This is a genomic window from Micromonospora sp. NPDC047762 (genome assembly GCF_043204655.1).
Classification (GTDB): Bacteria; Actinomycetota; Actinomycetes; order Mycobacteriales; family Micromonosporaceae; genus Micromonospora.
In genome coordinates, this window is sequence record NZ_JBIDCQ010000006.1 from 1 (window position 1) to 115,343 (window position 115,343).

Sequence of the window (115,343 nt, forward strand, 5' to 3'; positions counted from 1 at the left end):
TTACATTCCGAACCCGGAAGCTAAGCCCTCCAGCGCCGATGGTACTGCACTCGTGAGGGTGTGGGAGAGTAGGACACCGCCGGACAATCTTCCAGTCGAGGGCCGCCCCATCAGGGTCGGCCCTCGACTGCGTAGCGCCATTGGTGGCGCAATCAGGAAGGATGTACCTGTGAGTTCAGGACCGCAGGGCGGAGACCGTCCCCGTCGTTACGAAGACCGTACTGACGGTGCGGGCGGACGCGACCGCGGCCCACGCCGCGACGACCAAGGCCGGCCCCCGTACCGGGGAGACCGCGACAGCGGCGGTGCCCGAGGCGGATACGCCGGCGGCCGCGACTCTGGCTCCCGTGGTGGTGACCGGGACAGCTCGCGCTCCAGCACCCCCCGTGAGGGCGGCTACCGAGGCGGTGACCGCCGCGAGGGTGGTTTCCGTGGCGGCGACCGCGACGGCGCGCGCTCCAGCGCTCCGCGCGAAGGCGGCTACCGGGGCGGCGACCGTGATGGATCCCGCTCGGGGGCTCCGCGTGAGGGCGGCTTCCGGTCCGGCGCTCCCCGCGAGGGTGGTTTCCGTGGCGGCGACCGCGACGGCTCGCGTTCGGGCGCTCCGCGCGAAGGCGGCTACCGAGGTGGCGACCGCGACGGTGGTTTCCGGGGCGGCGACCGCCGTGAGGGTGGTTACCGTGGCGGCGACCGTGACGGCTCGCGGTCCAGCGCTCCCCGTGAGGGTGGCTTCCGTGGCGGCGACCGCGACGGCTCGCGGTCCAGCGCTCCGCGTGAGGGTGGCTTCCGTGGTGGTGACCGTCGTGAGGGCGGTTACCAGGGTGGTGACCGCACTCGCTCGGGCCCGCCGCGTGAGGGTGGTTTCCGGGGCGGTGACCGTGACGGTGGTTTCCGTGGCGGTGACCGCCGCGAAGGTGGTTTCCGCGGTGGTGACCGCGAGGGTGGTTTCCGCGGCGGTGACCGTGACGGTTCGCGCTCGGGCCCGCCGCGTGAGGGTGGTTTCCGGGGCGGTGACCGTGACGGTGGTTTCCGTGGCGGTGACCGCCGCGAAGGTGGCTTCCGTGGTGGTGACCGCGAGGGTGGTTTCCGTGGCGGTGACCGCCGCGAAGGTGGTTTCCGCGGTGGTGACCGCGAGGGTGGTTTCCGTGGTGGTGACCGTCGTGAGGGCGGTTTCCGTGGCGGCGACCGTGACAGTTCGCGTTCCAGCGCTCCCCGTGAGGGTGGCTTCCGTGGCGGTGACCGTGACGGTTCGCGGTCCAGCGCTCCGCGTGAGGGTGGTTTCCGCGGTGGTGACCGCGACGGTGGTTTCCGTGGTGGTGACCGTCGTGAGGGCGGTTTCCGTGGCGGCGACCGTGACAGTTCGCGTTCCAGCGCTCCCCGTGAGGGCGGTTTCCGTGGCGGCGACCGTGACGGTTCGCGTTCCAGCGCTCCGCGTGAGGGTGGTTTCCGGGGCGGTGACCGCGACGGTGGCTTCCGGGGCGGCGACCGCCGTGAGGGCGGCTTCCGGGGCGGCGACCGCGACGGCTCGCGTTCGGGCCCGCCGCGTGAGGGCGGCTTCCGGGGTGGTGACCGTGAGGGTGGTTTCCGTGGTGGCGACCGCCGTGAGGGCGGTTACCAGGGTGGTGACCGCACTCGCTCCGGCCCGCCGCGCGAAGGTGGTTTCCGGGGCGGTGACCGCGACGGTGGCTTCCGGGGCGGCGACCGCCGTGAAGGTGGTTTCCGGGGCGGGGACCGGGACGGCTCGCGTTCGGACGCTCCCCGTGAGGGTGGCTTCCGTGGCGGTGACCGTCGCGAAGGTGGCTTCCGGGGCGGGGACCGGGACGGTTCGCGCTCGGGCGCCCCGCGTGAGGGTGGTTTCCGGGGCGGCGACCGCGAGGGCGGCTACCGGGGCGGCGAGCGTACCGGGGGTTTCCGGTCCGACGAGCGGCCGCGTCGCGAGGGGGAGTTCCGTCGCGATGACAGGGCGGGTGGCTCCGAGTCGTCCGAGGGCGGGCGTAGCTCGGCCCCGGCGCTGCCGGACGACATTGTCGCGACCGACCTCGACAAGGACGTCCGCGCTGAGCTGCTCTCGCTGAACAAGCCGGTCGCCGAGACGGTGGCCCGGCACCTGGTCGCCACTGGGCAGCTGATCGACGAGAACCCGGCCGAGGCGTTGGCGCACGCGCTGGCCGCCCGGCGGCTCGCGTCGCGCATCTCCGCTGTCCGTGAGGCGGTCGGTCTGGCCGCGTACCGGGCGGGAGAGTGGCAGTCGGCGATCGCCGAGCTGCGCACGTACCACCGGATGAGTGGACTGCAGAGCCACCTGGCCGTGCTCGCGGACTGCGAGCGGGCTCTCGGCCGGCCGGAGCGGGCCATTGACCTGTTCCGTGGCGCGGACCGGGAGAAGCTGGACCAGGCCGTGGCGATCGAGCTGCTGATCGTCGCCGCCGGCGCGCGTGGTGACCTCGGGCAGAAGGACGCCGCGGTCGCGATGCTCCAGGTTCCGGACCTCACCAACGAGGCCACCGTGCCGTGGACGGCCCGACTGCGGTACGCCTACGCCGACGCGCTGCTCGCTGTGGGTCGGCGCGAGGAGGCCCGCGAATGGTTCTCCCGCGCTGCCGACGTGGACACCGAGGGCGAGACCGACGCCGCCGAGCGGCTGCTCGAACTCGACGGCGTGGTCATCGAGGGTGACGAAGAGGACGAGGCCGCCGAGGAGATCGCCGCAGGCCCGGGCGCTCCCGGCGCGGTCCCGACCCGACCCGACGCCGACCTGGCCGGCGACGACGATGACGATGACGACGATGAAGATGTCGACGACGACGACGATGTCGACGACGACGACGACGATGTCGACGACGACGACGAGGACTTCGACGACGACGAGGAGGACGACGCTGTCGGCCGCCCCGCTGACGACGAAGGCTTCGACGACGAGGACGAGGACCGTCACCCCACCGGGAGCGGCAACGCCGACGCGGCTACCACTGGCGACAGCGGCGTGACGGACCGGGACGCGGCGAACGGCGACGCGGCGAACGCCGACGGGACCGTGCCGGCCCGGGACGACGAGTCGGGGTCGACGCAGCGGTGAGCGCGGGCGTGGGGGAGCGGCTGGTCGACGGGTACACCCTGGTCGTCTTCGACCTGGACGGCGTGATCTACCTGATCGACCGGCCGATCCCCGGCGCCGTCGACGCGGTGGCCCGGCTGCACGCCGAGGGACGGGCGGTGGCGTACGCCACCAACAACGCGTCGCGCCGGTCCAGCGAGGTCGCGGACCTGCTGACCGGGATGGGCGTGCCGGCCCGACCGGAGGAGGTCCTCACCTCCGCTGCCGCCTCGGCCGAGTTGCTGCGTGACCGGCTGCCGGCCGGCGCGTCGGTGCTGGTGGTCGGCGCGGAGGCGCTGCGCGCGGAGCTGCGCGCGGTCGGCCTGAACCCGGTCACCCAGGCCGATGAGAAGCCGGCGGCGGTGGTGCAGGGGTACGGCCCGCAGGTCGGTTGGGCCGAGCTGGCCGAAGCGTCGCTGGCGGTGCGGGCGGGTGCGATCTGGATCGCCACCAACACCGATCGGACCCTGCCCAGTGGGCGGGGACCGCTGCCCGGCAACGGGTCGCTGGTCGCCGTGCTGCGTACCGCACTGGAGCGAGACCCCGACGTGGTGGTCGGCAAGCCGGAGCCGGCGCTGTTCGAGACCGCTGCCCGGCGCAGTGGTGGTGGGCGGAGCCTGGTGGTGGGTGACCGGCTGGACACCGACATCGAGGGTGCCCGCCGGGCCGGGCTGGACAGCCTGCTCGTGCTCACTGGCGTGCACGGCGTACCGGAGCTGCTGGCCGCCGAGCCGCGGCGACGTCCCACGTACGTCGCGAAAGACCTGGCGGGGCTCTTCGACCCGGCTGCCGCCGTGCGGGTCCCGGGCCCGGCGGACGCTGGCGGCTGGTCGGTGACCGATCGGGACGGCACGCTGGAACTGGCCGGGGCCGGTCGGCCGCTGGACGCCCTCGCGGCGCTCTGCGCGGTGGCCTGGTCGGCGTCGGTGCCGGCGCTGCCGAAGATCCGTCCGGTGGGCTCGGACGCGGCCCACGCGGTGGAGAGTTTCGGTCTGACCGCGGCGGCGTGAGCCGGGCGGTCGTCAGAGCAGCTTGCGCAGCTTGAGCAGGTCGAACGGGTTGGCTTTGATCGACACCCGGCGGGACGTCACCGCGCCGGTGACGTCCAGGTCGCCACGGACCAGGGCGAGCAGGTCGTCGCTGGACGTGCTCAGCGCGATCTTGGCCTTGGGGTCGTCGCCGTCGGTCAGCTCGACCAGTCGGCCGCCGGTGATCCGGCCGTGGAACGCGGTGTCCAGGTCGGTGATCCGGCAGGCCAGCGTCCGGTCCAGGTCGATCCGTTCGCGCACGGTCTCGGCGTTGCGATCCAACCGGGCGGCCAGCTCCTGCAACGCCTGCCGGCACTCGTCCACGCTGGCCACATCTCCCCCTCGGTGATCGCCACGCCGTCCTCGGCACCGTACCGCACGGGTCGGTCGGGGGTGCCCGGTAGCGTGACACCTGCACACCCCGCCCCGTGGAAGGACTCAGGCATGCAGGACGCGTGGCGCGCCTACCTCGAGCTGGCCATGGGCCTTGCGGAGGCGCCCCGGAAGAAGGCCCAGGACGTGGCACGTCGCCTCGTCGGCTCCGGCGGCGCGACCGCCGCCCAACTCCAGGCCCTCGGCGAGGAACTGGTCACCACCGGCGCCGCCAACCGGGAGGCGCTGACCAAGCTGGTCCGCTTCGAGGTCGACCGGGCCCTCGGCGCGGTCGGTCTGGCCACCGCCGACGAGGTGGCCGAGTTGACCCGGCGGGTGCACGATCTGGAGCGGCAGCTGCGGGAGGCGCGGTCCACCGAGCCGGCCGAAGCGCCGACCGCCGGCCCCACGCCACAACCCGACCCGACCGTCGCCGCGAAGCCCGGCACCGGTCTCGTGCCGTCCGACGCCTCGGCCGGCGCCCCGGTCTCCGCGCCGGTGGCGAAGAAGGCCGTCGCGAAGAAGGCGGTCGCCAAGAAGGCCATCGCCAAGAAGCCGCCGGCGACGATCAGCCGGACGGCCGACGAGGACATCCCGACGCCGGCTGTGATGCCCGCCAAGAAGGCGGCGATTCGCAGGCAGCGGCCGGACGACGCCGAATGACCCGGCCCGGTCCGCCGGCTGGTGGGTCGTTCCCGGCCCGCCCCGGTCCGCCGGCTGGTGGGTCGTTCCCGGCCCGCCCGGGCCCGCCGGTGGGTGCCCGTCCTGGACCGCCGCTGGATCTCGGGGACGACGAGGCACGGCATCCGGCGGTGGACGCCGCCGTGCGGGCCATCGCCAACGCGGCGACGCTCGCTCCCGCCGACCAGATCGCCCAGTACGAGGCGGCCTACGAGACGCTGCGGGAAACCCTCGCCACCATCGACCAGACCTGAGCGGGACGACCAGGCCTGAGCAGACCGGAGAACCACCCATGGCACGTCGTAACCGGCTGGACGCCGAACTCGTCCGCCGCGGTCTGGCCCGCTCCCGTGAGCAGGCCGCCGCGTTGGTGGAGGCCGGCCGGGTCCAACTGCGGGGCGTGGTTGCCCGCAAGGCGGCCGCGATGGTCGACCCCGCCGACCCGCTCCTGGTCACCGGTGCGGACCCGGCCGAGGAGTACGTCTCCCGAGGCGGGCACAAGCTTGCCGGCGCGCTGGCCGCGTTCGCCCCCGGTGGGCTGCACGTGGCCGGGCGGCGTTGCCTGGACGCGGGAGCGTCGACCGGTGGGTTCACCGACGTGCTGCTGCGCGCCGACGCGGCCGAGGTGGTGGCCGTGGACGTCGGCTACGGGCAGCTCGCCTGGCCGCTGCGGACGAACGAGCGGGTCCGCGTCCTGGAGCGCACGAATGTCCGTACCCTCGATGCGGACGCGATCGGCGGCCAGGTCGATCTCACGGTGGCCGACCTGTCGTTCATCTCGCTGCGACTGGTGCTGCCGGCTCTGTCCGGTTGCACCCGTGACGACGGTGACCTGGCACTGATGGTCAAGCCGCAGTTCGAGGTCGGCAAGGACCGGGTCGGCGCCGGCGGTGTGGTCCGCGATCCGGAGCTGCGCGCCGAAGCGGTGCTGGACGTGGCCGCGGCGGCCGCACGGCTCGGCCTCGGGCTGGCCGACGTGGCGGCCAGTCCGCTGCCCGGGCCCAGCGGCAACGTGGAGTTCTTCGTATGGTTGCGCCGGGGCGCACCAGCGGCCGACCCGGAGCGGGTGCGGGCCGTGGTGGCGGCCGGGCCGGACGGCTCGACGACGGCCGGCGCGGTGCCGGACGTGGCGGCGGAGGAGGTCGCAGGGTGAACGCGCGCAGTGAGGGCGCCGCAGTGGGCCGGGCGGTGACACGCGGCCGGGCCGAGGTGTCGGCGCCGGTGACGCGACGCGGGCCGGTTCGGCGTGGGCGGGTGGCCCGATGAGCCGGACCGCGCTGCTGGTGACCCACACCGGTCGTCGGCGTAGCACCGAGCACGCCCGGTCGGTCGCCGCCGACCTGATCGACGCCGGTTTCGAGGTACGGGTGGTCGCCGACGAGGCCGAGGACCTCGACCTGCCCGGAGTGGTGCCGGTCGGCGGCCCGCAGGCCGCCGAGGGCGCCGAGATCGTCTTCGCGCTCGGTGGGGACGGCACCTTCCTGCGCGCCGCCGAGCTGGCCCGACCCGCGAAGGCGCCGCTGCTCGGCATCAACCTCGGCAAGGTGGGCTTCCTGGCGGAGGCGGAGATCGACGATCTGGACGTCGCGGTGCGCGACGTCGTGAGTCGCAACTACACGGTCGACGAGCGGCTGACCCTGGACGTCACCGCCGAGTTCGACGGTGGGCCGACCATCGAGTCCTGGGCGCTGAACGAGATCAGCATCGAGAAGGGCGAGCGGGCCCAGATGCTGGAGCTGCTCGTCGACGTGGACGGCCGGCCGCTGTCGCGGTACGGCTGCGACGGTGTCGTCTGCGCCACCCCCACCGGTTCCACCGCGTACGCGTTCTCCGGTGGCGGCCCGGTGGTCTGGCCGGAGGTGGAGGCGCTGCTGCTGGTGCCGATCAGCGCGCACGCGTTGTTCAGCCGCCCGTTGGTGACGGCTCCGACATCCACCTTCGTGATCACGGTCGACCCGTTCACGACCCTCGCCGTGCTCTCCTGCGACGGGCGGCGGGTCTACGACCTGCCGCCCGGCGCGCGGGTGACGGTGCGTCGGGGTGCCCTGCCGGTGCGCATCGTGCGGCTGCGCCCACGTCCGTTCACCGACCGGCTGGTGGCCAAGTTCGGTCTGCCCGTGCACGGTTGGCGTGGCAGCCGCCGGTGACGGTGGCGCACACGGTCGGTGGATGTCAGTTGTCCACCTGACGACATGTCGCCGCTGCGGCGGCTTGCGACTAGTGACCTGGTGACACGCTCCGACGCAGACTCCGATCGGCCCTCATCTACGGATGGCGGGCCTGGAGGAGTAGAGGAGCCCATCGCATGCACTGGTCCCCACGCTGGCTCGCCGTCGGCGCGGTCGGCGCGTTGGTGGTCGGCGTCGCCGCACCGGCGTCCGCCGACCCGCCCGCCCGGCCCACCGGCCCGACGTCGGGCACGCCCGCCCAGCACGCACCCGTCCGCATCACTCTGATCACCGGCGACCAGGTCGACCTGGTGCAGGCGGCACCCGGTCGGGTCGCCGCCACCGTGCACCCCGGCCCGGGGCGCGACCGGATCGCCTTCCAGACTGTCGAGGCCGACGGCGGGTTGCGGGTGCTGCCCAGCGACGTCATGCCGTACCTCTCCGCGGGGGTGCTCGACCCCGACCTGTTCGACGTGCAGGAGTTGGCGGCCGACGGGTACGGCGACGCCGCGCAGGGCGCGTTGCCGCTGATCGTCCGCTATCAGGAGCCGGCCGGCGGACGGGTCCGGCCGCTGGCCGGCGCGACCGACGCGCGTCCGCTGGAGAGCATCAACGGGGCGGCGCTGCGGGTCGGCAAGGGTGACCTGGGTGGTCTGTGGACGTCGCTGCGCGGCGCGCCCGGGCAGCGGGCGACAGCTGGTTCGCCGGCCCGGCTCGGGGGCGGTGTCGCGCGGATCTGGCTGGACGGGAAGGTCCGCCCGACGCTGGAGCACAGCGTGCCGCAGATCGGCGCTCCGATCGCCTGGGCCGCCGGCCGCGACGGTGCCGGCGTGAAGGTGGCGGTGCTCGACACCGGCGTCGACGCCACCCACCCCGACCTGGCTGGTCGGGTCGCCGAGGCGCAGGACTTCTCCGGCAGCGGCAGCGCCCGCGACGGGCACGGCCACGGCACCCACGTGGCCGCCACCATCGCGGGCAGCGGGGCGGCGTCCGACGGGTTGCGCAAGGGCGTGGCCCCGGGTGCGCGGTTGCTGGTCGGCAAGGTGCTCGACGACGGTGGCTCCGGCTACAGCTCGTCGATCATCGCGGGCATGGAGTGGGCCGCGCACTCCGGCGCGAAGGTGGTCAGCATGAGCCTCGGTGGCGACCCGACCGACGGCACCGACCCGATGAGCCAGGCGGTGAACGACCTGACCGCTGAGACCGGCGCGCTGTTCGTGGTCGCCGCCGGCAACTCGGGTGCCGCGCGGACCGTCGGTGCGCCCGGCGCGGCCGCGGCGGCGCTGACCGTCGGCGCGGTGGACCGTGCCGACGAGCTGGCGGAGTTCTCCAGCCGGGGTCCGCGCCTCGGCGACAACGGCCTGAAGCCCGAGATCACCGCGCCGGGCGTGGGCATCGTCGCCGCCCGGGCCGCCGGCACCGCCATGGGTACGCCGGTGGACGACGCGTACACGACCGCGTCCGGCACCTCGATGGCCACTCCGCACGTGGCCGGGGCGGCGGCGATCCTCGCGCAGGAACACCCCGACTGGTCCGCCGCGAAGCTCAAGGACGCGCTGGTCAGCACCACGAAGGCGAACCCGGCGTTGACCGTTTTCGAGCAGGGCGCCGGTCGGGTCGACGTGGCCCGCGCGCTCGGCCAGCGGGTGTACTCCTCCGGCACCGCTGACTTCGGCCGGCTCAGCACCGGTGGCGTGCCGGTCGAGCGGGCCGTGACGTACACCAACGGTGGCACGGCCCCGCAGACCCTGCGGTTGGCCCTGGAGCTGCGCAACCTGGACACCCGTGCGGCCGAGACCGACGGGGTCACGGTTGGTGGCGTCGAGGTGACGGTTCCGGCCGGCGGCAGCGTCGCCGTGCCGTTGCGGGCGGACCCGGCGAAGCTGGACCGGGGTGTGCACAGCGGGTGGCTGGTGGCCACCGGCGCGGACGGCGTCGCGGTGCGCACCGCTGTCGCGCTCACCCTCAGCGGCCCGCTGCACACCGTGACCGTGCGGGCGCTGGACATGCAGGGTCAGCCGGGTCTCGCGTCGGTGCTCACCCTCTTCGGTGAGCAGCCCGAATCCGACTGGCTCGGGTGGGTCGGCGGCGAGGTGCAGCTGCAGGTCGAGGAGGGTCCCTACCTGGTCCAGGCGTTGATCGAGCACGGTGCCCCGCTGGACGAGCAGATCACCCTGGTCACCGACCCGGAGCTGCTCGTCGACCGGGACCTCACAGTGGTCCTCGACCCGCGCAAGGGCACCCCGGTGCGGATCGAGACGCCGAAGCCCTCCGAGCAGCGCTCGACGATCAGTTTCTACGAGCACCGGGTCTTCGGCAACGGCCGGCAGGTCGACCACGGTGTGATGACCTTCAGCACCATCCAGCAGGTCAACGTCACCCCGACCCGTGCGGTACGCCAGGGCGAGTTCGAGTTCGCGTCGCGCTGGCAGTTGGTCGCGCCGATGGTGGACGCGACCATCAGCGGGGTGTCCGGTCCGTTGGACATCAACCTGATGGGCTACTCGCCGGCGACGGCCGAGCGGCGCAAGCTGCCGCTGGTCTGGGCCGGCACCGGCACCCCCGCCGAGCTGACCCGGGTACGCGGTGCCGCGGCGCTGCTCACCACCAGCCCGGACGCCTCGGAGGAGGAGCAGATCGCGGCGGCGGCTGCCGCTGGCGCGAAGGTGGCGCTGATCGTCCGCCCGGCCGACCAGAGCGCGTGGACGTCGTGGACCCCGTTGGGTGACCGGCTGCCGATCCCGTCGATGGCGGTGGCGTACGACGACGGCCAGAAGATCATCGCGGCGGTCCGGAAGCGTCACACGACGCTGGACCTGACGTTGACGGTGGACAGTCCGTACCTGTACGACGTGTGGCAGGTCTCGAAGGGCCGGGTCCCGGAGCGGATCCTGCACAAGGTCACCGACCGCAACACCGCCGAGGTGACCACCCACTACGGGAACGTCGGCGGGGACTGGGCCAGCGAGCAGCGGTTCGGGTGGCGTCCGTGGCAGGACACCGCCTGGAACGACAACCAGCGGCTGGTCCGTACCGGCACCACCCGACGGGAGTTCGTCAGCTCCGGGGACAACTGGTGGCAGCAACGGGTGCTGCACAAGATCATGTTCATGCAGTGGGGGCAGCTGACGGGTGGTCTGACCCAGCAGCCGCGGCGTTACGCCGCCGACGACCGGGTGACCGAGACCTGGCACGCGCCGGTGCTCCGCCCGGCTGTGCCGGCCCGTGGTGCGCCGGTGCCCACCCGCACCGGTGACAACCTGGAGTTGCGGGTGCCCGAGTTCGTCGACGCCGAGGGGCACTACAGCGTGGCCGGCGAGAGTGAGGAGTCGGACACCGTCACGGCCCGGGTCAGCCGCAACGGGCAGCAGATCGCGGACCTCTCCGAGGGTTGGGCGTCGGTGCCCACGACCGCCGGGGCCGCCCGGTACCGCCTGGACGTGACCACCCAGCGGTCCTCGGTCGAGTGGCGTTACGGCACGCGGACCGACACGGCCTGGGAGTTCACCTCGGCCCGACCGGCGGGCGACGCCGCCACGCCGTTGTCGCTGCTCCAGGTGGACTACCGGGTGCCGGCCGACCTGCGCGGCACGGTACGCGGCAACCGGCCGCACCAGCTCGGGCTGACCCTGCGGCAGCCGGCCGGGGCGCCGAGGCCGACCGGTGCCAGCGTCCGGGTGCAGGTCTCCTTCGACGGGGGCGTCACCTGGCGCAACGCGCCGACCACGGGGTCGGGCACCCGGTACACCGCTACCGTGCCGGCGGGGCGCGGAACGGTGTCGCTGCGGGTGCGTGCCGCCGACCGGGCCGGGAACACCGTCGACCAGACGGTGCTCCAGGCGTACGGGCTGCGGTGATCGGGCGGGGCGGGGCGGCCTGGCCGTCCCGCCCTGCCGGTCGAGGGTCCGCCGTCGGTCGACGGCGGACCCTTTTCGCGTCAGAGCCAGCCGCGTCGGGCCACCTGGAACGCCAACCCGGGCCGGGTGTCCACGCCGGCGGCGGCCATCAGGTCGGCGATGCGCCGTTGCACTGTCCGCCGGCTCACCCCGAGCTGGGAGGCGATGGACTTGTCCGGTACGCCCGCCACGAACAGCGACAGCAGCCGGGCCTCGTCGGCGTCGGGTTGGTAACCGTCGCCCGGCTGGTCCGCGGGCTCCGGCCGTCGAGGCTCGGGGGCCGCGACGGCGAGGGGGTCGTCGAGGCGCAGCCGGGTGGCCACCCGCCAGTGGCTCTCGAAGAGGGCGAGCAGCGCGTCGAGCAGTTGACTGCGACCGATCACGGCGGCGCTCGGTTCGCCGCCGTCGCGGTCGGGCACCAACGGGCAGATGGCGGTGCGGGCGTCCACGATGGCCAGTCGGACCGGCAGCCGGTCCAGGACGCGGGCCTGCTCCCCGGCGGCGACCCCCTTGGCCAGGTCGGCCAACGCGCCCGGTTCCAGCAGCAGGTCACGCTCGTAGATGGCCCGGTAGCTCACCCCACGGGCCAGCGCGTCGAACTCCTCGACGTTCTCCGGGCCGGCCATGGCGAGGGGATTGGCCCGGCAGAACCAGAGCACCTCGGTACGCGCCGAGTTCTGCAGGTCGCGCAGACGGTCCCGGAGAACCCGGGCGCCGGTGATCACCTCGACCAGATGGTCGACGTGGTGTCGGCGCAGCCCGGAGCGGTACTCCTCGGCCAGTTGGGTGACCAGTCGGCGGGCCGACTCCAGGTCCTCCTGACGCCGCAGCAGCGTCGCGCCGAGGGCGACGTCCGGGGCGGTCGGGCGTAGCGGGGCGTCCGGGTCGGCGTCGCTGCGCTGCACGAGGCCCTTGCCGCGCAGTGCCTCGACCTGGGCGGCGACCTGCTCCCGGGGTCGGTGCAGGCGACGGGCCAACTCGTCGATGCGGGCCGTGGTGAGCTGGAGCAGGCAGCGGTAGAGCTCCTCCTCAGCCGAGGTCAGGCCGATCACGTCCAACACGGGGCAGAACTGTACGTCGGCCGGGTACGGGCCTGACCCGGGCCCGTCGGCTGGTCAAGTGTCGGGCCTCGCGTCTACTGTCGGTGGCTGTGCTGGAAGAGCTGCGCATCACCGGACTGGGCGTCATCGAGGACACCACGCTGCCGTTGACCGGCGGCATGAACGTCATCACCGGCGAGACCGGTGCGGGTAAGACGATGGTGGTCACCGGCCTCGGCCTGCTCTTCGGCGGCCGGGCCGACGCCGGGCGGGTCCGCGCCCAACCCGGTCGTGCGGTGGTGGAGGGGCGGCTGCGGCTGCACGGGCGGGTCGCCGACGCCGTGCACGCGCGGATCGTCGAGGCCGGCGGCGAGCCCGACGAGGACGGCTCGGTGCTGCTGAGCCGCACGGTGACGGTGGAGGGGCGCTCGCGCGCCCACGTCGGTGGCCGGAGCATGCCGGTGTCGATGCTCGGTGAAATCGGCGAGCAGGCGGTCGCCGTGCACGGCCAGTCCGACCAGTTGCGGTTGCTGCGCCCGGCCGAGCAGCGGGCCGCACTGGACCGGTTCGCCGGCCCGGCGCACGAGAAGCTGCTCGACGCGCTGCGCGAGGCGTACACGGGGTGGCGTCGGGTCGTCGACGACCTGGCCGACCGTCGGCGCAACGCCCGCGAGCGCAACCAGGAGGCCGACCTGCTGCGGTTGGGCCTCGACGAGATCACCCGGGTCGATCCGCAGCCCGGTGAGGACGACGAGCTGAAGACCGAGGCGCAGCGGCTGGAGCACGCCGAGGGTCTGCGGACGGCCGCGCAGATCGCCCAGCAGTGTGTGGCCGGTGGCGCGGAGGCGGCCGAGGAGACCCCGGACGCGGCGGCGTTGCTCGGCACCGCCCGGCGGACCCTGGAGGCGCAGTCCGGCACCGATCCGGCGCTCGGTGAGCTGGCGGCCCGCCTGGAGGAGGCGGCCACCCTGGTCACCGACGTGTCCGCGGAGCTGTCGGCGTACCTGGCGACGCTGGACGCGGACCCGGCCCGGTTGCAGCACGTCTATGAGCGGCGGGCGGCGCTGCGCGCGTTGACCCGCAAGTACGCCGACGATGTCGACGGGGTGATCGCCTGGGCCGATCGGGCGCGCACCCGACTGTCCGATCTGGACATGTCCGACGACGTGCTCGACGAGTTGGAGCGGGAGGGCCAGCGGCTCGCCGTGGAGGTGGCCGACCTGGCCGGGCGGGTGTCCACCTCCCGGCAGGAGGCGGCGGTCCGCTTCGCCGACCAGGTCACCGTCGAGCTGGCCGGGCTGGCCATGCCGCACGCGCGGATCGAGGTGGCGGTGCTGCCGCGTCCGGCCGGGCGTGCCGAGCCGACTCTTGCGGTCAACGGCGTCGAGGTGGGTGTCACGCCGGACGGCGGTGACGAGGTGGAGCTGCGGTTGCTGGCCCACCCTGGCGCGCCGTCGTTGCCGTTGCAGCGCGGGGCCTCCGGCGGTGAGTTGTCTCGGGTGATGCTCGCCATCGAGGTCGTGTTCGCCGGCTCCGGTGGCCCGCCCACGTTGGTCTTCGACGAGGTCGACGCGGGGGTCGGCGGGCAGGCGGCGGTGGAGATCGGCCGTCGGTTGGCGCGGTTGGCCCGCAGCCACCAGGTGCTGGTGGTCACGCACCTGCCGCAGGTGGCCGCGTTCGCCGACCGGCACCTGGTGGTGGCGAAGGACACCGGTGGCGCGGTGACGACCAGCGGGGTGCGCGTGGTGGAGGACACCGAGCGGGCGCGGGAGTTGGCGCGCATGCTGGCGGGTTTGCCCGATTCGGATCTGGGTATCGCGCATGCCGAGGAGCTTCTGGCAGTGGCCGCCAAGGAAAGGCGGTTGTGACGCCGCGTATTGTGAGCGCAAGCACACCGGCTTGTGCCGGTGTGTGCTTCCCTGGGTAGGCGGCCCTGCTCAGGCATGTCGCGACAGAAAAGCCTGCCTCACATGCCAGGATGGTCACGATGCGTCTACCCACGTTGCGCCGGAACCGGAACGCCGAACCGGGCAGAGTCCTCGGCACCGCGCGCCTTGATCGCCGGACGAAACGCCTGGTCGGTCGGCTGCGCCCCGGTGACATCGCGGTCATCGACCACGTCGACCTGGACCGGGTGGCGGCCGACTCGCTCGTCGCCGTCGGGGTCGCGGCGGTGCTCAACGCCAAGCCGTCGGTCTCCGGCCGTTACCCGAACCTGGGCCCGGAGGTGCTGATCGCCGCCGGCATTCCGCTCCTGGACGACCTGGGGGAGGGCGTCTTCGAGCGCATCCGCGAGGGCGACCAGGTGCGCATCGAGGGCAACACGGTCTTCGCCGGTGAGGAGCCGGTGGCCCACGGCAGCCTTCAGGACGCCGAGTCGGTCGGCAAGGCGATGGCGGACGCCCGGGAGGGTCTGTCGGTGCAGTTGGAGGCGTTCGCCGCCAACACGATGGACTACCTGCGTCAGGAACGCGACCTGCTGCTCGACGGTGTCGGTGTGCCGGACATCGAGACCCAGATGCAGGGTCGGCACTGCCTGATCGTGGTGCGCGGCTACGACTACAAGGCCGACCTGGACGTGCTGCGCCCGTACATCCGGGAGTTCAAGCCGGTGCTCATCGGCGTCGACGGCGGCGCGGACGCGCTGGTCGAGGCCGGCTACACCCCCGACATGATCATCGGGGACATGGATTCGGTCACCGACGACGTGCTGCGCTGCGGCGCCGAGGTGATCGTGCACGCGTACCCGGACGGGCGCGCGCCGGGCCTGCCCCGGGTCAACGGCCTCGGTGTGCCGGCCATCACGTTCCCGGCTGCGGCGACCAGCGAGGACCTGGCCATGCTGCTGGCCGACGAGAAGGGCGCCTCGCTGTTGGTGGCGGTCGGCACCCACGCCACCCTCGTCGAGTTCCTCGACAAGGGTCGCGGCGGGATGGCCTCGACGTTCCTGACCCGGCTGAAGGTCGGCGGCAAGCTGGTCGACGCCAAGGGCGTGAGCCGGCTCTACCGGCAGAGCATCTCCGGCTCGTCGCTGCTGCTGCTGGTGCTGTCGGCGATCGCGGCGATGGCGTCCGCGGTGGCCGTGTCGACAGTCGGGAAGGCGTACCTGGGCGTGGTCGCCGAGTGGTGGGACAATTTCGTGTTCCAGCTGTACCGGCTCTTCTAGTTCCCGACCGATCAAGAGGCTGCAAGCGTGATCAACTTCCGCTACCACGTGGTGTCCCTCACCGCGGTCTTCCTGGCTCTGGCGATCGGGCTGGTGGTCGGCACAGCCGCCCTCAACGGCCCGGTCGCCGACTCGCTCGAGGGGCAGGTCACCGGGCTGCGCAAGGACAACCAACACTGGCGTCAGACGGTCAGCAACATGGAGAAGCAACTCGCGTTGGAAGAGGAGTTCGCCGAGGAGACCGCTCAGATTCTCCTGCCCGGCACCCTCACCGGGCGTCGGGTGGTGGTGCTCAGCCTGCCCAACGGGCGCGACCACACCGAGGGCGTGCTCAAGAAGCTCCAGCTCGGCGGGGCGACCATCACCGGCCAGGTCGACCTGCAGGACAAGTTCATCAACCCGGACAACAACTCCAACCTGCTGGAGTTGGCCGTCACCGCCGCCCGCCCGACCGCGCAGACCACCGGCCTGCCGGGCAACGGGCACGGCGTGGAGACCTCGAGCGCGTTGCTCGCCAGCGTCCTGCTGGACCGGCCCCAGGGCGTCGCGCCGGTCAGCGACGCCGACCGCCGGGCCGTGCTCGCCGCCTACAACAACGCCGGTTACCTGACGACCGACAGCAACAAGGTGACCGCCTCGGCGGAGGCCGTCGTCGTGGTCAGCGGCCAGCCGTACGTCGACAAGGACTCCGACAAGCGGGACGAGTCGGTCGTCAAGGTCGCGGAGCAGTTCGACCGCACCGGTTCGATCGTGGTGGCCGGCAACGGTTCGGTCGGCGGCAACCTGGTCGGCGTGGTGCGCGGCGACCCGGTGCTCGCCCAGACCATCTCCACGGTCGACAACGCCAACACCGTGCAGGGCCAGGTGGTCACCAGCCTCGCCCTGGTGCAGCAACTCACCGAGAAGAAGGCCGGGCAGTACGGCGTCGGCGACAACGCCGCGTCGCTGCTGCCTAGACTGCCCCAGTGAGCGAACGACGTACCCCCGTGTCCGGATCCGACCAGGTTACGCGTGACCGAGCCGGCGAGGTGACGGCGTGAGCGCCCTGGGTCGGCTGTTGATCGCCGGCGCGGGCGCCGCGGCGGCCCGCTACGCGCTGCGTGAGGCGCGCACCTCGCCGGCCGGGCCCGCGTTGGAACGCACCAACTTCCGTGGCCGCACGGTGAGTCTGGCCGCCGGGCCGGCGCTCGCCGCCGGCGCTGCCGCCGCCGGCGCGTTCGGTGCCACCGGCGGCGCCGCCGGTGGGGCCGCCCTGGTCGCCGGTCTCGGCGCGGGCGGTGTCGGCCTGTACGACGACGTGGTCGGCGCGCGGCCGGAGCAGAAGGCGGCCAAGGGTTTCGCCGGGCACCTCGCCGCGCTGCGCGAGGGGCGGGTCACCGCCGGTCTGGTCAAGGTCGTCGGGGTGGGCGCCGTCGGGCTGGGCGCCGCCGCGCTGCTCGCCGCCGACTCCCGGGTCGCCGCGCACCCGCGCCGGCAGCGGCACGGTGCGTTCGGCCGGGGCGTCGACGTGCTGCTCGGCGCCGGTGTGATCGCCGGCACGGCCAACCTGCTCAACCTGCTCGACCTGCGGCCGGGCCGCGCCCTCAAGTCCGGGTTGTTGCTCGCGGCGCCGTTGACCGGCGGCCCGCAGGGCGGTATCGCGGCGGGCGCGGCCGGCGCCGCCGCCGGTCTGCTCCGCGACGACCTGGCCGAGGACGTGATGCTCGGCGACAGTGGCGCGAACGCGCTCGGGGCGGTGCTCGGCGTCGCGCTCGCCGCCCGGACCGGCCCGCTCGGCCGGGCCGGTCTGCTCGCCGTCCTGGCCGGGCTCACCGCCGCCAGCGAGAAGGTCAGCTTCACTGCGGTGATCCAGCGGACCCCGGGGCTGCGCGAACTCGACGCACTGGGCCGACGCGCCGACTGACGTGACCAGACCGGCACCCCTCGCCGGCGCCGGCCGGCTGGCCGGGGCAGCCGCGCTCATCGCCGTCCTCACCGTGGCCAGCCGACTCGCCGGCTTCGGCCGCACCGCCGTGTTCACCTGGAGCCTGGCGCCCACCGACCTCGGTGGCACCTACGTGGTGGCCAACGCGGTGCCGAACTTCATCTTCGAGATCGTCGCCGGGGGAGCGCTGGCCAGTCTCGTCGTACCGCTGCTCGCCGGTGCGGTCGCGGCGGGCGACCGGACGGCCGTGGCCCGGACCACCGGCGCGTTGCTGACCTGGACGCTGGCCCTGCTGGTCCCCCTCGCGCTGCTCGTGGTGCTGCTGGCCGGCCCGGTGGTCGAGTCGCTGGGCCACCACCTGACCACCGCCCAGCAGCAGAGCGGCGTGCGGATGCTGCGGGTCTTCGCGCCGCAGCTGCCGCTGTACGGGGTCGGCATCGTGCTCACCGGAGTGCTCCAGGCACACCGCCGTTTCGCCTGGCCGGTGCTCGCCCCGTTGCTGTCCAGCCTCACCGTCATCCTGGTGTACCTGGGGTTCACCGTCACGCAGGGCCGGTACGCCACGGTCGGCGGGGTGAGCGCCGGCGGTGAGTTGCTGCTCTCCGGCGGCACCACCCTCGGCGTGGTGGTGCTGTCGTTGTCGTTGCTGATCCCGGTCCGCCGGTTGCGCCTCGGGCTGCGACCCGGTTTCGGGTTTCCCGCCGACGCGCGGGCGAGGGTCGGCGGGTTGGCGGTGGCCGGCGCGGTCACCGTCACCACCCAGCAGATCGCGCTGATCGTCAGCCTGAACCAGGTCACCGCCGGAGCGCGGAGCAACCCGGGCGTCTACAACCTGGCGCAGACCGTCTACCTGCTGCCGTGGGCGGTGCTGGCGGTACCGCTGGCCATCGCCGCCTACCCGACCCTGGCGGCGGCGCGGGCCGCCGGGGACGAGCGCACCTACCGGGCGACCCTGGCGCCGGCCGTGCGTGGTGTGCTCCTGTTCAGTTGCCTCGGCACGGCCGCGTTGATCGGGACCGCCGGGCCGGTGGGGCATTTCTTCTTCCCGGCGGACACCGCGTCGACGGCCGCGGCCGCGATCATCGGGTACGCCCCCGGCCTGGTCGGCTACGGCCTCTTCGCGGTGCTCACCCGGGCGCTCTACGCGCGGGGCGAGACCCGGGCGGCGACGCTCGCCACGGCGGTCGGATTCCTGGTGGTGCCTGCCGTCGTCCTGCTGCTCGGCGCGGTGCTGCCCCTGCGCGACCGGGTGCTCGCGGTGACGGCCGCGAACTCGGTGGGGATGCTGGTGCTGGGCACCCTGCTGCTCCTGGCGGTGCGGCGCAGCGCCGGCCGTCCCGCCCTCGCGGGAGCGGCACGGGCCGCAGCGGCCGGTGGCCTCGCCGGTGTGCTCGCCGGGCTCGCCGGGCTGGGCCTCAGCCGTTGGCTCGACCAGTCGGACGGCGGCACCCCGACGACGGCGGCGGCGTTCGGTCAGGGCATGCTGTCCGGGGTTCTGGTTGGGGTTGTGTTCCTCGCCGTGGTCTGGTTCGTCGACCGGCGGGACGTACAGCCACTGCTCGCCGGGGTGCTGCGGCGTCTGGGCCGGCGGGGGCCGTCCGGCGGTGCGCCGACACCGGGCGCGGGCTCCGCGCAGCGGGGTGACGGGAAGGAGACGGCGACGCGATGACTGAGCCACCTCTGCCCGCCGGCTGGTCGGGCACCGTCGCGTTGGTGCTCGCGTCCAGCACCGGTGGGGTCGGCCAGCACGTCCGTTCGGTGGCCCGTGGCCTCGTCGCGGGCGGCACCACAGTCCTGGTCTGCGGGCCCGCCGCCACCCAGGAGCAGTTCGACTTCACCGGTGTCGGTGCCCGGTTCGAGGCGGTGGAGATCCCAGCCAGCCCGACTCCGGCCGACGCGCGGGCGGTGCTCACGCTGCGCCGGGCGCTCGCCGCCGCCACCGTCGACGTGGTGCACGCGCACGGCCTGCGGGCCGGGTTGGTCGCCGTGCTGGCCCGTCCGGCCGTCCCGCTGATCGTCACCTGGCACAACGCGGTGCTCGCCGGGGGGCTGCGGGGCGGGGTGTCCCGGCTCGTCGAACGTGTCGTCGCCCGGGGCGTCCGGGTGGCGCTCGGTGCCTCCGCGGACCTGGTGCGGCGGGCCGCCGAGGTGGGTGCCGCCGACGCCCGGCTCGCCCCGGTCGCCGCGCCGACGCTGCCCGCGCCGCGTCGACGCCCGGCGGCGGTCCGCGCCGAGTTCGGCGTCCGCCCGGACCAGCCGTTGATCCTCTCGGTCGGTCGGTTGCACCCGCAGAAGCGCTACGACGTGCTGATCGACGCGGCGGCCCGCTGGCGTACGCGTACCCCGCCGCCGGTCGTGGTGATCGCGGGCAGCGGGCCGGCGTATCTGCCGCTCGCCGCGCGGACCTCCGCCGCCCGCGCCCCGGTGACCCTGCTGGGGCACCGCACCGACGTGGCCGACCTGCTCGCCGGCGCCGACCTGGCGGTGGTGACCAGCGACTGGGAGGCGCGGCAACTCTTCGCCCAGGAGGCGTTGCGCGCAGGTGTGCCACTGGTGGCCACCGCTGTCGGCGGGCTCCCGGACCTGGTCGGCGACGCCGCCACGCTGGTGCCCGCCGGTGACGTGGACGCCCTCGACGCGGCCGTACGCGCGTTGCTGGACGACCCGGCGGCGCGGGCGGAGTTGGGCCGGCGCGGCGCCGAACGGGCGGCGACGTGGCCGACCGAGGCGGACACCGTCGCCACGCTTGCCGCCCTCTACGCCGAGCTGGCCGGGAACCCCGCCGGTCCGGCGGCCGCCCCGGGCTCCGACGCCCCGAGAACGGGACACCGGTGATGTTGCGCCGAATCGCCCCCGCCCTGTTGACAGTGCTCGTGGTGGCGCTGGGCGTCACCGCGCTCGCCGCCCGCCCACCCCAGGGCGCCCCGCAACGCACCGCCGACTTCGTGGTGCTCGCCGGGATCGCTGGGCTGCGCTGGGACGACGTGGATCCGCAGAGCACGCCGACGCTGTGGCGGATGGCCCAGGACGGCTCGATCGGCTCCCTGTCGGTGCGGTCCGCGCACCGGCCCACCTGCCCGGTGGACGGCTGGCTGACAGTGGGCGCGGGCAGCTTCGCCGCGTGGAACGGCAGCCGGTCGGTCGACGGTTGTCCGTCGGCGGCGGTGACTGTGGAACAGCCCGACGGCATCGGCGCGAACCTGCCCGACCAGGAGAGCGTGGTCCAGTACAACCAGCAGCGGCTGCCCTGGGGCGCCCTGCCCGGCTCGTTGTCCGAGTCGGTGCGGTGCTCCGTCGCCGTGGGGCCGGGCGCGGCAGTGGCCGCCGCCCGACCGTTCGGCCGCGTCGACCGGTACGCCTCGGGGCTGCCGGCCGACCCGCGGCCGCTGCTCGGCTCGTGTGTGCTGAGCATCGTCGACCTCGGCACGGTCAAGGGGGCCGACCCGGCCACCCGCGCCGAGGAGGCCCGCGCGGCGGACGCCGAGCTGGCCCGGGTGCTGGCGGCGCGACCCCCACGGTCGTTGGTGCTGGTCGCGGGGATCTCCGACACCACCCAGCCGGCGCGGCTGCACGTGGCGGTCGCCGACGGGCCGGGCTGGGAGCGGGGGTGGCTCACCTCGGCCAGCACCGGCCGGGACGGGTACCTGCAACTTGTCGACCTCGCGCCGACCGCCCTCGCCGCGTTGGGCCGGCCCATGCCGGAGCGGCTCTTCCTCGGCCGTCCGGCGATCAGCACCGGCGGTCGTCCCGCCGATCTGACCGAGGCCATCAACGCGCCGGCGAACGCCGACCGGGAGGCGACCGCGCAGCGTTCCGTCTCCGGGGTGTTCTTCACGCTGCTCGCCGGGGTGCAGGTGCTGCTGGCCGTCGCGATCCTGCCGCTGCTGCGTCGGGCCCGTCCGCACGCCGGCCCGGCCGGTCCGACGCCCGTCTCCGGGCGGGTCGTGGCGGTGATGGAGCTGCTGCTGGTCGCCGCGGCGTTGACGGTGCCGGCGGCGCTGCTGACCGACGCGGTGCCCTGGTGGCGCGGTGAGCACCCGGGGTGGATCTTCGCCGGGGTGACCGCGCTGCTGGTGGCCGCCGGCACCGCGGCGGTGCGGTTCGCCCCCGGGTATTCGAACACCCTCGGGCCGTTGGGAGCGGTGGCCGGCCTCACCACGCTCGTGGTCGGGCTGGACGTGCTGACCGGGGCCCGCCTGCAGCTCAACGGCGTGGTCGGCTACTCCGCGTTGCAGGGCGGCCGGTACGCCGGGCTGAGCACTGTGGGGTTGGGAGTGTTCCTCGCCGGTGCGCTGGTCACCGGCGGCTGGTTCGCGCAGCGGGTGCACCGGGGCTGGCGGCCGGCGGTGATGGTGGCGGTGGGTGGTCTCGCCGTGGTGGTGGTCGGCAGCCCGTACCTGGGCGCCGACCCGGTCGGCGCGATCGCGCTCACCGCTGGGGTGAGCGTCGCCGCCGTGATCAGTGCCGGTGGCTGGTTGACGGTCAGCCGGCTGGCCTGGGCCACCATGGCGGCCCTGGCGGTCGGTATCGGGTTCGCGGTGGTGGACCTGCGACGTCCGGCCGCGGAGCGGGGCAGCCTGGGCCGGTTCCTGTCCGCGCTCGGTGACGGCACCGGCGGGTTCGCCGTGCACCGCTCCAGCACGGAGAACTTCGAGACGTTGGTCAACAGCCCGCTGACGGTGCTGGCGCTGACCGCCGGGTTGCTGGTGTGGTTCGCCCTGTTGCAGCCGTGGGGTGGGCTGATGCGGCTGTTCGGCATCTACCCGGCGGTCCGGGCCGCGCTGGCCGGCACCGTGGTCGCCGCGGTGCTCGGTGGTGTGCTCGACGGCGCGGCCCTGGACGTGATGGGTGCTGCAGCCGCCCTGGTGGTGCCGATGGCGGCCCTGGCGTCGCTACGGGTGCTCGGGCACGCCGCGGACCGGACCCGCCCGGTAGCGGCCCGCTCCCGCGCCAACGGCGCCGACGACGACTCGGGGTCCGGCGGGGTCGGCCCGGCCGGCGGAGGTGACGGTCCGACCGGCGGCGGTGGGCCACTGGGTGCCGTGCATCCCCGTCCGATCGCCGGCCCGCCCCCGGGCGTGCCGGCGACGGTCGCCAAACCGGTGTCGGACCCTGCGGGCGAGCGCCGGGGGGACGCCGACGAACCGGCCGAGCCGACCGCGAGCGGGTCGACGCCGGACGCCGCGCCGACGGCGCCCGTGCCGCCCCGGCAGGTCTCCCGGTCATCGACGGAGGTTGCCGCGTCCTGAGCGCCGGGCCTCGTCCGGATGGCCCGGAGGTGTCGCGGCCGGGGTGCGGCCTGCGGGTACCCGCCCGGGAGGTGTTACCGTCGAATCCCGTGGATCGCGTGATCACTTTGCTGATCAAGCACGGCGGTCTGCATGACCGCGACAGACGACACGGGAGCAGGCCTTGGCCCCATCAGCACGGACGACCAGGCACATTTTCGTCACCGGGGGCGTCGCCTCCTCGCTGGGTAAGGGCCTCACCGCCTCCAGCCTCGGCAACCTGCTGACCGCGCGCGGGCTGCGCGTGGTGATGCAGAAGCTCGACCCCTACCTGAACGTCGACCCGGGGACGATGAACCCGTTCCAGCACGGTGAGGTGTTCGTCACCGAGGACGGCGCCGAGACCGACCTCGACGTCGGGCACTACGAGCGGTTCCTCGACCGGGCGTTGTCCGGTAAGGCGAACGTCACCACCGGTCAGATCTACTCCGACGTGATCGCCAAGGAGCGGCGCGGCGAGTACCTGGGCGACACCGTCCAGGTCATCCCGCACATCACCAACGAGATCAAGTCGCGGATCCTGGCGATGGCCGACCCGGACGAGGACGGCCAGCTGCCCGACGTGGTGATCACCGAGGTCGGTGGCACGGTCGGCGACATCGAGTCGCTGCCGTTTTTGGAGGCGATCCGTCAGGTCCGCCACGACCTGGGCCGCGACAACTGCTTCTACCTGCACGTCTCGCTGGTGCCGTACCTGGCGCCCTCGGGTGAGCTGAAGACCAAGCCGACCCAGCACTCGGTGGCGCAGCTGCGCAACATCGGTATCCAGCCGGACGCGATCGTGCTCCGCTGCGACCGGGAGATCCCGGTGAAGCTCAAGGAGAAGCTGTCGCTCTACTGCGACGTGGATGCCGAGGCGGTCGTCGCCGCCCCGGACGCCCCGAGCATCTACGACATTCCGAAGGTGCTGCACCGGGAGGGGCTCGACGCGTACGTGGTGCGCCGGCTCGGCCTCTCTTTCCGGGACGTGGACTGGGCCAGCTGGGACGACCTGCTGGAGCGGGTGCACCGCCCCCGGCACACCGTCACCGTCGCCGTGGTCGGCAAGTACGTCGACCTGCCCGACGCGTACCTGTCGGTGAGTGAGGCGATCCGGGCGGCGGGCTTCGGCCACCGGGCCCGGGTGCAGCTCAAGTGGGTGCCCAGCGACGAGTGCGTCACCCCGGCCGCCGCCGCCGCGGCGTTGGCCGGCGTGGACGGCATCCTCATCCCCGGCGGCTTCGGCGTCCGCGGCATCGAGGGCAAGATCGGCACCGCCCGGTACGCCCGGGAGGCCGGCATCCCGCTGCTCGGCCTCTGCCTCGGCCTGCAGTGCATGACCATCGAGGTGGCCCGGCACCTGGCCGACCTGGACGGCGCGAACTCGTTGGAGTTCGACGAGCAGGCGGCCCACCCGGTCATCGCCACCATGGCCGACCAGGAGGACATCGTCGCCGGTCGGGGTGACCTGGGCGGCACGATGCGGCTGGGGGCGTACCCGGCGACGTTGACCGAGGGCTCGATCGTCGCCGAGGCGTACGGCAGCACCGAGATCAGCGAGCGGCACCGGCACCGCTACGAGGTGAACAACGCCTACCGGGACGCGCTGACCAAGGCGGGTCTGCACATCTCCGGCACCTCGCCGGACGGTCGGCTGGTCGAGTTCATCGAACTGGACCGGAGCCTGCACCCGTTCTTCGTGGCCACCCAGGCGCACCCCGAGTTGAAGAGCCGTCCGACCCGCCCGCACCCGCTGTTCGCCTCGTTCGTCAAGGCCGCGGTGACGTACTCGCAGGCCGACCAGTTGCCGGTCGACCTGGACGCGGCGGCGGAGGCCCCGACGACGCGCAAGGCCGCCCGCAACGGTGCCGCGACGAAGGCGTCGTCGGCGTCGTGAGCAACCTGGAGCACCGCTACGAGGTGCGTTCGCGGCAGGAGCGGTACCGGGGGCGGATCTTCGACGTGGTCACCGAGGAGGTGACCATGCCGGGCGGTGGGACCGGGCTGCGTGACCTCGTCCGGCACGTCGGGGCGGTGGCCGTGGTGGCGCTCGACGACGCCGACCAGGTGGTGCTGATCCGGCAGTACCGGCACCCGGTCGGGCGGCACCTGTGGGAGCTGCCGGCCGGTCTGATGGACGTCTCCGGCGAGGAGTTGCCGGTGGCCGCGCTGCGGGAGTTGGCCGAGGAGGCCGACCTCACCGCCGGGCGGGTCGACGTGCTGGTGGACCTGCACAGCTCGCCGGGGTTCACCAACGAGATCGTCCGGGTGTTCCTGGCCCGTGACCTCGCCGACGTGCCGGCCGACGAGCGGCACGAGCGCCACGACGAGGAGGCCGACCTCCAGGTCGTCCGGATCGACCTGGACGAGGCGGTCGCCATGGTCGCGGCCGGTGAGATCACCAACGCGTCCGCGGTGGCCGGGCTGCTGGCCGTGGCCCGGGCCCGGGACACCGGCTTCGCGTCTCTGCGTCGGGCGGACGCGCCGCTGCCGCGCTGAGCGTCGCCGCCGGTCCAGCCGGTCGGGGGAGTACGCGCCAAAGGGGCCCCGCGGTCAGCCGCGGGGCCCCTTTCGCTTGCTGGTCTAGGAGTCGCGCAGCGGACGGCCCTGCGCGTCCGTGCCGCCGTTGACCAGGATGAGGATGCCGTCGATGAGGCCCCAGAAAGCGCCGAGGCCGCAGGTCACCAGGCTCACGACGAGCTGGAGAACGGCGATCTTGGTGTGTCCGGTGTAGAACCGACCGGCACCGAAGGTGCCGAGCAGGATGCCGAGGACGCCCGCGACGATCTTGCTCTTGTTCGAGACGCCCTGGGGGTACCCCGGATCGGGGTAACCGGGCTGGTAAGGAGGAGTGGTCATGGGCGGACACATTAGTGATCCACTCGCCGGCTGTCCGCACCGCCGCCCGGCAGATGGGACGATAGTGGTGAAACATTGTCCTGTTGGCTGAGGTGACGCTCGACCGCCGAATCTCGGCGGTGCCCTGACACATCGTCAGGACACCCGGGCACCGGGTGTCACTGTGCTGGCTCGCGGCGGCACCGGGCGCGCCTAGACTGCCGCCGCAGGACCGGTGTACCGCGGCGGCAAAGGGGCCGTCGTGGCACCGAGCAGTCGGGGGAGAGCAGCCCCGAAGAGAGGTGTCTGCATCGTGAAGGTCGGAATCCCACGCGAGGTCAAGAACCACGAGTACCGCGTGGCGATCACGCCAGCGGGTGTCAACGAGTTCACCCGCAGCGGCCACCAGGTCTTCGTCGAGTCCGGCGCCGGGGTTGGCTCCAGCATCACCGACGAGGAGTTCGCCGCCGCCGGCGCGAAGATCCTCGCCACCGCCGACGAGGTGTGGGAGACCGCCGAGCTGGTCCTCAAGGTCAAGGAGCCGATCGCCGAGGAGTACCACCGGATGCGCGAGGGGCAGGTGCTCTTCACCTACCTGCACCTGGCCGCCTCCAAGGAGTGCACCGACGCGCTGATCGACCGCCGGGTCACCGGCATCGCGTACGAGACCGTCGAGCTGCCCGACCGGTCGCTGCCGCTGCTCGCCCCGATGTCCGAGGTCGCCGGCCGGCTCGCCCCGCAGGTGGGCGCCTTCTACATGATGCGTACCGGTGGTGGGCGCGGTGTGCTGCCCGGCGGTGTCTCCGGCGTGTACGCGGCCAAGACCGTTGTCATCGGCGCCGGTGTCTCCGGCATGAACGCCGCCGCGATCGCGCTGGGTCTGCAGTCCGAGGTGCTGCTGCTGGACAAGAACGTGGCCCGGCTGCGGCAGGCCGACGCGATCTACCGGGGCCACCTGCAGACCGTCGCCTCCAACGCGTACGAGGTCGAGCGCGCCGTGCTCGACGCCGACCTGGTCATCGGCGCGGTGCTGGTGCCCGGCGCGAAGGCCCCGACGCTGATCTCCAACGAGCTGGTCTCCCGGATGAAGCCCGGCAGCGTGCTCGTCGACATCGCCATCGACCAGGGCGGCTGCTTCGAGGACTCGCGCCCCACCACGCACGCCGACCCGGTCTACAAGGTCCACGAGTCGATCTTCTACTGCGTGGCGAACATGCCCGGCGCGGTGCCGAACACCAGCACCTACGCCCTGACCAACGTCACCCTGCCGTACGCCCTGGAACTGGCCAACCAGGGCTGGCGCGAGGCGCTGCGCAACGACCCGGCGCTGGCGCTGGGCCTCAACACCCACGCCGGTCAGGTCACCTACGGCCCGGTCGCCGAGGCGCACGGCATGGACGTGCTCCCGCTGGCCGACGTGCTGGCCTGAACGGTGGCGGGCTGACCGGCGGCACGGACTCCGCCGGCGTGGGCACACCACCCACGCCGGCGCTGCGCCGTGCCGTGCGCGGGTACCTCGACCACCTGACCGTCGAACGTGGCCTCTCCGCGAACACGCTCGCCTCGTACCGCCGGGACCTGGACCGCTATCTCGCCACCCTGACCGACGCCGGCGTCACCGACCTCGCGTCGGTCGGCGCCGGCCTCGTCGAGTCGCACCTGGCGCGGCTGCGCGCCGGCGACGACGCCCACCCGCCCCTCGCGGTCTCCTCCGCCGCCCGCGCGGCCAGCGCGGTACGCGGCCTGCACCGCTTCGCGCTGCGCGAGGGCCTCACCGGCGCCGATCCGAGCCGCGACGTCCGCCCGCCCACCCCGCCCCGGCGGCTGCCCCGGGCGCTACCGGTCGACGACGTGGTCCGGCTGCTGGAGACCGCCGGCCCGATCACCGCGACCGGCGACGACGCGCCCCTCGCCCTGCGCGACCGGGCGCTGCTGGAGTTCCTGTACGGCACCGGCGCGCGCATCTCCGAAGCGGTCGGCGCCGCCGTGGACGACCTCGACACCGACGACGGCACGGTGCTGCTGCGCGGCAAGGGCGGCCGGGTGCGGCTGGTGCCCATCGGCGGGTACGCCGTCGACGCCGTCCGCGCCTACCTGGTCCGGGCCCGTCCCGGGCTGGCCGCCGCCGGCCGGGGCACCCCGGCGGTGTTCCTCAACGCCCGCGGTGGCGCGCTGTCCCGCCAGGGCGCCTGGGGCATCCTGCGCCGCGCCGCCGACCGGGCCGGGCTGCCCGTGGACGGGCCGGCCGCGGTCTCCCCGCACACCCTGCGCCACTCGTACGCCACCCATCTGCTCGACGGCGGCGCCGACGTCCGGGTGGTCCAGGAGCTGCTCGGCCACGCCTCGGTGACCACCACCCAGGTCTACACGTTGGTCACCGTGGAGCGGCTGCGCGAGGTGTACGCCACCGCCCATCCCCGCGCCCAGGGCTGAACAGGTAGCTGTCGACGCCGACACGCCGGGCCGGTGCCGAACCCCCTGCTGGTCGGTGGCGTACAGTCGGCATCGGCGCGGACCTCCTGGAGCGACACGACCGGGGTGCGCAGCGGCGCCGCGAAGGACGTCGGACGGCTCCGACGCCGGGTGGGTCGTCGGGAGGGGGCAACGAGCACATGGCTGGCAACGGTGACCGTGCCGAGACCTGGACGTCGGAGCTCCGCGAGCAGCAGGCCACGCTCGGCGCGGACCTGGGTCCTGCGGACCCGGCTGCCTACACGATGCGCAAGCCCATTCCCGAGCCGATGCCCACCGACCGGCACGGCCCCGCGCGCATCATCGCGATGGCCAACCAGAAGGGTGGCGTCGGTAAGACGACCACCACCATCAACCTGGGTGCCGCCCTCGCCGAATACGGCCGCAAGGTGCTGCTCGTCGACTTCGACCCGCAGGGCGCGCTCTCGGTGGGGCTGGGCGTCAACCCGCACAATCTCGACCTGTCCATCTACAACCTGCTCATGCAGGACGACATCATCGCCGAGGACGTCGTCATCAAGACCGACGTCGCGGGGCTGCACCTGCTGCCGGCCAACATCGACCTCTCCGCCGCCGAGATCCAGCTCGTCAACGAGGTCGCGCGGGAGATGGCCCTGGCCCGGGTCCTGCGCACGGTCCGCAAGGAGTACGACTACATCCTGATCGACTGCCAGCCGTCACTCGGCCTGCTGGCGATCAACGCGTTGACCGTCGCGCACGGCGTGCTCATCCCCCTCGAGTGCGAGTTCTTCAGCCTGCGGGGTGTGGCACTGCTGCTGGACACCATCGACAAGGTGCGCGAGCGACTCAACTTCGACCTGGAGCTCGAAGGCATCCTCGCCACCATGTACGACAGCCGCACCACGCACTGCCGCCAGGTCCTCCAGCGGGTGGTGGAGGCGTTCGGCGACAAGGTCTACCAGACGGTCATCACCAAGACGGTGAAGTTCCCCGAGTCGACAGTGGCCGGTGCCCCCATCACGACGATGGACCCGGCCTCCTCCGGGGCACGTAACTACCGTCAGCTGGCCCGCGAGGTGATCGCCGCCCAGTCGGAGCGGTAGCCGGAAGGTCCCGTGCCCGCCTCGTGGACTACGGTCGTCCGGTGACCGCGCCACCCCTCGACCCACCCGAGACCGCCGACGCGGCCGTGGTCGACGGTGTGCCGCCGGTCGATCCCGCCGCTACCGGCTTCACGGTGCGGCTGGCCAACTTCACCGGCCCGTTCGACCTACTGCTGCAACTGATCGGCAAGCACAAACTCGACGTCACCGAGGTGGCCCTGCACACGGTCACCGACGAGTTCATCGCCTACATCAGGGCGATGGGCGACAACTGGGACCTGGACGAGGCCAGCGAGTTCCTGCTCATCGCCGCGACCCTGCTCGACCTGAAGGCGGCCCGGCTGCTGCCCGCCGCCGAGGTGGAGGACGAGGCCGACCTCGCCCTGCTGGAGGCACGGGACCTGCTCTTCGCCCGGCTGTTGCAGTACAAGGCGTACAAGGAGGCGGCGGCGCACATCGCCGAGCTGGAGGCCGTCGGCGGCCGACGCTACCCGCGCGCCGTCAGCCTGGAGGCCCGCTACGCCGAGGCGCTGCCCGACCTGGTGCTCGGCATCGGCCCCCAACGGCTGCTGAAGCTGGCCGTGAAGGCGATGACCCCGAAGCCGGTGCCGGAGGTCTCCATCGCCCACGTGCACATGGTCCGGGTCAGTGTCCGGGAACACGCCGCGATCCTCGCCGCCCGGCTGCGCCGGGCCGGCACCGCCACGTTCTCGCTGCTCTGCGCGGACTGCGAGGCCACCCTGGAGGTGGTGGCCCGGTTCCTCGCGCTGCTGGAGCTGTACCGGGAGGGCCTGGTGTCGTTCGTGCAGGAGCAGGCCCTGGAGGAGCTGACCGTGCGGTGGACCGGCCCGGCCGACGGCGACACCGAGCTGCACGTCGACGAGTACGCCGGCAGCCCGGCCGACCCCGAGTCACCGGGGCCTGAGCTGCCTGAGTCGGCGGGGGCAGAGGTTGAGCCGGCGGGGGCTGAGCTTGCCGGGGATGCGCCTGAATCGGCGAGGGCTGAGCTTGGCCCGGCGGGGGCTGACCTTGTGCCGACGGGGGAGGCCGACGGGTCGGACGGGACGGGAACGACGGAGGGTGCGCGGGATGAGTGACGAGCAACGTCGGGACTCGCTGGCCGACCAGGCCGCCGCCTGGGTGCCCCCGTGGGAGCGCCCCCGACCGCCCGCCGCCGACACCCCCACGGAGCCGGACGGGTCAGCCGCGTCACCGGAGACCGAGGAGCCCGCAGCGGCAGCACCCGGACCGGCGCCAGAAGCCGCCGAGCCGGACCTGGACGTGCCGGGTTCTACGCAGGTTGACCCGGATGGGCGGGGCCCAGACGACGTGCGCCCGGGTGAGCCGCGCCCTGTCGAGGTGGCCGCAGGTGGGCCCGATCTCCTTGAGGTGGCCTCCGACGAGGTAGGCCCGGGTGAGCCGGATCGCGTTGAGGCGGATCGCGTTGAGGCGGCTCGCGTTGAGGCGGATCGCGTTGAGGCGGCGGCGGGCGACGTGGGCTCGGCGGGCCCGGACCTCGGCGGGGTGACGGACGGCACGGTGGAGGAGTCGGGTGACGCTGCGGGCGTACCCCGACGGCAGCTGGCGGGACGGCGGCGGGCGACGGTCGTGCCGGAGCCCGCGCCCGAGCTGTCCGACAGTGAGCTGCGCGGCGCGTTGGAGGCGATTCTGCTGGTCGTCGACGAGCCGGTCAGCGAGCTGGTGCTGGCCCAGGTGCTGGAGCTGCCCGCCGAGCGCGTCGGGCCGATGCTCGACGAGATCGCCGCCGGTTACACGGCGGCCGGGCACGGGTTCGAGCTGCGGCGGGCGGCGGGCGGGTGGCGGCTGTACACCCGGCCGGAATACGCTACGTACGTTGAGCGGTTCGTGTTGGACGGGCAGTCCGTGCGGCTGACCCAGGCGGCGCTGGAGACGCTCGCCGTGGTTGCGTACAAGCAGCCGGTGACCCGTTCGCGAATCTCAGCCATCCGGGGTGTGAACTGCGACGGGGTCATCCGTACGCTGGTCACCCGTGGCCTCATCGAGGAGTGCGGCACCGAAACGGACAGTGGGGCGTTCCTCTACCGGACCACCACGTTGTTCCTGGAGAAGCTCGGGCTGAACACCGTCGACGAGCTGCCGCCCCTCGCACCCTTCCTGCCCGACGACGTAGAAGAGCTTGCTGATGCGACCCGATAACCGTTCCCCGAAACCCGACGCGCCCGTCTACGAGGGGGCTGAGCGTCTGCAGAAGGTGCTCGCCGCCGCCGGCGTGGGTTCCCGGCGCGCCTGTGAGGACCTGATCTTCCGCCGCCGGGTCACCGTGGACGGGCGGGTCGCCAAGCTCGGCGACAAGGTCGACCCGGCCACCTCCGTGATCCACGTGGACGGGGAGCGCCTCCAGGTCGACATCCGTCTGGTCTACGTGGCGATGAACAAGCCGCGCGGGGTGGTCACCTCGATGGCGGACGACAAGGGGCGCAACGAGCTGGCCGAGTTCATCGGCAACCGGGTGGAGCAGCGGGTCTACCACGTGGGGCGGCTCGACGCGGACAGTGAGGGCCTGCTGCTGCTCACCAACGACGGCACCCTCGCGCACAAGCTCATGCACCCCTCGTACGAGGTGCTGAAGACCTATCTGGCCGAGGTGGTCGGGCCGATCCCGCGCAACCTGAGCAAGCGGCTGCTGGCCGGCGTCGAGCTGGAGGACGGGCCGGTCAAGGTCGACTCGTTCAAGGTGGTGGACACTCTGGGTAAATCCGCCCAGGTGGAGCTGAGCCTGCACGAGGGCCGCAAGCACATCGTCCGACGGCTGATGGAGGAGGTCGGGCACCCGGTCACCCGGCTGGTGCGTACCTCGATCGGTCCTATCCGGCTGGGTGAACTGCGGACCGGACGGATCCGGCGGTTGACGAACGCCGAGGTCGCCGCCCTGTTCAACGCGGTGGGTGACTGACCCCCGAGTTCGGGGTACGGCAGCCGGTAGGCTCCACCGATGGCCGGGACGCGGCCGCCCGGGTGGCGTGGGTCGCCTCCGGCGGCGTCGCGCGTAGGTCCGCCAACGGACCCGGGCATGATTGATGACGATTGACAACCGCTTGCGGCGCCAGATCACCGGGCGATCCGCGAGGTACGGGCTGAGGAGGACACGGTGGAGGAAAACGTACGGGCCGGGCGATGTGTGGTCGCTGTGGACGGGCCGTCCGGTTCGGGTAAGTCCACCGTGTCGCGGCGGCTCGCCGCGAGCATCGGTGCGCGCTACCTGGACACCGGGGCGATGTACCGGGCGATCACGTGGGCCGTGCTGCGCTCCGGCGTGGATCTCACCGACACCGCGTCGGTGGCGAAGGTCGCCGGCGAGGTCAACCTGCGCATCGGCACCCACCCGCAGGGGTACGCCGTGACCGTCGACGGTGTGGGCGTGGATGCCGACATCCGTGGCGCCGAGGTGACCGGCGCGGTTTCCGCCGTCGCCGCCGTGCCGGCTGTCCGTGAGCTGCTCGTCAACCGGCAGCGCGAGATGATCGCCAACGCGGGTCGGATGGTGGTCGAGGGTCGCGACATCGGCTCGGTCGTGGCGCCGGACGCCGACCTGAAGGTTTTCCTGACCGCCTCCGAGGCGGCCCGTGCCGCCCGGCGCAGCGCCGAGGACGCCGCCGACGTGGCGGCCACGGCCGCAGATCTGGCCCGGCGGGACCGTCTCGACTCGACCCGCAAGGTCAACCCGCTGGCCCAGGCGCCCGACGCGGTGGTGCTGGACACCACGGAGCTGGGCATCGACGAGGTCGTGGCGCGGCTGCGTGAGCTGCTCACCGAGCGGGGCGTGGCATGAGTAGCGATGGTGGTGGATGGGTCGAGTTGCGGGAGCCCGACGTCGTCGTCGAGGAACCGAGCGGCCCGCAGCCGGTGGTGGCCGTGGTCGGTCGCCCCAACGTGGGTAAGTCGACGTTGGTCAACCGGATCATCGGTCGCCGGCAGGCGGTCGTCGAGGACGTCCCCGGCGTGACGCGCGACCGCGTCCCGTACGACGCGCAGTGGAACGGCCGGGCGTTCACAGTGGTGGACACCGGCGGCTGGGAACCGGACGCGAAGGACCGGGCCGCGGCCATCGCGGCGCAGGCCGAGACAGCGGTCGTCACCGCCGATGTGGTGCTCTTCGTGGTCGACGCGATGGTGGGCTCCACCGACGTGGACGAGGCCGCGGTGAAGATGCTGCGGCGCAGCGCCAAGCCGGTGATCCTGGTGGCGAACAAGGCCGACAACAACTCCATCGAGATGGAGGCCACCTCGCTGTGGTCACTCGGTCTCGGTGAGCCGTTCCCGGTGTCCGCGCTGCACGGGCGCGGCTCCGGCGACCTGCTGGACGCCATCCTCGCCGCGCTGCCGGAGGCACCGGCGATCGTGGAGAACCGTCCGCGTGGGCCGCGCCGGGTGGCGCTGGTCGGGCGGCCGAACGTCGGCAAGTCCAGCCTGCTGAACCGGTTCTCCGGTGAGGAGCGGGCGGTCGTCGACTCGGTGGCGGGCACCACAGTGGACCCGGTGGACAGCCTGGTCGAGATCGGTGGTCAGACCTGGCAACTGGTCGACACGGCTGGGCTGCGCAAGCGGGTCGGCAAGGCCAGCGGCACCGAGTACTACGCCAGCCTGCGGACCGCCGGCGCGATCGAGGCCGCCGAGGTGGCCGTGGTGCTGCTGGACTCCAGCGAACCGATCAGCGAGCAGGACCAGCGGATCCTGTCGATGGTGACCGAGTCGGGTCGGGCGCTGGTCATCGCGTTCAACAAGTGGGACCTGGTCGACGCCGACCGTCGGTACTACCTGGACAAGGAGATCGACCGGGAGTTGCGCCGCATCCCCTGGGCGATCCGGCTGAATCTGTCGGCGATGACCGGCCGTGCCGTGGACAAGCTGGCCCCGGCCCTGAACAAGGCGCTGGCCAGCTGGGAAACCCGCGTGCCGACCGCTCACCTGAACCAGTGGCTGACCGCGCTGGTGCAGGCCACCCCCCACCCGGTACGTGGTGGGCGGGCGCCGCGGATCCTGTTCGCGACGCAGGCCGGTGTGGCGCCGCCACGGTTCGTGCTCTTCACCACCGGCCCGCTCGACGCCGGGTACCAGCGCTTCGTCGAGCGCAAGCTCCGCGAGGAGTTCGGGTACGAGGGCAGCCCGATCGAGATCTCGGTCCGCCCGCGAAAGAAGCTCGGCCCCGGCGGCCGAGGCAAGGCGCACGGCTGACGCGTCTGCCGTTCTGCTCCCCAAATGCCGGATGGGCGATCCAGCCCATCCGGCATTTGTCCATCCAACCCCACCCTCCTAGGACGCTTTAGGGGTGGTGCGGTGGTTCGCTGTGCGGTGGTTCGGCTAGGTCGCCGACGCCGGTGGGGCCTGTGCGGACGGAGCGGGGCTGCTGCGCTAAGCTGTACCGGCTGCCGCGGGGGAAACCGCGCGGGGGCGGGACGTGGCGCAGCTTGGTAGCGCACTTGACTGGGGGTCAAGGGGTCGTCGGTTCGAATCCGGCCGTCCCGACAGTGAGAGGGTTTCCGCAGGTCAGAGCCTGTGGGAACCCTCTTTTTCGTGTTCACGGTGGTTCGTCGAGGTCGAGTACGCCGCTTATCGACCCCTTGACTCGACGGGTGACCGACATGGCTCTACTGGACCTGAGCAAGCTCACCACCGACCTGTCCTCGACCTGGGCGGGATACCTGCGCGACTGGGACCGGACGTTGCGGGCGGGGAACTACCCGGAGACGACGCGGTACAACTACCTCCTCGCGGCGGCGCAGTTGGCCCGCTACCTGGCCGAGCATTCGCCGGATCCTGATGCCGCCGACGCCGCGGAGGACCCCACCGAGGTGACCCGTGGGCACGCGGAGGCGTTCCAGGCGTGGATGATCGAGACCCGGTCCGCGTCGACTGCGCTGAACAAGCACAAAGGTCTGCAGCAGTTCTTCAAGTGGTTGCTGGCTGAGGAAGACATCGACCGCTCTCCAATGGATCGGGTCCGACAGCCCAAGACACCACAGAAGCTGATCCCGATCATCCGGGACGAGGACACGAAGAAGCTCCTCGACGCCTGTAAGGGCAAGACCTTTCCGCACCTGCGCGACGAGGCGATCATCCGCCTGTACTACAACACCGGGGCGCGTCTGTCGGAGGTCGGCAACCTGCTGCTCGACGACGTGGACCTCAACACGGAGTCGGTGCACTACCACGGCAAGGGTGCCAAGGACCGCCGGGTGCGATTCGGGCCGAAGACGGCACGGGCCATCAGCCGCTACCTCCGGGCGCGAGGCAAGCACAAGGGATCGGAACTGCCGGATCTGTGGCTCGCCGACCGCGGTGGCCGAAGGTTGGCAGCCAACGGCATCAAGATTCGCCTGAAGCGGTTGGGTCTCGCCGCAGGCGTCGCGAACGTGCACGCCCACCGCTGGCGGCACAACTTCGCCCACGAGTGGAAGCGTGCCGGCGGGAACACCGGTGACCTGATGCTGCTGTTGGGCTGGACCTCTGAAGACATGCCCCGGCACTACGGCGCCAGCGCGGCGGCCGAACGCGCCCAGGAGATCCAGGTGCAACTGGGCATCGGGGAAGGGGTGTAGACGCGGGCAACACGGTCGGCCGAACCCGAGTACCGGCTTGGCCGACCGCGTTGCTCTCGTCGTCGATCGGCGGGTCTGAGTCGAGTCAGGGCTGGGCTGGCGTTGCGATCAGTCTTGCCGTCTGCAGGGAGGCCGGATGCGTCTCACCCGAAGAGGTGAACGGCGCGGGACATCACAGCGCTTCGGCGAGCCACATTCGTATGCAGACTCGCTATCCTGAAGCGCTCAGCCGGGCTAGAGCGAAAATCGGGATGAGGTAGGGATACGGGTGGCGACGCCGACATTGCTTGCTCGCCGGATCAGCTTCGAGTTGAGCGAGCTGAGTGCCTATGACGCCCATCATGAGTTCGAGCACCTCTGCCGCGAGCTGTCCAAGGCGCGTCTCGTAAGTAACGTGCTGCCGGCAACCGGCCCTGTCGCGGCCGGCGGCGACCAGGGCCGCGACTTCGAAACCTTCCACACATACCTGGCGACCGGCCTACGGTTCGCCACCGGCTTCCTCGGCCTTGCAACGTCGGACACCGTTGTCTTCGCCTGCACCCTGCAACGGGACAACCTGAAATCCAAGATCAAATCGGATTTGAAGTCGATCTGCACTCAGGGCACCGAGGTGCAACGCGTCTACTTCTTCGCTTCGTCGCCGGTCCCGGTCGCCCAGCGTCACGATCTACAGAAGTTCGCACGAGACAATTACCAGGTGGAACTCGAGATCCTCGACGGGCTGGCGATCGCCGAGTTGCTGACTGGTCCCGACATCTTCTGGATCGCCGAGACTTACCTGCGGCTCACGGCGGACCTGCGTCCGCCCTCACCCTCGGGGGAACCGCCGCTTCCCGGGTGGTATACGGCGCTGAAGCTGCAGTGGACTGTGGCTGAGCGTGTTCCGGTCAACCATGGGGACTTTTCGCAGCTGGTACGAGGACTACGGCACGCGACCGATACCAGGGAAGCCCGGTCGGATCTGGCCACATGGCTGAGTCTGGTCGAGCAGTTTCTTGCCGGCGGCCCGGATAGCGACACTGCGCAACGTGCCCGTTACGAGATCGCCCGGGCGACGCTGCGTGGCACCGGGGACCTGCGGCCGGCCGAGCATCACGTCCGCGCGTTCTTCGCCGAAATCACGTCCATGGCAGCGCCGGCGGCGCTGCTGGACGCAAGCGTCCTGCTTCAGTACGCCACGACAGCGACCCTCGCCGGCGAGGCCGCGCTTGACCACGACGAGCTACGCAACTGGGCGACCGAGCTTCGCCAACATCTGACGACGCTGCTCGAGGGCACGGCGGCCCCGGGACGCCGGGTAGGGCTCCTCAATGCTGCCGCGAGCCTCTCCCTGCACATCGACTACGGCGCGCTACCGCAACGCTGGCCGGAGGGCGATCCGATCTTGGATCTGCCGGGTGACGCGCCCGACGATCTGGAAGGCATCGCCGAGATACCGGCTTGGGTGCCACTAGTGGACGTTGGTCACGCAATGTCGTGCCTGGCGGAGCTCGTTGGCCTGCTGGCCGAGGCACCGACTTACCCGGTCGACTCGCTGGCGAACTATTTCGACATGATCGCTCCTATCCTGGCAGATCACCCCCTCTACGACCGTGTGCGAGGCGGCCTCGACGAGGTGACCAGCCGCCAGAGCGGCGATGCGGCCAAGGCGCAACGCTGCCGCGCACGGGCGATCTCGATGTGCCGCAGCGGCAACTGGCCGGCCGCGCTGCGGGATCTGCACGAGGCGAAGGTGGCATGGTGGCACGGCGACACGATGCGCGATGCGTTGCTCTCGATGCGGTTTATCTCTCGCGTCTACAGCGAGCTCGCGATGCCGCTGGCCGCCAAGCAGTACGGGTTGTCGGTGGCCTATTTAGCTGGCGTGCTACCCCAGCGCGACCTTACCGACCTTGTACCGGCTGGTTTGTTCGCGGCCGCGAACGCCGACCACTCGACCGGCGCCTGGCTGTCGGCACTGCGGATGACCCACGCCGCGGTCGTGCTCCACACCCAGTTCGCGGCCGATCCCTGGGACTTCGAACGACATCAGGATCTGCCAACAGCGACGGCACACGCAGCGATGATCCAAGCCGCGGCCCGGCACCGACCACAGCTGGCTGGCCCGGTCACTCAACTCATCGCTGACGCCGGACTGGCGCCCTTTGTCGACGGTCTGCTGGCTGAGGACCGCACCCAGTGGGAGTGGGATGAGGGGACCTGGCGAGCCCAGGCCGAACGTGACCTGAGTGGTGCACCGTTCTGCGACGCGGCGCCGATCCGGGTGTTCCAGTTCGAGGCGCTCGGCCAGCGCTGGAGTGTCCGCTGCCGCAATGCCAGGCCCCTGGTGGTAGCGGCCGAGGAGTTCTGCGCGGCAGCGCAAATCCTGCTGGTCGAGCTGGCGACAGCAGACCCGGTGCTGCTGCCGACCACCGTCGACATCGACTGCGAGCTTTTCGCCCCCGGTGACGAGCCGGCCGAACGAGCCCAGCCGATTCCCGACAACACCTGCTCACGGTGGAAAGTTCACCTGCCGTCGGAGGCTCCGGAATCACCCGAGGAGATCAACGGCCAGCTCCTACCGATACTCGTGCAGATCCTCGGGCACAACTCACTGTTACCCGAAGGCGCGTTCATGAAGATCGTCGAGGGCGCGCTGGGTCGTGGGCTTGCCCACAAGTTGACCACGGCCGACAGCTATCGCCGGATGACCGCTTTTTTCACCCGCGAGGCGGATCCCACCGACGGCGTACACGCGGACCCGCTCGGCGATACCACCGAGCCATTCCCGTTCACTGGAGCTGTCGCGCTGGCGGCTCCGACCACGCCTGGGCCGGGATACGACTGGGACGCAGCCGAGCGAATGATCAAGGAGCGCTATACCAACGCGAGCGCCATGACCCGTCATACCTTGCCCCAAGCCATGGGAGACGCATCTTTACGAGAGCACTTTGCTGACCTGCTCGCAGACGGCCGTAGGGAGTGGCACTTGCTGATGGCTCTCGCGAACCTCGTCCTCAACCATCGGATGCTTGTCGGTACCGGCAGTGTCCCGAGCCGGGTCACGAAAGACGACCTCATCCGGGAGGAACAGGCCGACGACCCGATGCCATCCAACGGGCAGATCAGGGAACAATTCGGCACATTCCTGGCGACTGGCGTGATCTCGGCTGCCAACTCCTGGGGACTGCAGGTCAACCAGGTAACCCCAGATATTGCGGCTATCGAAGCGCTTCTCAAGACGAGGTACCGCTACTGGGACGACGACATCGACCACGTCCCTGTGCTGCCAGTCAGCTGATGACCATGAGATCAACGCTATCCACGGTTACGGGTGCCTCGGCAAATTTCAGCGGTTCGCGAAGACGAACCCGCCTTTGACGTTCGGGGCTGGCCGGTGCAGCATTTCGGCCTCGACGGTGAAGCCGGCGGCGTCCAGCCAGGCCGCGACCCCGTCCGGCGGGCGGCGGTGCACGTAGACGTGCATCGGGTGACCGCCGTAGCCCTCCGTCTTCAGTCGACTGCCGTCGCCGGCGTGAAAACCGAGCAGCACGACTCCGCCGGGCCGCAGCACCCGGCGGAACTCGGCGAGGACCGCGGGTACCTTCTCGTCGGGAACGTGGATCAGGGAGAACCAGGCAAGCAGGCCGGTCAGAGAGTCGTCGGGCAGGTCGAGGCGGGTCATGGAGCCCACCTCGAAACGCAGGCCGGGATGGTCCCGCCGGGCAATCTTGATCATCGCGGGTGACAGGTCGACACCGAAGGCGTCCAGGCCGAGACGGTGCAGGTATGCGGTGAGCCGGCCCGGGCCGCAGCCGACGTCGGCGACCGCCCCGTTCCCTTGGGCCCGCACCAGCTCGGCGAAGAGCGCAAGGATGCCCCGCTGGAACGGTTCGTCGGAGAGAGCGTCGCGCAGCAGGTCGGCGTAGCTGACCGCCACCGTGTCGTAGGAGGTCCGGGTGTCGTCCGTCGAGCCAACCGGGAACGACCATGCGCTGCACGATAACGCCGACTCAGCCAACGGCATCGGTCGGGCCGACAACATGTCTTTCATAGCCCATGATCACGTGCAGGGAATCTACCGCCGTTCGTGCGCTGCGGAGGGGTGTCACGGGTGGCTCGTGCCGGCCGGCGTACAGGGACAGCTTCGGCCAGCGGTGGGGTTCGGCCGCGCTTCCTGGCGTAAGACGAGCGTCGATTGCTTCTTCGGAAGCGGTGTCTCGGCCCGTTGTGAGTTGCCTTCAGACGGCAGGATGACGCCACTCCTTGAGCCGGCGCGCGGGGATGTCGCCGGCCGACGGCCAGAGTTGTACCCGCCACCTGTCGCCGGGGGTGATCGAGCCGGGCCAGCCGCGGTTGATGAACCCCCGACCCGATATTCGTGCGGCATACCGACCGCTCGGCACCTCGAAGTTGGCGACGGCGTCCGTGGGGCTGAAGTAGCGAAGCACGTCATCGACGACCAAAAGGCTGGCCTCGAAGGCCTCCTCCCAATCCTCGTGATCGTCAAGCGGTCGGTCGTCCCACACCTCTAGACGGAACGGCATCTCGAAGTTGTTTTGGTGAGGGGAGATGACGATGACCCCGTGGTCGTCTGCCGCGATGCCCGCGCCGTTGATCGCTTGTTCGAGCAGGGTTGTGTCGGCATTGGGCGATGGATTGCCGCAGAGGTAGAACTGCCCGTAGTCGAGCCGAACGGCTCTCTCCTCGACCCGGCGTGGTGCTGACGCGCTCACGTAGGGCATTCTGCCCGATCGGCGACGCAACACCACGCGTCCTTTTGGCCGAAATCCACATGTGCGTCCGCGATGCCTCGACTTAGCCTGACCGGACGGCACCGCCGCCCCCGCGGCGATGGGACCCGGTCCTGCCTATGCACTCGGATCTGTATGCCGACGGCGGGACTTTCGGGACAGTTCCGCCAGCTGCAACATGTACGCCTTCCTAGCGTGTCGTGCCATTTCCGCGCGTACATCTGCATCGAGCAGGCCCTCGGGGTCGACCTGTCGATCGAAGCGATCCAGGAAGCCCTGCGTCCCCGCTGCCGTACGGGCGCGACGGTCGGTCGTTTTGGCCCAGCTTGCGTGGGCGGCTATGCGTGCCCGGCGTCGACGCTGCTCCGGCGTCAGACCCGTCGACCCGGCTGTCCGCTCTTCGGGCTCAGACACGCTCACCGATCCCAACGCGGGATTGGCTCTCCTGGGCGCGTTCGGCGGCTGCGCTGGCGCCGTAGTGCCGGGGCATGTCGTCTGAGGTCCAACCGAGCAGCAGCATCAGGTCGCCTGTGTCGCCGCCGGCGCGCTTCCACTCGTGGGCGAAGTTGTGCCGCCAGCGGTGGGCGTGGACGTTGGGAACCCCTGCGCGTCGGCCGCGACGTTTCAGCATGAGCTTGATGCCGTTGGCGGCAAGTGCCCGTATGCCTCGATCCGCGAGCCAGAGTTCAGCCAGGAGCGATCCTTTGTGCTGGGCCCGTGCTCGGAGGTAGCGGCTCATGGCCCGCGCCGTCTTGGGTCCCAGCCGTACCCGGCGGTCCTTGGCGCCCTTGCCGTGGTAGCGGACGGTGTCTGTGTCGGCGAGGCTGACGTCGTCAACATGAAGGTTGGCGACCTCGGACAGCCGTGCTCCCGTGTTGTACAGCAGGCGGATGATCGCCTCGTCTCGACGGTCGACGAACGCCCGGCCGCGACACGTGTCCAGGATGCGTCGCGTGTCGTCGTCACGCATGATCGGGATCAGCTTCTGCGGCGTCTTGGGCTGCCGAACCCGCTCCATCGGCGACCGATCGATCTCCTCCTCGTCGAGCGCGAGCCATTTGAAGAACTGCTGCAGAGCTTTGTGCTTGTTCAGGGCGGTTGCGGGTGAGCGAGTCTCCACCATCCACGCCTGGAACTCCTCCACGTGTGCCCGGGCCACGGCAGTGGGATCGTGTGCTGCCTCCGACGTGTCAGGTGCCGATGCCACACGGTCCTGCAGGTAGCGGGCCAGTTGTGCCGCGGCGAGCAGATAGTTGTAGCGGGTCGTCTCCGGATAGTTCCCGGACCGTAGTGACCGATGCCAGTCCTCCAGGAAACCGCGCCACGGAGCGGGCAGACCAGCAAGCATCTTTCCTGCGTCTATCGCCATCGGGTGACGCTCCAGGTCGAGCATTCGGCGAGGACCGGCCGCAGGGTGCGGATGAGCCTGTCGCGGTGGTTGAGCAACCGATCCGCCGGTGCGTGCGCGGCTGCGGTGTGGCCGGTCACCGTGGGCCCTGTTCCTCTCTGGCCTGCCGGGGGACGCGGTCGGCGGTTTCGGTTCGGGTACGCCAGTCCTCGGTGGTGACCTGCCAATGTGTGCGGGTTGCGTCGCCGGTGCGGCGCGGCGCTCGGTGCCGGCTGAGCCGATTTCGCCCGTGCGCGGGAGGCGTTTCGGTGACGACCTTCCAACCCGTGGCCCGTAGGCCGGCGGCGGGCCTGTCGGTGTGGGTGTAGGTGATCATGCGCTGGTAGCCCATGCGTCGGGCGACTCGCCATGCGGCGGCAAGCAGGACCGAGTAGGCGTTGCGTGGCCCGTCGGTTGCCAGGCGGGTGACTTCGGCGGTCAGGCCGTCGTCGTGGTGGCGGGCGTCGGGACGGCCGACCATTGCGACTCCGATCAGGTTGCCGGCGTGGTTGGTCAGTCCGAGGGAAAACGTGTGTCCCTGCGGTCGTTCGAGCTGCTGGTGGTGGGCGCTGATGTAGGCGCACGCCTGCCGGTAGCTGATCGGCCGTACCCGCGGACGGGCTGGGCGGCGACGCGACGGGCGGTGGTGGGCGGAAGCCTCCGGCTGGTCAGTCACGGTGGCCTGCCCGTACGACGAAGACCAGTAGGTGCAGGGCAGTCGGCGAGCCGTGCAGATTGGCCGCCGAGCGTGTGGCGTCTGCGCTGTCCGCAGTGAGGCCTACTGGTGTGGTGATCGCGAGGATGTGCTGGAGGTAGTTCACCCCGCCGGCGTGGGCCTCGGGGACAAGCCCGGCCAGGTTCACGACCTCGGTGGGCGCCGGTTGGGTCGGACGCTGCTCGACGATGAGGAGCGCGAAGCCGTCCGGGGTGATGACCAGCCGGAGGGCATGGAAGAGATCGGCCACCGCACGCTTGGCCGGCCTGGGTCGCGCGAGCGGCTGGGGTCGTGGCCAGCGCAATACGACCAGGTCGACCTGCTCCACGGTGTCGAGGTCGGCCAGGTCCGCAGTATGGGTGACCGGGCGGTAGGTGCGGCCTGCGGCAATGCTCTCGTCGCGAACGGTCGGGTCGGCGTCGAAGTCGACCACGGTCGCGCCGCGCCGACTGTAGACGGCGATGATCCGACGCGCCAGCAGGCGGCGGAACGTGGACTCGCTGATCTCGCCAAGGGCGCCGCTGCGCCACACCGATATCCAGATCGGCGAGCCACCGACGATGACGTCGACGTGAAGGAAGTCGCGGTGGTGGTCGAAGGTGGAGCTGTCGGCGTATGGGTCGGGTCTGCCGTCTCGGGACGACGGGTTCGGCCCGTTGGGATTCTCGGGTGTCGCGGAGGATCTGGTCATCGGTGGGTGGCTTCCACACCGGCTGGCCCGTGCTCACGACCACCAAGAGCGGTCGTGACGGTGGGTTTGCTGGGGGAGCAGTGAGTTGGCTACCCAACGGTTGGCCAACCGTTGGCCAACGGTCGGCCAACCTCCGGTCCGGCGGCGGTGCCGGACTGCCGCGGCGGGTTGCCGACGAGTCTGGCGTGGATGACAACCGTCGGATCACCTGCACGAGGTGCGGCGCCGGCTCAGCTGGTCACACAGGGTGGCGGGATCTTGACGCGTTGCGCTAGCGTCTCACCTGCGCCGCGGCCGGGTTGGTTGCGGCCATGCAGTGGAGGTTCGCGTCGCGGATCCGCCGCCACAAGAGACGGAAGGGCGTGAACGGGGTGTTCGAGGTCGGAGCAGCGACTGCACCTCCGTCCGGGACGTCGGCACGATTCTGAACGAGGTCGACGGCGCCGTCGGCGCTGCCCGTGCAGAGAACGTTTGCACCGAGATGAGCAACGCCAACCAAGGTGCGGGCTGGGAAAATCAGACGTGCGGCTCCGGTCCGGTTCGAGCCGGACCGAAGCCGCACGCGTAGCGAGTCGATGAGGTTCGGGGAGTGCCGTGCGTACGGGTAAGGGTCGCCGATCGGTGCTGAAGGTCGCCGTCGCCGTGTCGATGGTCGGCGTGGTGGTCGGGTCCGGGGTGGTGGGCGTGCCAGCTCCAGCGTCGGCGGCAGACACGGTACGCGGCCTGCAGTGGTATATCGACGCGCTGCAGATCCCGCAGGCCCACGAGATCACCAAGGGGCGGGGGGTGACGATCGCTGTCATCGACAGCGGCGTCGACGCGACGCACCCGGCGCTCGCCGGCCAACTGGCCGGCCGCCCCGGTGCTGCCCCGGCGGGGTCGCCGCAAGGCTGGGTCGACCGGGACAAGGAGGCGGGCCATGGCACGTCGATGGCCGGCCTGATCGTCGGGCGGGGCGGCGACCGGAACCGGCAGCTGGGGGTCGCGCCGGAGGCGAAGGTCCTGCCGATCGCGCTGAGCGGCAGCGAGGGCAATGGCTACGACGGTGAGGTGGCGCGGGGCATCCGTTGGGCCACCGACGCCGGAGCTGACGTGATCAGCCTGTCCATCGGCTTCGAGCAGCCCGCCAGCATCCGGATCGTCGAGGCTGTCCAGTACGCCCTGAGCAAGAACGTCGTGCTCGTCGCGGCGACCGGCGCGGGCGGTCGGACGGTCGACTCCCCGGCGAACGCGCCTGGTGTGATTGCGGTGAACGCGACGACACGATCGGGAGGCCTCGCCAGCGCCTCGGTCGTCGGCCCTGAGGTGGTCCTCGCTGCACCGGGTGACGACATCATCGCTCCCGTGCCGACGGTGGTGGAGGGCAACGGTTACGCGGTTGCCTCGGGCACTAGTCAGGCGACCGCCATCCTCGCCGGTGTGGCCGCGCTGGTGCGGTCACGCTACCCGAACCTGGACGCGGCGAACGTGATCAATCGCCTTATCCGAACGGCCCGCGACGCGGGGGTGCCGGGTCGGGACCCGGAGTTCGGCTTCGGCACGGTGGACGCGCTTGCCGCGCTGCAGCGCCCGGTGCCAGCCGTAGACGGCAACCCGCTGCTGGCTGCCGGCGCGCAGCCGGGTGAAGCGACGACCGCCCCGAAGGGCAAGCAGGCCGAAGGGCCGGCTGTCGCCATCAAGGTTAAGAACAAGACCGGCATCATGGTCGCGGGCGTGCTGTGCCTGGCCGTCGTCCTCGGCGCGGTCGTGCTGGCCCTAGTCGTCGCCCGCCGCCGGCGCCGTCGCACCGCGCCGCCGGTTGGACCCGAACTGGGCAGAGCGCTGGTGGGTGGTGCGGGGTTCCCGCCGCCCGGATACGGGCACCCGGCCGTCCCGCCGCCCGGCTACGGTCCGCCGGGAGGTACGCCGCCCCCGCGGTCAGATGCTGCGCAGCATCCTCATCCCCATCAGCCCAGGCCGCAGCCCGTACCCCCATTCCCTCCGCCCACGTCGCTACCGGGGCAGCCCGGTGGATCTGGGCAGCCCGGGACCGCACCGCCCCAGGGCTTGGGCGGCGCGCACCAGCGCTGACACACCACCGACCGATCAACGGGGAGGACGGAGATGAGCGACGAGGGCAACAGTGCACCGCAGGTGGAGGGCTGGATACGGGTGCCGCCCGGCGTCGCCGACGCGATGCCGGCGGGCAGCCCGTTGCGGCCCATCGCCACGGTGGCTGCGCACGGGCCGGCCGTGGGGTTCCGTCAGGATGACGTCCGCGCCGGCGCAGGATCGGCGCCGTCGCAGCTCGTGGGCGGGCCCGGTCAGCGCGACGTCACCGAGTGGGAGGCGGACCGTCTGGAAGCGGCCGCCGACAACATCGAGCGGCACGCAAGCTACCTGCGCCGGCTCGCCGTCGACATGGCGGAGATCAAGGACCTGCTCGGCGGCGAAGCGGCGCTCGCCAGCCCGGGCGGCGCGCTGGGCGGCTTTCCCAAAGGGCTGAGCCTGGCCGCCGCTCACCATGCTCTGCACCGGACGACCTCGGAGTCGCTGACGAATCTCTCCAACGACATGTACCGGGCGGCTGACGCGCTGCGCGAGGCCAAGCGCAAGTACGACACCGCCGAGGACGCGAACAAGATGTCAGCGCAAGAGATGCAGCGAACTTTGAAGGCCAGCGGCCCTGGTCCGGGCAGCAGCACGGAAGGAGTCTGATGTGAGCGCTCTGAGCTGGGAGGACATGGCGCGGCAGGTGCTGGTAGCAGGCCGGCCGGCCGACATCACCAGCGCCGCGTTGGGCTGGCAGGCGCTGTTGGGCAACGTCGAGGAGGTCAAACGGCTGGTGGACGCCGACGTCCTCGACCTCGGCGAGAGCTGGAAGGGGCCGGCGTATGACGCGTTCCGTACGCACATGGAAGGGCTGACCAAGCAGGCCGAAACGATTGTGGACGGCGCCCGGGAGTCGGGCAGCGGTCAGCACAGCATCGTGACCGTCCTGCAAACCGCGGCGCAGGATCTGGAGCGTGCGCAGAACGCGATGCCGGTCCCACAGGGGTGCGTGGGTGACCTGGCGGCGGCCCGCAACGGTGCCATCGTCATCGACACGGGGCTGTTCGAGGCGAGCATCCGGGCCGACTTCGCGGGTAGTTGGCCGATGGAGAAGCTCGGCCAGCTCAACGACCGGATCGGCGAATTCTTCAACAACAACACCGAGGACGCGCGCAAAGCCTACGACCAGGTCAGCGACGACTACGCAGCCCGGGAGCGGGAAACCCCCGGAGGTGCTCTGTCGGAGAAGCGCACAGGCAGCGGCCCGAGCGGGGTGGACCTGGAAGGTCCGACGGGCACCGGCGGTGCCGGCCAGGCGGCCAGCCTCGGTGGAGGGCCTTCAACCGGCGGGCTCGGCGGTGAACCTTCTCTGGGAACCGGTCACGTCAGCTCCGGCGGGGCGGGTTTCGACCCGGGCACCCACCCGGACCTCTCCTCCGGCACTGGCGGCTACGACGGAAACGCCCCAAGCGGCAGCGGCAAGCCCGCGGGCGTCGGCAACGACCTCGGTGGCGGCGCTCCGGCCGGCGAGTACAGCAGCGGCCTGGCCGGCGCAGGCGCCGGTACGGGAACCCTCACCGGCGTGAACTCCGGGTTCGGTGCCGGCGGTGGCGTGCCCAGCGCGACCGGCCTGGGCGCCGGGGGCGGTGGTCTTGGTGGGACGGCAGGCCTGGGCGGGGCCGGTGCCCACATCCCGGGCGGTGGTTCCCTGGGCCGCCCGGTCAGCCTCGGCATGTTCTCGATGATGGGTGGCGCGGCTGGTACCGGTGGTTCCGGGCGCGGTGCCAATGGTCCGTCCAGCAGGGGCGGTGCGGCGATGGCGCCTGGCATGGTCGGCGCTGGCGGCCGGGGTGGGTCCGGCAGCACGGGTGCCCGGGCGGTCGGCGGCGGCGTCCGGGGCGGCCTGATTGGGACGAACGGTGGGGCTGACGACGGCAACGAAGAGTCCCAACACGGCACCTGGCTCAGGGAAGACGACGACGTATGGGGCGCGGACGACGACGGCACGGACGGCGTGTTGCGCTGAGGCTCGCCCTCGACCAGTGCTCCGCAGGTTGACGGCAGCGGTCGTCTCTGGGGTCGTGCCCGACAATGATCGCGGCAGACCCAGCCGGAGAACAGGGATACCGACGCGCCTCCAGGTGAGCCCAACAGCGGGGCGGCGTCACCCAACAACGGCGAGTCTCGGCCCAACGGCGGCTGGCTGCCTCCTCCGTACCGCGAAGATCATTTATCTGGTTTGGGCCATGTCTGGCGGTTGGTTGCCACCCGCTGTGAAGTCGCCGTGGGGCTACGGGTGAATGCGCTCGCTCGGTCGGCTCATGGGCGACAGAATGGCGGCGATCGTGGTGACCTGCGGTGGGAACGGGGGCGTCGGTGGGCGCGATGTCGCTGGGCACAGTGCTGCGGCGGTGGCTGCGAGCTATGTCTGCCAGCTCGAGCGAGTCGCCTGAACGTGACTATCTGCCTGAGCTGCCGGCGATCGAGTGGGTGCGGGCTGGGGCCGGGGGTGCTGATCGAAGCGTTAGTCCCGCAGAGTTCTCTGCCGTGTTGCTGACGGTGGCCCGTGACGGTGAGCCGGGCATGCGGGCTGTGGCTGTGGATGCGCTTGGTTCCGCTGAGGCGCGGTGGTGGTTGGCGGTGGATGAAGCGCTGCGGGAGCGGTGGTGGTCGGCGCCGCGCTGGTCGCGGAGCCTCGCGGCCGAGCTGGCTGAGGGTGAGGTGGAGGTACTCCGCCTGGTCGTGGCCGGCTGCCACCGTGACGGGCGGATCCGCGAAGCGGCGGTTGCTCACCTGGCTGAGCAGGCGCACCCGGCTGCGTTGGCGGTGCTCGCGCTTCGGAGCGTCGACTGGGTGGGCGAGGTGCGCCAGCGGGCAAGGGCGGCGGTGGATGGTTGGCTGTCGTCATCGCGGGGGTCGTTGACCCAGCTCACGGAGATGGCGTTCGCCATGCGCGGTCGAGGTCGGGGCGCCTGGCTGGCCGAGCGCGTCGAAGGTGTCCTGCGGGACCTGCCATTGGACGGCTTGGAGCCGTTGCTGGCGGCGCGGGATCGGCGGACCCGGCGGGCGGCGTACCGCGCCGCGACGGCCGGTGGCCTGTTGAGTGTGAGCCGGTTGATCACGGCCGCGATGAAGGACGATGACCTGCCGATCCGGTCCCTGTGCGCCCGAGGTGCCGTTCAGGCCGCGACGGACCCGGCTCAGTTGCGGGGGTTGCTGGTCAGCCGTACTGCGCTGGTTCGGGCTGAGGCGCTGCAGGCCGTGACTGCGGTCGGTGATCTGGGTGCTGCTGAGGCGGCGTTGCCTGATCGGCATCCGCTGGTGCGGGCGATCGCTCAGGCCGGGCTCCGCCGCAGCGGCGCGGATCCGGCAGAGTTCTATCGCCTGCTTGCTCGGCGGGAGCCGCCGGCGCCGGGGGTGATCGCCGGGCTGGGCGAGACCGGTGGCGTCGAGGATGCCGGCCTGGTGCGACGGTGGCTGGCGCATCCACGTGCGCGGTGTCGGGTCGAAGTGGTCCGCGCATTGCGTCGCCTCGGCGTGACCCGGTCGGCCGAACTGGCGCCGCTGCTGCGCGACGAGTCTGGCGCGGTGACCCGCCAGGTGGTGGCGGCCCTGCGCCACGACCTCGGCATCCTTGACCAGGAGATGCTCGAGGCCCTACTCAGGCCGGGCAACGCACCGCATGTCCGGTTCGCGGGCTACCGGTTACTGATCGCGGGGAACGCATGGCAACGGCTGATCACCAACCTACGGCTGATCGACGATTCCGACGACCGGTTGCGGGGCAGTGCGCGGGCGGACCTCACCGCGTGGCTCAATCGGCAGGCGGCCACGAGCTACCACGGTCCAACCCGCGATCGTGCCGTCGAACTCGACAAGCTGATCGAGCGTGCTCGCCCGATCCTGGGTGAGGACAAGGTCCGGCTGCTGCGGTTCCATGCCGGCCTGCCCCATCAGGCGTCGCTATGACCGGCGACGACACACCTCGCCCGCTCAGCGACGTCGAGCGGGACGTCATCGCGCGGCTGCTGTCCGTGCCATTCCGTGGGCGCGACGAGTTGCGTGCGCAGTTGCCGTTCGCCACAGTCGAGGGTCGGTGCGGGTGCGACTGCGCGACCGTCAACCTTGCTGTGGACCGTGCCGCAGCGCCGGCTCCGGTGTTGTCCGCTGCACCAGTCTCGGCTGACATCAGCAACGACGAGATCTACGCCGGCATCGTCCTACTCGTCGATGGTGAGGGCTATCTGTGCTGCCTGGAGGTCTACTCCATCGGTGACGAACCCGTCCGGCGGCTCCCACCCGCAGAGCAGATCAACGCCCGTCCGCAGAGGTAAGCCTCAGCCTTCAGATGGACGGACGGCGCAGCAGCCGGACGCAGGATTAACCGCACGGTCTTGGGCTCATGTCGGACCAGCGGCGGCCGGCCCGGTATCTGGGTGTGCCTAGTGAGTCTGTCGATTTGAGTCGTCGGTGTGTCGCGGCACCCAATACTGGTTGGGGATTCAGGCCGCCCCACGCGGCGGTGTGTCACGAATCCTGTGTAGCCAGTCCATAAGTGCGGCGTAGTCAGCATCAGTGAGACCCTGGCGGGGCTCGACGCGATGAAGCAGGGCGTGTCCTGCGTGATGTGCTGACACCCAGGCTCGGTCGGCGTCCGTGATTTCGTCGTCGACCCAGGCGAAGGGGCGGCCTGCAGCCCAATCAACGAGGGCGCGGGTCTTCCAGTGCAGCCCGTTCCGCTCGTGCTGCTCGTCGGTGTCGGTCGGCTCCGGCCAGATCACCACCGCCAGCTGCGGCAGACCGATCCGTGGCGCGATGGTCTCGTTTGCGTCGTCCATCCATGTCCTGGCCCAGACCAGATCGCACCGTAGCGCCGTCAACCGGGGTCCGTGTTCGGGATTGATCCTGCACAGAAGCGGATTCGAGCTGGTCTCTCGTGGTGCAGTGCCCGTCTCGCACGTTGGGTATTGCTGCGGTCCACCGAACGGAATGAGGGGTCCGTCAACATCGAGGAAGAGCAGCGGACGCCCTGCAGAGCCGGTCACGGCAGCACGATATCGGTTCATCCTGGCCGGTCCGAAGCACTATCGTGCCGGCGTGATCATCGGTGATGGTGCCCCACTGGGCATGGAGGCCGCGCGTCGACTCGCGCAGACCGGGTGTTGTGAGATCGCGCCGGGCTTGACGGATGCGGAGTTCGATCGCATCGAGCGGACGTACGGCTTCGAATTCGCCGATGACCATCGGGCGTTCCTTGCGGAAGGGCTGCCGCTGAACGTCCCGTTCGAGCCGGAGGAGGGAGTTTCCTATGCGTGGGAGAAGCCCTGGCCGGACTGGCGCGATGCGAACTCCGGTGCCATTCGTGAGCGACTGGAGTGGCCCGTGGAAGGGGTGCTCTTCGACGTGGAACACAACGCGGTGTGGCACGACACCTGGGGCGATCGGCCGGCAGGCCGCGATGAGGCGTTGGAGACCGCGCGGCTCAAGCTTGCGCAGGCGCCACGGCTGGTACCCGTCTACGGGCATCGGTTCCTGCCCGCCGGGCGTGGAGGAACCGTCGGGCACCCAGTCCTCTCGATCGTGGAGACCGACATCATCCACTACGGCATGGACCTGGTCGACTACATCCATCAGGAGTTCGGCGGCCCGGGTATGGACAGGACAGATCCGCGCTGGAACCCGAAGGCGACGGTGGCGTTCTGGCGGGACTTCCTCTGACCCCTCCGGCACGCCGGAGCAACCTCGACCCATGCCGCCGTCGTAGCCCTTCCGGTGTTCAACTGACCGCGCGCCAACTGTCGAGGCTCCCGACTGCTCGGTCAACGGGACGTGCTCGTACCGGAAAGGGCCTGTAGGGCCGATCGCAGGCGTCCAACGCGACCTGCGGGCAAGGACAGCCATCAGTCCTGGCCTGTCGAAGGCCCGTTCCACCGCATCCACCCCTCCGGGCCTCGCTCCGGGTGGGTGTTAAACCTCCTGTAGATCGCTGGGCGAGTAGTGCGATCAGCAGATCCACGGAACGCTACGGTCCGATGGCGGTCACCTGCTCAGCCGGGTCAGGTCAGCAGGGTCCGGGAGTCATCGTCACCGTCTCCGCAGGAAGGCGTAGACGATCTTGTTGGAGGCGAATTCCGAGATGTTGACGAGGTCCCAGCCGAACTGGCCGAGGACCTCGGCGGCAGCAACCGCATCGCTGACCTTGTCGCCGCTGACGCCGTGATGGGAGACCACGGCCAGCAGGCGATAGGGGTACGTGCGAAGATCGGCTTGGCCCTGCAGGACCGCCCGGGCGGTGACCATGCGGGTCCGGGCGATGTGCTCCGGGGTCTCTGCGGCGGTCATACCCGGCACCATAGTGGCTCGTCGCTCGGGCAGTCTGCCAGCTCCGCAGCCGGTATGTTCGAGACGTGTCTGCGTCGGCCGGTGTTTCTCGTCTTGTCATGACGCTCGTTGCGGTACTCGCCATTGCCGCCTGTGACGGTGCCCCGGCTCCTGCCGGTGCGCCGACCGCCGGACCAGCCACGAGCAGCGTTGCCTCCACCGCGCCCACCGCCTCGGCTGGCCCCGTCTATCGCGCTCAGGATCTGGAGCTGTGCAAGCGTACTGATCTTCGGCCGTTGGCGGAGCTGTCCCTGACGGTGGCCCGCACCGATCCGAAGCCGCCGCTGGGGCAGCCGGGTGCGTCGTGTCTGTTTGAGATGCGAACGGAGGACGGGCATCAGGCGAATCTGCGGGTGGAGGCGTCCACGCCCGTCAGCGAGCAGGAGGCTCGGCTGCTCTACCGGGCCACGGCGCAGGTGACGGTGATGACTCCCGCCGGCGTCATCACCGGCGTGGGTGACGAGGCCGAAGCCTTCACCAGGCGTTCCGAGCCCGGCTTCAAGTACGCCGAGTACATGGTCCGCGCGCGCACAGGCAACCTGGTGGTGAAGGTCTGGCTGGCGGTCGGCGGTGCCTCGTACGTCGCCACCGAAACACTCGCGTCGAAGGCGCTGACGTTGCTCAAGGCGACCCAGGCGGCCGTACCCACGGTGTGATGCCCCCGTCGGTCATCCTCGGACGGCCTCCGGCCACCGCCCACCGGGTAGCTTCGAGTGGTCGCCGACCTGCGTGGCGATGTCTCGGACGTTGCCCACCGCGTCGACGAAGCGCTGGCCGATGGTGAGCAGAACGTCCAGGCCGGCGGTGACCAGGTCTCCGACCGACTCGGCGAGGGTGGAGATGGCCCACGGTAGGTCGATGACGGTCACGCCTTCACTCGCTGCCTGCGCCAGTTTGCCGACCAGCCCCGTGACGATCTTCGCGAGTTCGACGGCGTAGTCGACGTTCGCCTTGGCGATCGTGAACAGCCACTGGCTGATGAACTCCGACTTGACGACGGACTCGTCGACCGCGGCTTTCTGCTTGAGGGCCTTCGCGTTGTAGGCGCTCGCGGCGTCGCCGGTCCACTTGGGCAGGTTCTCGTTCGCTGGGTCGGTGGTGGCGGAGGAAAGCTCGGAGACCGGGGTCTTCACGTCGTTGACCCAGCGGAAGCTGACCTGGATCAGCGAGAGCACCGGCAGTTGATGCTCCAAGGCCTGCTCGACGCGGTCGAGGACGGCGTTCAGTGCCGTTTTGGTGCTGTCCAGGCTGTGCTTGATCCACAGGAGTGCTGCGGGTCCGAGGAGCCACTTCCACTGCTGTACCTGCTCGACGATCTCGTTGAACGTGGCGATCGCCGTGTCGATGCCGGCGCGGATGTGGTCGAACGCCTTGTTGAACGGTTCCCCGTACTCGAGATCAGTGGTACCTGGCTGCATGGGGTGCTCCGTGCCCTCTCCGAACGTCACGCGGTGGGCCGCTAGGCCTTGTAGATCTTGTTGAGGTCGAGTGAGACGATCTCGTCGGCCCGGTCGTACTCGTCGGCGATATGCCGCAGGGCCTTACCCACCTGTTCGAACTCGGTCACCGCCCCATTCAAGACGGCGACCATGAAGTTGTGGAAGTCGTTGTATGCCAGCGAGTGGATGAGGACGTTCGCGTCACCGATGAAGAAGGCCGACGGGTCGAGATGCAGCTGCTCCGCAGCGACCTTGATGGCGGCGACGCGGTCGGACAGCGTCAGCCACTTACCTCCCTCATCGCGGAGTGAATCGGTGATGACGTTCAGGTCAGCCATCTCACTACCTCACGATCCAGTCCGTCCGGCGCTGGCCAGCTCGAACGCGCGGAAGAGGGAACGGGCCTCGAACTGCAGCTGACCCGCGTCGGCCCGTGCGATCCGCCGGACGTCGCCGGTGATGCCGATGATGCCGCCCCCGCGGATGCGCAACGTCAGGCAGCCGTTGGGGCTCGACATGCTCGACTCGTCCGTCCGCCTGGGCAAGCGAGTCGCAGCGTCGAGCTCTGCATCGAGGTCGGACAGAGTTCGCCAGGTGTCGCGCAGCCAGGTGTGCTCGTCGACGTCCCGCTCGGGGCTCCTGTCCAGTGGTTCCCGTTCCGGCGATGCAGGACCACTCTCCTCCGCCTGCAGACGAAGGAGCGCCGCCAATTCGAGGGCAACCTGCACGGCGGCGGCGTACGCCTCGAAGAGCGCATCGGCGAGCCCGCTGGGGCCGATCTGGCTGCGCCAGTCGCGAGCGATCGTGACAGCCGAGACCTCTCGTTGGGTGTCGACCACCACGCGGACGGAGCCGGTCCGGTCCGCCCCGGAGCACTCCTCCGGGCGCAGTTCACGTCCCGTCTCGCGCAGCGCACGATCGGCCTGCTCGCGTAAGACGGAAACGTCGCCCAGGAAGTCCAGGCTCGCGAGTTTGAGGCGTTCATGCCTGCGGCCCTGCTGCATTCGCCCCCGGCTTCCTGCTCGGTCAACGCTTTCCGTGATGCGCTCGCCACGGCGAGGTAGGACCACGGTACGTGAATGACCAAGATCCGTGGGACCCCGGGCGCTGGGCTGGACGTCTCGCTACGGCGAGGACATTGTCGCGGCAGAGAGGCCCCCGGGGAACCGCGCCGATCTCCGCAGCGGAAAGCCGGACGCACCCCATTGGCAAAATTTTTACCCAACGCCAGCCAACAGCACTCTTGAGCTGCCGAAAGAGACCCTGTCGGCGATCTCCGTATGGGGTCCCGCGAAGAGTGGCGTCCTGGAGGCCAACAGGCGGTCCAGCGTTCTGGCCTGCGGACAACAAGCGTGCGCGTGCCGATTTCTGAAGTCGTGGAGCCTCGGTGAGCGCCAGGTCGCGTTGGGTGCGCGTGTGTGGATGAGCCTCGAGAGCTACCGCCGCCGGCGGCAGCCCGCCATACACCGGGAGTATCGCGATGCCCTCCTTTTCCGAGTGGCCCGAGTCTCCGCTGGACTCCGCCCAGCGCGCTTTCGACCTGCTCGTCCACCCGCCTACGACTCTCCAGTTTGACGGCTGCCGGTTCGCCGGCTGCCCGGACCGCCTGATGTCCCTGTACGAGCTGAAGCGGTTCCTCCTCGACCGGGACACCTCGCGAGAAGTACGCGACCTGATTTGGCGGGAACTCGTCGTCCGGTCGCGCCAAGACGGCCCCGGCTGGGGGTTGGGGGCTGTCGGCCTTGCGATGCCCGGCCTGCGGGCCTTGGCCGGTGGGCTGGCGCGGGGTTACCGGGGTGACAGCGACGATATCGATGCGGAGATTTTGGGGACCTTCTGGGACCGCCTGATGCGCCGGGTGGACGTCGACCAACCGCGGATCCTCCCGCGCATGCTCGACGCTGCCGGGCGGGCGGGCCTGAAGGTGCGATACGCCGACGTCACCACCGAACCCTTCGACAGTGAGCCGCCCGGGCCGCGTACTCCGCTGCAGCCGTGGGATCACCCGGAGTTCGTTCTGGCCCGCGCGGTGGCGATCGGGGTGATCGACGCCGACGACGCCAACATCATCGCCGAAACGCGGCTGGAAGGCGCATCGGTGCAAGCGGCGGCGGCCCGGTGGGGCATCGCCGGTCAGCTGGCCTCGCACTGGCGCGACCGGGCCGAGTCGAGGCTGGTGGACGCCATCCGCGCCGGGGAACTGGCCCACGTCAGGCTGCGTACCCGTTCGGCCAAGCCGGTTCGCCGCACGTCCCTGCGGGCGTGGCCCGGCCAGTGACCAGGCGACCCGTTGGGTGACGGTTGGCCAGCGTTGGCCGGTCAGCCCCGGGGAACCGGGCCCAACACGGGCTCTTGGCGGTCACGAGACCGATCACCCCTCCGACATGCCAGCCGGGGTGCGCGAGCGGTCTCGGGCGCCGCCCGGTACGGGTGGTGACTCGGTCCGGCTTTAGGTCCGTGCTCACCACGAAACCGAACCCGGTGTGGAAGGAGCAGTGCTTCCACGGTCCCCGCTCGTGCGGGCGGCGCCTCCCATCCGCTTTCGAGCACGCCCCACCGAGAGGTGGGGCGGGAGGTGACCACCGATGCGCCGCATCCTGAACCGACTGTCCCTGTCCACTACGACCAACGCCAGTGTGCTGCTCGGCCTGACCGCGCAGGCCATCGCCGGAGCGCCGGACCTGCTTGCCGTCAACAACCTCCCGACCGTCATCAACAACCTGGTCGTCTGGATCGTCGGCATCCTCGTCGGCGTCGCCACGTTGTTCCTCACCTACGGCGGGGCGCTGTACCTGATGGCCGGCGGCGACCCCGGGCAGGTGGAGAAGGCCAAGGGCGCACTCAAGGGCGCAGCGACGGGCTATGCGCTCGCTGTGCTGGCCCCGGTGCTGGTGACCATCCTGCGCGGCATCCTGGGAACCTGACTCCGATGTTCTGGGACATCGTCGGAGTCGGAACCCTGCTGGACGAGATCCTCACCTGGCTGGCACAGCGGGTCGCGGACATCATCGATGCCCTGTGGTCGTTGCTGTCCTCGGCGTTCCTCGTCGTACCCGATGTCACTGGGTTGCCGCAGGTGGAGTCGATCAGCGGCCGAGCCCTGATGATCGTGAACACCTGCTTCGTGCTGGCGATCATCGCTTGCGGCATCGTGATCATGGGTCGAGACAGTGTGCAGGCACGCTACGGCGTCGGTGAACTGGCACCGCGCCTGGTCATCGGCTTCATCGCAGCCAACTTCGCGACGCCGCTGTCGAAGGGGCTCATCGAACTGGGCAATGCGCTCACCCAGGCGCTCACCAGTGACTCCGTGGCCACCGACGGCTCCCTCGCCCAAATGAAACGCACCGTCGTCGACGCCCTCACCAACCCCGCCAACGCGCTTCTCACACTGATCATCGGGATCGCCATCGCCGCTCTTGTCGCAATGATCATGGTTGGTTGGATCCTGCGACTCGGCCTGCTGGTGATCCTCGTCGGCATCGCACCGGTGGCGTTGGCCGGTCACGCCACACCGTGGACGGAACCCGCGGCGAAGCTGTGGTGGCGGGCCTTCATCGGTGCACTGGCCACCGTCATCGCCCAAGCCCTCGCCCTGCACACCGCGCTGACCGTCTTCCTCAGTCCGACGGCGAACCTGCCCGCCCTCGGCCTGCCCAACGACCCAACCGGCACGTTCAACCTGTTCATCATCTGTTGCCTGCTGTTGGCCGTGGTGAAGATCCCCGCCCTGATGCGCCGCTATGTCACCGGGGGTCAGTCCAACAACGTCGTCGGCGCGTTCATCCGCGTCGCGATCGTCCAGCAGGTCAGTCGGGCACTGACCGGTGGCATCTGGCGCGGTGGTCGGCAGGCCAGCCTGTCGGCGGGGCGGGTGGCCGCCCGCCAGACTGGCCCCGGGGGACCGGGGACCGGCCCATCGTTGCCGAGACCGACTGGTGGCGGACCACGGCCCGGGCCGGTGCCGCGCAGGACCGCGCCGACGGCGGCACCGGCTCCTGCGGAGCGTGCTCTTCCAAAGGTTCCGTCCGGGCGGACCCCGGCCACCGCAATGCCCCAACGCATGCCCCGCTGGCGTCGGTGGTGGGCCTACACCGACTCCGGCACCGGCTGGCCGGCGGACTCCCCGCCCCAGGGCATGCGCGGAGCGAATCGGCCACCGCATGGGCCCGGAGCCGCGCCGTCATCGATCGGGCCAGCTCCAGCGTCAGCACACACCCCGAGCGGTACGGGCTGGCCGTCAACGACGGCATACGGCCCGCGCACCGCCCGCGCGTCAGCGGCAGCGCGATCGCAAGCCACCAGCCCTCTGCCGCCGACTCCATCCTCCCGGCCGTCGGCCCGACGCAACAGCACCGGTAACGGCTTGCCTGGCTGACACCCCACGCCCCAGACCCAACCCATTGCCTGAGGAGTCCCCATGTCTGATGTTGATCTTCGTGTCAGGATCCCCGCCGACGTCGAAACCCCCGATCGCCTGTTGTTCAACCTGACCACCCGGCAGGTCGCCATCCTGGCCAGCGCCGTGGCCATCGCCTACCTGCTGTTTCGGACGCTGCTCGATGGTCTGCCGATGCCGGTCCTGCTCGGCGGTCTCGTCCCATTGCTCGGCACTGCAACCGTCCTCGCGTTGGGCCGCCGCGACGGATTGAGTCTGGACGCCTGGCTGCTCGCCGCGGTTCGCGGCTCCCGCACCCCACGACGGCAGGTTCCCGCACCCGGCGGGGTGCTCAAGACGCCGCGGTGGGCGCCGGTCCCCAGCAGCGCCGAGGGTGAGCTGACCCCGCCGACGCCACTGCGCCTGCCGGCGCGGTCGATCGCCACCAACGGAGTGGTCGACCTTGGCGGTACCAGCGCCGCGCTGGTCGCCGTCGGCACCGTCAACCTCGGACTCCGCACCCCAGCGGAGCAGGCCGCCCTGGTCGGCGCCTACGCGCGGTGGCTCAACAGCCTGACAGCTCCGGTGCAGATCGTGGTCTCCACCCAACGCGTCGACCTGGCCGGGCACGCGCAGCGCATCACCGACGCCGCGGACCTGCTGCCCAACGCCGCGCTCGCCGACGCCGCAGCGGACTACGCCGAATTCCTCCTCGATCTGGAAGACGAGCGGCAGCCACTGTGGCGCACCGTCACCATCGTCCATACCGCAACCGGCGCCCGCCGCGACCAGGACGTATTGCGCGCTGCCGAGCACACCGCTGGTGCCCTGCAGAGCCTGGGCGCCAGCACCCGCGTACTGGATGGCCCTGCCGTCTGCGCGGTGCTGGCCGCCGCCGTCGACCCCTACACCCTGCCCGTGCCCGGCGAACGGGCCCTACCTGACGAGCCCATCACCGCTGAGGAGCCGTCGTGAAACTGCTGCGACTGCTTCGTCCTCGTCGGCCTGCCCGCCCGGCGATACCGCCGTCGGCGGAGGCCGACACCCTCGCCGCGCTGATCGGCCCGGCAAGCGTGGAGGTCACCCCCCGCTACCTCAAGATCGGTGAGGGGTACGCCTCGACGATGATCGTCAACGGCTACCCGGCGGAGGTCGGCGCCGGCTGGCTGCTCCCACTGAGCGGCTGGCCCGGCCGTGCCGACGTCGTCATCCACATCGAACCGCTCGCCCCGCAGGTCGCCGCATCCCGGCTGCGCCGCCAACGCGCCCGACTGGAATCCTCCCGGCGCGCCGACGCCCAACACGGACGCCTCGACGACCCCAGCACCGAGGCTGCTGCCGCAGACGCCGCCGAGCTGGCAGACCGGGTCGCCCGCGGCGCGAGCCGCCTGTTCCGGGTCGGCCACTACGTCACCGTGCACGCCCCCAACCTGGACGAGTTGACCGAATCCGTCGCCCACGTACGGGCCACCGCCGCCTCGGTCATGCTCGACACCGTCCCAGCCACTTGGCGGCAACTGCCGGCCTGGACATCGACCCTGCCGATGGGCGTAGACAGCATCGGCATGCGGCGGGTCTTCGACACCGACGCCCTCGCCGCAGCGATGCCCCTGGCCTCCGCGGATCTGCCCGCCCCGTTGCCCGGCGACCCGCCCAGCGCCTCCGGGGTGCTCTACGGGGTCAACACCGCCACCAACGGCATCATCTGGCACGACCGCTGGGCCGCCGACAACCACAACAGCGTCGTACTCGCCCGATCCGGCGCCGGTAAGTCGTACTTCATCAAGCTCGAAACCCTGCGCTCCCTCTACGACGGAGTACAGGTCAACGTCATCGACCCCGAAGACGAATACCTGCGGCTCGCCGAAGCGGTCGGCGGCACCGTCATCCAACTCGGCGCACCCGACGTCCGGCTCAACCCGTTGGACATCGCCGTCGACGACAACCGACCCGACGCCCGCAACCGGCGAGCCCTGTTCGTGCACACACTGATCAACGTCCTACTCGGCGCCAGTGGCGAGGACGGCGCGATGGCACCCACCGAGCGCGCCGCCCTCGACCGGGCAGTCAACACCGCGTACCTTGCTGCCGGCATCACCAACGACCCGACCACCTGGGCTCGCCCGGCTCCGCTGCTACGCGACGTCGCCGCGGCACTGGAGGTCGATGCCACGCCGCCGGCGCTCACCCTTGCCGCCCGCTTATCACCCTGGACCACCGGCAGCTTCAACCACCTCTTCGACGGACCCACCACCACCGGCCCCATCGGGCACCTGGTTGTCTGGTCCACCCGACAGCTCGCCGACGAACTCCGCGCCCCCGGGATGCTCCTCGCCCTCGACGCGATCTGGCGCACCGTCGACGCCCCACCCGCCGACGGCCCGACCGCCGACCCACGCCGCCTCGTCATCGTCGACGAGGCCTGGACCCTGCTGCGCGACGGCGAAGGCGTCCGATTCCTCAACCGGCTGGCGAAGGCCGCCCGGAAACGGCGTGCCGGGGTGTCCGTGGTGACACAGGACGCCGCTGACCTGCTGGGCTCCGAACTCGGGCAGGCCGTCGTCGCGAACTCGGCCACCCAGCTCCTCATGCGCCAAGCCCCGCAGGCCATCGCCGCCGTCGCCGACAGCTTCAACCTGACCGGGGGAGAGGCGCGGATGTTGCTGTCAGCGCAACGCGGGGAGAGCCTCCTCCTCGCAGGTGCCAACCGGGTAGGCGCCCACGCCGTGTCCTCCGAACGCGAACACGAACTCTGCGTCACAGGCGACTTCGACAGGCAGACACCGTGACAGCACTGGCCCCCAACACACCGCCGCCGTCGCCCTTCGCGCCTCCGCCGGTCCCGTCCAACCCGATGGCGGACGCCGTCCTGAACGTACTCCGGTGGGTGACCGACCACCCGTGGCTCGCCATCGTCGCCGCCGCCCTCGGGCTCGTCGTTCTGATCGCCCGAGGGCAACTGCACAGTTGGCGGCACCGGCGGCTACTGCATCACGCCCACCAGGTCGTCATCACCCCACCACCGGAAGTCGACCCAGACAGCGCCGCACGCTGGTGGGCGACCTGCGCAGAGATCCTCCGCCCCGCCGGATGGCGACGCCTGATCCACGGCACCCCACACGTCGCTTTCGAATACCGATGGGCCGGCCGGCAGTTGACCATCAACATCTGGTTGCCCGGCACCGTGCCCACCGGACCGGTCCTCGCCGCCGTCACCGGCGCCTGGCCGGGCGCCACCGCCGCCGTCAATGACGCCACCGCACCGATACCCCTCGCGACTCTCGACGAAGGCGGCGCCCTGGTCCCCACCCTCGCCGCCTGGTACCCGATCGTCACCGACCACGACAGCGACCCCCTGCGACCACTGATCTCCGCGCTGTCCGGGCTGCAGGATCCCGAGTACGCCTGCGTGCAGGTACTCACCCGCCCAGCCACGCCCCGGCAGATCCGTCGGCTCCGCGCCGGTACCGGGGCGCTCCGCACCGGCCAGCCCGCACGAGGGCTACTCGACCCCACAGCCTGGATGCGCGGACTGCTCGAACTGATCGTGCCCGGGCCCGGCAGGGCACCCGCGGGCACTCGGGTCACCGCGTCCCGGTCGGTACCCACAGATCCGGAACGTGATCGTGACGCCCGGGCCGCAGTGGACAAAATCGCGGCCGGGCAGCTGTGGGAGACCTCGATCCGGTACGGCGTCGCCCACACCAACCCCCGGAAGGTGGCAGAGGAGAATCTGCGGGCCCGCCTGAAGACTCTCGCCCACGGCGTCGCCTCCGCCTACGGCGTCTACACCGCCCGCCAACGACTGCGCCGCGTCCGGCTCAAGCAGCCCGCCGCAGTGCTGTCCGCCCGACCACTGCGCTCCGGGTACCTGCTCGGAGCCGGTGAACTCGCCGCCGTCGCCGCCCTACCGACCGACCTGGCCGTACCCGGTCTCCGACGCGCTCGCGCGAAGCCCATGCCAGCGCCGGTCGAGGTTCCCGCCGGCGGACGCGGCGTCAAACAACTCGGACACGCCGAGATCGGCGGTCACGCCGTAGGGCTGCCCGTCGTCGACGCCCGCCAACACCTGCACGTCCTCGGCTCCACGGGCGTCGGCAAGTCGACCTTCCTGGTCAACATGATCCTCGACGACGTGGCCGCCCGCCGCGGTGTCGTGGTCATCGACCCCAAGGGAGACCTCGTCACCGACGTCCTGGACCGGCTGCCGGAGACCGTCGCCGACCGGGTCGTCCTCATCGATCCCGACCAGGACCAGGGCGGCTACTTCAACCCGCTCTCCGGAGACGACCACGACCTCGCCGTCGACAACGTCGTCTCCATCTTCAGCAAGATCTTCCAAAGGCACTGGGGACCGCGCATCGACGACACCCTACGGGTCGCCTGCCTCACCCTGATGCGCAAGGCGCACGCCACGCTCGCGCTGGTGCCACCGCTGCTCAACGACCGTCAGTTCCGGATGGCTTTCACCGACGGCCTCGACGACCCAGAAGGCCTGCTCGGCTACTGGAGTTGGTACGAGTCCATGCCGCCGCCGGTGCGAGCGCAGGTCATCGGACCTGTCATGGCCCGGCTGAGAGCGTTCCTGCTGCGGGACTTCCCACGCCGCACCCTTGGCACGCCCCGCTCGTCATTCGACATGGGGAAACTGCTCGACAACGGCGGCATCCTGCTCGCCCGCCTCCCCAAGGGGCAACTCGGCGAGGACACCTCGCGGTTGATGGGCTCCTTCGTGTTGGCTCGCGCCTGGCAGGCCGCCACCGCCCGCGCGAGACTGCCGGAGGACAAACGACGCGACTGCACCGTATTCGTCGACGAGTGCCACAACTTTCTGAATCTGCCCGGTTCGGTGGACGACATGCTCGCCGAAGCCCGCGGCTACCGCATGAGCCTGGTGCTGGCCCACCAGGACCTCGCTCAACTGCCACGACCCACCCAGCTCGCGTTGAGCGCGAATGCCCGCAACAAGATCACCTTCAACGTGGCGCCCGAAGATGCGCACCAGATGGCCCGGCACATGTTTCCCGAACTGTCCGAACACGATTTGAGCCATCTGGACGCCTACCAGGCAGCTGCGCGGCTGGTCATCGGCAATCGGGAGACCGCCGCGTTCACCCTGCACACCCGGCCGCCCCGCCCCGTGGTCGGCGCCGCCACACACATCCGGGCCGCCTGTGCTGCTGCGAGCGGGAGTGCGGCAGACCCGACCGCCATCGAGCAGCTCGCCAAGCGTCTCGCCGTCAGTGAACGGGGGAGTCCATCCCGCCGCAGCGAATGACGTCGGACCCTTGCACCCCCTACACCGGGTTGGGTTCGCACCCTGGTCGGCGGTCCGGCCCGGACATGGTCGTTGCGGGCAGCCTGCAAATCGGTCGCTGCTCACCCAACAACGCAGCTAGGAGACGTACATGAGTCATGATCAGTCGTCCCGACAGTCCCACCGGGGGGACATCCTCCGATCGGGGGGTGTCCCGTGACCCCCCAATCCCGATCTCCCATCCGTCGATCCACGACCACGCTTTCCGACGTCTCGGCCCGCCTTCGCCCTCGTGATCGGGTGATCGCCTTTCTGCTGTCCGACCACACCTCCCTCACCACCGACCAGATCACCTCGATCCTGTTCGACTCCCCGGTCACCTGCGCCCATCGCCTCTACACCCTGCGACGGCTCGACTTCATCGATCGCGTTCTGCGCTCCCACCCCGGTCAACCCGCACGGGTCTACTGGGTACCCGGCCGGCTCTCCGCCCGCTTCGTGGCCCTCGCTCGCGGTAACACCCCGCCCACCCCGAAATCCGTCGCACTCGCCGCGGACTCGGTGCTGTCCAACCGGATCCGGCAACACACCATCGAGGCCAACCAATTCTTCATCGACCTCATTGCCCACGGTCGCCGTCATCCCGAGGCGAGGCTGAGCCGCTGGTGGTCCGAGCAGCAGACAGCCGCCGTCTTCGGACAACGGGTACGCCCTGACGCACACGGTGTCTGGACCAACGGTCGCAGCAGCGTCGGCTTCTGGCTCGAGTACGACCGTGCCACCGAAGACCACCCGCGCCTACGCGACAAGCTGGACCCCTACCGGCGCCTACGGGTGGACGGCGGACCCGGCCACATCCTGCTGTTCTCCCTGCCGAGCCGGGAACGGGAACGCAACTTCCACACCAAGCTCGCCGACGCCGCCCGTCACGATCACCGTGTCGCCGACTCCCTGGTCGCGCTCACCGTCGCCACCTGCGCCCGGGACCGGATCAACGGACACAGCCCGGCCGGACCGGTATGGCGGCTCGTGGGCAACGGGGGACACCGGCTGAGCCTGGCCGACCTTCCCACCACCGACGACGAACCCGGCCCGCTCAATCCCGGACCACCACGCCCGGCCGAGGATCCGCTCCACGAGCTGCGTGACGAAGCAGAGTAGACCTTCGTGGTGGCAGCTCCGGACCTGCGGAGTCGCTGTCTGGCCGCCCCAGTAGGGTCACCCGGTGACCGCGTACGACATCGCCGCCAGACTGCCTTCCATCGACCGGTTGCGGCAGCGGTGTAAGGCATTGGCCCTGCTGGAATGCATCATCGACGGCGGCGCCGCGTACTACGCCTACACCCGTGCCTGGGGCACGGACGAGGCGGCTCTGATGAGCAACGGCAGCGGCGACGAGTGGGCCGTCGTGTTCACCCCCGACGGTGTATTCATCCGGGTCTTCGATCACGAGTCGGCGATGTCGCCCTACGGCGATCCAGACTACGAGCTGTGGCCCGGCCTGCTCGAGGGCCTGCCCGTGGAGTTGCGTCCGCAGATCGAGGAACCTGCTTTCTGCGACGAGGCCGGGCAGTTCATCGCTACTGCCTTGCTATGGCGGCTGGCCGATGACAACCGCTGGCATGTTGGTGACGGCATCATCTTCCCGCCACTTCGTGGACCTTACGACGACACCGGACCGGACGGTTCCGGAATGCTCGAGATCCTGCTCGACGACATCGTTGACCGTTTCGTGGAGTTCGCCCGCGACTACTACGAGGTCGAGGTGGATCGGGCGGCGGTCGAGCACGTGGTCGCCAACCGACCGCTCACCGACAGCGTGATACAAGCGCTGAACTCTCAACTCACCGTTGCCGAGCTGCGGCAAGACATCGCCACGATTGGCTACCCGATTGCCGCGGTGTAGCAGCAGGTAGAGGCAGTTGCCCGCCGAGTGACAGCGTACGTCTGTCATGGACAGGGACGCTTGGCGGCGGCAGAGCGGCTATCGGGCCGGCGGCTACTCGACGGCGCGGCGTCCAGAAGTCGTGAACGTTCACTTCAGCGCCAGCCCATCAACTTGGTGCTGGCGGGGTCAGGTCTGCCCGGAGACGTCCGAGGACAGTGCTCGTTACGCTCATGCTCATGAAAACGTGCCGGTCTGTGGCGGCCGTTGCCTGCCTGGCCTTGCTGGTCATATCGGGTTGCGGCTCTGGGCGGTCCACCACCGCAGCAGGCACCCCGACGACCTACACGTGTTGCGATGGCGAGGACGTGGACACGGTGTACCAGCCTGGCCAGGAGATGACGGTTCACTGGATCGTCAAGCCGGGGACCAACCCCGCCGCGAAGCCGACACAGGTCGAGCTGACTGCGCGTCTGACTGGCCCATACGGGGACGTCAGCGAACTGAAGAACGCTGCCGGGGGTACAAGCTCGGCCCGCTCTGGGAGAGGTGACGTTCGAGGCCCAGCCAGTGAGGCCATCGGGTGCGGCGGGCGAACGACCAGTTAGCGTAATTCCAATCCCGGAGGACGCGCCGCCCGGTTCTTACAACCTGATCTTCGCCGTACATGAGGATGGCGGAGTCGTTGGCGGAGCGAGCGTCGTCCGGGTGGCCCCCAAAGCCTGAGCCAATCGGATACTAAGGCCGGGAGGACGCCCTTCTGTCCGGTCGACTGGGTGCGCCACCGGTCAATGCTTCGTTCCTCCTGCTGTTACGGGCCGCAGCCGTCTCCGACGGTGGCGAGTCGCGGGTTCCACCCGATTGGCGTTGCTCCACCGCCATCTGGTGTGGCCCGCGACTCGCGCGGCATATCAGGATGCCGGAGTCATGAGGGGACTTAAGTCTGGTCAACGTCGTCGGGTGTGACCTCGCGCCGCACCTCGACTAGCGGCACCCAAGCAATGAGTTTGATCGCATCGTTTACATCCGGCGCTAACGTCGTGCGGACGGGTATTCGGGACTGTTGCTGCATCGCCAATATCACCTGCTCCGGTAGCCCCGCGTCGGACAACATCTCCGACCCAGCGCCGGAGGTGGCGTCTCGCGCCCATTCCATCTGTCGAAGTTCGGCGCGATGGCGCTGCCAGTCCATCACGGTGCCTAGGCCGCTCTTAAGCAGACCTAACGCGACGACCGCGTAACCGAGGGGCTTGATGTCGCCGGCCACTGCCGTGAGCACTGCCTCCAGCGGGCTTGCAAGCCGCAGACGGTCTACAGCAAGTCTCGGTAGGATTTCGCCGGGGATGTCCCGTCGGAAGCGTCGAGGATTGTGCCGCGCCCCCGCCCTCAACGTCTCGTGAAGGTGCTCGGCCACCAACTCAGCATGTTTCGCATCCCGGCTTGAATTGAAAATCCCTGAGTAAAACGCGAGTGTCACCGCGTAATCGGCAAGCGTCCCGAGCGCGTCGAGATACCTGCCGACCAGTTGCAAGTCCGGCATGTCGCCGAGATCAGCAGTCACTACCAGGAACGGCGCTTGCGTAGCGGCGTCGGGGATGGCCTGGGTCATACCGCATTCAAGCACATGCCTTGGAAGGAGGCCCCCACGTGCCTGCCACCGATGGCGTTGTGATCGGCCACGCCGAGGAACTAATCAGCTCACATGCCACTCTGACCGGCGACCCGCGTCGCGGCCTGGGCCACGTCGCGCGGTACCTGTGCAGCGAGCACGATCCGCCGTACGCGCCGCGAGGGGCGAAGGCCGAATACCTCTCGCTGGCGCGGAAGAGCATCACGAACTGGCTCCCGCTGATCAGCGAGACGTACGTCAAGGGCCTGTTCGTGGACGGCTACCGGCCGGCGAAGGCGACGACGAACGCCCGGCCGTGGGAGTCCTGGCAGGCGAACCGCGACGCGAATCGCTGCGGCGACGATTTCAAACTGATGCAGGCTTGGAGGCGGCGGATCCCCGAGCGAGGCGAGGGTCATGTGTTGGCTTAGCGGATCGTCTTCGTGGGCTAACGCGGCTCGCATCCGGACCGCAGGGTCAGGGTCGGAGAGCAGGCCACGGACGTCGACGCCGAGCTGGCCGAGGCAACAGACCCACAGGGCTCGCGGACGGGCCCGCGTTGCAACCAGTCACGGATGAAAGCGGCAAGTTCCTCGCGCTGGTCGGCCAGTGGCGCCATCTGTGCGATCGCCACGACATTTTCCGCGTAGAGCGGGGCGTGCTCCGGAATCGATGTCCGCAGCAGCGGAAGCACCACCGGGTATGCCGCCGCTACGGCATCAGCGACGTCTGGCAGTACCTCGGCGAAGTGCGGGTTCTCCGCCAGGTTGGTCACGCTCAAGGCGGCGTCGCCCAGGAACTCCACAAGTGATGTGACCATGCCCGAATGCGCCCGCCCCTCGGCGAGCAATGCGGTCACGGCCCGAACGGCCGACGCGGTGGCTGTCTCGGGGAAACCCTCGTGCAGCACCGCCACTCAGAGGTGGTCCAGCGCTGCCTCGCGGGCTGCGGCATCGCCGAACTCCAACGCGTGCAGATGTCCCGGGGTGTCCGTCGCTCGACCGTAAGCGTGCCGCAGCCCTCACCAGTCAACCGCCATCACGACCCCTGTCACGTGCACGTCGCCGGTTGCGCTCCGCGGCTCGCGGCAGGTGTGGCAGATGAGGACGCCATTTCATCCGGCCGAAAAGTGTCTTGCCCGCCAGTCGCCGGTGGCCCGAAGATGTATCGGCTCCAATGGCCCTGGTCGTCAATTTTAGAGCTTCTTCCCGAATTGATGTACTACTCTGCCGCCGACCACCACTATGGCCGTGCCGAGTGCGGCAAGGGCGCCCACCTTGAAGGAATTGGACAGCCCGGCCAGGAACTGTTTATTCTCAGTGTCCTTCTCGGATTCTTTATCTCCTGTTTCCGAGATCTTCTCGAGGATGAACATCTTGTACTCCGGGCTCAGTCCCTCGTGTGCGAGTTCGCTTCTATAGATCTCCCTGATCTCCCGCCAGGCCCGGTGTGCACTTTCTTGGCTCTGCTGGTTGGAGGCAAGCGTGGACTCGTGCTCCTTCTCCATGGCGTCTATCGCGCCGGTGATCAACCTCCCGAACTCAGGAAGCTGATCGATGATCTTTAGTGCGACGTCCTTGTCTATATCCGGCATCATGGCCGCGAATTGGGACACCTTTTCCTTGGAAAGATTCCGCCAAGTGTCGATATTGAGCGCTTTCTTCACCTCGTCTTCGTTCTTGTAGCTCATGCGGCGTCTCCATTCCTGATGCGGATTCCCGGATTGGACCAGGGTCCGGGAGTTCCCGGATCTTCGCGGTGGAGGGAGAGTGTAGTCGGGAAGCGGTCGCCCCACTACGTGAGAATTACGCGACGATGTGAAACCGTTCGAGGCTTGTCACACCCTTGTCCGTTATCGGCAGAAGTAGGCGAGGCGGGCTCGCCCACGACCTTCCTGAAGCAGGTTGCCGAGAAGCTCTCGCCGTCATGACAGTGCGTCCGCTGCAGCCGGATCCCGGATCGCGCCGACACGGTCGGCGTCTGACGTTGCGGGCGGAGGACCGCTGTGAGTAGGTGGATCGACGCCTCTCCAGCTCAGCGAGGCCGTCGTCAACGGAGTCTCAATCATGGGGGAGCCAACAGTCGTCCGAGCGGGTCACCTTCATCCGCCAACGCCGGGTGGCTCCGAAACCCAACACCTGCGTCGCGGTACCCAACGCCCTTGGTCAATCGATGGATGTCAGCCGTCGGATCGCCCAATACCCTGCTCAAACAGCCGCGAATCGGGGTGATCCAGCGATGATCACTTTCTGTTGGGTCGGCAGGATATCGTGAACTCTCTTCTATAGAACCCCCATCACTGCACCACCTCGGGCCTTGGCTCGCCACGGCAGGAGCCGCACCCGCCCACCCGCCACTTTGGTCGGTCGGCCGCGACACATCCTCCCCGGCACCCACGCCCATCTGCACCACCCCGGCGCCAGCGCGCCAGCCCTGCCATACAGGCAGCATTGCCGCGACGCGCTCGTGTCATCAAGCTCGGAATCCCCGCCCGCCGGAGCTTCCATCGGCGCCAGCGCCGCGATCCAGCAGCCTCACCACTTTGTCCGCCGACGCTGTCGCCTGTCCGCGCGCTCTCGCGCGATCGCACCGCGGCCGTGTCCCAGCACCCTGCCTGGAGGAGCCCATGCCCGCACGTCCTGCCGTGCACACCATCGTGGTCTGCCTGTCCACCGACGCGACACCCCAGTCCATGCCCGCTCTCGCGGCGACCCGCCTCGTTGCACAACAGCTCCGTCCCGCCGGCCCTGTTGGCCACTTCGCCGCCCATCACCGACTCACCCGACAACTGCTGCACCGCTACCAGGGCTACGCCGCCGGCGGCCCGGTCCGTCACCTTGACCTGGCCGGCATGCGTGCCCGCGCCGCCACCAGCGCTGTCTGGCTGTGGCACCGATGGCGAGACGTCGTTGACGGGACGCGCGACGCCCAACCGCTCTCGGCCTTCGTCGACCGCCACCGCGACGATCCGGCACGCTGGCCGCTCAGCCGCGCCCAACAGGCCTACCTCGCCCAACCTCGGGTGCTCGCGATGACCACGTACAACGCCGCCTACCGGCAGCAACCTATTCCCATCGCGGACATCGAAGCTCTTCAAGCCGGCCTCAACAGCTACCGCACCCTCGCGGCACTCGCGGCCGTGCCTGGCGATGCCCTGGCCGCCGACGCCAACTGGCTTACGCCCAGATCGCGCCGGCTGACCGACCAGCTCGACTATCTGCACGCCGCCAACGACCACGTCGACCGGCTGCGCCCGAACGAGCAACTTGTCGCCATGGCCGCCTGGCCCCTTGCCTAGCAACCGCCCAGCCTGCGGCGCGACCTCCCGGGTCGGGCATACCAACAACACCCACGACAAGCCGGTCGACTCGGACCAGTGCAGCGACGGGAGACCCCCGCCCAGCCAATCGGCCCGGCTGACTTGCTAAGCGCCGTACCTCCCGGCCGGATCAGGCATTCGCCTGGCCGGCCGTTTTTCGTGCCCAGGGGTCACCGACCCCACGACAGTAGAGGACAAAGAAGATGACCATCACAGCGATGCGGCCGCCGCTCGATGCCCGAAAGTCGGTGCCCACTCCGGCACAACAGGTCACCTACCTGATGGTTGGCCCGTCCGGACGGCTGACTGTCCTGGAAGCCCCTGCTGATGGCGGCCGACGCATCACTACCGGCGCCGCCTACCGAGTCCAGCTCGATGAATACACCGTGATGTGGCTCGAGGACGACCAGCAGGGCAGCGGAGTCCCCAACTGGGCGGCCACTCAGATGGCCCTCGAGACCACCGGCCGTCCATACCTCGGCCCGTGGGACGCGCCTTACCTGTGCGGGCCGGTCATCTTCACCGGCGCCGGTCGTCACGCGGAACCGGTCGGGCTCACTGACCGGCAGTTCTCGCTGCTCGTGGACGCCCACGCCGCAACGGAGCTGTGGTGATGAGGTCGACGACGGCGCTATTCGACGAGTTTACTGCGCGTCGGTCCGGCGATCTCTCACCACGACATGGGGTCAGTCTGGCTGCCGACAGCCGCCTCGGCACCCCGGTCGGACGGGGGAGAGCATGAGGCGAAGCACCGTTGCGGACGCTGTCCGAGCATTCCAACGACTGCGTAGCGTCAACGCCGGAAGTCTGGTCGGGGTCGCCCTGGCGGACCGGTACCGCACCTCACCACCACTGAAGGTCGACGCACTGCCAACGGCGCAGGCCGCAGTGCTGCGCGCCTCGATAGAGGCTCGGACCGCTGGGGTCATCGACGGGGATACCCCCGCTTACCTGGTCTACTCCGGCGACCTTCCGGTGGCCTGGTGCACGGTCCGGGCCACCGTCGTCACCCCTGATCTCGTACTCGACGGAACGCCGGCCCGGCACCAGCGGATGGCGGTGCAGGCGATGTCCAACCTTGCCCGATGGGTGCTGGTCGCGCTCGCCGATGCCCGGGCGGATAGCGAGGTCACCGTCGTCCAGTCGGTGATGAGCCAGGTGGGGGCCGTACGTATCGCGCCTGCCGACGACCTGACCTCGTCCGCAGCCGTCCTGCTCGATGGCGACCTCACCGCAGCCCAGGCCAGCATCGCGAAGGTGCTTCCGGTCAATGCCGCAGCAGAGGTGGTGGTCATCGATGCGCACGGCTTTGGCCGGTACGGCCGCGACTCGCACCGACTGCCGTTGCCGGTGCTGTGCGCGATGCGTCGGATCGCCTCAACCCATCAGCTGCCGTTGGTCGTGGTTGGCGACTGGCTCGGGGCGAGTGGCGGCGTCGACGCGGACGTCCCCGCCCATGACCTGCCGGCGATTTTCGCTGCCGACTTCGTCGGCCTCTTCCCGCACCGCTCGGACTACGCCGAGAAGCACCTGGTCGAGCGCGGCTGGGCCACGGCGCTGGAACGCCTCGGAATGCCCAGGCGCTACATCGACTTCGAAGCCCTGGAGCGAGACCTCTTCGACAACGAGGTCCATGCCGTCGCCACCACCGTTGCGACCGGTGGGCAGGCCGTCGCCGTGTTCCGTCGTCCGGTCCTGTCTTGGCCTGAGACACCGACTTCCACCTCCACTCCTGTCCGTACACCAGCGCGGGCGTCGACGAAGGGAAGGCACCCATGACCGAAGCGTTCTCCGGGGACATCGGGCGGCTCAGCTGCACGGCCGCCCAGGCCTGGCGGGAGGTTACCGGCGAGCCGATGCCCGATGACCTGCTGACCGCATTCCTCGCCGCCGCCAGCAGCCCCGCCAGTGAACTACCCGCCGCCGCTTGCGAGCACGACCACACCAACGGCGATGACCGTATCGTCTGTCACGCCCGGATGATCGAGGATCTGCTTCAGGCCCGAGCACGGGCCAACCGCGCACGCCACGAGGCAGCGGAGCACCGCACCGGCCTGCGCCGGCTGCAACTCGGCGTACGCACAGCCGGGCTCGGCACTCTCGACGAGAACCCCGACTTCGAGGAAAGCCTCAGCGAGGCGCTGGCCGACTGGGGTCTGCCGCCGATCCCCTCGGACCACGTGGTCACCCTTCGCGTGCCGATCACCATCTGCGTCTCCGCGGTCGACGACGACGAGGCAGTACGCCTGGCCGTCAGCGAACTCAGCGAGGAATTGCCCCGGCTGCCACGCCGGCCACTCTTCTACGCTGACGAGGTGGAGGTCGTCTCCGTCTCCAGCGAGTGACCGCGATCGCCGAACCCGACCAACCGAACGATCCGCCGCCGTCCCAACAGGGGCGGCGTTCTTCGTCTCAGCCAGAGGAGGTAACACGATCATGACCGACACCGTCGAGCTGCTCGACGCGCAGAACCGCGCAACCCCGGATGCTGCAGCTCCGGAGACCGGGCCGGCCGCCACCGACCTGATGATCCACACCGCGGTCACCGAAGAGATGCTCGTTGCGGCTTGGCAGGCCACGAATGGATCTGGCGACATACCGGCGTGGCTGAGCAGGGTCGCGACTCTTCTCGCCGCCGGCTACGGGCCGATGCCCGCCACGCCCACCGACGAGACGGCCCACCACCTACTCATTGCGGTGGTCGCCGCCGCCAAGGCGACTGCCGAGGCCGCCGTGGTTGAGGCCAACGCCAGGCAACTCGCTCACGACGAGTTCAGCAATGACGTACGCCGTAGGGCGGCCCGTGCCGTCAACAACCGTGAGATCTGCCTGTCGGGCACCAACTACGCCCTGGAACGGCTGGGGATCACCACCCTCCCCGTGGAATACAGCGTCGAGCTACTCGTCCCGGTCACCGTCCGGGTACGCGCGACCGACGAGGAAGACGCCTACGACCGCGCTGCGGACGAGCTGCGCGCCAACCTGTGTGGCGGCGACCTGGACTTCGACGAGTACGACCTGCGCCGCGAAGGTGCCCAGGTCAGCGACGAAGAAATCGACCTCGACGACCTCGCCTGACAGCTGCGGCCGACATCCGGTCACGGGACTGCCCAATGCTGTCGCACCTGCAGCGGCGGGCCGCAGGTGCGGGCACGCCGCGCGCGGCGCCCTGAGCTGCGGCTCTTCCCAGCTGGCTCCCGTCAGGCGATAGGCCCCATTAAGGGCCGGTACCCACCCCAAGGCCCGGGGCGGGCCTCGCCTACGACAGCGGTCCGCCCCCGGAGCTCCTCCAGGAAGGAGCCCATCCATGTCTAAATCCGATGCGCGATCCACCGACAGAGGTGATCTGCTTCGCACGACCGCCACCATCGTCGTCGTCGCCATCCTCGCGACCGCGCCGGTTGCATTCCTGGCGTCGTACGGCCATCTCGCGGCGGCGGTACTCATCGCCGTCATCGCAATGCAGAGCTGGATCCCGGTTGGGATCACCGCGACTACCCGGCTCATCCGGCAACGCCGGATTCTCGTTGCGGCCCAGGCCCGCAAGGAAGAACTGGAAAGTCGAATCGCCGTTGCTGCCGCTCTTGAGGAGCAGTTGCGGCGAGAACTCCTGGCGGCCCAAACCGACCCGCTCACTGGACTACCCAACCGGGCCCTCGCTGACCGAGCCATTGCAGCCGCCAGCTCGGTGGCTGCACCGCTGGCCATCGCCTTCGCCGACGCCGACGGCCTCCACACAGTCAATGCCTACGGCGGACACGCCGCAGGCGACCAATACCTGAAAGCCATCGCCGCCCGCCTGCTCCACGCCGCCGCCTCCGTCAGCGCTGGGGCGCAGGTTTCTCGTACGGGAGGCGATGAATTCATGATCCTCGTGCCTCGCGCGGACGCCACGGCCCTGCGCGACGCGATCCGCGTGGCCCTTGTTAGACCAGTGATCGTCGCAGGACGGCGGATGCAACTTCGGGTCAGCGTCGGCATCGCCCTTAGCAGCGGTGGTAACGCCCGGTACGCCTTAGCCCAAGCCGACGCTGCCATGTTCACCGCCAAGCGTGCGGGCAACCAGACGCTCATCTACAACGCCAACCGTGACGGCGTGCCGGAGCTCGACGGCACCCGACCTCGGGTGCGCCGCCGGGATGTCGAGCCCGACCGCGACACGGCGGCCGGGGCGGCCGATGGCACTGCCCCGACGACGAGGCTGGTCTGCTCGCTGGACGAGGCAGCCGCCATCGCGAACGCGCTTTGGCTCGCCTACGACCGGTGGGCGGCCGTGCTTCAGGCCGAGCCGAGCGATTCCGCGGCATCCACTGCACCGGTCGAGACGATCGACGTAACACCCACCGCCGAAGGACTCGACCGTACGGCTGCTTTCGCGGAAGCAGAGATGGCCAAGTACGCGGGACTGGCTCGGCGCATATCAGCGGCCATCGACGCCGCCAGCGAGCACTCGTGAACGGACAGGAGAGCCGGGCACTCCCGTGTCTCCGAGTGCCAAGGGAGCCAGCTCTGGAGCTGGATCGCCGCCCGCCCGTCAACGAACCGAACTACGGACCGTCCCGCTGCGGACGCAGGTGTCGGTGACCCCGACCTTCCCAGTCGCGTTTCGTCCGCAAGCGCGGCCAGCTGAGAGGAATTTGTTGATGCCCAAGCACGTCGCCCCCGAGACCAAGAGCGGCTTCCTGCGGCGTTGTCTGCGCCGTGGATTGCATCCCGCGGTCCACGTCCTTGCCCTGGTCAGCCTCCACGTCGTCGCCCTGGTCGTCATCTCCGCGACCGGTCTCGGCTCGCTCGGGGGCCACTGACACCGACCAGTTCGCGCAGGGCGGCCGTGCCACTCGCGCCGATAGCCGTACAAGGGCGCCACCGCCACACTCCCGCGACCGAGCGCCCTCGAAGGGCACCCGCTTCCGCAGGTTGAGCTCGCGCTGATTCGCCTGCCGCCTCTGACGAGGCTGCGCCCCTCGACCCAGACCTCCGCCGGCCGTACCCCCGGCGATCCCGAGATGACTGCGCCTGGGCGCGGCGAAGTGCCGCGCCCAGGCCCAACAACTCTCCCAAGGGAGGCATGGCCTGGCGTCGCCAGCCCCGCATCCCCTGACCCGGAAGGAGACAGAAGCTGACATGAGCACCATCGACGACCCAAGAATCGCCCGCGCTGTCCTGGCCCGGCTGACCATTGTCGGTGACCGACTCGTCCACACGATGATTCACGATGAGGGCCCGGAAGCGGTCCTCCACCGGTTGATCGCCGGCCACCTGCCGCAGGCCGAGGCACGTTCCGCAGCTGCCGAACAGTTGGGTGCAACCGGTCTGCGGCAGGTCGCCACCAGGATCGTTGTCGACACCGAACGGATCGGTGCGCGGATCGTCATCCCGCAGGACGCAGAGTGGCCCACGGCGCTGGAGGACCTGAACCAGCACCGCGACGCCACCGACGACGATGTCCGGCTGCCCGCCCCACCGCCATGCCTGTGGGTTCGCGGCGCACAGCCCCTCGTAGAAACGCTGCACCGGTCTGTCGCGGTAGTTGGAGCCCGCGCGGCCACCAGCTACGGGCAGCATGTCGCCGCAGAACTCGGCCACGGCCTCGCCGAGAACGGGTGGACCATCTTCAACACCGGTGGGTACGGCGTCGACGCCGCAGCGCTTCGCGGCGCACTGACGGCTGGCCATCTGGCCGTCGCGATCAATCCCGCTGGACTCGACCGTCCCCACCCGCAGGGTAATTCAGCGCTGTTCGAGCGGGTCTTTCTCATCAGCGCCTGGCCGCCCGGCAGCGCACCGTACCGAAGCCGCATCGCCGTCAACGGTGCCTACCTGGCAGCGATGACTGGCGGATGCGTGCTCGTAGAGGCAGCCCTCCGCAGCGGCGCCCGGACCGTCCTGGCGCAGGCCGATGCCCTCGGCCGACCTGTGATGGCGGTGCCCGGTCCGGTGACCTCGGCCCTTTCCGTCGGCTGTCACCAGGCGCTGCGCGAGACGCCGCGGGTGCGTCTGGTCCGGGACGTCGCCGACGTCATCGGACACCTGACGGAGCGACACCCATCCGAGGGAACGACGACATGAAGGCCCTACCGAACCGGCTGGACCTGCTCGAGTTCGTCAGAGCGGCGGGCAAGACCGACGCCAGGATCGGCACCTCGCTGCCCACCGACCACGATCTGTGGGCGGTCGCCCACCGCAGCCGGAGAGTCGTGTCGCCCGAACAGATCGATAACGACCTGCTCGCCGAACTACGCGACGCCTTCAACGACGGGCGGCAACCCACCCGCTTCGACATGCAGGCCGTGGTCGTCGAAATCGCAAGGCACGGTCATCAGGCACACATCGACCACTCGGGCGGCAATACCGCCACCATCTACGCCGGAGGCCTACACACCGACCAGATCGGGGATGCCCGCTGGGCGGTCACCGCCGGCCCCGGCTGGTTCGCAAAACCCGATCATCAGGAGCCGTTCGCCGACACGAGCGAGTTCCAGATTGGACCGGATGACGATGCCTGGACTATCGCGGTGCCGGACCACACCAGCCCAACGGAGGTCGCCGCCCTGATCGTCGCGGTCATCGAGCAGGTCGTCGAAGGGCATGCACGCCTCACCGAGTCCCCACCCCTACCAGTCCACATCCCTGGCCACGATCAGTCGGACGCCGCGGAGGAGGAGCCAACGCGGGGTCAGGTTCATGACTGACATCGTCTGCTCTCGGTGCCAGACCCTCAGCAGGCTGAGGCGTCACGGCCTGCCGTGGTGTGAAGCCTGCGAAACGTACCTCGTCATCGATGCCGGGTCCGACATGTGGGTCAGTTTCGCCGATCACGAACATCGTCGGTGCGCGGCGGAGAACGAGCGGGACATTGCCCAGTCCGTCGACCTCGTCAACGAGCACCTGCCAGAGGCGCAACGGCTGGTCCCGGAGGGGTGGGCCGCCCGCCGCCACCAGACCGACGGTGCCCGGTGCACCGTTGCCATCGATGCACCGGCTGTCAACGCCACCAGCTACCTGTCCCCGCCCGACGGCAAATTCGGCTGGTACGTACGCGTCCACAACCGCGCCACCGGGGTCGACTTCCCGCTCTACACCGACGGCGGGGCGCGCGCAGCATCGTTCGAAACGATCGAGGCTGCAGTCGTCGCCGCTGTGGAAGCGCTCCGCGTGGAGAGCGCCGAGGAAGCGCGGCGTCGCTGACGGTCTGAACACGCAGTAGCAGGTGCCGCGAGCTGAACGCCCAGGACCTACTGGGCCCCTGCACCCCCTCCACTGGCCAACCGAATGTCGCCCCGTCGCGCAATCGCACAACCAGGCGCTGCCGGCCCGGCGATGGCGGCGCACGGTGCTGGCCAGCACAACAACCGACTTTGCAGCCCGGGACCGCCGCTCGCGGTCCCGGGCCGCTCACTCTGAAAGGACCAACCTCGATGACTGACGACGCCTCTGGCGGTAACAAGGACTACCCGTACATCCGTGCCTGGGGCCGCATGCGTGGCTCCGCCCCCGACTATCTGGCCTACCTGCTCGACCTGGCCCGGGCACAGAACGCGCCAGCCGACGCTGTGGAGTTCCGACACCGCGATGGTCACTGGATCACCACCGCCGAAATCTGGGCCGCCGACAGCCGCCGCCACCTGGGTCTGGACCCGATTCCACCGATCGCGCCCGACCTCGACCTGGTCGTCGCGGAGATCGGCAACGCGATGCGCTGCTCGCGCTGGATGACCGACCGCAACGGGCTCCGAGAAGTTCAGCGCCTGGACGTGCACCGACTCCGGATGACCTTCGCCACCGGCTTCACCGGCGACCTGCACGTGGAGATCACCCCACCCCGGCCGTGATTCCGCTCGCGCCGACGGCCGTGCACCGCGGGCGTGCGCACCTGGCTTCGTCCGGCGAGAAGGCATCCCTCTGCGCGTAGCCGTCGACGCGCGCCTCCATGCGTACCCGGACCTGAACACACGCCGGCGCGCTCGGGTGCGCCCCGGGGCGGAGTCATACGCGCCCGTTGACACCTGACCGAACTCGATCAGGCCACGCAATCCCACACCAATCCACCCGCTCTCGCGCGGTGGATCCGAATCGGAAAGGAAACACGATGACCAGCCCCGACAACTCCATCCTGCCGGTGCGTTCGGCCGCAGAGATGCTCGCTGCCGTGCCGCACCTGGTCGGATTCCACCCGACAAACAGCATCGTCCTGATCGCGATCGCCGGGACGAAGGTCGCCCTTGTCACCCGGGGAGATCTGCCCGCTGGACTGGACGACATCGCACAGGCGTTGCCGGCCCTCGACCAGGTCCACGCGACCCACGTGGTGATCGCCGCATACGGGCCGGAAGATCTCGCCACACCGGCGGTCGATGCTGCCCGTGCGGTACTCACCGTCGCCGGCCTGCAGGTGTACGACGCGCTGCGCGTCACCGACGGCCGGTACTGGTCCTATCTGTGCGACAACCCAACGTGCTGCTCACCCGAGGGCACCCCCTACGACGCGGTCGCCAGCCCAGTGTCGGTACGGGCCGTGGTATCCGGATCCAGCCCGTTCGCGGACCGCGCAGCCCTTGCGGCATCCATCGCACCCACCGACGGTGCCCTCCGTACCGCCATGGACGAAGCAACCGCCCGCGCCCGGCGACGGCTGGCGGACCTACCGGCCAACCTCAGCGCCGTCGAGGCCGAAGGACGGGCAGCGTTGACGGAGGCGGCCAACCGGTACCGGAGCGGCCAGCGGTGCACCGATGACGAGATCGCCTGGCTCACCATGCTGCTCACCACCATCCCCGTCCGGGACCATGCCTGGCTGACCGCCAGCCGCGAGGAATGCCACCTCGACCTGTGGCGGGACCTCACCCGGCGCGCCGACCCGGACCTGGTCGCGGCACCAGCCAGCCTGCTGGCCTTCACCGCCTGGCTGCAGGGGAATGGTGCGCTCGCCGACATTGCGGCGCATCGCGCGCTGACGGCCGATCCGAGCTACGGGATGGCACTGCTCGTCCTCGATGGCCTCCGCGCGGGCATCCCCCCGTCAGTCCTCGAGGACTGGCAGAGGTGGGCTGCCCAGCACACCGACCGCCCATGATCCGCTGCGATCAGGAGGGGACCAGCACCGTGATCAACCCACCCACTGACTCGGCCGCCACCGTCGTGCAGCAGACCCCTTGGGGCACCGACGAGATCCTCGACCTGCTGTATGCCGGTTTCCAGCACTCCCGCACCGTCACCCCGGACATGGACGCCGTCCGCGCCGCCGCCGACCTCGTCGCCCAACAGATGGCCCTTCTCCGGCAAGCCGACACTGATCTGATCGCCGCGCTGCGCGGCGCACTCACCCAGGCCGATCACGAGATCCGCGACAGCAGCGCGGCCATCGAGGAACGCTACCGGCAGTTCGTCGACCTGGTTCGGCGCTGGATCATCTTCGCGGTCAACACCGGAGCTTTGACCGTTCCTGACGCCAACGAGGCCCTGCGCTACCTGACCATGCCCCCGCCATTGCGGACCCACTTCGAGGCCACTGTCCACACCCCGCTCGCCATCGAGACCGACGCGGACAGCAGCGACGAGGCCGTAGCCGCCGCAGAACGCCTCCTCCGCGTCGAACTTCGCTGCCTACGGGACGCATCCGTCCACCCGACCAAGCAGTGGCAACTGAGGCTGCGCGCGCTCGACGAGACGCCATCGACCAGCAACGTCAGTGGCGAGCGAGGTTCCCGTTATCGGATCGTCTTCGTGGTGCCGCTCGTCGTCGAAGTCAAGGCCCTCGATCCGCGAGGTGCCATCTCCGTCGCGGTCGACGTCGTAGCGAACGACCTGGACCGCCTCGAGGTCGCACGCGCCCACACCGACAAGATCCGCGCGGTCGACGTGGTGCCCGTCCACCACCGCGAGTACGACTTCGGCACCGACTGACGACCGCGTTCTCCACGCCCGCACCCGGGGTGACGCACCACCAGGTGCGCCCCTGGGCGCCGGATCACACCGATGTGCGGTGCCGGCGCCCTGGAGGCGCCGGCACCGCCCTTCTGGAAGGCACAAACCTGATGCGATTGACCACCAGAACGCGTGGCCAGCTCGTCACCATCGCGCCCTGCCTGCTTACCTCCGCGACCCCGTATGGACACGCCACCGGCCCAGCCTCTGACCGCCAGGGGGACAGCGGCCCCGCGGTGGACGTCGTCGTTTGGACGAGCGTCCGGCAGGCGTATGTGACGACACCCGGCACTTCACGCAGCCTCGCCCGACCGACCCGTGACATCGGGGTCGCGCCGTCGCGACAACGGGCGGGTCGCTGATGGACATCCGACTCGTCCTCGTGGGCATCGCCGTCGCCGTCACCGTCACGGCAATCGACGTCGTACTTCGGCGAACCGCCCGCCCGGTCGGACCAAGACGAACCTTGACTGACCTCGTCATCACCACTGCAGCCACCCTGACCACCCTCGGCCTGGCGGGTGTCGCCGGTGCGGTCAGCTACGACCACCTCCGCGAACTCGCCGAATCGCGCGGTGAGCAGGGCTGGAAGGCACACGCCTTCCCGCTGACGGTCGACGGCATCGAGGTCGTCGCCACCTTGGCGATCCTCGCCGACCGGCGGGCCGGCCGCCCTTCGGGCGCGTTCCCGTGGATCGCCCTCGCCGCCGGCGGTGTCGTCAGCCTCGGCGCGAACATCCTCGTCGCTGAGGACGACGTCATCGCCCGGATCATCGCCGGCTGGCCCGCGGTCGCGCTCATCGCCGCGATCAAGATGCTGTCGCGGATGCTCGAACACCCCATCGCCAACCCGGTGCAGCGTGATGACACAACTGAGCCGCAGGCGAGCGGCATGCGACACCTCACCGAGCCGGAGATCGCGGGGCGAGCGCCGGACCACGACGACAACAGGCCGGACGACGTGTCGCGACACGATCCCGACGTGTCGCGGGATGACCCTGACATGTCGCGACACGACGGCGATGGCCACGCGCCCGGCGAAGACCTCGAGCAGCCGTGGCCGGTCGACCTGATCCGCCGCATCCCCGTGAATGCCGACCGCTACCGTCGCTGGCAGGCCGTCTGGGCGGACATGAAGGACGGCGAGACCGACCTTCGTGCCCTCGCGCAGCGACACAACTTTGATGTGCGCTCTGTCCAGGCGATCCGGCGCGCCGGCCAGGTCGGCATGCTCGACCACCCGATCCCGACCGCCCGCCGGTTGGCCGAGCTGGCCTCCCACAACGGGAGCCACGACAGCTCGCCCGAAGCGCCAGCGGCACCCTCAAGCCCTGGGTCCTGAGTCTCAAAGAGCGCTGGCTCCGCATGTCGGTCCCCGCCGGTCCCCCTCTGTCCCGGTGGTGGGTCGTCTGCCTCACTTCTGTAGAGGGGCAGAGGGAGCCGGCGCGGGGCCACACCTTGGACGGACTCATTTCTCGAGGTCGAAGGGCGACCCGCCTGGGTCCTCGCGCCCATGGGCTCCCGCCGGAGCCTGGTCCGCCGATTCAATCCTGCTCAGCCTGCCCGGGATCCGCGTCCGACCTGTCCTCTTGCTGTCGATGCCCGCCCGCTCGAATCCGATATGCACCTCCTGGTGCCGCATATGCGGCCCCTTTTGCGTTTGTAGACCTGCTCGTCGCAGCGCCAGACCACTTCGACTTGCCGTACACGCCGGGGTCAGCTCCTTGGCGCCGCTGCGACTGCTCACCAGTGGAGGAAACATGACCATCAAGACGCGTCTCCGCACCACCAATCGACCTGAACGCTGGAGCCGGCGGTGAGTCGTCGAATGCTCGCCACCCTGCTCGCTGCCGTCGTCACGGTGGTATTCGTCTGCTTCGCGGGCACCGGCCTCCTGCTGAAAGGCTCCGCTGCCGGCTGCGGCTCTGGTGCGACGCCCGGTCGATCGCTCGCCCCAGCGCCGCCCGGTGGGTGGCCCGCTGTCGGCCGGTGGGATCGCAATCAGGTGGCCAACGCTGCCGTCATCGCCGCCGCCGGAGCCAGCAAGGGCGTGCCCACTCGGGGGTGGGTGATCGCCGTCGCCACCGCGATGCAGGAATCGACGCTACGCAACCTTCCCAGCGGCGACCGGGATTCGGTCGGACTGTTCCAGCAACGACCCAGCCAAGGATGGGGAACCGTCGCTCAACTTCTCGACCCGGCCTACGCTGCCGGTAGGTTCTACGCCAAGTTGATGACGATCCCCGGCTGGCAGACCATGCCGCTTACCGAGGCAGCCCAACGTGTGCAAGTCAGCGCCTATCCCGACGCGTACGCCAAGTGGGAGCCGGAAGCCACTCAACTCGTCGGCACGATCACCAGCGGCGAGAGTTCACTACCAACTGGGCGGCTGGCCAGCTGCGGCGGTGCCACTGGGCCCTGGACCCAGCCAGTCCTCGCGCCTGTCGGCTCGGGCTTTCGCACCGCAAGCCGGCCCGGTCATGACGGCGTAGACCTCAGCGCCCCACGCGGCACCGTGATCCGAGCCGCATCCGCCGGCATCGTCAGCCGGGTACGCTGCAACGCCATCGACAACCGTGACGGCAGCAACTGGGGCTGCGACCGCGACGGAGACCCGGGCCTCACCAGCGGCTGCGGCTGGTACGTAGACATCGATCACGACGGCGGGATCATCACCAGGTACTGCCACATGGACGAACCACCGCGGGTCGAGGCCGGCGACCACGTCGTGGTCGGCCAGCCCATCGGTGTCGTCGGCTCGACCGGCCATTCATCCGGGCCGCACCTCCACTTCGAGGTCCACGCCAACGGTGATGCCAGTGCGGGAGCGGCCATAGATCCGGTTCCATTCATGATCAAATTCGGCGCGCCGTTGGGGTAGCCGGCCTCTCTGCCGGTCCCCATAAGTGGCCGGCCGTCTCATAAACGTGGCGCCCCGGGTTGGCGCTTGCGCCAATTCCATGAGGAACCCGTGCCCCCGACGAGGATGGCAGTTTTTCGGCGATCCAGATGGTCTGGGTGCCGGCCTTGGAGCGCCGGGCTGACCTGTCGACCACCAAAAGTAACGTTGCGTAACGACGGAAGCGTCAACTGCACTGCTGGTGGTGCCTGCGCGGATCTGTCGATGAGCGTGCACATGATCTTGGCGCGCCAGCTTACGTCGCCGCGGACCGAAGGTCTTCCTGGAGCCGGGCGAGGTATTGCAGTGGAGGCGCCGACGGCACTGGATCACCCTTGTGCGCGAAGGTCTCAACGCCGTCGCTGTCCAGTGGTTCGTTGATGGCGTCGAGAACGCCGAACGCCGAGCTGGCGTCGATGGCGCCAAGCCGTCCCCACTCGGTCATGGCGGGCACCCTTCGGCCGACGCCCGCACGCCGCTCGGTTGACCTGCTGTCGTGGATCAGCGCGCTCGTGGGTGCCATCGAGCGACTGTAGCTGCAAGGACGGCGCCGCCGCCGTGGCGTGCGCGGCGCCGTCCTACCCGCTGCGGGCGAAAGCGTGTGCGATTACAACAAGCAGGGCGACCAGTAGCAGATGTTACGGGTGGCTGTCTTGCCGGTCGATGGGCGGTTGAGCCCGAAGGTGGTGGAGTGCTCGCCGTCGGTGGAGCAGCCCCACTTGAACGTCACGGTCGTGCCGCCGGTCCCGACGTTGCTGAAGTTGAAGTAGTACGGCCGCGTCATGCCGCTGCCGCTCAGCGTCGCCCAGCCGTGCTCGCCGTTGGTCGCCTCGACCCAGGCCCACGTGACGGTGTTAGTGGTCGCGTAGTTGCAGCCGACCTTGCCGTTGAGGGTCACGGCCGGTTCCCACGGCCATGCCGCCGCCGGCTGGGGCGCCACGGCGACGCCGCCGAGCGCGGTGGCCAGGACGGTCGCCACGAGTCCGGCGAACCGGCGGCGGGTGCGCGGTGCTGCGGATGTTGCGGTCATGAGCTCTCCCTGTGTGGCGTGGCGGCCGGGGTGCCGCACGCCGAGCGAACAGGACGGCGGTCGCCCGGCGAAAGGTGCGCGGCCCGGTCCGGACAACTCCGGACGGGCCGCGCGTCGGCCCGGACAGATCCGGACAGGCCGCTTGCTGCGGGAACGGGCTCAGCAGGGCGGGCTGTACGGCACCCCTGGCACGTACTGGTCCCATTCCACGGGGCTGATGCCCACGCCGGAGGTCCGGCAGATCTCGGCCCCAGCGGCGGCTGGGTCGATGCCCCACAGGCGGGTGGTGCCGTTGTCGCTACCGGCGGCGAGGACAGTGCCGTCGGGGCTGAACGCGGCCGTGTAGTAGGCGAGGTCGGCGCGGCCGAGGGTGGCGACGACCGCGGCGCGGGCCGGAGTCGTGACGTCCCACAGCCACACCGTGCCGTCGGTCGACGCCGTGGCCAGGGTGGTGCTGCTGGGGTGGAACGTCACCCAGTACACGTAGCTGGTCGGTCCGAGCAGTGGCGCCGGGAACCGTACCGGATGCGCGGGATCGTCGATCGACCAAAGCTGGACGGTCTTGTCGGCGCCGCCGACCGCGAGTAGCCGCCCGTCGGGGCTGAACGCGGCGCTGTAGGCGTAGCCAGTGAACCCGCCGAGGGTGGTCAGCGGCGCCAGCCGGGCCGGGTTGCGCGCGTCGAACAGCCGCACGGCGCCGTCGGTGTCGGTCGCGGCGAGGATTGGCGCGTGGGGGTGGAACGCCAGCGACAGGATAATGGCCCCGGTGCCGGGCACGGTGGCCAGCAGGGCTGGTTGCTGCGGCTCGGCGATGCCCCACAGGTACAGGTTGCCATCGTCGCCGCCGACGGCCAGCAGGGCACCGTCGGCACTGAAGGCGACCGCCTCGACGAGGGCGCGGGCGCCGCTCAGCGTGGGGGTGAGCCGGACCGGCCGTTCGGGTTCGTGGAAGTCCCACAGGTCGACGTCGCCAGCTCTGGTACCGGCGGCGAGCAGCCTCCCGTCGGGGCTGAACGCGGCGGTACCGGCATAACCCCCGACGGGGCGGCGCAGCACCGGACCCGGCGGGCCGTGCGGGTGCATCAGCCGGATCGTCTCGTCTCTCGCGGCCACAGCGAGTGTCGCGCCGTCCGGGCTAAACGCGGTCGAGAACACCCCGCCTGCGGGGCCGGTGAGCAGCGGCCCGGGCAGAGGCCACAGGCGCACGTGACCGTCGGTGCTGCTGGTGGCGAGCGTCTGCCCGTCGGCGGTCAGCGCGACGGCGGTGACCGGGGCGGGATGCGGCAGGGTCTGCAGGACACGCCTGCTGTCGATGTCGTACAGGCGTACGGTCTTGTCCGACGAGCCGGCCACCAGCCGCTGGGCGTCCGGGGTGAACGTCACCGCGTTCACCCAGCTGGTGGTGCCGGTCAGCGGGGCGCCGCGCGGCGCGCCCCTGCGCGGGTCGGTGACGTCCCACAGCCGGACGGCCTGGTCGCTACTGCCGCTGGCCAGCAGCCGCCCTCCAGCATCGAACGCCACGCTGAGCACCTTGCCGGTGTGCCCGGCCAGCGCCGCGATGTGCGCCGGACTTGGCACGGCGGCCAGGTCCCACAGGTGCACCAGGCGGTCGGCCCCGCCGGCGGCCAGGACCCGCCCGTCGGGGCTGAACGCCAGCGCCTGCACGCCTGCGGCGCCGTCCAGAGGCGGCAGCGGTTCGACGGTACTGCCGGCGACGCTCCAACGGTGCACGACGTGCTCGGCGCTGCCGGCAGCCAGGGTGCGCCCATCGGGGCTGAACGCGAGGGCGTATACGGTGCCCGCCGGACCTGGCAGCGGCGGCAGCGGCTCGGGCCGGGCCGGGTCGTCGACCTGCCACAGGAACACGCGGTCGTCCGCCCCAGCGGCGGCGAGCAGGCGGCCGTCGGGGCTGGCGACCAGCGCGTACAGGGCGTCAGCCGGGCCGGTCAGGGTGGCGAGCGCCGTCGGTACCGCCGCATCGGTCGCCCACAGTCGCACTGTGTGATCGGTGCCTGCCGCGGCGAGCAACGATCGGCCGGGCAGCACGGCAACGGCCTGGGCGGGCCGGCCGAACGGTGCGAGCCGGGTCGCGCTCAGCGTGGCTGCGGCGTCCAGCAGGCTGGAGCGCGCCTCCACGGTGGGTGCGGTGCGGTACGCGGCCAGCGCCAGCTGCCGCGACAGGGTGGTGTCCCGGCCGCGCAACCAGTCCGCCCGGCCGGCGATCATTCGTGACAGCGCCGCGTTGCGCTGGACGATCGCGGCCCGCCGCTCAGTGTCGGCGGCGGCCCGCTGCTGGAACGCGTAGCCGGCCAACAGCAACATGAGCACGGTCAGGGCACTGAGCGCGGCAAGCGTCTGCTGTAACCGGCGGGTGCGCCGCCGCGAGTGCCGGGTGCTGATTCGCAGGAACTCCCGCAGCGGCGGGGACAGTAGGGCGGGATGTTCCGCGGCCCAGCCCTGCGCCGCCGCGAGTCGTGTGCCGCGGTACAGCGCGTTCGGGTCGCGACCGTCTGTCTGCCAGATTGCGGCCGCCGTGGTGAGCTGCTGGCGGATCAGCAGGCCGGCTCGGTCCGCGCGCAGCCAGCAGTGCAGCCGGGGCCACGCCGACAGTAGCGCCTCGTGGCTGAGCTGTACCGTGTCGGCCTCCGCGGTGACGAGGCGGTGCTGCACGAACCGTTCCAGGACCGCCTCGGCCGCGTCCGCGTCGGCAGCGAACTCGGCGAGCAGCGCGGCGGTCGGCACGACCCGGCGGGTGTCGACGGTGTCCTCGCCCAGGTGGACCAGCGCGGTCAGCAGCCGGCAGGCCACCTCCTGCCGCGACGGGTCGAGCCCGTCGTAGACGGCGCTGGCGGTAGCCGCAACCGCCCCGCGCACGCCGCCGACGTCCCGGTACGCCGCGTGCGTCATCCGCCGACCCTCGTCGTGCCGCCACGTTGCGGACAGGGCGTGCGACAGCAGCGGCAGCGCGGCGGTCTCGGCTGCGTCGCCGCCGCCGAGTCCGGCTACGTCGGCCAGCAGCACCTCGACCAGGCCCGGCTCGATTTCGATCCCGGCCCGCTGCGCCGGACCGGCGATCACCGAGTGCAGCTCGTCGCGGGTCATCGGCCCGACCGTGAACTGACGCAACTGCGCGGCCCGCAGCAGCAGCGGGTGACGCAGCGCCTGGGCGTAGAAGTCGGCCCGCAACGCGACCACCACGACCACCCGGCCGGGCGCGGCGCACAGCCGTTCCAGCCCGCGCATGAAGGCGTCAACGTGTTCGGTGGTGAGCGTGAACAGCTCCTCGGCCTGGTCCACGACCAGCAGCGCCGGTCCGGATGCGGCCGCCACGGTGCTGGCCCGCTGCGCCAGCTCCGTCAGCGGGTCTGCGCCCGGTGTCATGACCTCGACCGTCCAGGCGAACGGGTTTTCGGCTGGCGACGCGCCGCCGTCGGGCGGTGTCTCATCCGTGGGGGGTGGTTGCAGGCTCGCCACGAGGCCGGCGCGCAGCAGCGACGACTTGCCCGAGCCTGAGGCGCCGACGAGCAGCAGCACACCACCGCGGTCGGTCCGCAGCGCCTCGACCTCCCGGATCAGGCGGGCGGTCAGCCGATCGCGGCCGAAGAACCACCGGGCGTCGCCTGGCTCGAAGCTGGCCAGCCCTCGGTACGGCTCCTCGGTGGAGTCCGGGGCCACCAGCCGCCGCCGCACCCGCCGCCAGGCGGCCAGCCACGCCTCGATTGCGTCCGGCTTGACCTCGCATACCTCCAAGACGCGCAGCAGCAGCGGCTGCGACGACAACGACGGCAGGCCCCGGGCGGAAAACCAGTCGCCGATCGTGCTCACCGACCCGCGAGCTCCGGCCAGCGCCGCGACCTGCCGTACGGTCAGCCCTGCCTGCTCGCGCTGCGCGGTGAGCGCGCCGGCGAACTGAGCACGGTCGACGATCCGCGCCGGGTCCGGCTCGTCGTGGTTGCCTTCGGCCATCCAAACCCCCACCCCACCCGTTGTGATCGGCACGCTACCGAAAGCCACATCGATGCGCGAGGGTGTAGCCCTCGGCAGCACCTAACGATCGACCAGCATCGCGATCCGCGGCAGCCGCTGCGGGCCTGGCCCGCTGCGGATCGCGACTGCGAGACGCTGGCCCAGCATGCCTTCGACGCGCTCGGCGGCACGCCCGGCGAGTGGTATGCGCCGCTGTTGACGTACCGCAGGTCGCACCGGCCGTATGACCGGCGGGGAAGCTCACCCTTGGTCGCCGACAGGTGCCGGAGTTCGCCATGGGACGAAGGTTCGACCTGCCAGTGTCCTGGCTTGACGCATGGTCGGTCTCGACCCGGTGGACTTTCAGTCCGACTGTCCGTCGGTGTGCGGTAGGGACTTGTGGAGCAGTCGACCTGCGAGTCGATGGGTTTCGTCGGAGACGTCCTCGTCGATCTCCTGAAGCGCTGAGGTGAGTGCTGCCAGCCGCGCGTTGATGGCTGCGGTGTCATCAGTGGCGGCATGAGCGTTCATGGCGAGGCGAGCGACCTCCTCGTTGATCGGGTCGATGTCGCAGGCAGCGTCGAGAAGGGTCCGGGCTCGACCGGGGTCGGTGTCGGCGAGCAGAACCGCGAGTCGGGCGTGGATGTTGACGCCGACCTGCCTGCATCTGTGCTGCGGTCCGTCCATCCATTCGAAGCTGTCGTCGTAGAACAGGCCGTTCCAGTTGCTGACTGCGTCGTCGAGCGCCGCGCGCTGGGCGGCCCGGTCGGTCGTCGCGCCGGCGCGGTTGACGGCGTCGAGGACGCGCCACCAGTCGATGTCGAGCAGGGCCGAGTCGAGGTAGTAGCGCCCGCCGGGGTTGACGACCGGTTTGAAGGTTTCGCTGACCGCGCTGGGGTCGAGTCCGGTGGCGTGGGTCAGCCGATTGCGCAGGTTGGCGACGTTGGTGGACAGGCGGTCGCGGGCGCGGCGCGGGGTGGCATCCGGCGTCATCGCTACCTCGATGTCGGCGATGTCGGCACCTTGGCGGTGAACGGCGAGGTAGGTGAGGAGTTCATAGCTTGCTCGGCGGACGCCGGCGACGGGGTTGCCGTCGGCGCCGAAGATGATCGGCCGGCCGAGGACCTGGACGCGTACCCGTGACTGCCGCTTCCCGCTCGCTCGGTCAGGTTCAGTGGGTGCGGTTGGCCTGACTGGCGGTGGTGGGCTCGCGGTGGTCTCTGCCGTGGATGTGTTGTCGCCATTGCTCGTGGAGCCCGGCCCTTCGGGCGTCGGGTCGCTGGGCGGGGGAGATGGCGGCTCTCCGGTGTGAGCCTCGCGAATGACGGTGAGCAGCTGCAAAGTGGTGTCGGCGTCTAGGACCGACAGCTTGGGGGTCTGTCCCGGCTCGTTGCTGGTGGTGGTGCCGTCGCTCGTAACAGTGAGGGTGGTGCCGCGCGGCCACTGGCCGGCGATGACTGCGCTGATGGCCAGGGGATGGCCCAGGTGCAGCGCGGTGGATAGCCGAGCCCGGATTGCGGTGTCGGGGATGTCGGCGATCAGTGTGATCGGCGGAAGCGGATCGTGGTGCGGGTCGGCGTCGTGGAGCGCGGCGACATCGGTGACGTCGGCGTCGGTGACGGCACGTGTGCGGTGGATGATCTGTTCTTCGACGTAGGTCAGGGCGTGGTCGAGTCCGGCGGTGACTCGCAGCCGAGGTAAGGCACCGACCAGGTCGGTGATCGCGGTGCCGCCGAGCAGGTCGGCGAGAACGGTCGCGGGAATCACCACCTGCCCGCGGGCATCTGGGTCGTGAACACCGCCGGAGGAGAGCGTCGCTACGAGCATCGCGCGGACGGCGTCGGCTCCGCCTGGTCCGGTGAGGCCGAGGCCCCCGCGTGGGTGGTCGGGTAGTCCGGCCAGTTGCGGTCCGGACGGCCCGATCGGTGCCAGCGGCGGCCGCTCGGCGCCCGCGAGGTCACGGACTGTGGGTTGTGGCGGCGGGGGTGCCAAGAGTTCGGGTGCCTGCTCACGGACGGCCCGCCGAAGCCGGCTGACCACCGCCGGCAGGGGCTGCAGAGTGGGATCGGTGGCCGGGTCGATGTCGGTGACGGGGTTGTAGCGGGTGCGTCGGCGTAGCCACACGATCGACGAGGCGGCGGCCAGTGCAGCGGCCAGTCCGATGCTCACCCATCCGCCCGGTACGCCCACGCCGGGATCCTCACCTGGCGGCCGAACGGCATCGCTCTGGTCAGGCGTCACCGGGCTGGCGCTGCTTGGGGTCGAGGCCGGACCCGACGGCGCCGGCATGCCCGGTGCCGGCTCGACCACACCGTCCGGATCCTCAGCGGTTGAGGAGGACGGTGTCGACATGGGTGGGGCTGTCGACGTGGCCGGACCCGGTGACGCGGGCACCGGGCCGGCACCCGGCGGTCGGGCGGGATTAGAGGGTGCCGGCCCGGTGGCTGGTGGCGGGACAGCGTCGGCTGGCATCCGTAGGTCCCAGCCGGGTTGGATCAGGCGGGGGGCTCGCATTGTGCCGCCCACCTCGAAATGTCGGCCGCGGTTGAGCTGCCAGATCTCGGGCCAACGGTTGCCGTCGTCGAGGCACTTCTCGGCGATGACCCAGAGGCTCTCGTTGCGTTGGACGACGTACACGTAGCTGTTGCCTTTGATGAGAACGTGGTGTTCGCCAGCGCAGAGGATCGGCGGTTGCTGCTCGATACCGACCTTGGCTGGGCCCGTCGCAGCGTTGCCGACAAGCACCACCGGGGTGGCGTGCGCCGCGGCCGGAACGACCGCGGGCAATGGCGGGGGAGTCGCCGCGGCTGGCGCGACGGTGGCGGTGGCGACGACCCCGGCAGTGAGTCCGGAGAGCAGCCAACCCGCCAGAGTCTGCACGGACGTAAAGCCGCGCAGTCTCGGCATGGGCAGGCCGCGAATTCCGGCGATCGCCTCGGCGAGGAGGCTGGCGGTGAACACGGCCCAGAGCAGCCACAGGGCGATGGCCAGCAGGTTGACCGCCATCGTGTCGGTAAAGCCGGCGGTGAGCCATGCCTGCCAGCCGGCGGCGTCCTGCGGGACGGTGCGGGGGAGGGGCCAACCGATGTAAGCGGCGAGACCGTAGGGGATGCCGACGGTGATGGACAACAGCGCGGTGGCGCTGGCGAGGCGGGTGAGAAGCCGGCCGAGCGCCGCGGTGACGATCATGGCACCCCCTTCACGGTGGTCTAGCTGGTCACGGGTTCGGCGCGCTCGGTGGTCGAGACGGTGACGGTGGTGATCCCGATGGCGGCGAGTAGCGGCGTGGGTCCGGTCTTGGTGACGGTGACCGTGACCAACGTCGTGGTGGCGGAGACGGTGCCGGTCGCTCCGACCTGGGCGAGGTACTCGGTCGCTGCTGCTTCGGCCAGGACCGGGTCGAGTTGTACGGTGCCGGCCGTGCGGAGTAGGAGTAGATCGATCCGGTCTGCTCCGGCCCGTGCGGCCTGTTGGGCGACGTTGCGGGCGTCGACGCGCATCGTCATCGCGGTACCGCCGTCGATGATCAGTGCGGCGGCGAGCATGCCGACGAGGAACATGCCGGCTGCCCAGCCGGTGCCCGAGCCGCGGTCTTCGCGCAGTTGGCGGCGGCCCGTCGCCAACCAGGGGCTCACGGGACGATCTCCGAGTATGTGTCCAGTGGGGCCCTGGCCGTTGCGGTCGTGTCGGCGCCGCCCGGGGCGTTGACGCCGATCAGGTCATCGGTGGAGATGTGGCACGTGATGGTGACGGTGACCGAACCGCCACGGGCGAAGTCGTCGAGGCCCGTGACAACGGTCAACGGGGTGCATCCGCGGGCCCGGCCGGCGAGGTCGCCGCGGGCGGCTTCCTCGGCGGCGGACTGGGCGGCAGCGGCGGTTCGCTGTTGGGACGCGGCGCGCGCGGCGGACGCGGCGGCGGCGTGTACGTCGAGGCGAGTGGCCGACAACCGCCAGGCGCCGACGATCAGCATCGCCACGATCACCATGACCGGCAGGACGAGCCCGACGACCTCGACCGACACCGAGCCGCAATCGCCCGACAGACTCTGCCGACGCAGTGGTGCTCGACTGCGCTTCGTCATCGACGCCTCGCTCCTTCCGCCCGGTCTCAGCCGACGGGTGGGACATCTTCGGTGGGTGCCTGGACCTGAACCTCGATGGGTACGGTGAGCCCTGGCACGGGAACGACACGGTTCGCCGTGCCGGTGATCGTGACGGTTGTGGTGACCGGCCCACGTTCCACGGTGATCTGGATGTCGTCGATGCCGGCCGGGTTGGTCTCGGCCAGGACTTCGGCGGCCTCACTGCGGCCGGACTCTGCCGTCGCCCCGTAGACACGCGCCGCCTGAAGTCCCTCCTTGGCGGCGTGCCGGGCCGACTGGTCCGCCAGCGACCAGACGGCGGCTTGCACGATCACGGTCAGGGCGAGCAGGAAGATGACGGTGTAGCCGACGGTCTCGGTCGTGACTGAACCACGATCGCCGCAGAGTTCGCTGCGGAGGTGTTGCCTGGTCCTGCTCGGACTGCCCATGATCGTGACAATCAGAAACCGATGGTGATAACCAGGGAGTTCCAGTACTGCGTCACGGTGTCCCGGAAGAGCATGCCGATTCCGCCGACGACGACGATGAAGATGGCGATCCACATGATTGTGTCGACGGTCTCGGCTCCGTGCTCGGGATTCTCACGGATGGCCCTGAGCCCATAAGCAAGGTTGGCGCGTAGACGGTGGATCATGGTGATCAACTCCTTCGAGCAGCCGTAAGGATGCGGTTTGTCGGTAACGCCGTGGGTTGTTCCACGGCTTGCTTGCGGGATGCCGGTCGAGGTCGAGGTGGCAGCGCTGGTCGCCTCGTGGAGCCACCGTTGACTGCTTGTCGAGATTCCCGACGCCTCTGATTCGAAGCGAGTGATCGAGACTCTCAAGGTGGCGGGTCGGTGAGTATCGCGGCGGCGCGGCACTCGCTGCCCTGATCGCGTTCCACCCGCAGCGATCCCACCAGGTCGTCGCCATGCAGCTGCATGAGATCCCTGAGGGCCGTCTGCGCCACGGCGCTCGCCGCCCGTCAGGCAGCGACTCACCGCGTGGCTCGACGAACGACAGCGGCGCTGGCCGAACACCGCCAGCCCGCACCTGTTCCTCAACCACAACAACGCCACCCGCACCGCCCTGGCCAGCACCCACTGGATCACCAAGACGATCGGCTTCTCGGCCCAAGCGTTGCGGATGGACCGCATCGTGCACAAAGCCATCACGTCCCCCGGAGACGTGCGCCGACTGACTGACATGTTCGGCGTGTCCGTTCCCACCGCCGAGCGGTACGCGTCCGGCGGCATCGAACCTGCCGAACCACGCGCCAGACCGCCGCTGCCGTAGGGTGCCTGCATGGACATCCCCGGCCTTGGGACGGTCTTCAAGGACCTCGACGGGTGGTACCGCAGCGAGCCCGTCCACGTGCCAGCCCTGGGCGACCGCGTACTCAACGTGATGGTTAACGGATACGACGACGACCCGGCCAAGGAAGAGTTCCACGCAGCCATCGCGGCGTTCCTCGACATCGACGACTCCGTCCTCAAGGCCGCCGCACCAGCGATCTTCGACTACTACCAGGACGTCGTATTCGAGGCCGCCCACGGCACCATGCTCGTAACGATCTCCAATCCTGAAGAAGTCTGGGCGCACATCCACCCCGTCGAGGCTGCCGTCGAGCGCGACAGCTTCCGCGACCAGCATGTGTACGTCACCGTGGAATGCAACTGCGACTGGGAGCCCGAACACGGACTCCAGATCGTTCTGCGAGACGGCCGAGCAGTGACCAAGGTTGGCCCATACGACGGCCACCTCACCAACGCAGCCGCCTTCAACCGCGACGACCTCGAAGGCGTCGTCTACCACCGGCTGAGGTAGCGCCACCGGCTGTGACCGTCCGGCACCTGCCGTCGTCGATTGATGAACGGCGATCACCCTGCCGTCAGTTCGTGAACCCACGGACTCGGATAGCCTCACAGCTGCGTACCTCCCTTCAGTTCCGGCGTAACGACACTTCGGAATTCGTGAACTCACTGACCTTTTAGAGGCCGGTGCGGATGGCCGCGATGGCCGGGTACAGCAGGAACAGGCCGTAGCCGACGGCGATGAGCATGACGGGTAGGGACATCCGGACCCCGGCCGAGCGGGCGGCGGATTCCATTGCGGCGGTTGTGCGAGCGCGCATCCCTGAGGCTCGGGCAGCGAGGGAAGCACGGACCCGGGCGCCTTCGGCACCGGCCAGCTGCATCGTGGCGGCCAACTCAGCCAACTCGTTCACGTCGGTGTCGAGGCCCAGTTGTCCAAGGGGCCGCCACGGCGGCTGCCGGGTCAGCCGGGCGGTGCGTAGCGCGGCGCGCAGTTGGTCGGCGGCCCAGCCGGTACAGACGCTTGCCGCATCGTCGAGGGCCTGTTCGACGCCGGCGCCACCGGCCAGGCTGATGGTGACCAGGTCGAGCATCACCGACAGGGTGTGGCGCAGCTGGGCACGTCGCCTCTCAGCCTGGGCGCGGGCTCGGGTGACCGCCCATCGGTAGCCGATCAGTCCGCCCAGGCCGGCGAGCCACAGCGGCACCAACCCGCCGACACCCCACAGTGCGGCCAGGACGGGCAACGCCAGTACCCCCAGTCCGATGGCCGCGGCTTGCTCGGCAAGGAACGTGGGAACGTCCTTCTGCAGCACTGCCAGATCGCTGCGGGTGCGGGCGGTGGGCAGGCCCAGGCGCACGAGGGGTGCGCCAAGCACCTGATAGCGGCGTTGTCGGGCGGTCATCGGCGGCGGCGCCGGACGACGTAGGCCGTCGAGCACGTCGACCAGGGCAGGTCGGTTGGGACGCAACCCCAGCAGGACCAGCGCAAGGCCGGTTCCGGTTCCGGCGCCCAGCAGCAGCGCGTCCCGCATCACCTCGTCACCACCTGGGGGTGGGGGATGGCGCCGGCCAGCACCCGCTCGTCACGGGCGATCCGGGACATCCGGCTGAGCCAGATGAATCCGACGGCGAACATCGCACCCACGATGGCGAGTACGACCTGCCCGGCCAGAGTGTCGTAGGGAGCGAGGAACGTGCGGTTGAGCAGCACCTGACCGACGGCCATGACCAGGGTGATCGCGATGATGATCCGCACCGACGTGCGGGTTGTCGCCCACTCGGTCTGGATGCGCATCCGTGCTGCAGCCTGCTCGCGTGCGGTCGCCGCGAGCGCGCCGAGCTGCTCGGCGAGGTTGCGAGCCTGTCTGGTGGCCGCCAGCAGCAACGACGCCACGACCATGTCCCCGGTCGGATGATCGAGATCAGCGGCGAACGCGCGCAGCGCGACCGGCAGGCGGACCCCAGCGTCGATCGCCTCCGACAGCGCGATGACCTGGGGTCGGATCGCCGCTGGCGCGGTGCCGGCCGTCGCGGCGATCGCCTCCTCCAGCCCAGCCGCCGCAGCCAGCGTGTCGCGCAAGCTTTCCGTCCAGCCCGCGATCGCCTCCAACTGCTCCTGCTCACGCTGATGAACCCGGTTCCCGACCAACACCGTGGGCAGGCTCCACGCTGCCAGGCCAGCCAAGATCGCGCCGACCAGCCATCCGGTTACCAGCCCCGAGACCACCGCCGCGATGATCACCGTTGCGGCCCGCACGGGAGTTACGGCCGCACCAGCTCGTCGTAGCAAGCCGTCGACCGATGCAGGGCTGTCACGGTCGCGCCGCCGGATTCCGTCAACGATCAGCCACAGGCCAAGGCCGTTGAGTAGCCCGACCAGCAGCACGACCGGCATGGCCATCCGTGTCACCACCCGTCACGGTCGAGGACAGCAGGGTCCAGGCCAACATCGACGAGCCGATCCATGGTCTCGTCCCGCAGCCGGGTCGCCGGCACCGCCTGGCGACCAGGACCGGGCCGGTATACCTCGTTGGACATGATCTGGTCCCCGTCGGTGCCGACGATCTCGCGAACGGAGGAGACGACCCGAAGGCCATTGGGAGTGCGGTTCAAGTGCACGACGATGTGCACGGCTTCGCCCAGCAGTGACGTCGCGGCACTTCGTGGATAGGACGCCGGGGGCTCCATCGCATAGGTGGTCATTCGAAGCAGCGCCTGCGAACTCGACGAGGCATGCACCGTCGCCATCGACCCGTCCACCCCGATCGACATGGCCTTGGCCATCTGCACGACCTCAGCCCCGCGAACCTCGCCGAGGATGACCCGATCCGGCGTCAACCGCAGCGCGGCGCGGACACACTGATCCAGGCTGAACTCGCCCACGCCCTCAATGTTTGCCTGCCGTGCCTGCATCGAGACCATGTCCGGGTGGACCTGCGGGTCCAGCGACAGCTCGCGGGAGTCCTCGATCACGATGAGGCGTTCCTGCGTGGGAATCGCGGAGGCGAGGGCTCGCAGGAATGTGGTCTTTCCCGCAGCGGGGCCGCCGCTGATGACGATGTTCCGACGGGCCAACACCAGGCCGGTGAACAGATCCGCCATCGTCGGTGTCAGCTCGCCCATCCCCACCAGGTCGTCCAGGCTCACCTTCACCATCGGATGCCGGCGGATCGACACCGCGACGCGGTCGCTGATGACCTGCATCGCGTGTAGACGCGCTCCGCCAGGAAGCTGCATGGCGAGTTCGGGGGAGTCCGGGTCGAATCGGCGCTCATGGGCTCCGAGCCGGGCGCCCATGTCGCGCAACTGCTCGATCAGTTCAGCATCGGAGTTCGCGACTGCGGCCACCCGCGCGCGGCGGCCGTCGCGGTACTGCACCTGGACGTTGTCACAGCCGTTGATGTTGATGGTCTCGATAGCCTCGTCGTCGAGGAGCGGTTGCAGCCCGCCGGCGCCAACGAAGGAATTGCGCAACGCTTGTCGAATCCGATGCTCGGCGGTCTCGCTCAGCGGGGGTTGCCCGCGGTGCAACGCCTCGCGCGCGTACTCGTCGAGAGCGTTGGATATCAAGAGGTCGACGTCGCCCGCGTTGTCTGCTCTGCCGACGACCGACACCTGTAGCCGGACGGCGACCGTGGCTCGTAACGCATCGAGAACATCTCGCTCGCCACTGGTCAGGGCGTGGGCGCCCCCCACGCCCATGCTGTTCCCCGGAGCGGAATGCCGAGCGTTCATCGGCCGCTCACCCCGGCGTGCTCCGTCACCGGCGCGACGGACGTCTCGGTACTGGCGTGCCGATCGAGGTCCAGTGCAAGGCCACGACAGGCCCGCAACAGTGGCAACCGCGTCCAGCCCGTCGACTGCCAGCCCCGCCGCGGCACCATCCGTCCGGCCAGAATCCCGGCGCCTCGACGGTCGTTCGGGACGGTCGCGGCCAGCGGCAGCCCAAGGCTGCCGGCCACCTCCACTGCGGGCCACCCGTCGCCACCTACGGTCACCAGCTGTACGTCCCGGACCAACCCGGTCAGCTGCTCGACGTGCTCGCGTCCCTGGCTGAGGTCTCTACCTTTTGCTGATGGGATTGGTCGGCCCGTCGGGCCGTTCAGTCGCACATCCGCAACCCGTACCTCATCCTGTACGGGCCTCAGCACCACCAGCAGGATGTCCACTGCCGACAACAGCGCAGACGCCGGCGAAGCTGGCTCCCACCGGCCCACGTCGAGCACCAAGGCTGGCCGGCCAGCGGCTAGCACTCGCAGCATCCGAGGTCCCCGCACAGCTAACGCCCGCAGGCTCGCCGCCGCGGCCCCAGGCTCCGCCAGGACCACATCCACCCCTGACGGCAACGGTTGCACCCACCGAGACGGATCCATCCGGACGCCGGCCCCGGATCGGGCATCGGCGGCCATCGACGCCAGCCCTGGCTCCCGCCCGCCATCGTGGTAGGTCCGACCGAACCGCGCCATCAGGTCGCCGCCCGCCGGGTCCGCCTCCACGACTACGGCGCCTGGCTCGGGCCACCGCAGTGCCAGCCCCAGTGCGAGCGTTGTCGCCCCCGGCGAACCCTTCGCGCTCGTCACCCCGATCAGCACGGTGCTCAGCCGCCTGAGCCCTGCAGAATCAGCGATACGTCTCCCGGAGTGACGCTGACCTGAAGTGCCGCGTCTGACGACAGCAGGAGCGACACGGCCGTCAGCCCAGCTGCGTCGGGGACCTCGATCGCTGACACCGACGCGGACGCCCGTACCGGCTGCACAGCTGCGGTTCCGTTGCCAGTCGGAGGCACGACCAGAACGGTCACCCGCGAACCCACGGTCATGCCGGCCGGTGCCTTGCCCGCCTTGACGCCGACGGCGACGACTGATTGGCCCACCGGCGGAAATGCCGAGCCACCCATCTGACCGGGCGACAAGAGGCTCCCGGCCACCAGCGGCACCGCCGCCGTCCGACCGACGACCGTCTCGCGCTGCGATTCGCCTACCACCTGCACGGCATCGCCGGGCACGATCCGTACGACCTTCAAGTCTGGGTCCCGGATCGTCTGGCCTGCCCCCACGTCGCGGGCCAGCGCCAGAACCGGGGTTGCCGGATCGGTCCGTAACGCGGTGCCGGCGAACAGCAGTGAGCACGCGATTGCAAGGACCAGCCCCAGCACCACGTTGCGCGGTGAGCGTCGGCGCACACCAACTGGCGGAGGTGTGGATGGCGACCGCCCGTTCGCCGCCGTGGCCGGTGCTCTCGTCAATGACACGGCCATCGGTCAGCCCGCCCCATTGAGCGCGGACGAGCGCTGCACCCGAAGCGGCACCGTGGCGGTTGTCGTTACAGGTTCGACCGACCCCGACGTGCCGCCACCGACCCAGCCGATCTCCCAGGTCACCGTCGCCCGCACCTCGTACACGCCACCCGGTTGGCCACTCGACGGTGCCTTGTAGGTGTGGCTGCAACTCGACGCTGCAGCCGGATCCATGCCCGCGCTCCACGGCATTCCCGCACCCGAGCAGGTAAAAGACGCCCCGTCACCAGTCGACCACTGCACCTGCTTCGGTGAAGCGGTCGCCGTCACGCTGAGGCCGGGGACCGAAGCCGTCGCTGACCGAGCCCGATACGAAGGGCCGTCCAGCCACAGCCACGTCGGCACGTTCAGCAGCTGAGCCGCCGGCGGCGCGGGATTGGCCCGGATCGCCGGCACAGGCAGACTCAGCCGGGAAATCGCAGACCGTGCCAAGACCGCCGGATCCGGCGACTGCGCATCCGCGATCCACACTGGCAGCCTCGCCGAAGCCCCGCCATCGCTGACGCAGTGGCGCGAATACCACGCTCCGGGCTGAGGGGCACCCGCTGGCGGATCGTCCCGGCCAATCAAGACGTAGCGGCAACCGTCCGCACCCTCGTGCCCACCACCGGCGCCACCACCGGTGTTCGACCCGCCGTTGTGTTCGTCCCCGGAGCTCCCGTTGCCGGTAGAGGGCGGTGTACCCACCTCGATGGAACACTCAGGCACGTCAGGAGTAAGGCCGCAGTCCACCGGCTTCCACTTGTCGGCTTGAGCGGGGGACGCAACCACCAGCAGAACCAGGCAGCAGGCTGCGGGCATGACACCGACAGCTGCCAGGAGCCGGAGCCTCAGCACGAGCCGACTCCCTGTACCCCGAAGGAGGTCACCTTCCAATTCTCGCCGACTACGCTCACGGTGGCGTTGACCAGCCGGCGCCCGCCCGGGGAGTCGGTGAACGGAGTGCCATTCGGAGTCGCTCTCACCCTGACCGCGCCGGAGGTATCCGCGCAGTCTCGGACTTTCGCCTGAGTCGGCGCGGCCGCGGGCGTGAGGGACTGGATCGACGGATTCACAACGACTTCGCCCCGCCCGACCAGACCGTCGCGACGATCGGACTGCAGGCCGCTCCTCAAGACCTTCAGCGCATCGCCGGTCGCGAATTTGGCGAGCTCCGGATGGTCCGGATTCGACGTCAGCCCGGCGTCGTCGTAGGCGGCCCACATGCCGCGGTACGCACCCAGCGCGAGATTCTCCGGCGTAACCGGTTCGGCGGGAGAGGTGGAGTGGTCGCCGGAAGTCGGCGTTGGTGAGCCACTCTTGTCACCGTCACCACGTGTGCAACCTGCCCCAATTCCCACCAGGCCGATGAGCGCGAGCACGGCCACCACCCTCCCCCTACGGTGTGCCACCAGTTGCCTCCATCACGGTCAACATGTTCTGTCCTATCCCAGAATCAGAGCCTGCCGCTACGGCACGTGAGTGCGCTACAACTGCGCGCGCCAATCGTGCGTCCAGATCGTGCGCACCGCTGGTAGGGCCGCATGGCGCCAACGCGACGGACTGCTCGGCGCCGCGCGGGCGGTGATCAGAGCGGGGTCATCGACAGCCACTGCTCGTTACGGCTGGATTTCGTTTTCACCCAAAGCGGCCCTAACCGGCGGCTCTCTGTCAGGTCGATAAACGAGAGGCCTTGACACCGCTGCGACTACTCGGTGAAGTGGGTCCTTCGCGCAGTGTCAGATGCACGACAGCTAACGCCTCGGGTCAGGCGTTGGGCACCTGTGCGGGGGGAGACGATGAACTGTGGCATTGATCCACTTTCGGATCTTGGAGCAGGTTTTCGGGCACAGCTGGTGGGCTTCGATCTTGCTGACGCTCGCTGATCGGCAGCTTCGATACACCGAACTCGCTGCCGCCCTCGTCGAGCGCTGGGGGGCGAGGCCCGGCGACGGCCACCTGTCGAAGGCGCTCAAGCAGATGCGCCAGGCTGGGCTCGTCGACCAGATCGACGACGGACGCGGTTACCTGACCTGGACGCTGACAGCTGAGGCCCACGAAAGGGCCGAGATGCTGGCAATGATCGAGAAGGCACTCGAAGAGGGCCACATAAATGTCGAGCGAAACTGATCTGAACGCGTCGTCGGGTTGACGGTTCTGGCTCGATCGCCCGCCTGCCCAGGCAGGGGTCTGCGGTAACCATCTGCCCGACGCTGCCGGTCTCACGTCGGCCAGGTGGTCCGGGCCCCTGCTATCTGGCGTCGCCTGCGACCGACGATGTCGACGACCAGATCCATGTCGAGAGGGTGCGTTGGCGGTCGGGTCGCCAGTGGTGGGCGGGACCGCCACTGATGCCGGGGCCGGAAGCTTTCGTGCGAGTTGCGCGTTCGGTCATGAAATGCTCGACGACCGTTGTCTGGCGGGCCACGGCGAAGGCCCGGAGGGTGACCTCGGGTGGCGAATCCGGACGCCTACGGATTCGCGCGATCATCCTCTCCGGGCCTTCCCACCCGTCCGAACGGGTGGTTCAGGGGGGCACGAGAGATGCTGCGGTGTCGCTTGTGTGGCCGGGTTGGACGATGAGTACGTACGAGAACAGGCCAGGGCGGCTACCGGCGACCCGCCGGGGCGACACATCAACGCTGCGTCGCTCGACGGCGTGGTCGTCCTTCATGGCAAGCAACCTGCGGAGGATGTAGGTTCATTGCTTTGCTCCTGGCACGAGCCATTCGGCGAGCGGATCACCCTGCAACTCGGTGGCCAGCATGGCCGCGATGGCTGCGGCGTCAGCAGGGGTAGCTGGCTGTACCGGCGTGATCCTCTCCGCGTTCGTTGTGCTCGCCGGTCAGGGGTAGATGCGGGGTGAAGAACCTGGTTGGGATCGTGCTGCCCAGCGGCGCGCGCCACATCCGCCAGATCTTCGGTCCTCCGTCGGGCAGGACCATCGACGGGCCGGGTAGGTATCCGAGCCGCAGACAGAGGTCGCGGTTGCGTGGGCTGGTGGCCTCCACGTAGGCGGGCAAGCCGAGCGGGTCGATTTGTTGGTGGTGGTTACTCAGCAGCGCGGTGCCAGTTCCCCGGCCTTGATGTTCGGGGCTGACGGCGGCGTAGGCGAGGTAGTGGTGCGCCTCGGGTGGGTGGTGCGATTCGAACATCGTCTCGAGTAGGAGGAACTTCGGCGCGTATGCGCCGGTCGCTTCCTGCACGCCCACGTGGCGGTCGGCGGCGATGCTGGGGGACGGTGCCGGGCGGGCGTACCAGATTGCGGCGGCGGATCCGTCGGAAGTTGTGTCCACGTGGCCGTATTGCAGGCTGTGGCCCACGACGTGGGTGAAGTAGCGGTAGGAGACGAAGCGGCGATCGTCGTGGTCGGAGATCAGCCAGTGGGCGACCGGGTCGTGGAAGAACGACTCGGCGAGGACGCCGATAAGTCTGCCCGCGTCGTCGGGCGTGGCCTGACGTACGGTCACGTTGGTGCTGATGCTCGTCATGCTTACTCCTGTGATGCGCAGGTTGCTATGGGTCTTACCTGAGGCAGTTGCTCACGGTGTTTTCCGAAGGTGACGGAGGCAGACTTAGCGGTAGGCGGCGGTGGCGAGGTCGCCGATGGCGGCGTCGACGGCGGCGGTGATGTCGCGTACCGGTTGGTAGTGCTGCGCGGCGATGGCCTTCAGGCGGCTGGTCAGGGTGGCGGTGTCGTCGTCGAGGTAGAGGTGGCTGGTGAGGCCGAGGTCGGCGACGAGGCCGGCGAGGGCGGCGGTGTGGTTGTCGGGTTGTTCGCGGCCGGCGGCGAGGTAGCGCAGGCGGGAGCGAGCTATGACTGCCCATTTGCTGTCGGTGGGCAGGTAGGTGTCGGCGCGCATGAGGCCGACGAGGCGCCGTCGGGTGTGCTGGCGCAGGATTCCCCCAGCGACGAGGCCCGCGCGGGTGCGGTCGTACAGGTCGTCGGAGAACCCCCGCAGCCATATGCGCAGCAGCGGGTGAGCGTTCCGGATGGTGGCGGCTGCGGCGTCGGCGATCAGGTCTCCGACTGGCCGGTCGATGTACGGGTGTATCCGCTGGTGGCCTGCTGCGCGCGCCTCGTCGTTCAGGTCGAGACTCACCCGCCCGGCCAGATACAGGTCGATCAGGACCGCGCCCGCGAGGCCGAGGGCGAGGGTTTGCCGGTGCACGTGGGGGTGTCCGGTGTCGTCGTCGTGGCCGAGGAGGAACAGGTCATCGCGCAGCGGCAGGCGCGGGATCGACGCAGTCATCGGCGGGGCTCCTACCGCAGTCCGGCGGTGAGCCGCCGCAGCCGCTCGTGTGCCCCGCCGTACGCGGGCCCGGCAGCGGGGAGCAGGGTTTTGTCGACAGCGGCGAGGACGGTGTAGTTGGGGTCGCACACATTGCCGATCGGTGCCCGCCCCGCCTGCGACACGAGTTGATAGGCGTCCAGGGTTTCCAGGCCGGTCAGAGCGCCGGCCCAGCCGACGAGGTCGTGCTGGGCGATGCGGTAGGCGTCCTCCAACGGGCGAGCACAGCCGATCGTCAGGATGTCCCGGTCGGTCTCCAACCGTGGCCACCGGGTGGTGACGCCTTTGATGACGTCGATGGCGAGGGTGGTGATCGTGGCGATCTCCACGCCGACGCCGCATGCCTCGCCCTCGCCTTGGCGGGCGTGTCCGTCGCCGAGGGCCAGCATCGCCCCGTGGACGTTCACCCCGAGGTAGAGGGTGGTGCCGGCGCGCAGTTGCGGGGTGTCGAGGTTCCCGCCGTGGGTGTCGGGCACGAGTGTGGATCGGGCTTCGAACGCGCCGGGGGCGACACCGATCGTGCCGATCATCGGGTCCAGTGGCAGGTCCACGCTGTGGTCGCTGCGGGTAGCCTCGAATCGCACGGTCCCGGCCTGCCGGTCGATGCCGTACACCCACACCCGCTCCTCCAGCGGCGGTTGCAGGGTGGCGGTGTGGAAGGTGGAGGTCAGTGCCCCGAAGTGCGGGAACGTCGAGGACACACCCCAGTCCCGGGCCGGGGTGATGGCGGCGAGGTGGACGGCGAGGGTGTCGCCGGGCTCGGCGTCCTCGACGAAGAACGGCCCGGACACCGGATTGAGGTACGGCATGCGGCACACCTGCGACGGCAGGTCCGCCGGACCCCGAACGAGACCACCGAAGCAGTCCTCCGTCACGACGGTGAACACGTCCCCGCCGCGCACGTGCGCGACCGGCATCCGACCGCCGAAGGTATAGGCCAGCTCGTCTCGGGCGGGCCGGTAGGTAAACGTGTCCATGCCGGTCACACCCGCTCCACGTGACGCGCCTGCGGCTGCGCGGGCGCCAACCCCGACAGGGCCGGTCGGCGGCCGGACAGGTACAGGCCGGCCAGAACGATGACGCCGAGGGCAAGCCATGCCAGGCCGAGACGTTGGGCGGCGATGTTGGCGTTGACCACCACCCACACCAAGATTGCGAAGCCGATCGCGGGCATGACCAGGTGCGCCCACCAGTTCCCGCTGCGCGCCCGGATGAGGTGATGCACCACGACCGAGACGTGCAGGACCAGGAACGCGACCATCGCCCCAAAGTTGATCAACGACGACAGCAGCGTGATCCCATCCGCGCGGGTCGCCATGTACAGGCCCAGCGCCAGGGACACTGCGCCGGTGAGTAACGTCGCGTTGATCGGCACGTTGCGGCGGATCGACACCTTCGCCAGGAACGCCGGCAGTTGTCGGTCGCGGGCCATCGCGTACAGCAGCCGAGAGGTGGCGACCTGCGCGACCATCGAGTTCGGCAACCCCCACGCAATGGCTGTCGCGACTGCGCACAGGGTCGCCAGCCAACCCCCGCCAGCCACGGCGGCGGCGTCGTAAAAGGCGGTCCCGTTCGGGTCACCATCGGCCAGCAGCGAGGCCGGGTCAGGGACGAGCATCGCGGCCAGCCACGTCTGCGCGATGAACAGCACCCCGGCCAAAATCAGGACGGCCGCCATCGCGCGGCCGATCTGCCGGGAGCCACCCTTGGTCTCCTCGGCCAGCATGCTGATCCCGTCGAAGCCGAGGAAGGACAGGACCGCGATCGACACCGCCCCCGCCACAACCGACCAGGTGAACGTGTCGGCGCTGTAGAACGCCGCCCAACTGAACCGACCCTTGCCGGTCGCGAGAGCCCAGCCGGCGACGGCCAAGAAGACCGCCAAGACGAGCAGCTCACCGACCAGCATCACCCGGGTAACCACTGCGGTCATGCGGATCCCGACCGAGTTGACGATCGTGTTGACCGCGACGAACCCGAGGAGCCACAGCCACACCGGCACCGACGGAACCGTGGCGTGCATCGCCACCGACGCCACCAGGTACAACAGCCCTGGTACGAGCACGTAGTCGAGGAGGATCACCCAGCCGGCCATGAATCCGACCGGCGGGCTGATGCCCCGGCCGGCGTAGTTGTAGACGCTGCCCGACATCGGGAACGCCTTCACCATCTGCGCGTACGAGAACGCCGTGAACACCAACGCCACCACACCGATCGCGTACGCGAGCGCCACCATCCCGCCGGAGCCGGCGTAGACGCTGCCGAAGATCGCCATCGGCGCGATCGGCACCATGTACACCAAGCCGTAGGCCAACAGGTCCCGGAACCGGAGTTGGCGCGCCAACTCCTGCCGGTAGCCGTAACGATTTAGGTCGTCCTGACCGAACATCCAGGATCCTCTCTCGAACGAAATGAATTGGTCATCGGTATCTACCCCACGAAAAACGCCCGCTGAGGCGGCTTGACCGCGACGCATCCAGGTCGGCGTGCGCCGCTCGTCAGTAGCGCCGAGAGTGACTAAAGGCGAAGACTGTCGATGTCGGAAAGGCTCGTCGTCCACGTCTGACAAACCGCCGACAAAAGCTTCCTTCGGATGACGGCTACCAGGCGGATGGAGTGCGGCGGACGCAGCCCAACGGCTATGCGCACTGCGGCTCGCAGCCACAAAAGGTCACTCATTGGCCTGCGTCGGTCAACGTGGGCGCTCTGTCGATGTCGGTGGATTGTCGTAGTCCGAAGTAGATCCTGTCCGACAACGACAGGAGTCGGCGATTGTCGATGGGCCTTCCCAGGCAGGCTCAGGGGTGGATCGTCCACCATTGGCGGCTCGCCGCCGCACTACCAATCAGCACACCAGGCCGGCCCCGGCAGATTCGTCTTGTCCGACATCAGCGGCGCCGCCATCGCACGAGGAGAACCCACCATGCATTTTCCGGATCTCGCAGGCGAAGACTTGTTCGATGTCGTGATCGTCGGCGCAGGTCCGGCGGGCCTGTTCGCAGCGCTGCGCGCCCAGCGCGCCAACCACGCCCGCCTGCTGATCGTCGACGGGGGTCAGGACGTGGCCGGCCGGCTAGAGGCCCGCGGCACCGACCCGGACAACAACGAGACGATCACGACAGGCTTCGGCGGGGCTGGGCTGTTCTCCGATGGCAAGCTTTGCCTGTCTCATCGCATCGGATCCACCGTCGCGCACCGCTTTCCCGCCGCGGACGTCGAGCACCGTCAGCACGCCATTGATGAGCTGATCCGCTCGGGTGAGCCGGCACCGCTGCAGGGCGTCGACGGGACCGCGGCCGCGGCCCTGCAGCAGCGCGCCGCCGCGTTGGGCATGGAGTATCTGCACTACCCGATCCGGCATGTGGGCAGCGACCAGCTTCCCGGGATGTTGTCGCGGCTACGGGCCTCCATCGCCGCCGGCGCCGAGGTGCGTTGCCAGACCACAGCCCTCGACGTGGTCGAGTCCGAGCGACCCGGCGCGCGCTGGAAGATGCTGCTGGAAAAGCCCGACCGTCCCCCGCAGTGGGTACACGCCGACTGCGTGGTGCTGGCCCCCGGCAAGGTCGGCGCCGCTTGGATGGACCAGCTCGGCCAACGGCTGGGTCTGCGCCGCCACCCCGCCCAGCCTAAGCTCGGATTCCGGCTGGAAGGACCGAAGGACTTTCTAGATCCGCTGCTGGCTGTCGCTGGCGACCCCAAGCTGATCTGGAAGGCCGGCAACGGCGCGGAGGTACGCACGCACTGTGTCTGCTACGGAGGCGACGTGGTGCCGGCCGACTACGACGGGCTGCTGCTCGTCGGCGGCCACTCCGAATCCAGCCATCACGCCGATCGCTCCAACACTGCCGTGCTTGCCACCGCAGGGCGCGCCCTGAGACTGACGGTGCAGGAAGTTCGCCGTCTCATCGCCGCGATTAACGATCGTCACGCGGGGCTGGTCGCCCAGCGCCTCGGCGACTTCCTGACTGGTTCACCATCCACCACCCCCGTCATCGACTTCGCCCGCGGCTTCGACCCCAGCATGCCGCACGTCGCGGCCGGCGATCTTGCCACCGAGCTGCCGGAGCCGGTCGTCGATCTGCTGCGGCAGTTCGTGCATCGGCTCGCCGAGCTGTGCCCGCAGGCGCTGCACCCGCACAACGTGCTCTACGGCCCAGCTGTGGAACGGTGGGCACCCCGCTTCGCCGTTTCCGACGACATGGAGACCGATCAGGCGGGCCTGTTCCTCGTCGGCGATGGCCCCGGCCTTACCGGCGGCATCATCGGCGCCGCCGAAACCGGCTGGCTCGCCGGCAACGCGATCGCTGGCCGGCTCACTAGCGCCGTCACCCATCCCTGACCCTTCCGGGAGAATCGATGCCTCTCACCCCCGTCCCCACGCCTGTGTGCGCCGACAACGCCCCGCTGTGGTCTGGCGCCGACCTCACCACCGACGACTACACCGTCGCCCTCGATCAGCGCCAGGCCGTCGAGGTCGCCGACGCGACGGAGGTCGCCTGCCGCGGGCTCGCTGGTCGGGATATGACCTTCGACCCGCACGTGTGCCGCGACGACTTTCCGCTGCCGTGGGTCGGCCCGGTCCTGGCCGAGGCCGCCCGTGAGGTGGCCGACGGCCGCGGATTCGCCGTCGTGCGGGGCCTGCCTGTCGATGGCATGAACGACCATCAGGCAGCCGTCATGGTGCGAGGCCTGGTCACCCACCTCGGGTCGATCGCCACCCAGAGCCGAGACCGGCACTTGATCCGGCACGTGCGCAGCACGGGCCATTCCCTCGGCGACGCCGTCACCCGCGGCCACCAGACCGCCGAGCGGTTGTGGTTCCACACTGACGGCGCCGATGCCGCGTTGCTGCTGTGCCGCCGCGCAGCCGCCGTCGGCGGCCTGAGCCGGCTCGCCTCTGCCGCCGCGGTACACAACACGATGCTGCTGCGCGACCCGGCTGCGGTGGCTGCGCTCTACGAGCCGTTCCACTTCCACATGGCTGGTGGCAACGTGCCTGGCCTGCCCGCCACGTTCACCTCGCCGATTTTCTCGCTGTACCGCGGCAACTTCAGTACCAGGTTTGTGCGGCACACCCTGCTGGAGACCCAGCAGGTAACCGGGGTCGTGTTGCCCGAGGTGGTGCTGACCGCGTTTGACCTCATCGAGGACATCGCCGGCCGGCTCAGCGTGGACATGGAGTTGCGCGCGGGCGATCTGCAGATCGTCAACAACCACACGGTGCTGCACTCCCGCACCGCCTACACCGATCCTGACGACGTCGAGCAGGCCCGGCACCTGCTGCGCTGCTGGCTGACGTTCCCGCACTACACCGGCCGGCGAGCCGGATTCGTCGATGAGGCGCTGCGCTTCGGCTGGCTCACCGACGAGCAGCAACGCGAAGCCGCCGGGATCTGGACCCCACCGACGCCCGTCGGCCTGAACGACCGTGGATAGGAGAGGGCCGTTGCCGCCGTCATCGCCGTCCACCACCCTGCAGATTTGCGACGCCCTGGAAGCCCACGCTCGCGAGCGTGGCGATCGGCTCGCCGTCATCGACGCCACGACGGCACTGACCTTTGCGCAGCTCTGGCAGCAGGCCCGCGCCCGAGCCGCCCTGCTCGGTCCGCGACCCGGCAGGGTCTGTGCGGTCTCGGCTACGTCCACCGGTGCGTTCTTCACCGATGTCGCCGCGATCTGGCTGGCCGGCGGCGTACCGATGCCCCTGGATCCGGCGACTCCTCCACCGCTGCGAACCGCGATGACCCGACGGGCGTCCACCGGCACGCACACCTGCCAGCCGTGGAAGGCCGTGCTCAGCGTCGTCGGCGGCACTTACCGCCCGCTCGTCACCGGCGGTGAGCCGCCGACAGTTGCCCGCAAGGCGCACGCCGTCGGCCTCGGCCGCCTACCCAACTCCGGCAGTACGGGGGGCGGGCGCACGGTAGCCATGTTCGCCTCTCCGATGCACCTCAACGGCCCTTTCGAGTTCGCCGCACGGCACCTGCTCCTCGGCGGCACCGTCGCTATGCTCAACCGGTTCGAGCCGCGCGCCTGGGTCCAGCTCGCCGCCGCCCTGGAGCCCAGCTGGGTGTTCCTCGCCCCGATTCAGATCAGGCGGCTCCTCGACGGCACTGACCCGCATGACTTACGCACTGCCCTGACCAGTGCCAAGACGCTGATGCACTCGGCCGCCCCCTGCCCGCCCGAAGTGCGCGCCCGACTTCTGAAGTTGGTCGACGCGCACGTCGTGGCCGAGTTCTACGGGGCCGCAGAGTACGACGGCACGTTCGCCCGTGCCGACGAGAACCATCCAGGCGCACGGCCTATCCCTGGCGCTCTGCTGCGGGTCGTCGACGCCACTGGCAGCCCCGCACCAGGTGGCCAGATCGGTGTCATCGAAGGGGCCAGCACGGCCGGAATGGTCTGCCACTACGCCGGCCAGCCGTGTACTGCTGCCGACGCGTGGCGCACCGTTGGCGACCACGGAACCCTCGATTCGACCGGTCGGCTGACCGTCACGAGCGTCGACACCACCGGGCGGGCGATCGTCGGTGGCGTCAACGTCGCGCTCGGCCGCGTCCACGCCGTGATCGCCGCGCACCCGGACGTCCGGTCTTGCCAGGTCGTCCCGATCCCCGACGACACCTACGGCCGAGTGATCTCGGTCCGGCTTACCACCTTCCGGCCGTTGACCGCCGAGGCGCTTCACGCCTACTGCGCCACTCACCTACGGCCGGCCGAACGACCTCGCCACCTGCACATCAACGCTCCCGACCAGCCGACCGTCGAGGAAACCGACCATGCCCTCTCCATGTGACCTCTGCGCCGCCATCGACTCCACCGGTCGCGGCGGGACACTCAGCCAGCACCTGTTCGCCGGTCAGCAGCACGTCGTGGCGCGGACCACCACCGCAGCCGCCGTACCGACCATCGGCGCGTTCGTACCCGGCTACCTGCTGGTCGTTCCCACCACCCACGCCACCTCGATCGGCCGCCTAGCGCAGGACGAACGCCGCGGCGTGCACGAACTGACCGAACTCCTCGCCGACCGGTTAGCCAACCTCTACGGCATGCCGGTCCTGGGCTTCGAGTACGGGCTGAACGCGCCCGGGGCCCGGCGCATCGAGCACGGCCACCTGCACCTCCTGCCGACCACCGCCGGGGCGCCGCTGCGGCAGTTCCTGCGTTGGCACCTACCGCTGACCGAGGCCACATCGATGGAGCACCTGCCCACCGAGAGCGATAGCTCCTACATCAGCGTCTATGAGCCCGGTCGACCGCTGGCCATCTATCCGGTTGCCAACGACGCGTCGCCGCGTATCAGGTTGAGAGAGCTGGTCGCGCAGTTCGACCCGCGGGTCAGCCCACGCGCGTGGGACTGGGAGCGGAACCCGTTTCCGGCGTTGATCCGAACCACCGTCAACGACCTCGCCGGTAGCCCGGCCGAACAGGTCATGGCGGGGGTCGGACGACGATGAGCTGGGACCTCGCGCGGCTGTGGCACGCGTTGGCTGAGCAACAGCCGGACCTCCCCGCACTGATTCACGACGGCCACACGCTGACCTGGCGACAGTTCGACACCGCCGCCGCGGGCTTCGCCGCCCGGCTGCGCCAGGCTGGGATCCGCCGCGGTGACGTCGTGGCGCTCTGCCTACCGAACGTCCTGGAGTACCTGATCCTTGTCGCCGGTGCGATGCGCTGCGGCGCCACACCCTGCGGCGTCAACTACCGCTACCGGTCCCACGAGCTGGCCATGCTCCTGCGTCACCTTCAGCCCGCAGTGGTCTGTCACGACCTCGACAGCGAGGAGGACCTCGACCGGATCCGCGACCAGCTGGTCGAAGTCCGTCGCTGGTACGCCGTTGACCACCGTGCCACCGCTGGCGGCCTCGCCCGGCTACTGCTCGACACCGGCGGCGACCGGGACCAGCTCGACTCCCGGCCTGACGACGTGCTGCTCAAGTGCACCGGCGGCACGACCGGCCGTCCGACCGCCGTGCGCTGGTTCGTCGGCGACGTCCTCACCCAGCTCAATGAGCACAATCCCTGGCACCAGCACGACCTTGCGCATGATGGCCCTAAGCCCGCGCCCGTCGAGCCGGTCCGGCTGCTGGTCGGCAGCCCGCTCATGCACGGCTCCGGGCTCACCCGGGCGATCGGCGCGCTCTGCGCTGGCGGCACCGTCGTCACCCAACGCGGATTCCACCCCCTGCGGCTCCTCAACGGGCTCGCCCGGCACCACGCCACCAGCCTCGCCATCGTTGGCGACGCGCACGCACTGCCCCTGGTCGACATGCTCGACGCTGAACCAGGCCGCTGGCAGCTACCGGACCTGGCCACCATCACGTCCTCTGGTGTGGCGTGGACCGCTGAGGTCAAGCGCAGGCTGCTGCAGCATCTCCCGCAGGTTCGACTGCTGGAGTCCCTCGGCGCCACCGAGGCCACCGGCCTCGGGTTCAGCGTGGCCACGGCAGGCAATGTGCCGCCGACCGGCGAGTTCGTTCTCGGCCGCCACGCCCGTGTCTTCGCCGCCAACCAGCCCGCTCGGCCCGGTCACACCGGCACCATCGGGGTCAGCTGGCCGCACCCTGCCGGCCTGCACCCGTCCGGAGGACTCCCGGCAGACCGGTTCACCGACCACGCCGGGCATCGCTACCTGCTGTCCGGTGACCACGTCCGCCTGCTCGATGACGAGCGCTACCTCCTGCTTGGCAGGGCCGGCGAATGCATCAACACAGGCGGCGAGAAGGTCTACGCGCCGGAGATCACCGACACTCTGCGCCGACACCCCGGCGTCCGCGACGCGCTCGTCCTCGGCGTCCCGCACCCGCGGTTAGGGCAGACCGTGACCGCGCTGGTCCAACTGTCCCCTGGCACCACCACCGAGAACGTGCGTGAGTACGCGCGTGCCCACCTTGCCGGGTTCAAGGCCCCCACCGTCGTCATCGGCGTACCGGCGATCCCCCGCACCGGTGCCGGCAAGCCCGACCTCATCACCGCCCACACGCTCGCCGCCCAGCACGCTGGAGGCACCGCATGACCCACACCGCCGCCACGGCCATCGCCCACGCAGACCTCACGGCAGTGGCCCGCCGCGAGCAGGCCCTGCTGACCGCCGCGCTCGGCTCGCTGTTCAGCCACCCCGCCCTCGACGAGGAGATCAGCCGCGCACTCGGCTATCCGGACTGGCCGCAACCGCTCACTCTGCTGCCCGACCTCGTCCCCGAGTTGACCACCACCACACCCCAGCTCGCCGCCTACCTCGCCTTCGCCACCACCGCTGGCCGGCAGGCGGTCGACGTGATCGCCGAATACGGCTGGCCGATCAGGCCGGCCGCTGCGGACGCGGCATGGCTCCTGCTGCAGCACGCCGACCACCTCAATGACCAACGCCACGCCCTACTGCCCAGCGTCGCCGGCGCGGTACACCACGGCATCGCCGACCCTCGACACTTAGCCATGCTGACCGACCGCGAGCGCACCGTACGCGGCGAGCCGCAGCAGTACGGCACCCTACGCCTGATCCGCGATGAGCAACCCGTCCTGCTGTACCCGCTCGCTAACGACGACGCCCGGACCAACGTCGACCGCACCGCCATCGGCCTGCCGTGCCTCGCTGACGATGCCCAGTACGCATACTCGCCGATGATCCCGTACGGCGTCGCCCGAATGTGCCCCACCAACGCCTGGCCAGCGGAAGGCCTGCACGACCTGCGCCCCGACCCCAACGTCCCGATCCCGCCCGACCTACCCGAACCCGTACCCGCAGGCCAGGTAGGTGTCTACCTCGCAGCCACGCTGCGATACCGCAACCAGACCCGTCGAATCCGGGACGCACTGCCACCGCCACTGGTGTCCACCAGCCGCTGGCTCGACATCGATCCGCTGACCCGAGCCAGCTGCCAGTTCGACGCCGGGCCCGCCCTCAATCAGGTCGCCGCCCGGCTCTGCCTCACCGACGTCACCCGCTCCCGCTTGATGATCGCCTTCGCCGAACACCGCCGTAGCCACGGCCTGGGTGTCGAGCTCGGCGCGGCCCTCTCACGCGGCGTCCCCGTGATCATGATCGGTGCACCGCTGTGCTCCTTCGACATGCTGCCCGACGTCACCATCGTGGCCGACCTCGACCAAGCCCTCGCCGCGGCAGCGGGGCTTGCCAGCTCTTTTCGGGAGACACATTGACTGACCAGCCCGCAGCACCGCTTCCAGCCAACGGCAACACCATTCAGCCCCAGTCGCGACACGAGCCGGCGCGGCCCGCGCGCAGCGACTGAGTACTCAGCGAGAGGAACAGACAAAGTGCACAAGATTGTGCTGTTCGCTGGCGTCGACCCCCTGTCCACCGGGGAATCGAACTATGCCTGGCACCCACTGTCGGTGCTGACCATCGGCTCAGTCCTTGAGGCCCACGGTTTCGACGTGTGCATCATCGACTGCCAGGTCGACCACGACTGGCGCGACCAGTTGGCCAAGCATGCGACTGAAGCCTTGTTCGTCGGCGTCACCTGTATGACCGGTCCGAGCATCGGCAACGTCCTGGCCGCCATCGACATCGTCCGCACGGCCGCACCCCAGGTACCCATTATCTGGGGCGGCTACCACGCGACCCTCGCCTGGCGCGCCATCCTGCGCGAACGCCTCGCCGACGTCGTCGTCACTGGGCCCGGCGAGTCAGCCGCGCTTGGGCTCGCCCAGCGACTTGCTGCCGGTCAGCGCCTCAGCCCCGAGACGATCGGCGATCTGCCGAACCTCGCCTTCCTCGACGGCCGCACCGCCATCGCCGCATCCGGCGCCGTCACACCGAACACGGTCAAGACGACCTACGAGTTCGTCGGCGACATGAACCAGTTACCGCCGGTGAACTACGGCCTCATCGATCCGACCCGGTACTACACCTCCGCGATGAGGGACCTGTCGTACATCACCAGCTACGGGTGCCCCTATGCCTGCGCCTTCTGCTCCGAACCCACTACCAGCACCAGGAAATGGAAACCGCTCGCGCCGCAACGCATCGTGGCCGAGCTGCGTCACCTGTGGGACACCTACGCACCCGACCAGATAAGCCTGCTCGACCCCAACTTCTCCACCAACATCCACCGCGTCGCGGAGATCGTCGAACTCCTCGAACGCGACGGCGTTCGCATCGAGCTGCGGGCGAACATGCGGACCCGTGACGTGGTCAACCTCGCCCGATTCCTGGATCTGGAACGGCTCCACGCGGTCGGCTTCTCCGCGATCTTCCTCGGCTGCGAATCCGGCTCCGACCGCATGTTGAAAGTGCTCCGCAAAGGCGCGACCGTTGCCGACACCCGGGCCGCCTGCCAGCTGCTCGACCGTGTCGGCATCGTTCAACTGACGAGCTGGATTCACGATCTTCCCGGAGAGACCGACGACGACAGCGAGCAGACCTGTCAGCTGGTCACCGAGCTGGCGGCCCTTCGGTACAACCGGCAGAAGCACCACTTCTTCATGCCGTTCCCGTCGACCGAACTGTACGAAACGATCTACGGCAAGACGCTCGACGACGGCCGCACCCAAGCCGAATGGGCCACCAGCGACACGTACGGCGGCTCCGCCCTATACGCCGGAAGTCAGGACCGGCGCCAGTGCGTCCTCGGTCGGCTTGCCGAGCTCAAGCAGCGCTTCCCGCACGCACTGGAGCGAACCCTGCCCCGAACGTGACTAACCCTTCAGGCCTGACTCTGCGTACGCGTGACGCACCCTTCGCCGCGGCAACGAGGTGACCGTCAACCGCAGGCGGGGATACGTCACGCATCGCAGGGCAACCCGTCCTGCCCTTTATCGGCGCAGCTCATGCGGAGCCGACATAGCCAAACCCGGCAAGTCGATCCAGCCAGCATCCTCGTCGGCCAACGCGGTCCGCTCAGCCGCCGTGAGGATGCCTATCCCCATCCGACGCTCCGGAGGCAGGCAGTCCAGGGCCACGCGCCTTGCCACATAGTCCATGATCGACGTCGCCATCGGCAGCTCGGGATCGTCCGTGCGGCCCGCTGGCACGAACCGCATGCTGGCGTACTTCGACACGTACACCTCTGCTGGCGCGCCGGCCTGAAGGCCGAGCGTGATCGCAACGCCCAGCGCATCCATCATCCCGGCCAAGGTGGACCCCTGCTTCGCCATCCGGATCGTCACCTCGCCAACGGAGCCGTCTTCTGCATCGGCGGTAGTCAGGTAACCCTTCTGGTCGTCGACGGTGAAGCGAGTCGTCTCCGCCCGTCGAATACGAGGAATCTTTCGCGTAGTGCGTCCACTGTTCAACATCGCAGCGGCTTCCGGCATGAAATCTCCCGGTTGGGTTCACGGCCAATACAACCTATGGGGACAGTACAGCAATCGACCCACAAGATGTGGTGGCCGCGCCGCCGAATCGTAGGTTCATTTTGAAGTGGAGCACGGCCAGCACGTCTCGGCGCATCACACGCCAAGGGGCGCGGTCGCCACCGTTGTCCACCGGTAACTGCGGTGCTCTCGGCGCAGCGCGATCAGCGTTGCCTGTTGGATGGTCACCCGGGCAGGCGGCTGGCGACGGAAGGCGTTGAGGCGGTCGCAGATTGGTCCCGTCGGCGCTTGCGAGCCGCTGTAGGCGATCGTCACGTGCGGCCGGAATCCTTCTGCAGCCTCCGGCACCGTCTGCCACACCGCGCCGATCGCATCACGGATGGTGGCGCGCAGGTGTTCGACGCGGTCCCAGGGACGGATGAGCAGGCCAATTCCCTCGGCGTCGGGGTCGACCGGGCCAAGCGACAGCTCCAGCGGCGGCAGGCCGGCGCAGCGTCGCCGCGTTTCGGCGACGACTGTTTCGATGTCGCTGTTGGTGACCTCGTCGGTGAAGCCGAGACCTTGCATGGTCAGGTGCAGCCCGTCGAGCGGCACCAAGTCCAGTCCGGGCAGAGTGAGTTGGCGCTGCAGGTCGGTGACGAGGTGATGGAGTTCAGCTTGGTGTTCGAAGGTGAGGTGCCAGGTGTAGAACTGGCGGTCGGCCCGCCAGCCCGGGCGCCAGTACCAGTGGTTGGTGAGTTTGGGCAGGTCCTGGTAGGCGGCCCAGCGCTCGTGCAGGCTGGCCAGTTCCCGGCTGCTCATGACAGCGATGGTAGAGCGGCCTGTCCGGTGGCAGCGACCTGTGTGCGGTCGGCGAGCAGGTC

Annotated in this window: 105 protein-coding genes, 1 tRNA gene and 1 rRNA gene (1 of these 107 running past the window's edge); 68 read left to right on the forward strand and 39 right to left on the reverse strand. The window is 69.9% G+C overall.

The genetic code is table 11. The features are described from left to right. Positions 1 to 85: ribosomal RNA gene (rrf, locus tag ACGF3C_RS19305) — 5S ribosomal RNA — on the forward strand; the annotation flags it as partial. Between the two features lie 90 nt (positions 86 to 175). Here rrf and ACGF3C_RS19310 read toward each other — a convergent pair. Continuing rightward, complete coding sequence (locus ACGF3C_RS19310) at positions 176 to 2,107, reverse strand: hypothetical protein (RefSeq protein ID WP_393223651.1); 1,932 nt, start codon at positions 2,105 to 2,107, stop codon at positions 176 to 178. Between ACGF3C_RS19310 and ACGF3C_RS19315 the strand changes: the two genes are divergently transcribed. After that, positions 2,096 to 3,076 carry a tetratricopeptide repeat protein gene (locus ACGF3C_RS19315; RefSeq protein ID WP_393223653.1) on the forward strand — a complete coding sequence of 327 codons (981 nt, stop codon included), beginning with the start codon at positions 2,096 to 2,098 and terminating at the stop codon, positions 3,074 to 3,076. The genes ACGF3C_RS19310 and ACGF3C_RS19315 overlap by 12 nt on opposite strands. Beyond that, positions 3,073 to 4,104: an HAD-IIA family hydrolase gene (locus ACGF3C_RS19320; RefSeq protein ID WP_355008436.1), complete on the forward strand. Its 1,032-nt coding sequence runs from the start codon at positions 3,073 to 3,075 to the stop codon at positions 4,102 to 4,104. Before ACGF3C_RS19315 ends, ACGF3C_RS19320 begins: the two co-directional genes overlap by 4 nt. Positions 4,105 to 4,116: 12 nt before the next feature. Here ACGF3C_RS19320 and ACGF3C_RS19325 read toward each other — a convergent pair whose 3' ends face one another. Further along, positions 4,117 to 4,455: an SCP2 sterol-binding domain-containing protein gene (locus tag ACGF3C_RS19325; protein WP_355008437.1), complete on the reverse strand. Its 339-nt coding sequence runs from the start codon at positions 4,453 to 4,455 to the stop codon at positions 4,117 to 4,119. A gap of 111 nt (positions 4,456 to 4,566) precedes the next feature. On the opposite strand from ACGF3C_RS19325, the gene ACGF3C_RS19330 reads away from it, so the two are divergent. From ACGF3C_RS19330 to ACGF3C_RS19350, 5 genes are all read left to right on the forward strand, one after another. Beyond that, positions 4,567 to 5,157, forward strand: a complete 591-nt coding sequence (locus ACGF3C_RS19330) for a phasin family protein (protein ID WP_393223660.1) — start codon at positions 4,567 to 4,569, stop codon at positions 5,155 to 5,157. Then, positions 5,154 to 5,429 carry a hypothetical protein gene (locus ACGF3C_RS19335; protein WP_357230074.1) on the forward strand — a complete coding sequence of 92 codons (276 nt, stop codon included), beginning with the start codon at positions 5,154 to 5,156 and terminating at the stop codon, positions 5,427 to 5,429. The genes ACGF3C_RS19330 and ACGF3C_RS19335 overlap by 4 nt, the downstream gene beginning before the upstream one ends. Before the next feature lie 38 nt (positions 5,430 to 5,467). Then, complete coding sequence (locus tag ACGF3C_RS19340) at positions 5,468 to 6,328, forward strand: TlyA family RNA methyltransferase (RefSeq protein WP_357230076.1); 861 nt, start codon at positions 5,468 to 5,470, stop codon at positions 6,326 to 6,328. Between the two features lie 109 nt (positions 6,329 to 6,437). Next, positions 6,438 to 7,322 (forward strand): NAD kinase, encoded by an 885-nt coding sequence (locus ACGF3C_RS19345; RefSeq protein WP_355008441.1) that lies wholly within the window; start codon positions 6,438 to 6,440, stop codon positions 7,320 to 7,322. Positions 7,323 to 7,480: 158 nt separating this feature from the next. Continuing rightward, a complete protein-coding gene (locus tag ACGF3C_RS19350) occupies positions 7,481 to 11,200 on the forward strand; it encodes a S8 family serine peptidase (protein WP_393223663.1) in 3,720 nt (1,239 codons plus the stop codon). 80 nt (positions 11,201 to 11,280) lie between these two features. Here ACGF3C_RS19350 and ACGF3C_RS19355 read toward each other — a convergent pair whose 3' ends face one another. Then, complete coding sequence (locus tag ACGF3C_RS19355) at positions 11,281 to 12,300, reverse strand: helix-turn-helix domain-containing protein (protein ID WP_357234659.1); 1,020 nt, start codon at positions 12,298 to 12,300, stop codon at positions 11,281 to 11,283. A gap of 89 nt (positions 12,301 to 12,389) precedes the next feature. Between ACGF3C_RS19355 and recN the strand changes: the two genes are divergently transcribed. From recN to ACGF3C_RS19400, 9 genes are all read left to right on the forward strand, one after another. Continuing rightward, complete coding sequence (gene recN / locus ACGF3C_RS19360) at positions 12,390 to 14,147, forward strand: DNA repair protein RecN (protein WP_393224457.1); 1,758 nt, start codon at positions 12,390 to 12,392, stop codon at positions 14,145 to 14,147. Between the two features lie 119 nt (positions 14,148 to 14,266). Then, the gene (steA, locus tag ACGF3C_RS19365) at positions 14,267 to 15,445 is read left to right on the forward strand and encodes a putative cytokinetic ring protein SteA (protein WP_357235155.1); all 1,179 of its coding nucleotides are present in this window, start codon (positions 14,267 to 14,269) and stop codon (positions 15,443 to 15,445) included. Positions 15,446 to 15,472: 27 nt separating this feature from the next. Beyond that, positions 15,473 to 16,414, forward strand: coding sequence for a copper transporter (locus ACGF3C_RS19370; protein WP_357208588.1), 942 nt, complete (start codon positions 15,473 to 15,475; stop codon positions 16,412 to 16,414). A gap of 67 nt (positions 16,415 to 16,481) precedes the next feature. After that, positions 16,482 to 17,348, forward strand: a complete 867-nt coding sequence (locus ACGF3C_RS19375; RefSeq protein ID WP_357262883.1) for a hypothetical protein — start codon at positions 16,482 to 16,484, stop codon at positions 17,346 to 17,348. A 1-nt stretch (position 17,349) separates the two neighbouring features. Then, positions 17,350 to 19,038, forward strand: a complete 1,689-nt coding sequence (murJ, locus tag ACGF3C_RS19380) for a murein biosynthesis integral membrane protein MurJ (RefSeq protein WP_393223669.1) — start codon at positions 17,350 to 17,352, stop codon at positions 19,036 to 19,038. Further along, the gene (locus tag ACGF3C_RS19385; protein ID WP_393223672.1) at positions 19,035 to 20,204 is read left to right on the forward strand and encodes a glycosyltransferase family 4 protein; all 1,170 of its coding nucleotides are present in this window, start codon (positions 19,035 to 19,037) and stop codon (positions 20,202 to 20,204) included. Before murJ ends, ACGF3C_RS19385 begins: the two co-directional genes overlap by 4 nt. After that, positions 20,204 to 22,618, forward strand: coding sequence for a hypothetical protein (locus ACGF3C_RS19390; RefSeq protein ID WP_393224460.1), 2,415 nt, complete (start codon positions 20,204 to 20,206; stop codon positions 22,616 to 22,618). Before ACGF3C_RS19385 ends, ACGF3C_RS19390 begins: the two co-directional genes overlap by 1 nt. Positions 22,619 to 22,781: 163 nt before the next feature. After that, positions 22,782 to 24,533: a CTP synthase gene (locus tag ACGF3C_RS19395; protein WP_357231154.1), complete on the forward strand. Its 1,752-nt coding sequence runs from the start codon at positions 22,782 to 22,784 to the stop codon at positions 24,531 to 24,533. Further along, a complete protein-coding gene (locus tag ACGF3C_RS19400) occupies positions 24,530 to 25,135 on the forward strand; it encodes an NUDIX hydrolase (RefSeq protein ID WP_357231157.1) in 606 nt (201 codons plus the stop codon). The genes ACGF3C_RS19395 and ACGF3C_RS19400 overlap by 4 nt, the downstream gene beginning before the upstream one ends. Before the next feature lie 84 nt (positions 25,136 to 25,219). Here ACGF3C_RS19400 and ACGF3C_RS19405 read toward each other — a convergent pair whose 3' ends face one another. Continuing rightward, complete coding sequence (locus ACGF3C_RS19405) at positions 25,220 to 25,558, reverse strand: TM2 domain-containing protein (protein WP_393224463.1); 339 nt, start codon at positions 25,556 to 25,558, stop codon at positions 25,220 to 25,222. 229 nt (positions 25,559 to 25,787) lie between these two features. Here ACGF3C_RS19405 and ald point away from each other — a divergent pair, with 229 nt between their 5' ends. The 11 genes from ald (at position 25,788) to ACGF3C_RS19460 (ending at position 38,868) form a co-directional block, all read left to right on the forward strand. Then, the gene (ald, locus tag ACGF3C_RS19410; protein WP_279519840.1) at positions 25,788 to 26,903 is read left to right on the forward strand and encodes an alanine dehydrogenase; all 1,116 of its coding nucleotides are present in this window, start codon (positions 25,788 to 25,790) and stop codon (positions 26,901 to 26,903) included. A gap of 38 nt (positions 26,904 to 26,941) precedes the next feature. Then, on the forward strand, positions 26,942 to 27,907 hold the full coding sequence (locus ACGF3C_RS19415; RefSeq protein WP_393223676.1) for a site-specific tyrosine recombinase XerD: 966 nt from the start codon (positions 26,942 to 26,944) through the stop codon (positions 27,905 to 27,907). Positions 27,908 to 28,086: 179 nt separating this feature from the next. Beyond that, the gene (locus ACGF3C_RS19420) at positions 28,087 to 29,010 is read left to right on the forward strand and encodes a ParA family protein (RefSeq protein WP_030487987.1); all 924 of its coding nucleotides are present in this window, start codon (positions 28,087 to 28,089) and stop codon (positions 29,008 to 29,010) included. A gap of 41 nt (positions 29,011 to 29,051) precedes the next feature. Then, positions 29,052 to 30,107, forward strand: coding sequence for a segregation and condensation protein A (locus ACGF3C_RS19425; RefSeq protein WP_393223680.1), 1,056 nt, complete (start codon positions 29,052 to 29,054; stop codon positions 30,105 to 30,107). Beyond that, positions 30,100 to 31,188 (forward strand): SMC-Scp complex subunit ScpB, encoded by a 1,089-nt coding sequence (gene scpB, locus ACGF3C_RS19430; RefSeq protein ID WP_393223683.1) that lies wholly within the window; start codon positions 30,100 to 30,102, stop codon positions 31,186 to 31,188. Before ACGF3C_RS19425 ends, scpB begins: the two co-directional genes overlap by 8 nt. Continuing rightward, entirely contained in the window at positions 31,175 to 31,945 is a 771-nt protein-coding gene (locus tag ACGF3C_RS19435; RefSeq protein ID WP_238659881.1) for a pseudouridine synthase, read from the forward strand. Before scpB ends, ACGF3C_RS19435 begins: the two co-directional genes overlap by 14 nt. Positions 31,946 to 32,140: 195 nt before the next feature. Continuing rightward, positions 32,141 to 32,821 carry a (d)CMP kinase gene (gene cmk / locus ACGF3C_RS19440; protein WP_393223686.1) on the forward strand — a complete coding sequence of 227 codons (681 nt, stop codon included), beginning with the start codon at positions 32,141 to 32,143 and terminating at the stop codon, positions 32,819 to 32,821. Beyond that, positions 32,818 to 34,224 carry a ribosome biogenesis GTPase Der gene (gene der, locus ACGF3C_RS19445; protein ID WP_238689286.1) on the forward strand — a complete coding sequence of 469 codons (1,407 nt, stop codon included), beginning with the start codon at positions 32,818 to 32,820 and terminating at the stop codon, positions 34,222 to 34,224. Before cmk ends, der begins: the two co-directional genes overlap by 4 nt. Before the next feature lie 217 nt (positions 34,225 to 34,441). Continuing rightward, positions 34,442 to 34,515, forward strand: a tRNA-Pro gene (locus ACGF3C_RS19450). Between the two features lie 116 nt (positions 34,516 to 34,631). Then, positions 34,632 to 35,588, forward strand: a complete 957-nt coding sequence (locus ACGF3C_RS19455) for a tyrosine-type recombinase/integrase (protein WP_393224465.1) — start codon at positions 34,632 to 34,634, stop codon at positions 35,586 to 35,588. A gap of 268 nt (positions 35,589 to 35,856) precedes the next feature. Continuing rightward, positions 35,857 to 38,868: a hypothetical protein gene (locus ACGF3C_RS19460; RefSeq protein WP_393223690.1), complete on the forward strand. Its 3,012-nt coding sequence runs from the start codon at positions 35,857 to 35,859 to the stop codon at positions 38,866 to 38,868. A gap of 48 nt (positions 38,869 to 38,916) precedes the next feature. On the opposite strand, the gene ACGF3C_RS19465 is transcribed toward ACGF3C_RS19460, so the two are convergent. The 5 genes from ACGF3C_RS19465 to ACGF3C_RS19485 all read right to left on the reverse strand — a co-directional run bounded on the left by ACGF3C_RS19465 (position 38,917) and on the right by ACGF3C_RS19485 (position 43,114). Beyond that, positions 38,917 to 39,621 (reverse strand): methyltransferase domain-containing protein, encoded by a 705-nt coding sequence (locus ACGF3C_RS19465; RefSeq protein ID WP_393223693.1) that lies wholly within the window; start codon positions 39,619 to 39,621, stop codon positions 38,917 to 38,919. A gap of 187 nt (positions 39,622 to 39,808) precedes the next feature. Continuing rightward, the gene (locus tag ACGF3C_RS19470; protein WP_393223695.1) at positions 39,809 to 40,303 is read right to left on the reverse strand and encodes a hypothetical protein; all 495 of its coding nucleotides are present in this window, start codon (positions 40,301 to 40,303) and stop codon (positions 39,809 to 39,811) included. Between the two features lie 424 nt (positions 40,304 to 40,727). Beyond that, positions 40,728 to 41,714 carry a tyrosine-type recombinase/integrase gene (locus ACGF3C_RS19475; protein WP_393223698.1) on the reverse strand — a complete coding sequence of 329 codons (987 nt, stop codon included), beginning with the start codon at positions 41,712 to 41,714 and terminating at the stop codon, positions 40,728 to 40,730. 91 nt (positions 41,715 to 41,805) lie between these two features. Continuing rightward, entirely contained in the window at positions 41,806 to 42,384 is a 579-nt protein-coding gene (locus ACGF3C_RS19480) for an XF1762 family protein (protein ID WP_393223701.1), read from the reverse strand. Next, a complete protein-coding gene (locus ACGF3C_RS19485) occupies positions 42,377 to 43,114 on the reverse strand; it encodes a hypothetical protein (protein ID WP_393223704.1) in 738 nt (245 codons plus the stop codon). The genes ACGF3C_RS19480 and ACGF3C_RS19485 overlap by 8 nt, the downstream gene beginning before the upstream one ends. Before the next feature lie 594 nt (positions 43,115 to 43,708). Between ACGF3C_RS19485 and ACGF3C_RS19490 the strand changes: the two genes are divergently transcribed. The 5 genes from ACGF3C_RS19490 to ACGF3C_RS19510 all read left to right on the forward strand — a co-directional run bounded on the left by ACGF3C_RS19490 (position 43,709) and on the right by ACGF3C_RS19510 (position 49,479). Next, positions 43,709 to 45,184 (forward strand): S8 family serine peptidase, encoded by a 1,476-nt coding sequence (locus tag ACGF3C_RS19490; RefSeq protein ID WP_393223707.1) that lies wholly within the window; start codon positions 43,709 to 43,711, stop codon positions 45,182 to 45,184. Positions 45,185 to 45,217: 33 nt separating this feature from the next. Continuing rightward, a complete protein-coding gene (locus ACGF3C_RS19495; protein WP_393223710.1) occupies positions 45,218 to 45,811 on the forward strand; it encodes a hypothetical protein in 594 nt (197 codons plus the stop codon). Position 45,812: 1 nt separating this feature from the next. After that, positions 45,813 to 47,171: a WXG100 family type VII secretion target gene (locus ACGF3C_RS19500; RefSeq protein ID WP_393223714.1), complete on the forward strand. Its 1,359-nt coding sequence runs from the start codon at positions 45,813 to 45,815 to the stop codon at positions 47,169 to 47,171. Positions 47,172 to 47,530: 359 nt separating this feature from the next. Then, positions 47,531 to 49,114, forward strand: coding sequence for a hypothetical protein (locus ACGF3C_RS19505; RefSeq protein WP_393224468.1), 1,584 nt, complete (start codon positions 47,531 to 47,533; stop codon positions 49,112 to 49,114). Further along, a complete protein-coding gene (locus ACGF3C_RS19510) occupies positions 49,111 to 49,479 on the forward strand; it encodes a hypothetical protein (protein WP_393223717.1) in 369 nt (122 codons plus the stop codon). The genes ACGF3C_RS19505 and ACGF3C_RS19510 overlap by 4 nt, the downstream gene beginning before the upstream one ends. 168 nt (positions 49,480 to 49,647) lie before the next feature. On the opposite strand, the gene ACGF3C_RS19515 is transcribed toward ACGF3C_RS19510, so the two are convergent. Then, positions 49,648 to 50,211, reverse strand: coding sequence for an HAD domain-containing protein (locus ACGF3C_RS19515; RefSeq protein WP_393223720.1), 564 nt, complete (start codon positions 50,209 to 50,211; stop codon positions 49,648 to 49,650). Positions 50,212 to 50,242: 31 nt separating this feature from the next. Between ACGF3C_RS19515 and ACGF3C_RS19520 the strand changes: the two genes are divergently transcribed. Next, positions 50,243 to 50,863: a hypothetical protein gene (locus ACGF3C_RS19520; RefSeq protein ID WP_393223723.1), complete on the forward strand. Its 621-nt coding sequence runs from the start codon at positions 50,243 to 50,245 to the stop codon at positions 50,861 to 50,863. A gap of 366 nt (positions 50,864 to 51,229) precedes the next feature. On the opposite strand, the gene ACGF3C_RS19525 is transcribed toward ACGF3C_RS19520, so the two are convergent. After that, positions 51,230 to 51,487 (reverse strand): transcriptional regulator, encoded by a 258-nt coding sequence (locus ACGF3C_RS19525; protein WP_112730643.1) that lies wholly within the window; start codon positions 51,485 to 51,487, stop codon positions 51,230 to 51,232. 65 nt (positions 51,488 to 51,552) lie between these two features. On the opposite strand from ACGF3C_RS19525, the gene ACGF3C_RS19530 reads away from it, so the two are divergent. Further along, complete coding sequence (locus tag ACGF3C_RS19530; RefSeq protein ID WP_393223726.1) at positions 51,553 to 52,182, forward strand: hypothetical protein; 630 nt, start codon at positions 51,553 to 51,555, stop codon at positions 52,180 to 52,182. A gap of 12 nt (positions 52,183 to 52,194) precedes the next feature. On the opposite strand, the gene ACGF3C_RS19535 is transcribed toward ACGF3C_RS19530, so the two are convergent. Genes ACGF3C_RS19535 through ACGF3C_RS19545 form a run of 3 tightly spaced genes read right to left on the reverse strand, consistent with a single transcriptional unit; the run spans position 52,195 to position 53,969 of the window. After that, positions 52,195 to 52,944: a hypothetical protein gene (locus ACGF3C_RS19535; RefSeq protein WP_393223729.1), complete on the reverse strand. Its 750-nt coding sequence runs from the start codon at positions 52,942 to 52,944 to the stop codon at positions 52,195 to 52,197. Between the two features lie 41 nt (positions 52,945 to 52,985). Beyond that, positions 52,986 to 53,303, reverse strand: a complete 318-nt coding sequence (locus tag ACGF3C_RS19540; RefSeq protein WP_358130312.1) for a hypothetical protein — start codon at positions 53,301 to 53,303, stop codon at positions 52,986 to 52,988. A gap of 9 nt (positions 53,304 to 53,312) precedes the next feature. Continuing rightward, positions 53,313 to 53,969, reverse strand: coding sequence for a hypothetical protein (locus ACGF3C_RS19545; protein ID WP_393223733.1), 657 nt, complete (start codon positions 53,967 to 53,969; stop codon positions 53,313 to 53,315). A 605-nt stretch (positions 53,970 to 54,574) separates the two neighbouring features. Here ACGF3C_RS19545 and ACGF3C_RS19550 point away from each other — a divergent pair. From ACGF3C_RS19550 to ACGF3C_RS19585, 8 genes are all read left to right on the forward strand, one after another. Beyond that, a complete protein-coding gene (locus ACGF3C_RS19550; protein ID WP_393223736.1) occupies positions 54,575 to 55,243 on the forward strand; it encodes a hypothetical protein in 669 nt (222 codons plus the stop codon). Positions 55,244 to 55,550: 307 nt separating this feature from the next. After that, the gene (locus ACGF3C_RS19555; protein ID WP_269679770.1) at positions 55,551 to 55,889 is read left to right on the forward strand and encodes a pilin; all 339 of its coding nucleotides are present in this window, start codon (positions 55,551 to 55,553) and stop codon (positions 55,887 to 55,889) included. A 5-nt stretch (positions 55,890 to 55,894) separates the two neighbouring features. Continuing rightward, a complete protein-coding gene (locus ACGF3C_RS19560) occupies positions 55,895 to 57,343 on the forward strand; it encodes a hypothetical protein (RefSeq protein WP_393223739.1) in 1,449 nt (482 codons plus the stop codon). 42 nt (positions 57,344 to 57,385) lie between these two features. After that, entirely contained in the window at positions 57,386 to 58,318 is a 933-nt protein-coding gene (locus tag ACGF3C_RS19565) for a PrgI family protein (protein ID WP_393223742.1), read from the forward strand. Further along, the gene (locus ACGF3C_RS19570; RefSeq protein WP_393223745.1) at positions 58,315 to 60,132 is read left to right on the forward strand and encodes a VirB4 family type IV secretion system protein; all 1,818 of its coding nucleotides are present in this window, start codon (positions 58,315 to 58,317) and stop codon (positions 60,130 to 60,132) included. Before ACGF3C_RS19565 ends, ACGF3C_RS19570 begins: the two co-directional genes overlap by 4 nt. A gap of 65 nt (positions 60,133 to 60,197) precedes the next feature. Further along, the gene (locus ACGF3C_RS19575; RefSeq protein WP_393224471.1) at positions 60,198 to 62,621 is read left to right on the forward strand and encodes a type IV secretory system conjugative DNA transfer family protein; all 2,424 of its coding nucleotides are present in this window, start codon (positions 60,198 to 60,200) and stop codon (positions 62,619 to 62,621) included. 279 nt (positions 62,622 to 62,900) lie between these two features. Beyond that, positions 62,901 to 63,761, forward strand: coding sequence for a replication-relaxation family protein (locus tag ACGF3C_RS19580; protein ID WP_393223747.1), 861 nt, complete (start codon positions 62,901 to 62,903; stop codon positions 63,759 to 63,761). 64 nt (positions 63,762 to 63,825) lie between these two features. Continuing rightward, on the forward strand, positions 63,826 to 64,506 hold the full coding sequence (locus tag ACGF3C_RS19585; protein WP_393223750.1) for a hypothetical protein: 681 nt from the start codon (positions 63,826 to 63,828) through the stop codon (positions 64,504 to 64,506). 916 nt (positions 64,507 to 65,422) lie between these two features. Here the strand turns inward: ACGF3C_RS19585 and ACGF3C_RS19590 are convergent. Continuing rightward, complete coding sequence (locus tag ACGF3C_RS19590; RefSeq protein ID WP_393223753.1) at positions 65,423 to 66,094, reverse strand: hypothetical protein; 672 nt, start codon at positions 66,092 to 66,094, stop codon at positions 65,423 to 65,425. A 38-nt stretch (positions 66,095 to 66,132) separates the two neighbouring features. Between ACGF3C_RS19590 and ACGF3C_RS19595 the strand changes: the two genes are divergently transcribed. After that, a complete protein-coding gene (locus ACGF3C_RS19595; protein WP_393223756.1) occupies positions 66,133 to 66,525 on the forward strand; it encodes a hypothetical protein in 393 nt (130 codons plus the stop codon). Positions 66,526 to 66,542: 17 nt separating this feature from the next. Here the strand turns inward: ACGF3C_RS19595 and ACGF3C_RS19600 are convergent, their stop codons facing one another. Both ACGF3C_RS19600 and ACGF3C_RS19605 read right to left on the reverse strand, forming a co-directional pair. Next, positions 66,543 to 67,010 carry a hypothetical protein gene (locus ACGF3C_RS19600; RefSeq protein WP_393223759.1) on the reverse strand — a complete coding sequence of 156 codons (468 nt, stop codon included), beginning with the start codon at positions 67,008 to 67,010 and terminating at the stop codon, positions 66,543 to 66,545. A 279-nt stretch (positions 67,011 to 67,289) separates the two neighbouring features. After that, entirely contained in the window at positions 67,290 to 67,784 is a 495-nt protein-coding gene (locus tag ACGF3C_RS19605) for a hypothetical protein (protein WP_393223762.1), read from the reverse strand. Positions 67,785 to 68,720: 936 nt separating this feature from the next. Here ACGF3C_RS19605 and ACGF3C_RS19610 point away from each other — a divergent pair. The 15 genes from ACGF3C_RS19610 to ACGF3C_RS19680 all read left to right on the forward strand — a co-directional run bounded on the left by ACGF3C_RS19610 (position 68,721) and on the right by ACGF3C_RS19680 (position 82,218). After that, complete coding sequence (locus ACGF3C_RS19610; protein ID WP_393223765.1) at positions 68,721 to 69,392, forward strand: hypothetical protein; 672 nt, start codon at positions 68,721 to 68,723, stop codon at positions 69,390 to 69,392. Between the two features lie 224 nt (positions 69,393 to 69,616). Continuing rightward, on the forward strand, positions 69,617 to 70,027 hold the full coding sequence (locus tag ACGF3C_RS19615; protein WP_393223768.1) for a hypothetical protein: 411 nt from the start codon (positions 69,617 to 69,619) through the stop codon (positions 70,025 to 70,027). 124 nt (positions 70,028 to 70,151) lie between these two features. Further along, positions 70,152 to 71,192, forward strand: a complete 1,041-nt coding sequence (locus ACGF3C_RS19620) for a hypothetical protein (RefSeq protein ID WP_393223771.1) — start codon at positions 70,152 to 70,154, stop codon at positions 71,190 to 71,192. Continuing rightward, entirely contained in the window at positions 71,189 to 71,758 is a 570-nt protein-coding gene (locus tag ACGF3C_RS19625) for a hypothetical protein (RefSeq protein ID WP_393223773.1), read from the forward strand. The genes ACGF3C_RS19620 and ACGF3C_RS19625 overlap by 4 nt, the downstream gene beginning before the upstream one ends. Before the next feature lie 91 nt (positions 71,759 to 71,849). After that, positions 71,850 to 72,491, forward strand: a complete 642-nt coding sequence (locus tag ACGF3C_RS19630; protein WP_393223776.1) for a hypothetical protein — start codon at positions 71,850 to 71,852, stop codon at positions 72,489 to 72,491. A 229-nt stretch (positions 72,492 to 72,720) separates the two neighbouring features. Beyond that, a complete protein-coding gene (locus tag ACGF3C_RS19635) occupies positions 72,721 to 73,869 on the forward strand; it encodes a GGDEF domain-containing protein (RefSeq protein ID WP_393223779.1) in 1,149 nt (382 codons plus the stop codon). A gap of 187 nt (positions 73,870 to 74,056) precedes the next feature. Next, positions 74,057 to 74,218, forward strand: coding sequence for a hypothetical protein (locus tag ACGF3C_RS19640; protein ID WP_167944793.1), 162 nt, complete (start codon positions 74,057 to 74,059; stop codon positions 74,216 to 74,218). Positions 74,219 to 74,537: 319 nt separating this feature from the next. Continuing rightward, on the forward strand, positions 74,538 to 75,482 hold the full coding sequence (locus tag ACGF3C_RS19645) for a DNA-processing protein DprA (RefSeq protein WP_393223782.1): 945 nt from the start codon (positions 74,538 to 74,540) through the stop codon (positions 75,480 to 75,482). Then, positions 75,479 to 76,105, forward strand: a complete 627-nt coding sequence (locus ACGF3C_RS19650) for a hypothetical protein (protein WP_393223784.1) — start codon at positions 75,479 to 75,481, stop codon at positions 76,103 to 76,105. Before ACGF3C_RS19645 ends, ACGF3C_RS19650 begins: the two co-directional genes overlap by 4 nt. Next, entirely contained in the window at positions 76,098 to 76,601 is a 504-nt protein-coding gene (locus ACGF3C_RS19655; RefSeq protein ID WP_393223787.1) for a hypothetical protein, read from the forward strand. Before ACGF3C_RS19650 ends, ACGF3C_RS19655 begins: the two co-directional genes overlap by 8 nt. A 230-nt stretch (positions 76,602 to 76,831) precedes the next feature. Further along, positions 76,832 to 77,245, forward strand: coding sequence for a hypothetical protein (locus ACGF3C_RS19660; protein ID WP_393223790.1), 414 nt, complete (start codon positions 76,832 to 76,834; stop codon positions 77,243 to 77,245). A gap of 257 nt (positions 77,246 to 77,502) precedes the next feature. Continuing rightward, a complete protein-coding gene (locus ACGF3C_RS19665) occupies positions 77,503 to 78,486 on the forward strand; it encodes a DUF4192 domain-containing protein (RefSeq protein ID WP_393223792.1) in 984 nt (327 codons plus the stop codon). Continuing rightward, positions 78,483 to 79,316, forward strand: coding sequence for a hypothetical protein (locus ACGF3C_RS19670; protein ID WP_393223794.1), 834 nt, complete (start codon positions 78,483 to 78,485; stop codon positions 79,314 to 79,316). The genes ACGF3C_RS19665 and ACGF3C_RS19670 overlap by 4 nt, the downstream gene beginning before the upstream one ends. Positions 79,317 to 79,803: 487 nt before the next feature. Next, on the forward strand, positions 79,804 to 80,679 hold the full coding sequence (locus ACGF3C_RS19675; protein WP_393223797.1) for a DUF2637 domain-containing protein: 876 nt from the start codon (positions 79,804 to 79,806) through the stop codon (positions 80,677 to 80,679). A 474-nt stretch (positions 80,680 to 81,153) separates the two neighbouring features. Beyond that, complete coding sequence (locus tag ACGF3C_RS19680) at positions 81,154 to 82,218, forward strand: M23 family metallopeptidase (protein WP_393223800.1); 1,065 nt, start codon at positions 81,154 to 81,156, stop codon at positions 82,216 to 82,218. Between the two features lie 274 nt (positions 82,219 to 82,492). Here ACGF3C_RS19680 and ACGF3C_RS19685 read toward each other — a convergent pair whose 3' ends face one another. The 8 genes from ACGF3C_RS19685 to ACGF3C_RS19720 all read right to left on the reverse strand — a co-directional run bounded on the left by ACGF3C_RS19685 (position 82,493) and on the right by ACGF3C_RS19720 (position 92,622). Continuing rightward, entirely contained in the window at positions 82,493 to 82,759 is a 267-nt protein-coding gene (locus ACGF3C_RS19685; RefSeq protein ID WP_393223803.1) for a hypothetical protein, read from the reverse strand. An 84-nt stretch (positions 82,760 to 82,843) separates the two neighbouring features. Next, on the reverse strand, positions 82,844 to 83,266 hold the full coding sequence (locus tag ACGF3C_RS19690) for a hypothetical protein (protein ID WP_393223807.1): 423 nt from the start codon (positions 83,264 to 83,266) through the stop codon (positions 82,844 to 82,846). A gap of 159 nt (positions 83,267 to 83,425) precedes the next feature. Then, a complete protein-coding gene (locus ACGF3C_RS19695) occupies positions 83,426 to 87,232 on the reverse strand; it encodes a hypothetical protein (RefSeq protein ID WP_393223810.1) in 3,807 nt (1,268 codons plus the stop codon). 363 nt (positions 87,233 to 87,595) lie between these two features. Then, complete coding sequence (locus ACGF3C_RS19700) at positions 87,596 to 90,421, reverse strand: BTAD domain-containing putative transcriptional regulator (RefSeq protein ID WP_393223813.1); 2,826 nt, start codon at positions 90,419 to 90,421, stop codon at positions 87,596 to 87,598. Between the two features lie 20 nt (positions 90,422 to 90,441). Next, a complete protein-coding gene (locus ACGF3C_RS19705) occupies positions 90,442 to 90,867 on the reverse strand; it encodes a pilus assembly protein TadG-related protein (RefSeq protein WP_393223816.1) in 426 nt (141 codons plus the stop codon). Beyond that, positions 90,864 to 91,316 carry a TadE/TadG family type IV pilus assembly protein gene (locus ACGF3C_RS19710; protein ID WP_393223819.1) on the reverse strand — a complete coding sequence of 151 codons (453 nt, stop codon included), beginning with the start codon at positions 91,314 to 91,316 and terminating at the stop codon, positions 90,864 to 90,866. The genes ACGF3C_RS19705 and ACGF3C_RS19710 overlap by 4 nt, the downstream gene beginning before the upstream one ends. Before the next feature lie 26 nt (positions 91,317 to 91,342). Beyond that, positions 91,343 to 91,765, reverse strand: coding sequence for a TadE family protein (locus ACGF3C_RS19715; RefSeq protein WP_393223822.1), 423 nt, complete (start codon positions 91,763 to 91,765; stop codon positions 91,343 to 91,345). 11 nt (positions 91,766 to 91,776) lie between these two features. Further along, positions 91,777 to 92,622, reverse strand: a complete 846-nt coding sequence (locus ACGF3C_RS19720; RefSeq protein ID WP_393223825.1) for a hypothetical protein — start codon at positions 92,620 to 92,622, stop codon at positions 91,777 to 91,779. Between ACGF3C_RS19720 and ACGF3C_RS19725 the strand changes: the two genes are divergently transcribed. Beyond that, positions 92,621 to 93,142: a DUF6985 domain-containing protein gene (locus tag ACGF3C_RS19725; RefSeq protein ID WP_393223828.1), complete on the forward strand. Its 522-nt coding sequence runs from the start codon at positions 92,621 to 92,623 to the stop codon at positions 93,140 to 93,142. The two genes, ACGF3C_RS19720 and ACGF3C_RS19725, sit on opposite strands and share 2 nt — an antisense overlap. 163 nt (positions 93,143 to 93,305) lie before the next feature. Here ACGF3C_RS19725 and ACGF3C_RS19730 read toward each other — a convergent pair whose 3' ends face one another. The 7 genes from ACGF3C_RS19730 to ACGF3C_RS19760 form a co-directional block, all read right to left on the reverse strand. Continuing rightward, a complete protein-coding gene (locus ACGF3C_RS19730) occupies positions 93,306 to 94,163 on the reverse strand; it encodes a type II secretion system F family protein (RefSeq protein ID WP_393223831.1) in 858 nt (285 codons plus the stop codon). Continuing rightward, positions 94,163 to 95,032, reverse strand: a complete 870-nt coding sequence (locus ACGF3C_RS19735; RefSeq protein WP_393223834.1) for a type II secretion system F family protein — start codon at positions 95,030 to 95,032, stop codon at positions 94,163 to 94,165. The genes ACGF3C_RS19730 and ACGF3C_RS19735 overlap by 1 nt, the downstream gene beginning before the upstream one ends. A gap of 5 nt (positions 95,033 to 95,037) precedes the next feature. Then, complete coding sequence (locus tag ACGF3C_RS19740) at positions 95,038 to 96,366, reverse strand: CpaF family protein (protein ID WP_393223837.1); 1,329 nt, start codon at positions 96,364 to 96,366, stop codon at positions 95,038 to 95,040. Next, positions 96,363 to 96,800 carry a hypothetical protein gene (locus ACGF3C_RS19745; protein WP_393223840.1) on the reverse strand — a complete coding sequence of 146 codons (438 nt, stop codon included), beginning with the start codon at positions 96,798 to 96,800 and terminating at the stop codon, positions 96,363 to 96,365. The genes ACGF3C_RS19740 and ACGF3C_RS19745 overlap by 4 nt, the downstream gene beginning before the upstream one ends. A gap of 428 nt (positions 96,801 to 97,228) precedes the next feature. After that, positions 97,229 to 97,786, reverse strand: a complete 558-nt coding sequence (locus ACGF3C_RS19750) for an SAF domain-containing protein (protein WP_393223843.1) — start codon at positions 97,784 to 97,786, stop codon at positions 97,229 to 97,231. Positions 97,787 to 97,891: 105 nt separating this feature from the next. Continuing rightward, positions 97,892 to 98,101, reverse strand: coding sequence for a hypothetical protein (locus ACGF3C_RS19755; RefSeq protein WP_245241330.1), 210 nt, complete (start codon positions 98,099 to 98,101; stop codon positions 97,892 to 97,894). A gap of 656 nt (positions 98,102 to 98,757) precedes the next feature. Continuing rightward, positions 98,758 to 99,288: a hypothetical protein gene (locus tag ACGF3C_RS19760; protein WP_393223846.1), complete on the reverse strand. Its 531-nt coding sequence runs from the start codon at positions 99,286 to 99,288 to the stop codon at positions 98,758 to 98,760. A gap of 448 nt (positions 99,289 to 99,736) precedes the next feature. Between ACGF3C_RS19760 and ACGF3C_RS19765 the strand changes: the two genes are divergently transcribed. Then, positions 99,737 to 100,036, forward strand: a complete 300-nt coding sequence (locus tag ACGF3C_RS19765; protein WP_393223849.1) for a hypothetical protein — start codon at positions 99,737 to 99,739, stop codon at positions 100,034 to 100,036. A gap of 656 nt (positions 100,037 to 100,692) precedes the next feature. Here ACGF3C_RS19765 and ACGF3C_RS19770 read toward each other — a convergent pair. From ACGF3C_RS19770 to ACGF3C_RS19785, 4 genes are all read right to left on the reverse strand, one after another. Further along, on the reverse strand, positions 100,693 to 101,397 hold the full coding sequence (locus ACGF3C_RS19770) for a GNAT family N-acetyltransferase (RefSeq protein WP_393223852.1): 705 nt from the start codon (positions 101,395 to 101,397) through the stop codon (positions 100,693 to 100,695). Positions 101,398 to 101,481: 84 nt separating this feature from the next. Next, positions 101,482 to 102,159 (reverse strand): GPP34 family phosphoprotein, encoded by a 678-nt coding sequence (locus ACGF3C_RS19775; RefSeq protein WP_393223854.1) that lies wholly within the window; start codon positions 102,157 to 102,159, stop codon positions 101,482 to 101,484. A gap of 11 nt (positions 102,160 to 102,170) precedes the next feature. Beyond that, entirely contained in the window at positions 102,171 to 103,184 is a 1,014-nt protein-coding gene (locus ACGF3C_RS19780; RefSeq protein WP_393223857.1) for an acetamidase/formamidase family protein, read from the reverse strand. Then, the gene (locus tag ACGF3C_RS19785) at positions 103,181 to 104,587 is read right to left on the reverse strand and encodes an APC family permease (RefSeq protein ID WP_393224474.1); all 1,407 of its coding nucleotides are present in this window, start codon (positions 104,585 to 104,587) and stop codon (positions 103,181 to 103,183) included. Before ACGF3C_RS19785 ends, ACGF3C_RS19780 begins: the two co-directional genes overlap by 4 nt. Positions 104,588 to 105,076: 489 nt before the next feature. Between ACGF3C_RS19785 and ACGF3C_RS19790 the strand changes: the two genes are divergently transcribed. The 7 genes from ACGF3C_RS19790 (at position 105,077) to ACGF3C_RS19820 (ending at position 113,862) form a co-directional block, all read left to right on the forward strand. After that, a complete protein-coding gene (locus ACGF3C_RS19790) occupies positions 105,077 to 106,537 on the forward strand; it encodes an NAD(P)/FAD-dependent oxidoreductase (protein WP_393223860.1) in 1,461 nt (486 codons plus the stop codon). 17 nt (positions 106,538 to 106,554) lie between these two features. Further along, positions 106,555 to 107,634, forward strand: coding sequence for a TauD/TfdA family dioxygenase (locus tag ACGF3C_RS19795; protein WP_393223863.1), 1,080 nt, complete (start codon positions 106,555 to 106,557; stop codon positions 107,632 to 107,634). 10 nt (positions 107,635 to 107,644) lie between these two features. Then, positions 107,645 to 108,997 (forward strand): class I adenylate-forming enzyme family protein, encoded by a 1,353-nt coding sequence (locus ACGF3C_RS19800; protein WP_393223866.1) that lies wholly within the window; start codon positions 107,645 to 107,647, stop codon positions 108,995 to 108,997. Next, a complete protein-coding gene (locus ACGF3C_RS19805) occupies positions 108,981 to 109,658 on the forward strand; it encodes an HIT family protein (protein WP_393223868.1) in 678 nt (225 codons plus the stop codon). Before ACGF3C_RS19800 ends, ACGF3C_RS19805 begins: the two co-directional genes overlap by 17 nt. Beyond that, positions 109,655 to 111,220 carry an AMP-binding protein gene (locus ACGF3C_RS19810; RefSeq protein WP_393223871.1) on the forward strand — a complete coding sequence of 522 codons (1,566 nt, stop codon included), beginning with the start codon at positions 109,655 to 109,657 and terminating at the stop codon, positions 111,218 to 111,220. Before ACGF3C_RS19805 ends, ACGF3C_RS19810 begins: the two co-directional genes overlap by 4 nt. Next, positions 111,217 to 112,362, forward strand: a complete 1,146-nt coding sequence (locus tag ACGF3C_RS19815; RefSeq protein WP_393223874.1) for a DUF6624 domain-containing protein — start codon at positions 111,217 to 111,219, stop codon at positions 112,360 to 112,362. Before ACGF3C_RS19810 ends, ACGF3C_RS19815 begins: the two co-directional genes overlap by 4 nt. Before the next feature lie 117 nt (positions 112,363 to 112,479). Next, positions 112,480 to 113,862 carry a B12-binding domain-containing radical SAM protein gene (locus ACGF3C_RS19820; protein ID WP_393223877.1) on the forward strand — a complete coding sequence of 461 codons (1,383 nt, stop codon included), beginning with the start codon at positions 112,480 to 112,482 and terminating at the stop codon, positions 113,860 to 113,862. Between the two features lie 117 nt (positions 113,863 to 113,979). On the opposite strand, the gene ACGF3C_RS19825 is transcribed toward ACGF3C_RS19820, so the two are convergent. The 3 genes from ACGF3C_RS19825 to ACGF3C_RS19835 all read right to left on the reverse strand — a co-directional run. Further along, on the reverse strand, positions 113,980 to 114,480 hold the full coding sequence (locus tag ACGF3C_RS19825; RefSeq protein ID WP_393223880.1) for a hypothetical protein: 501 nt from the start codon (positions 114,478 to 114,480) through the stop codon (positions 113,980 to 113,982). Between the two features lie 135 nt (positions 114,481 to 114,615). Next, positions 114,616 to 115,281, reverse strand: a complete 666-nt coding sequence (locus ACGF3C_RS19830) for a 2'-5' RNA ligase family protein (RefSeq protein WP_393223883.1) — start codon at positions 115,279 to 115,281, stop codon at positions 114,616 to 114,618. Next, a protein-coding gene (locus tag ACGF3C_RS19835; RefSeq protein WP_393223886.1) for a helix-turn-helix domain-containing protein crosses the window boundary here: on the reverse strand, positions 115,278 to 115,343 show its 3' portion. It continues 1,290 nt past the right edge of the window; 66 of the gene's 1,356 nt are visible here — the last part of the coding sequence; its start codon lies beyond the right edge, outside the window; the stop codon is at positions 115,278 to 115,280. Before ACGF3C_RS19835 ends, ACGF3C_RS19830 begins: the two co-directional genes overlap by 4 nt.

Bases quoted from the DNA above. Each gene is read 5' to 3' on its own strand.
- ACGF3C_RS19330 (WP_393223660.1), top strand. From the start codon at position 4,567: ATGCAGGACGCGTGGCGCGCCTACCTCGAGCTGGCCATGGGCCTTGCG.
- ACGF3C_RS19805 (WP_393223868.1), top strand. From the start codon at position 108,981: ATGCCCTCTCCATGTGACCTCTGCGCCGCCATCGACTCCACCGGTCGC.
- ACGF3C_RS19650 (WP_393223784.1), top strand. From the start codon at position 75,479: ATGAAGGCCCTACCGAACCGGCTGGACCTGCTCGAGTTCGTCAGAGCG.
- ACGF3C_RS19640 (WP_167944793.1), top strand. From the start codon at position 74,057: ATGCCCAAGCACGTCGCCCCCGAGACCAAGAGCGGCTTCCTGCGGCGT.
- ACGF3C_RS19645 (WP_393223782.1), top strand. From the start codon at position 74,538: ATGAGCACCATCGACGACCCAAGAATCGCCCGCGCTGTCCTGGCCCGG.
- ACGF3C_RS19515 (WP_393223720.1), bottom strand. From the start codon at position 50,211: ATGAACCGATATCGTGCTGCCGTGACCGGCTCTGCAGGGCGTCCGCTG.
- ACGF3C_RS19465 (WP_393223693.1), bottom strand. From the start codon at position 39,621: ATGAAAGACATGTTGTCGGCCCGACCGATGCCGTTGGCTGAGTCGGCG.
- scpB (WP_393223683.1), top strand. From the start codon at position 30,100: ATGAGTGACGAGCAACGTCGGGACTCGCTGGCCGACCAGGCCGCCGCC.
- ACGF3C_RS19555 (WP_269679770.1), top strand. From the start codon at position 55,551: ATGCGCCGCATCCTGAACCGACTGTCCCTGTCCACTACGACCAACGCC.
- ACGF3C_RS19575 (WP_393224471.1), top strand. From the start codon at position 60,198: ATGGCGGACGCCGTCCTGAACGTACTCCGGTGGGTGACCGACCACCCG.
- ACGF3C_RS19455 (WP_393224465.1), top strand. From the start codon at position 34,632: ATGGCTCTACTGGACCTGAGCAAGCTCACCACCGACCTGTCCTCGACC.
- ACGF3C_RS19545 (WP_393223733.1), bottom strand. From the start codon at position 53,969: ATGCAGCAGGGCCGCAGGCATGAACGCCTCAAACTCGCGAGCCTGGAC.
- steA (WP_357235155.1), top strand. From the start codon at position 14,267: ATGCGTCTACCCACGTTGCGCCGGAACCGGAACGCCGAACCGGGCAGA.
- ACGF3C_RS19695 (WP_393223810.1), bottom strand. From the start codon at position 87,232: ATGGCCGAAGGCAACCACGACGAGCCGGACCCGGCGCGGATCGTCGAC.
- ACGF3C_RS19755 (WP_245241330.1), bottom strand. From the start codon at position 98,101: ATGGATCCGGCTGCAGCGTCGAGTTGCAGCCACACCTACAAGGCACCG.
- ACGF3C_RS19630 (WP_393223776.1), top strand. From the start codon at position 71,850: ATGACCGACACCGTCGAGCTGCTCGACGCGCAGAACCGCGCAACCCCG.
- ACGF3C_RS19420 (WP_030487987.1), top strand. From the start codon at position 28,087: ATGGCTGGCAACGGTGACCGTGCCGAGACCTGGACGTCGGAGCTCCGC.
- ACGF3C_RS19495 (WP_393223710.1), top strand. From the start codon at position 45,218: ATGAGCGACGAGGGCAACAGTGCACCGCAGGTGGAGGGCTGGATACGG.
- ACGF3C_RS19605 (WP_393223762.1), bottom strand. From the start codon at position 67,784: ATGAGCTACAAGAACGAAGACGAGGTGAAGAAAGCGCTCAATATCGAC.
- ACGF3C_RS19830 (WP_393223883.1), bottom strand. From the start codon at position 115,281: ATGAGCAGCCGGGAACTGGCCAGCCTGCACGAGCGCTGGGCCGCCTAC.
- der (WP_238689286.1), top strand. From the start codon at position 32,818: ATGAGTAGCGATGGTGGTGGATGGGTCGAGTTGCGGGAGCCCGACGTC.
- ACGF3C_RS19435 (WP_238659881.1), top strand. From the start codon at position 31,175: ATGCGACCCGATAACCGTTCCCCGAAACCCGACGCGCCCGTCTACGAG.
- ACGF3C_RS19390 (WP_393224460.1), top strand. From the start codon at position 20,204: ATGTTGCGCCGAATCGCCCCCGCCCTGTTGACAGTGCTCGTGGTGGCG.
- ACGF3C_RS19560 (WP_393223739.1), top strand. From the start codon at position 55,895: ATGTTCTGGGACATCGTCGGAGTCGGAACCCTGCTGGACGAGATCCTC.
- ACGF3C_RS19615 (WP_393223768.1), top strand. From the start codon at position 69,617: ATGACCATCACAGCGATGCGGCCGCCGCTCGATGCCCGAAAGTCGGTG.
- ACGF3C_RS19565 (WP_393223742.1), top strand. From the start codon at position 57,386: ATGTCTGATGTTGATCTTCGTGTCAGGATCCCCGCCGACGTCGAAACC.
- ACGF3C_RS19350 (WP_393223663.1), top strand. From the start codon at position 7,481: ATGCACTGGTCCCCACGCTGGCTCGCCGTCGGCGCGGTCGGCGCGTTG.
- ACGF3C_RS19710 (WP_393223819.1), bottom strand. From the start codon at position 91,316: ATGACGAAGCGCAGTCGAGCACCACTGCGTCGGCAGAGTCTGTCGGGC.
- ACGF3C_RS19740 (WP_393223837.1), bottom strand. From the start codon at position 96,366: ATGAACGCTCGGCATTCCGCTCCGGGGAACAGCATGGGCGTGGGGGGC.
- ACGF3C_RS19540 (WP_358130312.1), bottom strand. From the start codon at position 53,303: ATGGCTGACCTGAACGTCATCACCGATTCACTCCGCGATGAGGGAGGT.
- ACGF3C_RS19725 (WP_393223828.1), top strand. From the start codon at position 92,621: ATGGACATCCCCGGCCTTGGGACGGTCTTCAAGGACCTCGACGGGTGG.
- ACGF3C_RS19335 (WP_357230074.1), top strand. From the start codon at position 5,154: ATGACCCGGCCCGGTCCGCCGGCTGGTGGGTCGTTCCCGGCCCGCCCC.
- ACGF3C_RS19625 (WP_393223773.1), top strand. From the start codon at position 71,189: ATGACCGAAGCGTTCTCCGGGGACATCGGGCGGCTCAGCTGCACGGCC.
- ACGF3C_RS19505 (WP_393224468.1), top strand. From the start codon at position 47,531: ATGTCGCTGGGCACAGTGCTGCGGCGGTGGCTGCGAGCTATGTCTGCC.
- ACGF3C_RS19815 (WP_393223874.1), top strand. From the start codon at position 111,217: ATGACCCACACCGCCGCCACGGCCATCGCCCACGCAGACCTCACGGCA.
- ACGF3C_RS19655 (WP_393223787.1), top strand. From the start codon at position 76,098: ATGACTGACATCGTCTGCTCTCGGTGCCAGACCCTCAGCAGGCTGAGG.
- ACGF3C_RS19485 (WP_393223704.1), bottom strand. From the start codon at position 43,114: ATGACCAGATCCTCCGCGACACCCGAGAATCCCAACGGGCCGAACCCG.
- ACGF3C_RS19670 (WP_393223794.1), top strand. From the start codon at position 78,483: ATGATCCGCTGCGATCAGGAGGGGACCAGCACCGTGATCAACCCACCC.
- ACGF3C_RS19775 (WP_393223854.1), bottom strand. From the start codon at position 102,159: ATGACTGCGTCGATCCCGCGCCTGCCGCTGCGCGATGACCTGTTCCTC.
- ACGF3C_RS19735 (WP_393223834.1), bottom strand. From the start codon at position 95,032: ATGGCCATGCCGGTCGTGCTGCTGGTCGGGCTACTCAACGGCCTTGGC.
- ACGF3C_RS19715 (WP_393223822.1), bottom strand. From the start codon at position 91,765: ATGGGCAGTCCGAGCAGGACCAGGCAACACCTCCGCAGCGAACTCTGC.
- ACGF3C_RS19635 (WP_393223779.1), top strand. From the start codon at position 72,721: ATGTCTAAATCCGATGCGCGATCCACCGACAGAGGTGATCTGCTTCGC.
- ACGF3C_RS19340 (WP_357230076.1), top strand. From the start codon at position 5,468: ATGGCACGTCGTAACCGGCTGGACGCCGAACTCGTCCGCCGCGGTCTG.
- ACGF3C_RS19385 (WP_393223672.1), top strand. From the start codon at position 19,035: ATGACTGAGCCACCTCTGCCCGCCGGCTGGTCGGGCACCGTCGCGTTG.
- ACGF3C_RS19690 (WP_393223807.1), bottom strand. From the start codon at position 83,266: ATGACCGCAACATCCGCAGCACCGCGCACCCGCCGCCGGTTCGCCGGA.
- ACGF3C_RS19795 (WP_393223863.1), top strand. From the start codon at position 106,555: ATGCCTCTCACCCCCGTCCCCACGCCTGTGTGCGCCGACAACGCCCCG.
- ACGF3C_RS19730 (WP_393223831.1), bottom strand. From the start codon at position 94,163: ATGCGGGACGCGCTGCTGCTGGGCGCCGGAACCGGAACCGGCCTTGCG.
- ACGF3C_RS19535 (WP_393223729.1), bottom strand. From the start codon at position 52,944: ATGCAGCCAGGTACCACTGATCTCGAGTACGGGGAACCGTTCAACAAG.
- ACGF3C_RS19720 (WP_393223825.1), bottom strand. From the start codon at position 92,622: ATGCAGGCACCCTACGGCAGCGGCGGTCTGGCGCGTGGTTCGGCAGGT.
- ACGF3C_RS19550 (WP_393223736.1), top strand. From the start codon at position 54,575: ATGTCCCTGTACGAGCTGAAGCGGTTCCTCCTCGACCGGGACACCTCG.
- ACGF3C_RS19610 (WP_393223765.1), top strand. From the start codon at position 68,721: ATGCCCGCACGTCCTGCCGTGCACACCATCGTGGTCTGCCTGTCCACC.
- ACGF3C_RS19810 (WP_393223871.1), top strand. From the start codon at position 109,655: ATGAGCTGGGACCTCGCGCGGCTGTGGCACGCGTTGGCTGAGCAACAG.
- ACGF3C_RS19345 (WP_355008441.1), top strand. From the start codon at position 6,438: ATGAGCCGGACCGCGCTGCTGGTGACCCACACCGGTCGTCGGCGTAGC.
- ACGF3C_RS19700 (WP_393223813.1), bottom strand. From the start codon at position 90,421: ATGATCGTCACCGCGGCGCTCGGCCGGCTTCTCACCCGCCTCGCCAGC.
- ACGF3C_RS19475 (WP_393223698.1), bottom strand. From the start codon at position 41,714: ATGCTCGACCTGGAGCGTCACCCGATGGCGATAGACGCAGGAAAGATG.
- ACGF3C_RS19770 (WP_393223852.1), bottom strand. From the start codon at position 101,397: ATGACGAGCATCAGCACCAACGTGACCGTACGTCAGGCCACGCCCGAC.
- ACGF3C_RS19525 (WP_112730643.1), bottom strand. From the start codon at position 51,487: ATGACCGCCGCAGAGACCCCGGAGCACATCGCCCGGACCCGCATGGTC.
- ACGF3C_RS19590 (WP_393223753.1), bottom strand. From the start codon at position 66,094: ATGACCCAGGCCATCCCCGACGCCGCTACGCAAGCGCCGTTCCTGGTA.
- ACGF3C_RS19660 (WP_393223790.1), top strand. From the start codon at position 76,832: ATGACTGACGACGCCTCTGGCGGTAACAAGGACTACCCGTACATCCGT.
- ACGF3C_RS19665 (WP_393223792.1), top strand. From the start codon at position 77,503: ATGACCAGCCCCGACAACTCCATCCTGCCGGTGCGTTCGGCCGCAGAG.
- ACGF3C_RS19785 (WP_393224474.1), bottom strand. From the start codon at position 104,587: ATGTTCGGTCAGGACGACCTAAATCGTTACGGCTACCGGCAGGAGTTG.
- ACGF3C_RS19510 (WP_393223717.1), top strand. From the start codon at position 49,111: ATGACCGGCGACGACACACCTCGCCCGCTCAGCGACGTCGAGCGGGAC.
- ACGF3C_RS19620 (WP_393223771.1), top strand. From the start codon at position 70,152: ATGAGGCGAAGCACCGTTGCGGACGCTGTCCGAGCATTCCAACGACTG.
- ACGF3C_RS19825 (WP_393223880.1), bottom strand. From the start codon at position 114,480: ATGCCGGAAGCCGCTGCGATGTTGAACAGTGGACGCACTACGCGAAAG.
- ACGF3C_RS19685 (WP_393223803.1), bottom strand. From the start codon at position 82,759: ATGGCACCCACGAGCGCGCTGATCCACGACAGCAGGTCAACCGAGCGG.